Annotated in this window: 102 protein-coding genes and 1 pseudogene (1 of these 103 only partly in view); 46 read left to right on the top strand and 57 right to left on the bottom strand. The window is 59.0% G+C overall.

Translation table 11 applies throughout. The features are described 5' to 3' along the window. The 4 genes from kdpB to HBN79_RS10620 form a co-directional block, all read left to right on the top strand. Positions 1–1,934, top strand: the 3' portion of a protein-coding gene (gene kdpB, locus HBN79_RS10635) for a potassium-transporting ATPase subunit KdpB (protein ID WP_169916705.1). 139 nt of this gene lie to the left of the window's left edge; the window shows 1,934 of its 2,073 coding nt (coding positions 140–2,073); its start codon lies off the left edge, out of view; its stop codon occupies positions 1,932–1,934. Between the two features lie 18 nt (positions 1,935–1,952). Then, positions 1,953–2,513 (top strand): potassium-transporting ATPase subunit KdpC, encoded by a 561-nt coding sequence (gene kdpC / locus HBN79_RS10630; RefSeq protein WP_169916704.1) that lies wholly within the window; start codon positions 1,953–1,955, stop codon positions 2,511–2,513. A gap of 132 nt (positions 2,514–2,645) precedes the next feature. After that, a complete protein-coding gene (locus HBN79_RS10625) occupies positions 2,646–5,312 on the top strand; it encodes a sensor histidine kinase KdpD (RefSeq protein ID WP_095026101.1) in 2,667 nt (888 codons plus the stop codon). Between the two features lie 36 nt (positions 5,313–5,348). Continuing rightward, on the top strand, positions 5,349–6,050 hold the full coding sequence (locus HBN79_RS10620; RefSeq protein WP_095023979.1) for a response regulator: 702 nt from the start codon (positions 5,349–5,351) through the stop codon (positions 6,048–6,050). On the opposite strand, the gene HBN79_RS10615 is transcribed toward HBN79_RS10620, so the two are convergent. After that, a complete protein-coding gene (locus HBN79_RS10615; RefSeq protein ID WP_095002166.1) occupies positions 6,017–7,066 on the bottom strand; it encodes a patatin-like phospholipase family protein in 1,050 nt (349 codons plus the stop codon). The genes HBN79_RS10620 and HBN79_RS10615 overlap by 34 nt on opposite strands. 211 nt (positions 7,067–7,277) lie before the next feature. Here HBN79_RS10615 and HBN79_RS10610 point away from each other — a divergent pair, with 211 nt between their 5' ends. From HBN79_RS10610 to HBN79_RS10600, 3 genes are all read left to right on the top strand, one after another. Further along, positions 7,278–7,556 carry a hypothetical protein gene (locus tag HBN79_RS10610; RefSeq protein WP_095002165.1) on the top strand — a complete coding sequence of 93 codons (279 nt, stop codon included), beginning with the start codon at positions 7,278–7,280 and terminating at the stop codon, positions 7,554–7,556. 28 nt (positions 7,557–7,584) lie between these two features. Continuing rightward, positions 7,585–8,352 (top strand): CHAD domain-containing protein, encoded by a 768-nt coding sequence (locus HBN79_RS10605; RefSeq protein WP_095019094.1) that lies wholly within the window; start codon positions 7,585–7,587, stop codon positions 8,350–8,352. 77 nt (positions 8,353–8,429) lie between these two features. Continuing rightward, entirely contained in the window at positions 8,430–9,227 is a 798-nt protein-coding gene (locus HBN79_RS10600) for a thioesterase family protein (RefSeq protein ID WP_169916703.1), read from the top strand. Here HBN79_RS10600 and HBN79_RS10595 read toward each other — a convergent pair whose 3' ends face one another. The 3 genes from HBN79_RS10595 to HBN79_RS10585 all read right to left on the bottom strand — a co-directional run bounded on the left by HBN79_RS10595 (position 9,228) and on the right by HBN79_RS10585 (position 11,991). Continuing rightward, complete coding sequence (locus HBN79_RS10595) at positions 9,228–9,485, bottom strand: terminase (RefSeq protein ID WP_095002162.1); 258 nt, start codon at positions 9,483–9,485, stop codon at positions 9,228–9,230. A gap of 99 nt (positions 9,486–9,584) precedes the next feature. Continuing rightward, complete coding sequence (locus HBN79_RS10590; protein ID WP_169916702.1) at positions 9,585–11,066, bottom strand: methyl-accepting chemotaxis protein; 1,482 nt, start codon at positions 11,064–11,066, stop codon at positions 9,585–9,587. 115 nt (positions 11,067–11,181) lie between these two features. After that, positions 11,182–11,991, bottom strand: a complete 810-nt coding sequence (locus tag HBN79_RS10585; protein ID WP_016780110.1) for a TatD family hydrolase — start codon at positions 11,989–11,991, stop codon at positions 11,182–11,184. 236 nt (positions 11,992–12,227) lie between these two features. Here HBN79_RS10585 and HBN79_RS10580 point away from each other — a divergent pair, with 236 nt between their 5' ends. The 3 genes from HBN79_RS10580 to HBN79_RS10570 all read left to right on the top strand — a co-directional run bounded on the left by HBN79_RS10580 (position 12,228) and on the right by HBN79_RS10570 (position 14,736). Further along, positions 12,228–13,646 (top strand): transglycosylase SLT domain-containing protein, encoded by a 1,419-nt coding sequence (locus tag HBN79_RS10580; protein WP_169916701.1) that lies wholly within the window; start codon positions 12,228–12,230, stop codon positions 13,644–13,646. A 103-nt stretch (positions 13,647–13,749) separates the two neighbouring features. Then, the gene (locus tag HBN79_RS10575; protein ID WP_095002159.1) at positions 13,750–14,184 is read left to right on the top strand and encodes a DoxX family protein; all 435 of its coding nucleotides are present in this window, start codon (positions 13,750–13,752) and stop codon (positions 14,182–14,184) included. Between the two features lie 243 nt (positions 14,185–14,427). After that, positions 14,428–14,736: a hypothetical protein gene (locus HBN79_RS10570; RefSeq protein ID WP_095019095.1), complete on the top strand. Its 309-nt coding sequence runs from the start codon at positions 14,428–14,430 to the stop codon at positions 14,734–14,736. Between the two features lie 51 nt (positions 14,737–14,787). Here HBN79_RS10570 and HBN79_RS10565 read toward each other — a convergent pair whose 3' ends face one another. From HBN79_RS10565 to HBN79_RS10545, 5 genes are all read right to left on the bottom strand, one after another. After that, entirely contained in the window at positions 14,788–16,053 is a 1,266-nt protein-coding gene (locus tag HBN79_RS10565) for an FAD-dependent oxidoreductase (protein ID WP_169916700.1), read from the bottom strand. Continuing rightward, a complete protein-coding gene (locus HBN79_RS10560; protein WP_169916699.1) occupies positions 16,046–17,635 on the bottom strand; it encodes an aldehyde dehydrogenase (NADP(+)) in 1,590 nt (529 codons plus the stop codon). The genes HBN79_RS10565 and HBN79_RS10560 overlap by 8 nt, the downstream gene beginning before the upstream one ends. 86 nt (positions 17,636–17,721) lie before the next feature. Beyond that, positions 17,722–18,669, bottom strand: coding sequence for a dihydrodipicolinate synthase family protein (locus HBN79_RS10555; RefSeq protein WP_095002155.1), 948 nt, complete (start codon positions 18,667–18,669; stop codon positions 17,722–17,724). Positions 18,670–18,718: 49 nt separating this feature from the next. Next, the gene (locus HBN79_RS10550; protein ID WP_169916698.1) at positions 18,719–19,645 is read right to left on the bottom strand and encodes a 4-hydroxyproline epimerase; all 927 of its coding nucleotides are present in this window, start codon (positions 19,643–19,645) and stop codon (positions 18,719–18,721) included. A gap of 57 nt (positions 19,646–19,702) precedes the next feature. Then, entirely contained in the window at positions 19,703–21,346 is a 1,644-nt protein-coding gene (locus HBN79_RS10545; RefSeq protein WP_169916697.1) for an APC family permease, read from the bottom strand. 202 nt (positions 21,347–21,548) lie between these two features. On the opposite strand from HBN79_RS10545, the gene HBN79_RS10540 reads away from it, so the two are divergent. Then, positions 21,549–22,322: an AraC family transcriptional regulator gene (locus HBN79_RS10540; protein ID WP_095002272.1), complete on the top strand. Its 774-nt coding sequence runs from the start codon at positions 21,549–21,551 to the stop codon at positions 22,320–22,322. A 107-nt stretch (positions 22,323–22,429) separates the two neighbouring features. Then, positions 22,430–22,906, top strand: coding sequence for a transcription elongation factor GreB (gene greB / locus HBN79_RS10535; protein ID WP_029611319.1), 477 nt, complete (start codon positions 22,430–22,432; stop codon positions 22,904–22,906). Between the two features lie 703 nt (positions 22,907–23,609). Here greB and HBN79_RS10530 read toward each other — a convergent pair. Then, positions 23,610–26,114 carry an ABC transporter permease gene (locus HBN79_RS10530; protein WP_169916696.1) on the bottom strand — a complete coding sequence of 835 codons (2,505 nt, stop codon included), beginning with the start codon at positions 26,112–26,114 and terminating at the stop codon, positions 23,610–23,612. Further along, the gene (locus HBN79_RS10525) at positions 26,114–26,797 is read right to left on the bottom strand and encodes an ABC transporter ATP-binding protein (RefSeq protein ID WP_095002151.1); all 684 of its coding nucleotides are present in this window, start codon (positions 26,795–26,797) and stop codon (positions 26,114–26,116) included. The genes HBN79_RS10530 and HBN79_RS10525 overlap by 1 nt, the downstream gene beginning before the upstream one ends. A gap of 10 nt (positions 26,798–26,807) precedes the next feature. Between HBN79_RS10525 and HBN79_RS10520 the strand changes: the two genes are divergently transcribed. From HBN79_RS10520 to HBN79_RS10510, 3 genes are all read left to right on the top strand, one after another. Further along, complete coding sequence (locus HBN79_RS10520; RefSeq protein ID WP_169916695.1) at positions 26,808–27,413, top strand: arylesterase; 606 nt, start codon at positions 26,808–26,810, stop codon at positions 27,411–27,413. Positions 27,414–27,471: 58 nt separating this feature from the next. Then, positions 27,472–27,765, top strand: coding sequence for a hypothetical protein (locus HBN79_RS10515; protein WP_003446817.1), 294 nt, complete (start codon positions 27,472–27,474; stop codon positions 27,763–27,765). A gap of 98 nt (positions 27,766–27,863) precedes the next feature. Continuing rightward, positions 27,864–28,892 carry a L,D-transpeptidase family protein gene (locus HBN79_RS10510; protein ID WP_095002149.1) on the top strand — a complete coding sequence of 343 codons (1,029 nt, stop codon included), beginning with the start codon at positions 27,864–27,866 and terminating at the stop codon, positions 28,890–28,892. Between the two features lie 138 nt (positions 28,893–29,030). Here HBN79_RS10510 and oprI read toward each other — a convergent pair whose 3' ends face one another. Next, a complete protein-coding gene (gene oprI / locus HBN79_RS10505; RefSeq protein ID WP_003172710.1) occupies positions 29,031–29,282 on the bottom strand; it encodes an outer membrane lipoprotei OprI in 252 nt (83 codons plus the stop codon). Positions 29,283–29,778: 496 nt separating this feature from the next. On the opposite strand from oprI, the gene HBN79_RS10500 reads away from it, so the two are divergent. After that, entirely contained in the window at positions 29,779–30,060 is a 282-nt protein-coding gene (locus HBN79_RS10500) for a GNAT family N-acetyltransferase (RefSeq protein WP_169916694.1), read from the top strand. A gap of 115 nt (positions 30,061–30,175) precedes the next feature. Here the strand turns inward: HBN79_RS10500 and HBN79_RS10495 are convergent, their stop codons facing one another. Next, positions 30,176–31,252, bottom strand: a complete 1,077-nt coding sequence (locus HBN79_RS10495) for a 3-deoxy-7-phosphoheptulonate synthase (protein ID WP_169916693.1) — start codon at positions 31,250–31,252, stop codon at positions 30,176–30,178. A gap of 131 nt (positions 31,253–31,383) precedes the next feature. Further along, entirely contained in the window at positions 31,384–31,830 is a 447-nt protein-coding gene (locus HBN79_RS10490) for a PilZ domain-containing protein (RefSeq protein WP_095025125.1), read from the bottom strand. A 25-nt stretch (positions 31,831–31,855) separates the two neighbouring features. On the opposite strand from HBN79_RS10490, the pseudogene HBN79_RS10485 reads away from it, so the two are divergent. From HBN79_RS10485 to cysB, 4 genes and pseudogenes are all read left to right on the top strand, one after another. After that, positions 31,856–32,214, top strand: a pseudogene (locus HBN79_RS10485) (thioredoxin). Between the two features lie 38 nt (positions 32,215–32,252). Continuing rightward, a complete protein-coding gene (locus HBN79_RS10480) occupies positions 32,253–33,170 on the top strand; it encodes a 5'-nucleotidase (RefSeq protein ID WP_095002145.1) in 918 nt (305 codons plus the stop codon). Between the two features lie 94 nt (positions 33,171–33,264). Beyond that, positions 33,265–33,765 carry a universal stress protein gene (locus tag HBN79_RS10475; protein ID WP_095002144.1) on the top strand — a complete coding sequence of 167 codons (501 nt, stop codon included), beginning with the start codon at positions 33,265–33,267 and terminating at the stop codon, positions 33,763–33,765. Between the two features lie 113 nt (positions 33,766–33,878). Continuing rightward, positions 33,879–34,853 (top strand): HTH-type transcriptional regulator CysB, encoded by a 975-nt coding sequence (gene cysB / locus HBN79_RS10470; protein WP_016780131.1) that lies wholly within the window; start codon positions 33,879–33,881, stop codon positions 34,851–34,853. Positions 34,854–34,993: 140 nt separating this feature from the next. Here cysB and HBN79_RS10465 read toward each other — a convergent pair whose 3' ends face one another. After that, positions 34,994–36,133 carry a catalase family protein gene (locus HBN79_RS10465; RefSeq protein WP_169916692.1) on the bottom strand — a complete coding sequence of 380 codons (1,140 nt, stop codon included), beginning with the start codon at positions 36,131–36,133 and terminating at the stop codon, positions 34,994–34,996. A gap of 43 nt (positions 36,134–36,176) precedes the next feature. Beyond that, positions 36,177–37,991 carry a di-heme-cytochrome C peroxidase gene (locus tag HBN79_RS10460; protein ID WP_169916691.1) on the bottom strand — a complete coding sequence of 605 codons (1,815 nt, stop codon included), beginning with the start codon at positions 37,989–37,991 and terminating at the stop codon, positions 36,177–36,179. Positions 37,992–38,238: 247 nt separating this feature from the next. Here HBN79_RS10460 and HBN79_RS10455 point away from each other — a divergent pair, with 247 nt between their 5' ends. The 4 genes from HBN79_RS10455 to HBN79_RS10440 all read left to right on the top strand — a co-directional run bounded on the left by HBN79_RS10455 (position 38,239) and on the right by HBN79_RS10440 (position 40,524). Continuing rightward, the gene (locus tag HBN79_RS10455) at positions 38,239–38,958 is read left to right on the top strand and encodes an FKBP-type peptidyl-prolyl cis-trans isomerase (RefSeq protein WP_095002141.1); all 720 of its coding nucleotides are present in this window, start codon (positions 38,239–38,241) and stop codon (positions 38,956–38,958) included. 415 nt (positions 38,959–39,373) lie between these two features. Then, the gene (locus HBN79_RS10450) at positions 39,374–39,715 is read left to right on the top strand and encodes a helix-turn-helix transcriptional regulator (protein WP_095019103.1); all 342 of its coding nucleotides are present in this window, start codon (positions 39,374–39,376) and stop codon (positions 39,713–39,715) included. Then, complete coding sequence (locus HBN79_RS10445; protein WP_095002139.1) at positions 39,712–40,080, top strand: hypothetical protein; 369 nt, start codon at positions 39,712–39,714, stop codon at positions 40,078–40,080. The genes HBN79_RS10450 and HBN79_RS10445 overlap by 4 nt, the downstream gene beginning before the upstream one ends. Beyond that, positions 40,081–40,524 (top strand): SEL1-like repeat protein, encoded by a 444-nt coding sequence (locus HBN79_RS10440; RefSeq protein ID WP_095019105.1) that lies wholly within the window; start codon positions 40,081–40,083, stop codon positions 40,522–40,524. It begins immediately after the preceding gene. A gap of 55 nt (positions 40,525–40,579) precedes the next feature. On the opposite strand, the gene HBN79_RS10435 is transcribed toward HBN79_RS10440, so the two are convergent. Continuing rightward, positions 40,580–42,661 carry a carboxy terminal-processing peptidase gene (locus HBN79_RS10435; protein WP_169916690.1) on the bottom strand — a complete coding sequence of 694 codons (2,082 nt, stop codon included), beginning with the start codon at positions 42,659–42,661 and terminating at the stop codon, positions 40,580–40,582. Positions 42,662–42,800: 139 nt separating this feature from the next. Between HBN79_RS10435 and HBN79_RS10430 the strand changes: the two genes are divergently transcribed. Next, the gene (locus HBN79_RS10430) at positions 42,801–43,763 is read left to right on the top strand and encodes an NAD(P)H-quinone oxidoreductase (protein WP_095002136.1); all 963 of its coding nucleotides are present in this window, start codon (positions 42,801–42,803) and stop codon (positions 43,761–43,763) included. A gap of 695 nt (positions 43,764–44,458) precedes the next feature. On the opposite strand, the gene HBN79_RS10425 is transcribed toward HBN79_RS10430, so the two are convergent. From HBN79_RS10425 to HBN79_RS10400, 6 genes are all read right to left on the bottom strand, one after another. Beyond that, positions 44,459–45,112, bottom strand: a complete 654-nt coding sequence (locus HBN79_RS10425) for an HAD family hydrolase (RefSeq protein ID WP_095002135.1) — start codon at positions 45,110–45,112, stop codon at positions 44,459–44,461. A 34-nt stretch (positions 45,113–45,146) separates the two neighbouring features. Continuing rightward, complete coding sequence (locus HBN79_RS10420) at positions 45,147–46,136, bottom strand: ABC transporter ATP-binding protein (protein WP_095002134.1); 990 nt, start codon at positions 46,134–46,136, stop codon at positions 45,147–45,149. Continuing rightward, positions 46,133–46,933 (bottom strand): ABC transporter permease, encoded by an 801-nt coding sequence (locus tag HBN79_RS10415; RefSeq protein WP_095002133.1) that lies wholly within the window; start codon positions 46,931–46,933, stop codon positions 46,133–46,135. Before HBN79_RS10415 ends, HBN79_RS10420 begins: the two co-directional genes overlap by 4 nt. Then, the gene (locus HBN79_RS10410) at positions 46,920–47,756 is read right to left on the bottom strand and encodes an ABC transporter permease subunit (protein WP_095019107.1); all 837 of its coding nucleotides are present in this window, start codon (positions 47,754–47,756) and stop codon (positions 46,920–46,922) included. Before HBN79_RS10410 ends, HBN79_RS10415 begins: the two co-directional genes overlap by 14 nt. Continuing rightward, positions 47,753–48,568, bottom strand: a complete 816-nt coding sequence (locus tag HBN79_RS10405; RefSeq protein ID WP_095019108.1) for an alkaline phosphatase family protein — start codon at positions 48,566–48,568, stop codon at positions 47,753–47,755. The genes HBN79_RS10410 and HBN79_RS10405 overlap by 4 nt, the downstream gene beginning before the upstream one ends. A 136-nt stretch (positions 48,569–48,704) precedes the next feature. Next, positions 48,705–49,772, bottom strand: a complete 1,068-nt coding sequence (locus HBN79_RS10400) for an ABC transporter substrate-binding protein (protein ID WP_095002130.1) — start codon at positions 49,770–49,772, stop codon at positions 48,705–48,707. A gap of 346 nt (positions 49,773–50,118) precedes the next feature. Between HBN79_RS10400 and HBN79_RS10395 the strand changes: the two genes are divergently transcribed. Continuing rightward, positions 50,119–50,838, top strand: a complete 720-nt coding sequence (locus HBN79_RS10395) for a UTRA domain-containing protein (protein WP_095002129.1) — start codon at positions 50,119–50,121, stop codon at positions 50,836–50,838. A gap of 110 nt (positions 50,839–50,948) precedes the next feature. Here the strand turns inward: HBN79_RS10395 and HBN79_RS10390 are convergent, their stop codons facing one another. The 7 genes from HBN79_RS10390 to minC form a co-directional block, all read right to left on the bottom strand. Next, a complete protein-coding gene (locus HBN79_RS10390; protein ID WP_169916689.1) occupies positions 50,949–53,108 on the bottom strand; it encodes a mechanosensitive ion channel family protein in 2,160 nt (719 codons plus the stop codon). Between the two features lie 116 nt (positions 53,109–53,224). After that, the gene (locus HBN79_RS10385; RefSeq protein WP_095002128.1) at positions 53,225–53,407 is read right to left on the bottom strand and encodes a hypothetical protein; all 183 of its coding nucleotides are present in this window, start codon (positions 53,405–53,407) and stop codon (positions 53,225–53,227) included. 205 nt (positions 53,408–53,612) lie between these two features. Further along, complete coding sequence (locus HBN79_RS10380; protein ID WP_169916688.1) at positions 53,613–54,902, bottom strand: M18 family aminopeptidase; 1,290 nt, start codon at positions 54,900–54,902, stop codon at positions 53,613–53,615. Between the two features lie 173 nt (positions 54,903–55,075). Next, complete coding sequence (locus HBN79_RS10375; RefSeq protein WP_095002126.1) at positions 55,076–55,711, bottom strand: RluA family pseudouridine synthase; 636 nt, start codon at positions 55,709–55,711, stop codon at positions 55,076–55,078. A gap of 90 nt (positions 55,712–55,801) precedes the next feature. After that, positions 55,802–56,056: a cell division topological specificity factor MinE gene (gene minE, locus HBN79_RS10370; protein WP_016780154.1), complete on the bottom strand. Its 255-nt coding sequence runs from the start codon at positions 56,054–56,056 to the stop codon at positions 55,802–55,804. Positions 56,057–56,059: 3 nt separating this feature from the next. After that, the gene (gene minD / locus HBN79_RS10365) at positions 56,060–56,872 is read right to left on the bottom strand and encodes a septum site-determining protein MinD (RefSeq protein ID WP_029611321.1); all 813 of its coding nucleotides are present in this window, start codon (positions 56,870–56,872) and stop codon (positions 56,060–56,062) included. A 199-nt stretch (positions 56,873–57,071) separates the two neighbouring features. Beyond that, positions 57,072–57,812 (bottom strand): septum site-determining protein MinC, encoded by a 741-nt coding sequence (gene minC / locus HBN79_RS10360; protein WP_095002125.1) that lies wholly within the window; start codon positions 57,810–57,812, stop codon positions 57,072–57,074. Positions 57,813–57,931: 119 nt separating this feature from the next. Between minC and HBN79_RS10355 the strand changes: the two genes are divergently transcribed. Then, on the top strand, positions 57,932–58,864 hold the full coding sequence (locus HBN79_RS10355; protein ID WP_169916687.1) for a lipid A biosynthesis lauroyl acyltransferase: 933 nt from the start codon (positions 57,932–57,934) through the stop codon (positions 58,862–58,864). A 15-nt stretch (positions 58,865–58,879) separates the two neighbouring features. Further along, positions 58,880–60,025: a patatin-like phospholipase family protein gene (locus HBN79_RS10350; RefSeq protein ID WP_169916686.1), complete on the top strand. Its 1,146-nt coding sequence runs from the start codon at positions 58,880–58,882 to the stop codon at positions 60,023–60,025. Positions 60,026–60,129: 104 nt separating this feature from the next. On the opposite strand, the gene HBN79_RS10345 is transcribed toward HBN79_RS10350, so the two are convergent. Further along, positions 60,130–60,918, bottom strand: coding sequence for a VacJ family lipoprotein (locus HBN79_RS10345; protein WP_095002122.1), 789 nt, complete (start codon positions 60,916–60,918; stop codon positions 60,130–60,132). After that, positions 60,911–62,209 (bottom strand): serine/threonine protein kinase, encoded by a 1,299-nt coding sequence (locus HBN79_RS10340; protein WP_169916685.1) that lies wholly within the window; start codon positions 62,207–62,209, stop codon positions 60,911–60,913. Before HBN79_RS10340 ends, HBN79_RS10345 begins: the two co-directional genes overlap by 8 nt. 231 nt (positions 62,210–62,440) lie before the next feature. On the opposite strand from HBN79_RS10340, the gene HBN79_RS10335 reads away from it, so the two are divergent. Continuing rightward, entirely contained in the window at positions 62,441–62,803 is a 363-nt protein-coding gene (locus HBN79_RS10335) for a hypothetical protein (protein ID WP_095002120.1), read from the top strand. A gap of 98 nt (positions 62,804–62,901) precedes the next feature. On the opposite strand, the gene HBN79_RS10330 is transcribed toward HBN79_RS10335, so the two are convergent. Beyond that, the gene (locus HBN79_RS10330) at positions 62,902–64,452 is read right to left on the bottom strand and encodes a glycosyl hydrolase family 17 protein (RefSeq protein ID WP_169916684.1); all 1,551 of its coding nucleotides are present in this window, start codon (positions 64,450–64,452) and stop codon (positions 62,902–62,904) included. A gap of 291 nt (positions 64,453–64,743) precedes the next feature. Between HBN79_RS10330 and HBN79_RS10325 the strand changes: the two genes are divergently transcribed. The 3 genes from HBN79_RS10325 (at position 64,744) to HBN79_RS10315 (ending at position 67,790) form a co-directional block, all read left to right on the top strand. Beyond that, a complete protein-coding gene (locus HBN79_RS10325) occupies positions 64,744–65,601 on the top strand; it encodes a glycine betaine ABC transporter substrate-binding protein (RefSeq protein WP_095019110.1) in 858 nt (285 codons plus the stop codon). Positions 65,602–65,823: 222 nt separating this feature from the next. Beyond that, the gene (locus HBN79_RS10320; protein WP_095002117.1) at positions 65,824–66,135 is read left to right on the top strand and encodes a DUF485 domain-containing protein; all 312 of its coding nucleotides are present in this window, start codon (positions 65,824–65,826) and stop codon (positions 66,133–66,135) included. Continuing rightward, complete coding sequence (locus tag HBN79_RS10315; protein WP_095002116.1) at positions 66,132–67,790, top strand: cation acetate symporter; 1,659 nt, start codon at positions 66,132–66,134, stop codon at positions 67,788–67,790. The genes HBN79_RS10320 and HBN79_RS10315 overlap by 4 nt, the downstream gene beginning before the upstream one ends. A 187-nt stretch (positions 67,791–67,977) precedes the next feature. On the opposite strand, the gene gltA is transcribed toward HBN79_RS10315, so the two are convergent. Next, positions 67,978–69,267 (bottom strand): citrate synthase, encoded by a 1,290-nt coding sequence (gltA, locus tag HBN79_RS10310; protein ID WP_095002115.1) that lies wholly within the window; start codon positions 69,265–69,267, stop codon positions 67,978–67,980. 351 nt (positions 69,268–69,618) lie between these two features. On the opposite strand from gltA, the gene sdhC reads away from it, so the two are divergent. The 10 genes from sdhC (at position 69,619) to brnQ (ending at position 82,795) form a co-directional block, all read left to right on the top strand. Beyond that, positions 69,619–70,005: a succinate dehydrogenase, cytochrome b556 subunit gene (gene sdhC, locus HBN79_RS10305; protein ID WP_019828563.1), complete on the top strand. Its 387-nt coding sequence runs from the start codon at positions 69,619–69,621 to the stop codon at positions 70,003–70,005. After that, entirely contained in the window at positions 69,999–70,367 is a 369-nt protein-coding gene (gene sdhD, locus HBN79_RS10300) for a succinate dehydrogenase, hydrophobic membrane anchor protein (protein WP_003446906.1), read from the top strand. Before sdhC ends, sdhD begins: the two co-directional genes overlap by 7 nt. Before the next feature lie 3 nt (positions 70,368–70,370). Then, entirely contained in the window at positions 70,371–72,146 is a 1,776-nt protein-coding gene (gene sdhA, locus HBN79_RS10295) for a succinate dehydrogenase flavoprotein subunit (RefSeq protein WP_016780168.1), read from the top strand. Positions 72,147–72,157: 11 nt separating this feature from the next. After that, a complete protein-coding gene (locus HBN79_RS10290; protein WP_016780169.1) occupies positions 72,158–72,862 on the top strand; it encodes a succinate dehydrogenase iron-sulfur subunit in 705 nt (234 codons plus the stop codon). A gap of 260 nt (positions 72,863–73,122) precedes the next feature. Further along, positions 73,123–75,954 carry a 2-oxoglutarate dehydrogenase E1 component gene (locus HBN79_RS10285; protein WP_020467780.1) on the top strand — a complete coding sequence of 944 codons (2,832 nt, stop codon included), beginning with the start codon at positions 73,123–73,125 and terminating at the stop codon, positions 75,952–75,954. Positions 75,955–75,995: 41 nt separating this feature from the next. Continuing rightward, entirely contained in the window at positions 75,996–77,216 is a 1,221-nt protein-coding gene (gene odhB / locus HBN79_RS10280; protein WP_083369842.1) for a 2-oxoglutarate dehydrogenase complex dihydrolipoyllysine-residue succinyltransferase, read from the top strand. Positions 77,217–77,321: 105 nt separating this feature from the next. Next, on the top strand, positions 77,322–78,758 hold the full coding sequence (lpdA, locus tag HBN79_RS10275; protein WP_016780172.1) for a dihydrolipoyl dehydrogenase: 1,437 nt from the start codon (positions 77,322–77,324) through the stop codon (positions 78,756–78,758). 226 nt (positions 78,759–78,984) lie between these two features. Further along, positions 78,985–80,151 carry an ADP-forming succinate--CoA ligase subunit beta gene (gene sucC / locus HBN79_RS10270; RefSeq protein WP_016780173.1) on the top strand — a complete coding sequence of 389 codons (1,167 nt, stop codon included), beginning with the start codon at positions 78,985–78,987 and terminating at the stop codon, positions 80,149–80,151. Beyond that, complete coding sequence (gene sucD / locus HBN79_RS10265; RefSeq protein ID WP_095002114.1) at positions 80,151–81,032, top strand: succinate--CoA ligase subunit alpha; 882 nt, start codon at positions 80,151–80,153, stop codon at positions 81,030–81,032. The genes sucC and sucD overlap by 1 nt, the downstream gene beginning before the upstream one ends. Before the next feature lie 449 nt (positions 81,033–81,481). After that, positions 81,482–82,795, top strand: a complete 1,314-nt coding sequence (brnQ, locus tag HBN79_RS10260) for a branched-chain amino acid transport system II carrier protein (RefSeq protein WP_169916683.1) — start codon at positions 81,482–81,484, stop codon at positions 82,793–82,795. Between the two features lie 171 nt (positions 82,796–82,966). On the opposite strand, the gene HBN79_RS10255 is transcribed toward brnQ, so the two are convergent. Next, complete coding sequence (locus HBN79_RS10255; protein ID WP_016780176.1) at positions 82,967–83,236, bottom strand: hypothetical protein; 270 nt, start codon at positions 83,234–83,236, stop codon at positions 82,967–82,969. A 233-nt stretch (positions 83,237–83,469) separates the two neighbouring features. On the opposite strand from HBN79_RS10255, the gene htpG reads away from it, so the two are divergent. Then, positions 83,470–85,374: a molecular chaperone HtpG gene (gene htpG, locus HBN79_RS10250; protein WP_016780177.1), complete on the top strand. Its 1,905-nt coding sequence runs from the start codon at positions 83,470–83,472 to the stop codon at positions 85,372–85,374. Between the two features lie 58 nt (positions 85,375–85,432). After that, a complete protein-coding gene (locus HBN79_RS10245) occupies positions 85,433–86,161 on the top strand; it encodes a dienelactone hydrolase family protein (protein WP_095019113.1) in 729 nt (242 codons plus the stop codon). Positions 86,162–86,270: 109 nt separating this feature from the next. Here HBN79_RS10245 and yegQ read toward each other — a convergent pair whose 3' ends face one another. From yegQ to HBN79_RS10205, 8 genes are all read right to left on the bottom strand, one after another. After that, entirely contained in the window at positions 86,271–87,611 is a 1,341-nt protein-coding gene (yegQ, locus tag HBN79_RS10240) for a tRNA 5-hydroxyuridine modification protein YegQ (RefSeq protein WP_095031726.1), read from the bottom strand. Between the two features lie 66 nt (positions 87,612–87,677). Continuing rightward, positions 87,678–88,589 (bottom strand): DMT family transporter, encoded by a 912-nt coding sequence (locus tag HBN79_RS10235; protein WP_095002110.1) that lies wholly within the window; start codon positions 88,587–88,589, stop codon positions 87,678–87,680. Between the two features lie 80 nt (positions 88,590–88,669). Then, entirely contained in the window at positions 88,670–89,950 is a 1,281-nt protein-coding gene (locus tag HBN79_RS10230; RefSeq protein ID WP_095002109.1) for a TRAP transporter large permease, read from the bottom strand. Further along, positions 89,951–90,478: a TRAP transporter small permease gene (locus HBN79_RS10225; protein WP_095002108.1), complete on the bottom strand. Its 528-nt coding sequence runs from the start codon at positions 90,476–90,478 to the stop codon at positions 89,951–89,953. Between the two features lie 61 nt (positions 90,479–90,539). Further along, positions 90,540–91,523: a TRAP transporter substrate-binding protein gene (locus HBN79_RS10220; protein WP_095002107.1), complete on the bottom strand. Its 984-nt coding sequence runs from the start codon at positions 91,521–91,523 to the stop codon at positions 90,540–90,542. A 49-nt stretch (positions 91,524–91,572) separates the two neighbouring features. Then, positions 91,573–92,460 carry an SMP-30/gluconolactonase/LRE family protein gene (locus HBN79_RS10215; RefSeq protein WP_095002106.1) on the bottom strand — a complete coding sequence of 296 codons (888 nt, stop codon included), beginning with the start codon at positions 92,458–92,460 and terminating at the stop codon, positions 91,573–91,575. Between the two features lie 44 nt (positions 92,461–92,504). Further along, complete coding sequence (locus HBN79_RS10210; RefSeq protein WP_169916682.1) at positions 92,505–93,332, bottom strand: NAD(P)-dependent oxidoreductase; 828 nt, start codon at positions 93,330–93,332, stop codon at positions 92,505–92,507. 244 nt (positions 93,333–93,576) lie between these two features. After that, entirely contained in the window at positions 93,577–94,872 is a 1,296-nt protein-coding gene (locus HBN79_RS10205) for an OprD family porin (RefSeq protein WP_169916681.1), read from the bottom strand. A 146-nt stretch (positions 94,873–95,018) separates the two neighbouring features. Between HBN79_RS10205 and HBN79_RS10200 the strand changes: the two genes are divergently transcribed. Further along, positions 95,019–96,101: an AI-2E family transporter gene (locus HBN79_RS10200; RefSeq protein ID WP_169916680.1), complete on the top strand. Its 1,083-nt coding sequence runs from the start codon at positions 95,019–95,021 to the stop codon at positions 96,099–96,101. Here the strand turns inward: HBN79_RS10200 and HBN79_RS10195 are convergent. Beyond that, the gene (locus HBN79_RS10195) at positions 96,098–98,215 is read right to left on the bottom strand and encodes a TonB-dependent receptor (RefSeq protein WP_169916679.1); all 2,118 of its coding nucleotides are present in this window, start codon (positions 98,213–98,215) and stop codon (positions 96,098–96,100) included. The two genes, HBN79_RS10200 and HBN79_RS10195, sit on opposite strands and share 4 nt — an antisense overlap. A 429-nt stretch (positions 98,216–98,644) precedes the next feature. Between HBN79_RS10195 and HBN79_RS10190 the strand changes: the two genes are divergently transcribed. After that, positions 98,645–98,914: a short-chain dehydrogenase gene (locus HBN79_RS10190; RefSeq protein WP_095019118.1), complete on the top strand. Its 270-nt coding sequence runs from the start codon at positions 98,645–98,647 to the stop codon at positions 98,912–98,914. 564 nt (positions 98,915–99,478) lie between these two features. On the opposite strand, the gene nuoN is transcribed toward HBN79_RS10190, so the two are convergent. The 13 genes from nuoN to HBN79_RS10125 all read right to left on the bottom strand — a co-directional run bounded on the left by nuoN (position 99,479) and on the right by HBN79_RS10125 (position 114,421). Beyond that, positions 99,479–100,948 (bottom strand): NADH-quinone oxidoreductase subunit NuoN, encoded by a 1,470-nt coding sequence (nuoN, locus tag HBN79_RS10185; RefSeq protein ID WP_095003304.1) that lies wholly within the window; start codon positions 100,946–100,948, stop codon positions 99,479–99,481. Positions 100,949–100,955: 7 nt separating this feature from the next. Further along, positions 100,956–102,488: an NADH-quinone oxidoreductase subunit M gene (nuoM, locus tag HBN79_RS10180; RefSeq protein WP_095003303.1), complete on the bottom strand. Its 1,533-nt coding sequence runs from the start codon at positions 102,486–102,488 to the stop codon at positions 100,956–100,958. 38 nt (positions 102,489–102,526) lie between these two features. After that, positions 102,527–104,380 carry an NADH-quinone oxidoreductase subunit L gene (gene nuoL, locus HBN79_RS10175; RefSeq protein ID WP_095003302.1) on the bottom strand — a complete coding sequence of 618 codons (1,854 nt, stop codon included), beginning with the start codon at positions 104,378–104,380 and terminating at the stop codon, positions 102,527–102,529. Continuing rightward, positions 104,377–104,685 carry an NADH-quinone oxidoreductase subunit NuoK gene (nuoK, locus tag HBN79_RS10170; RefSeq protein WP_019412103.1) on the bottom strand — a complete coding sequence of 103 codons (309 nt, stop codon included), beginning with the start codon at positions 104,683–104,685 and terminating at the stop codon, positions 104,377–104,379. Before nuoK ends, nuoL begins: the two co-directional genes overlap by 4 nt. A gap of 1 nt (position 104,686) precedes the next feature. After that, a complete protein-coding gene (nuoJ, locus tag HBN79_RS10165; protein WP_019412102.1) occupies positions 104,687–105,190 on the bottom strand; it encodes an NADH-quinone oxidoreductase subunit J in 504 nt (167 codons plus the stop codon). A gap of 9 nt (positions 105,191–105,199) precedes the next feature. Then, complete coding sequence (nuoI, locus tag HBN79_RS10160; protein WP_016780194.1) at positions 105,200–105,748, bottom strand: NADH-quinone oxidoreductase subunit NuoI; 549 nt, start codon at positions 105,746–105,748, stop codon at positions 105,200–105,202. Positions 105,749–105,760: 12 nt separating this feature from the next. Then, positions 105,761–106,768 carry an NADH-quinone oxidoreductase subunit NuoH gene (gene nuoH / locus HBN79_RS10155; RefSeq protein WP_016780195.1) on the bottom strand — a complete coding sequence of 336 codons (1,008 nt, stop codon included), beginning with the start codon at positions 106,766–106,768 and terminating at the stop codon, positions 105,761–105,763. Beyond that, positions 106,765–109,479 (bottom strand): NADH-quinone oxidoreductase subunit NuoG, encoded by a 2,715-nt coding sequence (gene nuoG, locus HBN79_RS10150; protein WP_169916678.1) that lies wholly within the window; start codon positions 109,477–109,479, stop codon positions 106,765–106,767. Before nuoG ends, nuoH begins: the two co-directional genes overlap by 4 nt. Positions 109,480–109,611: 132 nt before the next feature. Beyond that, entirely contained in the window at positions 109,612–110,967 is a 1,356-nt protein-coding gene (gene nuoF, locus HBN79_RS10145; RefSeq protein WP_086796175.1) for an NADH-quinone oxidoreductase subunit NuoF, read from the bottom strand. After that, positions 110,964–111,461, bottom strand: a complete 498-nt coding sequence (gene nuoE, locus HBN79_RS10140) for an NADH-quinone oxidoreductase subunit NuoE (RefSeq protein WP_088379405.1) — start codon at positions 111,459–111,461, stop codon at positions 110,964–110,966. The genes nuoF and nuoE overlap by 4 nt, the downstream gene beginning before the upstream one ends. Positions 111,462–111,463: 2 nt before the next feature. Next, positions 111,464–113,248 carry an NADH-quinone oxidoreductase subunit C/D gene (gene nuoC / locus HBN79_RS10135; RefSeq protein ID WP_095003300.1) on the bottom strand — a complete coding sequence of 595 codons (1,785 nt, stop codon included), beginning with the start codon at positions 113,246–113,248 and terminating at the stop codon, positions 111,464–111,466. Between the two features lie 74 nt (positions 113,249–113,322). Next, on the bottom strand, positions 113,323–113,997 hold the full coding sequence (locus tag HBN79_RS10130; RefSeq protein WP_016780200.1) for an NADH-quinone oxidoreductase subunit B: 675 nt from the start codon (positions 113,995–113,997) through the stop codon (positions 113,323–113,325). 10 nt (positions 113,998–114,007) lie between these two features. Then, on the bottom strand, positions 114,008–114,421 hold the full coding sequence (locus tag HBN79_RS10125; protein ID WP_003446990.1) for an NADH-quinone oxidoreductase subunit A: 414 nt from the start codon (positions 114,419–114,421) through the stop codon (positions 114,008–114,010). Between the last annotated feature and the right edge of the window lie 633 nt (positions 114,422–115,054).

The following is a 115,054-nucleotide window of genomic DNA, read 5'->3' as shown; positions in this document are numbered from 1 at the left end:
AACGCTCGCCGGTGATGCTGGTGGTCGAGCTGACCGCGATTTTTACCACGGTGCTGTGTGTTATCCCCGAGCCTGCAGTGCCTACCGGGGTGGCGGTGCAAATCGCTCTGTGGCTGTGGTTTACCGTGCTGTTCGCCAACTTTGCCGAAGCCCTGGCCGAGGGGCGCGGCAAGGCTCGGGCCGATAGCCTCAAAGCTGGCAGTGTGGGCTTGAGTGCGCGTCGGCGCACTGCCACGGGCGGCTTTGAAATCGTCCCGGCCACCCGCCTGCGCAAAGGGGATGTGGTGCGCGTCGAAGCGGGGGGGATGATTCCCGGCGACGGCGAGGTGATTGAAGGGATTGCCGCGGTCAACGAAGCGGCGATTACTGGCGAATCGGCGCCGGTGATCCGTGAATCGGGCGGTGATCGCTCGGCGGTGACCGGCAATACGCGGCTGGTCAGTGACTGGTTGCTGGTGCAAATCAGCGCCAACCCCGGCGAGTCCACTCTGGACCGTATGATCGCACTGGTCGAAGGGGCAAAGCGGCAGAAAACCCCTAACGAGATTGCCCTGGATATTCTGCTGATCGGCCTGACCCTGATCTTTCTGATCGTGGTCGTGACCTTGCAGCCGTTCGCTTACTTTGCCGGTGGCAGCTTGCCCCTGGTGTTTCTGGTGGCCCTGCTGGTGACGCTGATTCCGACCACCATCGGCGGCTTGTTGTCGGCCATCGGTATTGCCGGCATGGACCGTCTGGTGCGCCTCAACGTGATTGCCAAGTCGGGGCGGGCGGTTGAAGCCGCGGGCGACGTGCATGTGCTGATGCTCGACAAAACCGGCACCATCACCTTCGGCAACCGCCGCTGCACGGCGCTGTATGCCTGCCCCGGCGTGACCGCCAAAGAGCTGGCAGAGGGCGCGTTGCGCGCTTCGCTGGCGGACGAGACGGCGGAGGGCAAGTCCATCGTCGAGTTTGTTCGGGGCCAGCACAGCTTGCCCGAGTTACCCGTGTCGGACTTCACGGCCGTACCCTTTACCGCTGAAACCCGCCTGTCGGGTATCGACCACAACGGTCGGGTGTACCGCAAAGGGGCCGTGGATTCAGTGCTGGCGTTTGTCGGCCTCAAACGCGGCGAGCTGTTGCCGGCCCTGTCCCGGGAAATCGACAAGATCGCCCAGAGCGGCGGTACCCCTTTGCTGGTCTGTGCCCAGGGCAAGCTGCTGGGCGCCATCCACCTCAAGGACGTGGTCAAGCCGGGTATTCGCGAGCGTTTTGCCGAGTTGCGCAAGTTGGGCATCCGCACCGTGATGGTGACGGGCGACAACCCGCTGACCGCCGCGGCCATTGCCGCTGAAGCCGGGGTGGATGACGTGCTGGCCGAGGCCACACCGGAGAAAAAACTGGCGCGCATTCGCCATGAGCAAAATGACGGCCGCCTTGTGGCGATGTGCGGTGATGGTGCCAATGACGCTCCGGCCCTGGCCCAGGCCGATGTGGGCATGGCCATGAACGACGGCACCCAGGCGGCCCGTGAAGCCGCGAACATGGTGGATCTGGACAGCGACCCCACCAAGCTGCTGGATGTAGTGCAGATCGGCAAGGAGTTACTGGTGACCCGTGGCGCATTGACCACGTTCTCGATCGCCAACGACGTGGCCAAGTACTTCGCGATTTTGCCGGCGCTGTTTGCTTCGATCTACCCGCAACTGGGCGTGCTCAACGTGATGGGCCTGCAGAGCCCGCAAAGCGCGATTGTGTCAGCCATCGTATTCAACGCGCTGATCATCGTGGTGCTGATCCCGCTGGCATTGCGCGGTGTGCGGGTGCAGGCGGCCAGTGCGGCGCACCTGTTACGCCGCAACCTGCTGATCTATGGCGTGGGCGGGCTGGTGGTGCCGTTTGTGGGCATCAAGCTGATCGACATGCTGCTCACCGCGTTGCATCTGGTTTAAGCATTGGAGGGTTACACCATGAGCACTTGTTTACGTCCGGCCCTGAGCCTGATGCTGTTGATGACCGCCATTACCGGCGTGATCTACCCGCTGACCGTCACCGGCATTGCCCAGCTGGCGTTCCCCGAACAGGCCAATGGCAGCCTGGTCCGTGACAGTGCCGGCAAGGTGCTGGGGTCGGCATTGATTGCGCAGGATTTCAGCGGTGACAGCTGGTTTCACCCACGGCCATCGGCGGGAGCGTTTGCCACCGTGGCCAGTTCGGCCAGCAACCTGGCACCGAGCAACCCGGCTCTGGCGACACGGGTCAAGGACAGTGCCGCCCAGCTTGCCGTGCCGGGCCAGGGGCCGGTACCCCTGGCGCTGCTGACCACCTCGGGCAGCGGCCTGGACCCGCACTTGCCACCAGAGGCAATACGCTATCAACTAGCCCGTGTCGCTGCTGCTCGCAGCTTGCCGGTACAGGTTGTTGAACAGCTGGTGGCGGAGCATATCGAGCGGCCGCTGGTGGGGCCGCCGGTGGTTAACGTGCTGCTGTTGAACAGGGCATTGGCGCAGTTGAAGAGCCCCTCACCCTGACCCTCTCCCGGAGGGAGAGGGGACTGACCGCACGCGGCTTCAAGAAAACCGCATATCAGCTCCCTCTCCCTCCGGGAGAGGGCTGGGGTGAGGGTAAAGCTTTCAGTCACACAATTTATCAGGAACCCCCCCATGACTCATTCCGCCCGCGCCGATGCGTTGCTAGCCGATCTACCGCGCGCAGGCCGTGGCCGGCTTAAAGTGTTTCTCGGCGCGGCACCCGGCGTGGGCAAAACCTACGCCATGCTGCAAGCGGCTCATACGCAACTGCGCCAGGGTGTCGAAGTACTGGCCGGGGTGGTCGAAACCCATGGCCGCGCCGAGACCGAGGCCTTGCTCAATGGCTTGCCCCAGCAGCCCATGCTGCGCTCGGATTATCGCGGCGTGCAGCTTGAGGAAATGGACCTCGACGGCCTGCTTGCCGCCAGACCCAAGCTGGTACTGGTCGATGAGCTGGCCCACAGCAATGCCCCCGGCAGCCGGCATGCCAAGCGCTGGCAGGATGTGCAGGAGCTGCTCGCCGCCGGGATCGATGTGTACACCACGGTCAACGTCCAGCATCTGGAAAGTCTCAACGATCAGGTGCGCGGCATCACCGGGGTCCAGGTGCGTGAGACCCTGCCGGACTGGGTTGTGCAGGAAGCCTACGAACTGCTGCTGATCGACCTGCCGCCCCGGGAACTGCTGGAGCGGCTGCGCGAGGGCAAGGTGTATGTACCTGAGCAGGCACGGGCAGCGATTGATGCGTTTTTCAGCCAGACCAATCTCAATGCTTTGCGCGAACTGGCAATGCAGACCGCTGCGGTGTATGTCGACGATGAACTGGACAAGGGCTATCGCCAGCAGGGGCAATCGGCTCCGGCGCTGCGCGGGCGTTTGCTGGTGGGGATCGACGGCGATACCCATGCCGAGCGCCTGGTGCGGCATGCCAGCCGGGTCGCGGAGCGTCGGCATCTGCCCTGGAGCCTGGTGCATGTGGACAACGGCCGGGCAGGCGACGAGCAATCACGCCTGCGCCTGCAAAGCGCCCAGCAACTGGCTGAGCGCCTGGGTGGCGAGGTGGTGTTGCTGCGTGCCGGTGAAGTGGCTAAAACCCTGATCCAGCATGCCGGCGAACGCCGTGCCAGCTTGCTGCTGGTGGGTCAGTCGCGGTTGACCTGGCGCCGTCGCCTGTTTGGCGGCGGACTGGCGGCGCGCTTGTTGCGTGACGCCCACGGCCTGGAAATCAACGTGCTCGACAATGAGCAGTCCCCTGTACCTGTCACCAACCGCCCGGAACACTCACTGGTGTGGTTCGACTACGGCCTGGCGCTGCTTGCCACGCTACTGGCCAGTGCCCTGGCCTGGGGAGTATCCAGCGTACTGGCGCTGCCCAATATCTCCCTGGTGTTTCTGGCTGCCGTGCTGCTGGTGGCCGTGCGCAGCAGCCTGGGGCCAGCATTGGCCTGTGCGGCGCTGTCATTTCTGGCCTATGACTTCCTCTTTATTCCGCCCAATTTCTCGTTCAGCATCCAGCGCGAAGAAGATGTGCTGACGTTGTTGTTTTTTCTGTTGATGGCGGCGCTCACTGGCAAACTGGCGGCTCGCCAGCGCCGGCAGTTGCAGGCCTTGCGCGACACTCAGCACGAAACCACCGAGCTTCTCGACCTGTCACGCAAGCTTACCGCCGCGACCGACCGCAAGGCTGTGGTCAATGCTGCCGGGCAGCATTTGAGCGGCTGGAAAGAGCTGGACATATGCCTGCTCAATCGCGATGGCAATGGCGGCTGGGACGTTGAAAGCGGCGGGCCGTTACAGTTCTGCGAAGCGGAGCGCGCCGCTGCTGACTGGGCCTGGGCCCACGACCAGCCTGCGGGGAAGGGTACGGGCACTTTGCCGATGGGCCGTTGGTGGTGGTGGCCGATCAGCGCCGAGGAGGGGCCATTGGCCTTGCTCGGAGTGTGCACGAGGCAGGGCCATTCACTAAGTGGCCAGCGTCGTCGGCTACTGATGGCTTTGAGCCAACCCCTGGCCCAGGCACTGGCGCGCGCGCGCTTGGCCCAGGACCTGGAAGCGGCCCGCCTGCACGGCGAAACCGAGCAGTTGCGCAGCGCACTGCTGGCATCGGTGTCCCATGATCTGCGCACACCGCTGACCAGCATGCGCGGCAGTATCGACACCTTGCTGGCCCTGGGCGAGGCGATCCCGTTGAGCGATCGCCGCGAGTTGCTCGAAGGCACCCGCGATGAGGCCGAGCGTCTGGACCGCTACATCCAGAACCTGCTGGACATGACCCGCCTGGGCCACGGTGCGCTCAAGCTGGCGCGCGACTGGGTGTCACCTGCCGACATTGCCGGCAGCGCCTTGAACCGCTTGCGTGCGGTGCTGGCGCCCTTGCAGGTGCAGGTGGATGTTGCGGCGCAATTGCCGCTGTTGCACGTGCATGGCGCCCTGATCGAGCAGGCGCTGGTCAATGTGCTGGAAAACGCTGCGCGCTTTTCACCTCCCCATGGCCAGTTGCAATTAACGGCGGGAGCCGATGAAAGCGAATTGTGGTTTGCCGTCAGTGACCAGGGCCCGGGGATCCCCGAGGAGGACAGGGTGAAGATTTTCGATATGTTTTATACCGCCGCACGGGGCGATCGCGGCGGGCAAGGCACGGGTCTGGGGCTCGCCATCTGCCAGGGCATGGTGGGGGCCCACGGCGGGCGGGTCAGCGTCGGCGAAGGCATCGGCGGGCAGGGTACGTGCATTACCCTGTATTTGCCGTTAAGCCTTCAACCGTGCCCCGAGAATGAAGGTCTGGAAAGTGAAGACTGATATTCTTTGGCTATCCCTCTATTGCGATAACAAGTCATGAGCCAGAGCGCGACCATTTTGGTCATCGACGATGAACCGCAGATTCGCAAATTCCTGCGTATCAGCCTGGTGTCCCAGGGATACACCGTGCTGGAGGCCGCGACCGGGGCCGATGGCTTGAGCCAGGCAGCGCTCGGACGGCCCGATGTGCTGGTGCTCGACCTGGGCTTGCCGGACATGGATGGCCAACAGGTACTGCGCGAGTTTCGCGAGTGGTCAAATGCGCCGGTACTGGTGCTCTCGGTGCGCGCCAGCGAAGCGCAAAAAGTCCAGGCACTGGACGGCGGGGCCAACGATTACGTGACCAAACCCTTCGGCATCCAGGAGTTTCTGGCACGAATCAGGGCCTTGTTGCGCCAGGCGCCTGTGGGCGAAACCCGGGAGTCGGCGCTTGAACTCGGCCCCTTGACCGTCGACCTGGCGTTCCGCCGTGTGCTGCTCGATGGCGTCGAAGTGGCGCTGACCCGCAAGGAATACGCGGTGCTGGCGCTCTTGGCGCGTCATCCGGGGCGGGTCATTACCCAGCAGCAATTGCTCAAGGATATCTGGGGCCCGAGCCATGTCGAAAACAGCCATTACCTGAGAATTGTCGTTGGCCATTTGCGCCAGAAACTGGCGGATGATCCGACCCGGCCACGGTATATCGTGACCGAAGCCGGGGTTGGCTACCGGTTGTTGGACGCCTCGTCCTTTTCGTAACGGTCCAGGGTGTCTTTTGCAATCAGGCGGCCCAGGGCGATCAGCTCCTGGGCTTTGTAGAACTCGAAAAACCGGCACACCCGCTTGGGCACGTTGATCAGGATATCGGGCGGGTAACCGGCGATCTTGTATTGCGCCAGTGAAGTCTGCATGACCTCGAAGCTCTGGTTGATCAAATCCAGCAGCGAGGCCGGGCCGACGTTGTCGATGATCACCGAGCCGGTGGCTGACTTGGGCGAGCCCTCTTCAGCGGCTGGGGAGGCGGTTTGCGGCGTGTCGAGCCAGGGATTGGGCTTTGCCTGGGCCAGCGGCTCGGCCTGGGGGTTGAGCAGTTCCTGTTCGAGGTTGAGCAAGTGCTCGGCCTGTTTGTTGCGAAACGGCATGCGCGAGCCCAGCGAACTCATCAGGTTGTCAAAACGCCCCTTGAAAGCCGCCGGGCGCTGGATCACCGGCAACTGGTAGTGGCTCTGGTGGGTGGAGTTGAGGTTGACGGCGACGATCAGGTCGCAGTGGCTGGACACCACCGGCACGATGGGCAGCGGGTTGAGCAGGCTGCCGTCCACCAGCATGCGGTTGCCCTGCATCACCGGGGTAAACAGGCTGGGGATCGCTGCCGAGGCGCGCATGGCCTGGTGCAGGCAGCCCTCCTGAAACCAGATTTCCTGCTGGTGGGTGAGGTCGGTGGCGACGGCGGTGTAGGGGATGCGCAGGTCCTCGATATTGATTTCACCGACCATATTGCGGATCTGGCCGAAGACCTTTTCACCGCGAATCGCTCCAAGCCGGAAGCTGACATCCACCAGGCGCAGCACATCGAGGTAGTCCAGGCTTTGAATCCAGTCCCGGTACATGTCCAGTTTGCCGGCGGCGTAAATCCCGCCCACCACTGCGCCCATCGAGCAACCGGCGATACAGGCGATTTCATAGCCGCGGCTTTCCAGCTCTTCAATCACGCCGATATGGGCATAGCCCCGGGCACCGCCGGAGCCCAATACCAATGCAATACGTTTTTTCATGAACCCCACCTTCGCCTGACAGTCACTCACAATGCCTTTTTGTGACCCTGAGTGACAGCTTTTGGCATGAACGCGTATCTACCAGCTAGGCTAGTGCCTTGTAGCAATGACGGGTAGGTGTTGCCGGTTTTTTTGATTTTTACGTTGTGGCACTTTTATGCAGGTTGTTCGTCTGAGATTGCACTGAACTTTAATTTCTGAGGAAAACAACATGAAAGCATGGATTTGTGTACCGCTGATCGCGCTGGCGTTGGCAGGTTGTGCGGGGACCAAGGCGTATCGCGACAGTTGTGCGACGAACCTGGATTCGGCCTGGCATGAACTGGACCTGGCCAAGGCGGAAGGCTTCGCCGGGACTGTCAGCTACTCCAAGGCCTTGTCCTTGTTGACGGCGGCCAAGACCCAGCAGCAATTTGAAGCCTTTGAGGGTTGCACCAAAAAAGCCGAGAAGGCGCGTTTCTATATTCGTGAATCCCGCGCCGGGCGTTGAAGCGCAGCGGTAAAGGGGGAGGGTGAGGATGTCTGAGCTGGTTGACCGGATAGTGGCAAACATCGTGCGTCTGGAGGTCAGGTTACTGGCCTGTCAGGCGCGTCTGGAAGCCGATACGGACCCGGAGGCCCTGCACGACCTGCGCACCACTGTGCGCCGCTTGCGCAGCCTGTTGCGGCCTTTGCGCGGGTTGCCGGGGGTTGTGCAACTTGAAATGTCTGCATCCCAGGTTGGCGTGTTGACCACCCCCCTGCGCGATCTTGAAGTGCTGGCGGCACATTTGCAGGCGCACGGCTACACGGCGCAGGCGCAACGCCGCACGCAACAGTTGGCCGGCAGTTATGCCCGGGTGGCCGACAGTGAGCAGTTGGCTCAACTGTTGATGATCCTCGAGGTGTTTCCGCGCTTTTTGCGTGCTGCCGAGCGAGAAGGCCTGCTGCGTGGTTTGCGCCAGCGGATCGCAAAGGTCCTGGAAAAACAGTGGCAAACCCTGGAAAACGCTCTCAATGACCCGGGCCATGACCGCCATCGCGTAAGGTTGCTGATCAAGCGCGTACGCTATGCCGCTGAAGCCTACCCGGAGTTGAACCAGCTGCCGCCCTTGGTGCTGGCGCGCCTCAAGGGGGCACAGCAGGCGCTGGGCGAATGGCACGATGCCTGGCAATGGTTGCTGCAGGCCGGGCAACACGCCGACTTGCAACCCTGTGTGGCGCAATGGCAGGCCACCCTTGAGCACGGCGAAAAACGCGCTGACAAGGCGTTGGTCAAATTGAGTGCGGCTTGCTTTCACTCCTGATCTTTGGCCGATACAGCACTGTGCAGAGTCAGATGGATGGGTAGTATCCCGTCATATTTATCTGTTTCGAGGTGCTTATGCAGTTTTGCGAATTGGTTGCGGCGGTGCGCAACACGCCTTTGGACGTGACCATTCCGGCCGATTGGGGCCAGGGCCGCGCCAGCTTTGGCGGCCTGTTGGTGGCTTTGCAGTACGAAGCCATGCGTGCCCATGTGCCTGTCGAGCGGGCATTGCGCTCATTGGCAGTGAGTTTTGTCGGGCCGGTGGCCGCCGATGTACCGGTGCGTTTCGAGGTTGAGGTGCTGCGCGAAGGCAAGGCGGTCAGCCAGGTGCTGGGGCGGGTGGTGCAGGACGGTCAGGTCATGACCCTGGTACAAGGCAGCTTTGGCGCTGCGCGGGAGTCAGTGGCGAACGTAGACGGCTTGCCTGCGCCTGAGATGAAGGCGCCCGAAGATTGCCCGCTGTTGCCCTATATCAAAGGCGTTACCCCGGAGTTTATGCGTCATTTGTCCATGGCCTGGGCCGTGGGCGCACTGCCGTTTAGCGGTCGTGGAACGCGGGAAATGGGCGGCTGGGTACGTTTTGATGGCGGTGTTGAGGACGAACCTCTGACAGAAACCCATTTGCTGGCGCTGGTCGATACCTGGCCGCCTGCACTGCTGCCGTTACTGAACAAGCCGACAGCAGGCAGCACGCTGACCTGGACCATCGAGTTCGTGCAGCCACTGCCTAGGGTCAGCACGTTGCAGTGGTGCAAGTACCTGGCCGTCATCGAACATGCGCGGGATGGCTACGGCCATGTGGCGGCCAACCTGTGGGGCCCAGGCGGCGAGCTGATTGCGCTCAGCCGCCAGACCGTAGCCGTGTTCGGTTGATCAGAAGGTCTGGCTGTTATCCGTTGCGCTGGTGGCCTTGTGGCCCTGGCGTTGCAGGATCAGGGCCGCAAACAGGGCAACCAGACCGATCACCGCGCTGGTGGCGTTTTCACTGAAGACGCCCGACACCAGCAACAGAAAAGCCACCACCATCATCGGCACTGCGATCAGGTTGATTGCCTGATACGCGGTGTTTTGCTGGCCGTGCGGGTTGGAGCGCCATTGCCAGGCCGGTAGATTTGGATGACGTTTGCCCATGATTGCTCTCCTTGTTCGAGGGTTCAGCCTGGGCTGAACCGGATAAACAAATCATAGATTTATGATCACCCTGCGGCGAATCAACAATGGCTATTGGCCTTATAGCTTTAGTTGACCAATCGCCCGATTCAACTCGCCTGCCAGGGTTGCCAGTTCATTGCTGGTAGTGGCCGAGTCGACGGTCTGTTGCACGGTGTTTTCGGTGACATCGCGGATGCTCACCACTGCCCGGTTCATCTCTTCCGCGACCTGGCTTTGCTGCTCGGCGGCCACGGCAATCTGGGTGTTGCTTTCGCGCATTTGCGCCACGGCGTGAGTGATCTCGGCCAATGCCGCGCCCGCTTCCTGGGCCTGCTGCACGCAGTCGTCGGCCTTGAACGAGCTTTCCTGCATAAAATCCACGGCGTCGCGGGTGCCCGCCTGCAAGGCCGAAACCATGGCGGTGATTTCGTCCGTGGATGTCTGCACGCGTTTGGCCAGGTGCCTCACTTCATCGGCGACCACGGCAAAGCCACGACCCATTTCACCTGCGCGAGCCGCTTCGATGGCCGCGTTCAACGCCAGCAGGTTGGTCTGTTCGGCGATGCTGTGAATCACACTGACCACGCCGTTGATCTTCTGGCTGTCCTGGGCCAGTTGCTGGATCATTTCTGCAGTGGTTTGCACCCCGGTGGACAGGCTGGCGATTGACTGTTGCACGCGGCTGACCACCTGCTGGCCACTCCCCGCCAGGTTGTCTGCGGTTTGCGACAGGTCGCGGGTAGCCCCAGCGTGTTGCGCAATATGGTAGACCGTGGCCGACATTTCATTGATTGCGGTGGCGGCCTGGTCGGTCTCGCTTTGCTGGCCGAGCATGCCGTGGCGCACCTCGTCCATGCTGCTGGCCAGGCGCGCGGCTCCGGCATCCAGTTGCGCGGCGGTTTGGGCCACGGTGTTCACCACCCGCTGGTAACCGGCCTGCATGGCATTGAAGGCGCTGGCCATCTGCCCGACCTCATCGGTACACGCCAGGGGCACCCGGGCGGACAGGTCACCGGTTTTCTCCACATGCAGCATCACGTCCTTGAGGGTGTTGAGCTGGCTCAGCAGGAAGCGGATCAGCAACTGCGAAGCGCAGAGCATGGCCAGCATCAGGATCAGCACGGCGGCGGCATAGTTGGGCAGCCGCTCGACAAACACCTGGGCCAGGCTAGGTGTATGGGCCAGCACGGCGATTTTTTGTCCGTCGTCGCGGGTCAGTACCTCAGCGCCCAGCAGCAGATTGTGGCCGAACAACGGCATGGGATTGATTGAGACCCAGCCGTTGGCGTTGCCCACTTGCGGCAGGGGTTGATCGTTGACGCTGGCGATCTGGTCGGGCGCCAGGGGCAGCAATTGGCTGGCCTCGGGCAAGGGCTGCCCGGCAGGCCAGGCACTGAGCAATTGCGCCTGGGCCCGGGCGTTGGCCTGGGCGGCGTTGCTGCGCGATTGCTGTTCCAGCTGCACGGCGTAGAGCACCAGCAGCAGTGTGGTGACAAAAGCCACCGCGTTGACAGCCCAGAATTTGTATTTGAGCGAGATGTTGCTAAGCCAGGTGCCCATGGGAGGTCTTCTCTGAATTGGCGCAAACAATATTGGCAAGGTGCCATCATTGTGCCGCTATTCAGTGACAATCGTGTTGATGTGGGTCAAAAGAGGCACTGCGTGGGAGCGGGGGTCAGTCTGTCAGTACCGGCAACCCGTAAAACGCCCGCGCACACGCGGTGGTGTGTTCGGCCAGGTCCTGCTCGCTTTCGCCACGGTGCACGGCCACTTCACGCAATACGTCGGTCAGGTAGGCCGGTTCGTTGCGACCATTTTTCGGTTTGGGCCGCAGGGTGCGGGGCAACAGGTACGGCGCATCACTTTCGAGCATCAGGCGACCGCGCGGGATATCACGTACCAGCGGGTGCAGGTGGGTACCGCGGCGTTCGTCGCAGATCCAGCCGGTAATGCCGATATGCAGGTCAAGGTCGAGGTAGCTGAACAGCGCCTTTTTCTCCCCGGTAAAGCAATGCACCACAGCAGCCGGCAAGCGGTCGCGGAAGTCGCGCAGGATTTCCAGCAAACGCTGGTTGGCATCACGCTCATGCAGAAAAACCGGCAGTTGCAGGTCAACAGCCAGCGCCAGATGTTCTTCCAGCACTTTCTCCTGCTGGGCGCGGGGCGAAAAGTCGCGGTTGAAGTCCAGCCCGCATTCACCCACCGCACACACGCCCGGTTCCTTGAGCAGGGCAAGCAACTGGCGGGCGCTGTCGCCGTTCCAGTCACTGGCCGAGTGCGGGTGAATGCCGGCCGTAGAGAACAGCCGCTGGCCGCTTTCGTCCAGCTCGCGGCACAGTTGCAAGGCCTGTTCGCTGCCTTCGACGCTGGTGCCGGTCAATACCAATTGGCACACCCCGGCCGCGTAGGCACGGTCGAGCACGGCCTGGTGTTTGCCGTCAAAGCTTGGGTTGGTCAGGTTGACGCCGATATCAATGAGTTGCATGGTTTTACCTCAGGCCACAGGCGTCGCAGCATATCAGAGCTGTAGATTTACAAGAAAAACCAAGAACTACAGACAGTTATGGTTGTCTTTGAATGCCGCAACAACGCAATGCCCGGTTGTTTAAAGGACGCATTGACTGTTTTGCGCGCTGATTCCAGCGCTTGAAAGCCTCACTTGAGGCAACCGGTTGTCGGGAAACCGACCGGGTGCTGGGCTGTATTCTTTCCGGAGAACGGATGACAAGACCGACGCTATTGATTGCGCTGTGCCTGCTGCTGTTGCCGCTACCGGCACTGGCACGCCTGACCGGACCTTTACAGGTCGGGCAGCCAAGTCAGGTCCGCGATCTGGCGCAAATCCGCAGCAGTCAGGTGTTGCGGGTGCTGGTCAATCAAAGCCGCAACAGCTCGGGCGAGGTGCAGGGGCAGGCGATTGGCGTTGAATACCATCGTCTGCGTGCGTTTGAACGCTACCTCAACAGCCATGCCCGCGATGGCCAGGAAATAACCCTCAAGATCATCCCTAAAGCCAAGGATCAACTGCTGGGCGCATTGTCCCGGGGTGAAGGCGATGTAGTTGCCCCGGGTGAGTTGATCGATTTCAAGCCCAGCCGCGCCATCAGCGCCAGTGATCCGATCGTCGACGATGTGCCCTTGCTATTGGTGGGGGTCAAGGGCGAGCGGCGCTTTACCCGCCTAGAGCAACTGTCGGGCCGCACCGTGGCGTTGACCACCGGAAGTGCGGCGGGAGCCTCGGTCAATTTGATCAATCAAAAACTGGCCCTGCGCAAACTGCCCCCGGTGAAGATTGAGTGGGTAGATCCGACCCTGGCGGTGGAGGATGTGCTGGAGATGGTGCAGGCCGGGATTTTTCATTTGACCATCGTGGAGCGCCCGATTGCCGAGCGCTGGGCCACGCTGATGCCCAAGCTGCGTTTTGACCGCAAGGTGCTGGTCAGCGAGCCCGAGGCCATGCACTGGTATGTACGCCGTGATGCGTCGATGTTGCGGGCCAGCATCGACCGGTTTCTCGATGGCTACAAGGCCCCGGCCGATCAGGATGTGGCCTTTGAGCGGGTATACCGACGTTTGTACCGGGTGCATTACCCGTTGGCCCGGGCCGATCGCCAGCAGCTTGAAAAACTGCGCCCGGTGTTGCAAAAACATGCCCGGCAACAGGGCATGGACTGGTTGAACCTGGCAGCGCTGGCATTCAAGGAGTCTACCCTCAACCCTGAAGCCAAAGGCAGCGGCGGGGCGACAGGGCTACTCCAGATTACCCCCTCGGCCGCCCGGCGGGTGGGGGTCAACAATATTCAAAATGTCGATAGCAATGTGCAGGCCGGTGCCCGGTATCTGTCGCTGATCCGCCGCAAGTTCTTTGCCAGCCCCAAGCTCAACGAGCGTGAGCGCATGGCGTTTGTGCTGGCGGCTTACAACATGGGGCCGGAGCGGGTGCAGGGCATGCGGGCTGAAGCCAGGCGACGCGGCCTGAACCCCAATCAATGGTTCTTTCAGGTGGAACGTATTGCCATGGAGCAGGTGGGAATGGGGGCTGTCAGCTATGTTAATAGCGTGAATAAATACTATTTGACCTTTGACCGGGAGCGGGATTCCCTGGAACCGGCAAAAGCTGAACTGGTCACACGCAAATAATCGAATAATTTGATTGTTTTGTCAGGTTTATTCGACTTTTAACATTATAAAAACTGATTAGTATGGCGAGCATTCCCCAACTGATGACCTAAAGGATTCCATCATGAGCAAATTGATCCATACCGTACTGGGCAGCCGCGCAGGTTATGGTTTGACGGTCTTGCGTATTTTCGTCGGTATTATCTTTGCCGCCCACGGTTCGCAAAAACTGTTCGGCTGGTTTGGCGGCGGGGGCCTGGCGGGCACGGCGCAATGGATGGAGAGCATTGGCCTGGCGCCGGGCATGTTGATGGCAGTGCTGGCGGGCGGTACCGAGTTTCTGGGCGGTCTGGCGCTGATTATCGGCTTGCTGGCGCGCCCTGCAGCCCTGGGCCTGTCGTTTACGTTGCTGGTGGCGATCTTCTCGGTGCATATCAGCAATGGCCTGTTTATGGCCAACAACGGCTATGAATTCGCCCTGGCCTTGCTGGGTGGTACCGTGGCAGTGCTGATCGAAGGTGCAGGCAAGTTGTCGATCGATCGTGCACTAGCTGACTGAAAACCCGATGCCAGTGAAAAGGCCCGCCCAGAGCGGGCCTTTTTCGTTCCAGATGATTGTTGACAGTAGTAAGCAGGTTTATCTAGGATGTTTTCTTGCGCCGATTTAAACAGCTACTTGCGGGGCGCCAGAGGGTCACAGACCGTCTAAGAGGCTTGAAACAGGCCTTGAAATACCGCTAAAGCGCTGGTTCGGTGTTGCCTCTCACCTGCCACGCAGAATCTTGAGGCGGAGAACCGATACATGAGTCACCCACGTCCCCTTGTACGTCTTGCGCCGATCTCGGCCAGCCCAACCTTGCGCAACCCAAAAATCCTCCTGGGCGGTAAGCATCAGCCTACTTTGCTGCGCTATCTCGATGGCTGGCCACGCCGCAAAGGGCGGCCTACGGCGTTTCTGATCCAGTTTGTGGAAGAGGGCGATCAACTGGCGCGATTTGCCGCTGACAGTTTTGACCTGGCGGTGATCCAGTCCCCCGATGCTGAAAATGCCGAGCGGGTGATTCACAACCTCACCCGTGTTTGTCGGCAGGGGTTGATAACCCTGCGCTGAGGCTCCAACCCCGTAGCAGCCTCGTTCCTTCGGCAGCTGCTACGGATGGGATCAGAAACGCTCCAGCCGGTAAGGGTGCAACTCAGGCAGCGCGTGGGCACTGGTTGCCCCCGCCAACTGCGCGATCAGTTCAGCCGTTACCGCTGCCTGGGTCAGGCCCAAATGCTGATGGCCGAAGGCAAGCAGTACCTTGCCGTCGCACACCCGGTCGATGATCGGCAGTGAGTCCGGCAACGACGGGCGAAAGCCCATCCATGGCGTCGCGTCTTCAGCGCTAAGGTCATGGCGCAACAACCCTTTGCTCAGGCGATGCAGCTGCCAGGCGCGCTCCATGCTCGGCGGCGCTTCCAGGCCGGCAAATTCAACTGTACCCGCCAGCCTCAAGCCATCGCTCATCGGGGTCATGATGAATTTGCGTTCCAGTGAGGTGACGGCAAACGGCAGCCGGTCATGCTCGTGGGGCAGCATCAGGTGGTAACCGCGTTCGGTATCCAGCGGAACGTGCTTGCCGGTCAGGGTTGCGGTGAGTTTGGCCGAGTGGGCGCCGCAGGCGATCACGACCCGGCGGGCGGACACCTGGCCCTGGGCTGTCATCAGAGAAACTCCGGCCTCACTCAGTTGTCCGCCTGTGACCTGTTGCTTGAGAAACTGCACACCGCACTTTCTGGCAGCCTCTACCAGTTCGCAAACCACGCGATAGGGGTCGATAAAGTGCCCCGTGGCCGGAAAAAACAACCCGCCCTGAATCTGCTCGCTCAGTTGCGGCGCTGTCTTGTGTATGGCCCCGGCCTCCCAGAACTCGACCGGTACCTGCTGCTGGCGCATGCGTGCCTGCAGTGCCAGAAGTGGCTGTCGGGACTCGGAACGTTCGTACACCAGCAACGAACCGTCTTCGCGCATCAGGCCCGGGCAGTCAATGCCCTCCAGCAGCCTGTGCCAGGCACCCAGGCTGCTTTCGTTAAGGGCCCGAATACCGGCTACAGTGCGCTGAAAGGGCGCCTTGCGCAGGTTCAGCAGCAGACGCGTGAACCACGGCAGGGCCCGGGGCATATATTTCCAATCCAGGCGCAGGGGGCCCATCGGGTCCATCAGCATGGCCGGCAAGCGCTTGAGAATCGACAGGTCGGCAATCGGGAACACCTGTTCGGTGGCCAGGTGCCCGGCATTGCCGAATGAGGCGCCATGGCCCGGTTCCTGCGGGTCGATGACCACCACCCGCTGGCCCTGGCGCGCCAGTTGCAGGGCACAGGCGACGCCGATGATTCCGGCGCCGATCACGGCAATGTCAGCTGTGTTTCCAGCGAAGTGATCAGGCATTTTCCAGTACTTCTCTGTGGCCATCGAGCAGGCGGCGCAAGTGCAGCGGGTTGGCGTGCTTGAGTGCCGTCGGCAACAGGCTGTCAGGGAAGTCCTGATAGCAGACAGGACGCAGGAAGCGCTGGATGGCCGCAGTGCCAACCGAGGTGGTGCGGGTGTCCGAAGTCGCCGGGAAAGGCCCGCCGTGGACCATCGCGTCGCACACCTCAACCCCCGTTGGCCAGCCATTGACCAGCAAGCGACCAGCCTTGCGTTCCAGGGTCGCAAGCATGGCCCTGGCACTATCGAGGTCGGCTTCATCCAGTTGCAGGGTGATGGTCAATTGGCCTTCAAGGTGCTCGAGCACCTGGCGGATCTCCTCGTCATCGGCGCATTGCACCACCAGCGCCGCAGCACCAAAGACTTCGGCCTGCAATGCAGGTTCGGCGAGGAAGTCCCCGGCCCGGGTCACAAACAGATGGGCCTGGCACTGGTTGGGTGTCTCCCCCCTCAAGCCGGCAGCGGCCTCTTGAGCACTGTTCAGTTCCTGCAAAGAGCCAATACCGGCTTCATAGGCCTGAAAAATCCCGGGAGTGAGCATCGTCTGGGCCGGGCTTTGCTGGACCAGCCGGGCAGCTGTGCTGATAAATCTATCCAGTGCCGGCCCTTGATGGCCGATAACCAGACCCGGGTTGGTGCAAAACTGGCCTGCCCCCTGGGTCAGAGATGCAACAAAGCCCTGCGCCAGTGATTCGCCGCGAGCCTGCAGCGCAGCGGGGAACAGCAGTACCGGGTTGATCGAGCTCATCTCCGCATACACCGGGATGGGTTCGGGGCGTGCTGCTGCCACTTTGCACAAAGCCATGCCGCCACTGCGCGAGCCGGTAAAGCCGACTGCCTTGATGCGTGGATCGCTGACCAGGGCAACACCGACTTCACGGCCGGAACCGAACAACAGGGAAAAGACCCCTTCAGGCAGGTCCGATTCTTTCACCGCACGGGCAATCGCATGGCCAACCAGTTCGCTGGTGCCAGGGTGGGCGCTGTGGGCCTTGACTACTACCGGACAGCCGGCCGCCAGTGCCGAGGCAGTGTCGCCACCGGCCACGGAGAAGGCCAGCGGGAAGTTGCTGGCGCCGAATACGGCCACCGGGCCCAGTGGCACCTGGCGTTGGCGCAAATCTGCACGGGGCAGTGGTTGGCGCTCGGGCAGCGCGTTGTCGACCCGCACATCCAGCCACTCTCCAGCGCGTACGGTACGGGCAAAGGTACGCAGTTGCTGGCAGGTACGTGCGCGTTCACCGACGATGCGCGGGCGTGGCAGGCCTGATTCGCTGACGGCGCGGTCAATCAATTCATCGCCAAGGGCTTCGATTTCAGCGGCGATGGCTTCCAGAAAAGTGGCGCGAGTTTCCAGTGAGGTCTCGCGAAAGCTGTCAAAAGCCTCCTGGGCCAGGGTGCACGCCTGCTCGACATGTTCGCTGCCGCCGCCAAGGTAGGCCGGTTCGAGCACAGTGCCGGTGGCGGGATTGATCGCCCGGATCGCTTCGCGGTTACCGGTGATGGCTTGCTGACCGATCAGCATGTTGCCTGTCAGAGTCATGGCGTGTTCCTAAAAATGGGTTGGCTGGAACAAGGCGGCGCACATGATGTGCGCCGCTGTTCAGGGATGCAGGGCTGCGCTGCGGGTCAGGCGACGTTCTGTTCGGCGGACCAGGTTTTGTACCACTGGCGGAACAGGCTGTACTGGTTCTCGGCGTAGTGGCGTTGGGCATCGCTCAGCGCATCGGTGTCGTTGAAGTGCAGGCTGTATTCTGTGTCGCCATTGAGCACCATCAGGTGCTTGTAGTAGAGCACCAGGTCAGTGCCTTCATCGAACGACGAGAGCACCGCCAGGGCGGCTTCCAGCTCGCGGGCCAGGCGACGGGCTTTAGGGTCGCCCTTGGCCGCTTGCTTGCTCAGGGCCACCAGGTGCAGCACTTCGCGAGGCAGGGCGTTGCCGATGCCGGTAATGGCGCCGGTGGCGTTGCAGTTGACGAAGCCATGCACAACCTGGGTGTCGACGCCGACCATCAGGGTCACATCATCGTCTTTGGAAGTGATGTGTTCGGCGGCGTAACGCATGTCGGCAGCACCGCCGAACTCTTTGAAGCCGATCAGGTTCGGGTATTGGCTACGCAGTTCGAAGAACAGGTCGGCGCGGGTGGCGAAGCCGTAGTACGGGCTGTTGTAGATAACCGCCGGTAGCTGTGGAGCGGCTTGCAGGATGGCGGCGAAGTGAGCTTTTTGCGCAGCAGGCGAGGCTGCACGGGACAGCAGGCGTGGAATCACCATCAGGCCCTGGGCGCCAACTTTGGCAGCGTGTGCCGCATGGGACACCGCTTCGCGGCTGTTTACGGCGCCTGTGCCGACGATGGTTGGGATGCCCGCAGCTACCAGGCGTGCCACACCTTCCTGGCGCTCGGCTTCGGTCAGCAAAGGCCAGTCACCCATGGAGCCGCAGTACACCACGGCACTCATGCCGATATCGATCAGTTCGCGGCCCTTGGCCACCAGCGCGTCGAAGTCCGGCTTGCGCTCGGCGGTGCAAGGGGTCATCAGGGCAGGCATGCAACCGGTGAAAATGTTATCGCTCATTGTTCTAACTCCTCGAGTCGTTTATTCGGATGTGTTTACGGCGAAGGGCTTAAATGCCCCACGCGAAAGGATCTTTTTCGTCGATCAGCAGCATGCTGTCGGCAGTCATAAAGGCTTGGCCGGTAATGAACGGGCGAATGCGCTCGCCGTCCCATTGATAACTGCCGACAAACTGGCTGGCGGTGATGCTGGCCTGCACCCAGGGCTGGCCTGGAGCCAGCTTGCCGTCGGCGGCCAGGCACGCCAGCTTGGCGCTGGTGCCGGTGCCACAGGGCGAGCGGTCATAGGCCTTGCCCGGGCACATGACAAAGTTGCGGCTGTCGGCCTGGTCGTCGTCGGCAAACAGTTCGATATGGTCGATCAGGGCACCGTCTTCGCCGTGGATACCCTGTGCCTCAAGGGCCTTGAGCATGGTCCAGGTGTACTCGGTCAGGGCTTCGACATTGTCCAGTTGCAGTGTCTTGCCGTGATCGGAGACCAGGAAGAACCAGTTGCCGCCCCAGGCAATATCGCCCTGCACACGGCCATGCCCCGGCACCTCAACGGCGACCTGCTGGCGGTAGCGGTAGGAGGGCACATTGCCTACGGTGACCTTGCCATCTGGATGCAGGGTGGCGGTGACCGGGCCGACCGGGGTGTCGATCTTGTGCTCGCCGATCTCGATCTGGCCCAGGTGATGCAGGGAAGCGATCAGGCCGATGGTGCCGTGGCCGCACATGCCCAGATAACCGGCATTGTTGAAGAAGATCACCCCGCACGTGGCATCCGCCGACACGGGCTCGCAGTACAGTGCACCGACCAGTACATCGTTGCCTCGGGGCTCCAGCAGGCAGGCCCGGCGCCATTGGTCATGCTGGTCGCGCAGGGTGTCGCGCTGCTCGGCAATGCTGCGCCCGGCCAGTTGCGGGAAGCCTTTGATCACCACGCGGGTGGGTTCGCCGCCGGTATGTGAATCAATGATATGGACTTGCTTCATGAACGTATCCCTTGGAAGAGAACAACGGCTCGGAGGACTACTGTGGTTAACGGTGTCTCAGGATGAAGTCTGGATAAACGCCCCCGTGGCGTGGCTGGCCGGGGTGTTACTGGCAAGTTCCGGGGCTTCTTCGCTGTCCTCGTCGTCTTCCAGCCGGACCAGATGAGCCGGCACGCCGGTGGCCGCGCCCCAGTAATAGATGCCCGTCGCACAAGCTGCGACGACCAGGGTGTCAAACGGGTGGGCAAGTACGCCCAGGCCACCGAAAGTGCCGAGTTTGGACAGCACCATGGTTACGGCGTAGAAGCCGATCAGCCACAAGGATGAGCGTACTTGCTGGCCCAGGCTCAGGTGGTTGGTCGGTACGAATCGCGAACACAGCAGGTACACCACGAACATCACGATTTGCAGGCCGAGCAGCCAGGACACGGTGTTCCAGCCTGACCAGTAAACAATCAGCGCAGCGACGATAAATGACAGCGGCCCCATCACCCCCATCCACTTGACCCGGAACGGGCGCGGCATGTCTGGGGCATTGCGGCGCAATGCGGCCACGGACACCGGTGCCACTGCGTAGCTCAGTACCAGGGCCGTAGATACCACGCTGATCAGGGCTTCCCAGGACGGGAAAGGCAGGGTCCAGAACACCGACAGGCCAAAGGTCAGCCACAGCGCCGGGCGCGGGATGCCGGACTTTTCATCGATGCGGGTGAAAATCTTGAAAAACGTGCCGGTTTGCGCCCAGCCATAAATCACCCGCGGTGTGGCATTCATGTAAATGTTGCCGCAGCCGCTTGGCGAGATCACCGCGTCGGCCACCACCAGATAAGCCAGCCAGCCCACACCCAGAGCCAGGGCGATGTCGCGATAGGGCAATGCCAGTTCCTTGGTCACGCCGGCCCAGCCGTTGGCCAGCATTTCAGTGGGTACGCCGCCGAGGAAGGCCACTTGCAGCAGCACATAAATCACGGTCGACAACAGGACCGACAGGATCAGGGCAATCGGGATGGTGCGTTGCGGGTTCTTCACTTCACTGGCCACCGAAATGATCGGTGTCAGGCCCAGATAGGCGAAGATAATGCCGCCTGCAGAAACGGCCATCTGCACACCCGACAGGCCGAACGGGGCGAAGCCCTGGGCGTAGAGATTTTCCGGTTTGAAGAAGGTGAACAGCACGCCGATGACCAGCAGCGGCACGATAAATTTGAATACGCTGACCAGGTTATTGGCCATGGCGAAGGTCTTCACGCTTCGGTAGTTGAGCATGAAAAACAGGCACAGCAGGCCGAACTGCAGGAGCCAGCCCAGGATCGAAGGGTCACTGGAGCCGGCCTTGGTCAGCTCGGGGAACCATGCCGCAGCGTATTGGCGGGCGGCGACCACTTCAATTGCCACCAGGCTGGAGAAGGCGATCAGGGTGATAAAGCCCATCAAGTAACCGAGCAACGGGCCATGGGAGTAAACCGGGTAACGAATGACGCCACCGGCGCGCGGCAGGGCAGCGCCCAGCTCGCAGTAAACGATGCCTAGCAACAGCACGGAAAAACCGCCCAGCAGCCAGGAAAAAATCCCAGCCGGGCCAGCGATCGCTGACACATGACTGGCTGCAAACAACCAGCCGGAACCGAAGATGGCACCCAGACCGATAAAGGTCAGGTCCATCAGTGAGAGCTGTTTCTTGAATTTGCCTTTACCTGACATAGCGTCGCCTTTTTGTGAGTTATTGGTTAGGCAGGTGTGATGTCATTTGCCATTGCGCCAATACGGTTGGCGGGTGTGCAATGGCGCTAGATTGAACGTCGGGGAAAGTTTGCGATTGATCTTTTCCATTGAAGCCGATGACGAAATCAGCACAATGCACCCAGGCGGCCGATACCTGGCCAGTGGTGGGAGAGTGAGTTTGATGACGCAGAATGCTTTTGCAATCCTGAGCCAGGGCAGCGAGTTGAGCCGCCCCGAGAGTCTTGAGCAGTTGCTCTCGGGGGTAGCCCTGTTGCTACCGATGCTCGATGCCATCCCCAATGCCGCGATCTTCATCAAGGACAATGCCGCGCGCTATGTACTGGCCAACCGCACCCTGGTCCAGCGCTGCGGCCTCAAGCAGTTGCAACCCCTGCTCGGCAAAACCAGCGCCGAGGTATTCCCCGCACAGTTGGGGCCAGGCTATACCGAGCAGGATCGCCAGGTGCTGGAGCAGGGGCTGGTGCTTGAGGACCAGCTGGAACTGCATCTGTACGGGACTCGGGAGCCTGGCTGGTGCCTGACCCACAAGCGCCCGCTGTACAATCTCCAGGGCGAGATCATCGGCCTGGCTGGGATCTCCGTGGACTTGCAATCAGCCAGTGATACCCACCCGGCGTACCAGCGGCTGGCGGCAGTCGATGAGCACATTCGCACGCATTTCAACCGCCGCGTTACCCTGGGTGAGTTGACCCGTATTGCCGGAATCTCCGTGGCGCAACTGGAGCGCTACTGCAAGCGTGTGTTTCACCTGACGCCACGGCAGATGATCCAGAAGGTGCGTCTGGAACACGCCCATCGGCTGTTGCTGACCGATATTCCGATTACCCAGGTGGCCCTGCAGTGCGGATACACCGACCACAGCGCATTCACCCGCCAATTCAAGGCATTGACCGGCTTTACCCCGCGCCAGTATCGCCAGGCCACGGCACAGTGAGAGTGTCGCCGCGCTTGTGATTTTTATCAGCGCCTCTATGTATTTCGTCGCGCCGGGGTGCTAAGAGTCTGCCCTGGCCAATGCAACCTGCTGGAGAACGACCGCGAGTGAGTACCAACATCATCACCAGGCAAGGCCATGAAGCCCTGAAGCAGGAGCTTGACTACCTGTGGCGGGAAAAGCGCCCGGATACCACACGCAAGGTGACCTGGGCAGCATCACTGGGTGATCGCAGCGAAAACGCTGACTACCAGTACAACAAGAAGCTGCTGCGCGAGATTGACCGACGGGTGCGCTACCTGCGCAAGCGCCTCGAGGATGTACGGGTGGTTGATTACTCGCCGGAGCAGGAAGGCCGGGTGTTTTTTGGTGCCTGGGTCGAAATTGAAAACGAGGCCGGGGACGTCAAGAAATTCCGCATTGTGGGTTACGACGAAATCTACGGACGCAACGACTACATCTCCATCGACTCACCGATGGCCCGTGCGCTGTTGAAGAAAGAGGTGGGCGACGAGGCAGTGGTGCAGACACCGAGCGGGGAAGTGCTGTGGTGGATCAACGAGATTTATTACGAGAAAAGCTAGGGTAAAACCTGGGCGGATATTTAGCCGCTGCAGGGTTTAACTGGTGTACCGCGTACATATCCGGCATCTGCGTTTAACTGGAATATTGGTTTCGCCCTTACGGCGAGTCACTTTTTCCAGACGCCGAAAAAGTAACCAAAAAGGCTTGCCCCTGGCGTACGGCCTTCGCTGCGCTCAGGTTCCCTCGTTCTGGTCCCGCTCCGTGGGCCCGCCGCCACGGGCCATCCATGGCCCATCGCGGCTCTCCCGGCATCCATGCCGGTCGACCCACTGCGCAGAACCTCCTCTCGGCCTCCCGATGGGGCGGGTAGATCAAGATCAAAAGCCGTCGAGGCGGCCGACCGGCCGGCCTGTTTGAATGCAGGATTTTCGACCGACATATCTCCCTGTGGGAGCCGGGCTTGCCCGCGATGCAGGCACCTCGTTCTATCTGGAGGAACAAAGTGCTGCCATCGCGGGCAAGCCCGCTCCCATAACAGAGCCGGAAGGAGCCGGCGAACCTTGGCGAATCGGCCGAATGGTAGGGCGAGGACCTTTTGGTTCCTTTTGGGTCCTTTCAAAATGGACTCGCCGTAAGGGCGAAACCAATATTTCAGTTATACGCAAATGCCGGATATGTACGCGGCGTAACAGTTGATTCCCAAAACGACGATCGCAGCCTCGCTGCGCTCGTCAACGCCAGGATTTATAGTGTCTGGCCATATCAACCCTCGCGCAACACCGTCAACGGGCTGGCATTCAGCGCCCTGCGTGTGCCAAACACGCCCGCACCGCCCACCATCACCGCGCCCAGCACCGGCAACAGCAACAACCACGGATGTGGGTGCCACGGCAGGTCAAAGGCAAAGCGGTAAAGCACCAGACTGACCAGTTCGGCCCCCAGCGCCGCCAGCAGGCCGCTGGTGGCGCCCAGCAAGCCGAACTCGATGCGCCGGGCCTTCACCAGCAGTTGCCGCTCGGCCCCCAGCGCGCGCAGCAGGGCGCCCTGGCGAATGCGTTCATCCAGGGTGGATTGCAAGCCGGAAAACAGCACCGCCATGCCCGCCGCCAATACAAACAGCAGCACGTATTCCACAGCAATGGTCACTTGCGCCAGGATGCTGCGCAGTTGCTCCAGCAATGCATCGATAGGCAAGATGGTCACGGCCGGGAAGGTGCGCGACAGTTCGATGATTTCCTTGTCGTGTCCCGGTGCCAGGTAAAAGCTGGTGAGGTAGGTGGCCGGCAAGTCCTGCAAGGTGCCAGGCTGGAAAATCATGAAAAAGTTGGGCTGGAAGTTGTCCCAGTTGATGCTGCGCAAACTGGTGACCCGTGCTTCGCGATTGACACCGGCAATGGTGAAGGTCATCAGGTCGCCCAGCTTCAGCTTGAGGCTTTCGGCGACTTTGGCTTCCACTGAAACGCCCGGCACATCGCCTTCGGGCTTCGGGCCCCACCAGCTACCTGCCGTCAGCTGGTTTTCGGCAGGCAGGTCAGCGGCCCAGGTCAGGCTCAGGTCGCGCTGGATGGCCTTGTCGCCACTGGAGTCCTTGCTGACGATGTCCTGCACCGGTTCGCCATTGATGCTGATCAGACGCCCCGGAATGACCGGGTACAGCGGCGCAGCGCGGGCCTGAAGGGTCATCAGGTGGGCGCCGAAAGCCTCCTTGTCGGCCGGCAGGATATTCAGCGCAAAGTAGTTGGGTGCATCTTTGGGCAACTGGTTTTGCCAGGTGTCGAGCAATTCGCCGCGCAGCAGGGCGATCAGGGCCATCGACAGCAGGATCAGGCCAAAGGCCAGGGCCTGGCCCGCCGCGGCCAGCGGATGGCGCAGCAACTGACCCAGCCCCAGGCGCCAGGGCAGTGAGGCACGGGCCAGCAGGCGGCGCAGACTTTGCAGGCCCAGCAGCAGGATTCCGCCAAGCACCACGGCGGCAATCACGCCACCCCCGAGCAGGGCGAAGGTCAGTACCAGGTCCAGGCTCATGCGCCACATGATCAGCCCCAGTGCCAGCAGCGCCGCGCCGTAGACGGTCCAGGTGCTGGCCGGAATCGGCAGCAAATCGCGGCGCAACACCCGCAGTGGAGGTACGCGGCCCAGTGCCGCGAGCGGCGGCAAGGCGAAACCAGCCAGCGCCACCAGCCCGGTACCCATCCCGGCAATCGCCGGCATCAGGCCGCCGGGCGGTACGTTAGCCGGTAGCAGGTCATGCAATAGGGCGAACAGTCCAAGTTGCGCGAGCCAGCCGAGAAAGGCGCCGGCGAGGCTGGCCATCAGCCCGAGCACACTCAGTTGCAGGGTAAACAACCAGAGTGTTTCGCGCCGTGACAGGCCGAGGCAACGCAGCAGGGCGCTGGCATCGAAACGCCGATTGGCAAAGCGGGTGGCAGACAACGCTACGGCCACGCCCGCCAGCAGCACCGCCACCAGGCTGGCCATGTTCAGGTAGCGTTCGGCCTTGCCCAGCGCACCGCCGATCTGCTGGTTGCCGTCACGGCCGTCCAGGAGGCGCTGGTTGGCGTCCAGGCCAGGCTTGATCACCTGGCGATACGATTCCAGCGCCGGTGCTTCACCGCGCCACAGTTCGCGGTAGGTGACACGGCTGCCCGGTTGTACGATGCCGGTGGCGGCAAGGTCGTCCAGATTGATCAGTACTCGTGGGGTCAGGCTGTAAAGGTTGCCGGCCCGGTCGGGTTCGTAAGTCAGCACGCGGGTGATACGCACGGTTTTTGAACCGACATCGATTTCATCGCCGACCTTCAGGTCCAGCGCGGTCAGCAGTCGGGCTTCGGCCCAGGCCTCACCGGATTTGGGACCGCCCCCAGGCTGTTCTTCGGCATAGGGCTGCGGGGCGCTTTTCAGTTCGCCGCGCAACGGGTAGGCATCGTCTGCCGCCTTGATGCTGGAGAGCTGAATGCCATTGTCGGTGGCAATCACGCTGGCGAATTCGACCACCCGGGCGTGTTCGAGGCCCAGGTCGTTGCCGACCTTGATTTGTTCTTCACGGGCCGGGGCCGTGCCATCAAGCACCAGGTCGGCGCCGAGGAACTCGGTGGCACGCAACAACATCGCGCCATTGAGGCGGGCACCGAAGTAGCCGATGGCCGTGCTGGCCGCCACGGCGACCAGCAGGGCGAAGAACAGCACCCGCAGCTCGCCGGCGCGGGCATCGCGCAGTAATTGGCGTACGGCCAGACTCAGCATGCGCAACAGCGGCAGACGTGCCATCAGGGCTCCAGAGGGCCGACCAGATGGCCAGCTTCAAGACGGATCAGGCGCCGGCAACGATGGGCCAGGCGTTCGTCATGGGTCACCAGCACCAGGGTGGTGCCGTTTTCCTTGTTCAGTTCAAAGAGCAGGTCGGTGATGCGCTCGCCAGTGTGGCTGTCCAGGTTGCCGGTGGGTTCATCGGCAAACAGCACGTCGGGGTTGGCGGCGAACGCCCGGGCAATGGCGACCCGTTGCTGCTCGCCGCCGGACAGCTGGCGTGGCGAGTGACTCAGGCGCTGGCCCAGGCCGACGCGTTCCAGCAGGTGGCGGGCATGCTCGCGGGCATCCTTGCGACCCTCCAGTTCCAGCGGCAGCATGACGTTTTCCAGGGCATTGAGGCTGTCGAGCAGCTGGAATGACTGGAACACAAAGCCCACGTGTTCGGCCCGCACCCGGGCGCGCTGGTCTTCGTCCAGGGTGCTCAGGGCCCGCCCGGCCAGGATTACTTCGCCCTGGCTGGGCAGGTCGAGGCCGGCGAGCAGGCCCAGCAGCGTCGATTTGCCTGAACCTGAGGCGCCGACAATCGCCAGGCTGTCGCCCTTGCTCAGTTCGAGGCTCAAGGAGTGCAGGATGGTTAACTCGCCTTCCGCGCTGGGAACCACTTTGCTAAGGTTCTGCGCGGTGAGAATACTTTCGCCCATGGAGAATCCAATGCGTGTGTGGTTTTTAAGTGTTGCTCTGGCCCTGATGTGCGTGGCACAGACGGCAACGGCGGGAACTATCTTGATCGTCGGCGATAGTATCAGCGCGGCTTTCGGCCTGGATACCCGTCAGGGATGGGTGTCTTTGCTCGAACAGCGGCTCAGGGAGCAAGGCTGCGACGACAAGGTGGTCAATGCTTCGATCAGTGGCGACACCAGCGCCGGAGGGCTGGCGCGGCTTCCTGCGCTGCTTGCAGAGCATAAACCGGATGTAGTGATTGTCGAGCTGGGTGGCAACGATGGCCTGCGCGGGCAGCTCCCTGCGCAATTGAAACAAAATCTTGCAGGAATGATCGATGCCTCGCAGCAGGCGGGTGCCAAGGTGTTGCTGTTGGGGATGCAATTGCCGCCCAATTATGGCGCGCGTTACACCCGGGCTTTTGCTGCGGTGTACAGCGAGCTGGGCAAGGAAAAAAACGTTGCCCTGGTGCCGTTTTTGCTTGAGGGCGTGGGCGGCAAGCCCGAACTGATGCAGGCCGATCGCATCCACCCGGCAGTCGGTGCGCAGGGGCTTTTGCTGGATAATGTGTGGCCGGCGTTAAAACCCCTGCTTTGATGCTTTTCTAGTGGCAGTGTTTCGGCTAAGGTGGCGCCCCCCCGATTTGGAGCCCTCGATGTCGCGTCCTGCCTGGTCTTTATATGCCTATCAACTGATCGAGCCCGATGAGCAGCTCGATCTGTTCGCCTGCCAGGAGGTACGGGTGCATCTGGTGACACGTCAACTGGAGCTGGGAGGCACCATTGACCGCACCTTATGTGGCTCATTGCTGCCGGCGCAACCGCGTTGGTCGGATGTCACCCGCAAGGTGTTTCAGGACCACCGGTTATGCCCGCTGTGCCGGGCAATCATCGAGTCGCAGCGCCGGGGCACGGAGCCCATCTGGCCAGAGTTGCGCTTTGAACTATGATCTTACCTGTTTGATGCCCTGACCGGCTCACGCTCCCCGTGGGCGCGGTGTACACTCCCTTTTTTTGTCCCCCGTTGATTATGCGAAGGATGTTCCGGATGTTGTCGCGCCTACCTGCAGTTACCCGCTACCTGTCCGTTGCCGCACTTTGTGTTGCGGGTCCCGCGGTCGCGCTTGAATTCCCGCTGCCACCGCCTGGCGAAGATGTCGTTGGCGAAGTGCAGGTGATCAAAGGCAAGTACGAAGACTCCTTTGCCGACCTGGGTAACCAGTACGAGCTGGGCTATTCGGAAATGATCGCTGCCAACCCCGGGGTAGACGCCTGGCTGCCGGTCAAAAAGAACCCGGACGGCACCCTCGTCGATACCGATATCGTGTTGCCGACCCAGTTCATCCTGCCGCCGGGCAAGCGTGAGGGGATCGTGATCAACCTCGCCGAATACCGCCTGTATTATTATCCCAAGGACCAGAACAAGGTTTACACCTTCCCGCTGGGGATTGGCCGCGAAGGTTGGGGATCGCCGCTGGGGCAAACCAAAATCACCGCAAAGACGCCCAATCCGACCTGGACACCGCCGGCTTCGATCAAGGCCGAGCACGCCAAAAATGGCGACCCGCTACCTAACGTGGTGCCCGCAGGCCCCGATAACCCGCTGGGTCCGTTCAAGTTCACCCTCGGCATGCCGGGCTACCTGATCCACGGCTCCAACGCCAAGTTCGGCATTGGCACGGGCACCAGCCACGGCTGCTTCCGCATGCTTAACCAGAACGTGCTGCAAATGGCGCAGATGGTGCCGGTGGGTACGCCGGTGCGGATCATCAACGAGCCGTACAAAATTGGCGTCAGTGGCGGCAAGGTGTTCCTTGAAGTTCACGAGCCGTTGAACGTGAAGGATGGTTCGTTGCTGGCCGTGAGCGACAAGTCGCACTTGACCCCTGAAGACTTGCAGAACAAGTACGCAGGCTTCATGAACTTCCTGCTCAAGCATCAGGACCTTGAAAACAGCATCCAGATAGACAAGGATCTGGCATTCCCGGTAGTGGGAGCAGAAACCGGCATACCTGCAGTAATCGGCACAACCAATACCGGTATGGCTACTGGCCAGTCGCTGGATTATGTGCAGTAAGCCGTACTGAACAAGCGCAATAAAAAGCCGCCCCGGTTAATACCCCTGGCGGCTTTTTTATTGCCTGTTTAGTGACCGGCAGGCAATAAAAAAGCCGACCTATAAATAGGTCGGCTTGATAACAGTCCCGAAGGACTATTACTTGCGGCTTGCTTTTTCAAGCATGCGCAGAGCGCGCTCGTTAGCTTCGTCAGCAGTCTGTTGTGCTTTTTGAGCAGCAGCCAGAGCTTCATCAGCTTTACGGTAGGCTTCGTCAGCACGAGCCTGGGAGCGAGCTGCTGCATCTTCAGTTGCAGTCAGACGGGCTTCAGTTTCTTTAGATACGCTGCTGCAACCGGTAGCCAGAACTGCGGCCAATGCCAGAGCAGAGAATTTCAGAACGTTGTTCATCGTGTTCCCCTTCAAGGACTTTCTAATTGAAGCTGTTCCTTCAAAGTGAGGAAACAGCCGGCGTACATAGTACCCATTACTTGTAGTAAGTAAAATGACCTAGCGCAAGAACCAAAAAAAATAATTGGCTGGCAATCTCGGTAGGCTAGCTTTAACAGATTGTGTTTGTAAAACAGTCAGTTTGGAGTGCACGAAGTGGCATCAGAGTGATGGCGCAGCGTGACTTTAAGTGCGGTTGAACGTCATAGCCTCCACCTTCCGGAAAATGTTCAGGGCCGGGTCAAGGATGTCGGGCCGGCGAAACGTTGGGGCGGGCCTGATCTGCTGACAACTGGCTGCCCCGGGAAGTGAACATTTGCACTAGAGTGGCTACTCTCTAATCAGGCCTGCCGGCACATCCCGGGCTGGCAGCGCGTGCGTGATGGCGTAGTAGTTCCCTCGGCGGAAAAACATCAGTAAGGTAGGGGTCACACTACAAGACCCGCGAGGAGCAATGATGAGCGAGGCGTTGTCTATCCACCATGACCATGCAGGTCACCAGTTTGAGACCACTGTCGACGGTCATCGTGCTTACCTGACCTACATGGATCTGGGTAAGCAGACTCTGGATATCTATCGCACGTTTGTGCCTAACGCCCTGCGTGGTCGGGGTATTGCGGCAGCCTTGACGGAGCAGGCGCTCGATTACGCAGACAAGATGGGCTATGAGGTGATTCCCTCGTGTTCATACGTTGAGCGCTATATGGAACGCCACAAGCGCCCTCAGGCCAATACCTGAAGAACACGCACACAAAAACGCCGGGCATGCCCGGCGTTTTTGTGTGCGTCTGCAACCGTGCGGAACTGGCGCCAAACTATTGTGGGAGCGAGCAAGCCCGCTCCCACATGGGCTGTTAGCCGCGGGTGCGCTTTGGCAACACATCCTTGAGCTTGGCATGCATGCTGCGCAAGGTGGTCTCGGTAGCCGACCAGTCGATGCAGGCATCAGTGATCGACACGCCGTAGTGCAAGTCTTCAAGGTTTTTAGGAATTGCCTGGCAGCCCCAGTTCAAGTGACTCTCAACCATCAGACCGATAATCGACTGGTTGCCCTCGACGATCTGGTTGGCCACGTTTTCCATGACCAGCGGCTGCAGGGCCGGGTCCTTGTTGGAATTGGCGTGGCTGCAATCGACCATGATGTTCGGGGTGATCCTGGCCTTGGTCAGTGCCTGCTCGCAGAGCGCAACGCTGACGGAGTCATAGTTCGGTTTGCCGTTGCCGCCGCGCAATACCACATGACCGTAGGCATTGCCCTTGGTGGTGACGATCGACACGCCGCCTTCCTGGTTGATACCCAGGAAACGATGCGGGCTTGAAACCGACTGCAAGGCATTGATCGCAACCGTCAGGCCGCCATCGGTACCGTTCTTGAAGCCTACGGCCGAAGACAGGCCGGACGCCATTTCACGGTGAGTCTGGGACTCAGTGGTGCGTGCGCCGATGGCCGACCAGCTGATGAGGTCCTGCAAGTACTGCGGGGAAATCGGGTCGAGGGCTTCAGTTGCGGTTGGCAGGCCCATTTCGGCCAGGTCCAGCAGCAGCTTGCGACCAATATGCAGACCGTCCTGGATCTTGAACGAGTCGTCCAGATACGGGTCGTTGATAAGGCCTTTCCAGCCCACGGTGGTACGGGGCTTTTCGAAATAAACCCGCATGACCAGATACAGCGTGTCGCTGACTTCAGCCGCAAGCACCTTCAGGCGCTCGGCGTATTCATGGGCAGCCTTGAGATCGTGAATCGAGCAAGGCCCGATGACAACGAACAGTCGATGGTCAGTGCCATCCAGGATGTTGCGAATCACCTCGCGCCCTTTGGTCACGGTCCGCAGCGCTGTTTCGCTGAGAGGAATCTCGCGTTTGAGCTGTTCAGGGGTGATCAGGGTTTCGTTGGAGGCAACGTTTAGGTCGTCGATCGGTAAATCAGCCATCGTGTTACTCGTCAGGTCACGGGTGCCGGCCGCCAGCGATCCCCGTGCGGCGGAGCACAGCTTGATTGAGCGCATCGGGGAGCCGAACCTTAACGCGTTATCCGGTAGGTCGACAATGGGCAGGTACAGCTTTAATCCAGCACGGCCTGCGCCATTGCGTGGTCCATGGTGGCTTGCGAGAACTCCACGGCGTGATGAGTGACCCATTCCAGAGCCAGGGCTTGCAGGTCCTGGGGGCAGGGGCTTTGTTGCTGCTGCAGGCGTGAGAAGTGTTCGATCTGACAGACCTGTTCGCCCATTCGCGCGCCAAACAGGGTTTGTTCATCAATCAAGGCAACGCCGATGCGGTAACCCTCCTTGCGCTTTTGGCACCAGGCTATATAGCCCGGATAACGTGCGTTTTCCCCCAGGGTAGGCATGGACATATCAACGGCGGTGCCGCATCGCCAGCTTCTGTCGCTGTTGCATGCCACGCCGCCGAGGCTGATAGAGTGCAGCTTCTGGCGCGGCAGTGAAGGTTGGTTGCGTAGCGTTATCTCAACGGGAATATCATCTGGGTGAGGTAAAAAACGACCCATGAATTCGGACTCCAGGTGCCATTAAATTAGTATTGTCTTATGAGTATAGTGACTGCGATGGAACTGACTGACTTTGATGCCGACCAGCTACTGCTGGCACTTCCCGGCACCTCGCTGGTCATCTTTACCGGTGCGGGCTGTTCGGCGTGCCGGGTGGCCCGGCGCATGCTGCCCGGCATGCAATTGCCCGTTGAACGGTTGTGCTGGATTGATGCCGGCAACAACGGCGGGTTGGTCGAGCGCTACGAAATTTTCCATCTGCCTAGCCTGTTTGTGGTGCACAACGGGGCCTTTTACGGTGAGTTGAAATCGCGCCTGAGCGAAGGTGAGCTGGCACATCATGTTCGGCTGGCCTTGATGCTTGAACCTGACGAGCTACCGTGAAGCAACGTTTGAACCCGCTTTAGTGCTGTGGAGGCGATATGAGCAAAGGCTTAAAGGGCAAGCTGGTGCTGGCCATTTCTTCTCGGGCCCTGTTCGACTTGAGCGATAGCCATCAGGTGTACCTGGCCCAGGGGATCGAGGCGTACCGGCAATACCAGATCGAACATGAAGATGAAGTACTGGCCCCGGGGGATGCCTTTGCGCTGGTCAAGAAGCTCCTGAGCTTTAATGCCAGCCTTGGCCGGGAGCGGGTCGAGGTGGTGCTGGTCTCGCGTAACAGCGCCGATACCGGGCTGCGGGTGTTCAATTCGATCCAGCATTACGGCCTGAATATTTCCCGGGCAGCGTTCTCGGGCGGGCGCAACCCCCATCCCTATCTCAATGCTTTTGGTTGTGATCTGTTTTTGTCGACCCATGCCGAGGATGTGCGCAGTGCCCTGGATGCGGGTTTTGCAGCCGCAACCATTCTCTCGGGTGGCTCACTGCGTGCCGAAAGCAATGAACTGCGGATTGCCTTTGACGGTGATGCGGTGCTGTTTTCCGACGAGTCGGAGCGGGTTTTCCAGTCCGGAGGCCTGGAGGCATTTCAGTCCCTTGAGCGCGAATCTGCGCGCAATCCGCTGCGGGGCGGGCCCTTCAAGGGCTTTCTGGAGGCTTTAAACCTGTTGCAACGCGAGTTCCCCGATGACAACTGCCCGATTCGCACTGCGCTGGTCACTGCCCGTTCGGCTCCTGCCCATGAACGGGTGATCCGCACGTTGCGTGACTGGGACATTCGTCTGGATGAATCGCTTTTTCTGGGCGGGCTGGATAAATCGGCCTTTCTCGAAGCCTTTGCTGCGGATGTATTTTTTGATGACCAGGCCGGTCATTGCGAGAGGGCGCGCCAGGTGGTGGCGACCGGCCATGTGCCTCACGGCATCAGCAATGAATCCAGGGATTTCGCCCCCGAATAAGCATTGCCGGCGAGTTGCCGAGCGGAGCATCGCACTTGTCCCGACGCTGCTAAGCTCAACTTACTTCGTATATTGACGCTGTCGGGAAGGTCGCATGATTCGCTCAATCCTGTACGCCACTGACCTCGGCATTTACGCGCCCGTTGTGATGCAGCATGCGCTTGGAATGGCCCGCAGTTTCAGCGCCGATCTGTTTGTGTTGCATGTGGTTGAGCCCATGGGCCTGTTTGCCGAGTCGGTACTGCAGAGCTATCTCGATGAGCAGGCGTTGAGCGAGCTGCACCAGCAGGGCATGAGCACAATGCTTTCCAATATCGAGTTGCGGGTATTGGAGAGTCTTCGCGAAGAGTTGGCGGGGTGGGAACAGGAACTGGCCTTGATCCGATCGGTCAAGGTTATTCAAGGGGAGCCTTCACACGTCATTCTGGAGCAGTCGCAAAAGCTTTCAGTAGACCTGCTCATACTGGGCAGTCATGCCCAGCCCTCGGGGGGCGAATCGCATTTGGGGCGTACGGCCGCCCGAGTTATCGAGCTGGCCAAGATACCGGTGTATCTGGTGCCCCTGATGCAGCGCCGGCGCAGTGCTGATGTGTAAGGCTGATGAATCAATAAAAATGATAAAAAAGTTCTAGATTTCTTATTCCAACCTTCCATATAGTTATATATCGCCGCCGATGCCTTGGCGCCTATCAGCTTTGAGGGATGCATATGAAGCTTCAACAATTGCGCTACATCTGGGAAGTGGCGCACCACGACCTCAACGTTTCGGCCACCGCGCAGAGTCTTTACACCTCACAGCCGGGTATCAGCAAACAGATCCGCCTGCTTGAAGACGAACTGGGCGTCGAGGTATTTGCCCGCAGCGGCAAACATCTGACTCGCGTCACTCCGGCTGGCGAGCGCATCATCACGACCGCTGGCGAGATCCTGCGCAAGGTCGAAAGCATCAAGCAGATCGCCCAGGAATTCTCCAACGAGAAAAAGGGTACGCTGTCGATTGCCACCACCCACACCCAGGCGCGTTATGCATTGCCGCCGGTGATCAGCAACTTTATCAAGCAGTATCCGGACGTAGCCCTGCATATGCACCAGGGTTCGCCCATGCAGATCGCCGAGATGGCCGCCGATGGCACTGTCGATTTTGCCATTGCCACTGAAGCCCTTGAGCTGTTCGGCGACCTGGTGATGATGCCGTGCTACCGCTGGAATCGCTGCGTCGTGGTGCCTCAGGGTCACCCGCTGACCAAACTGCCAAAGCTGACCCTCGAAGCGCTGGCCGAATACCCGATCGTGACCTATGTGTTCGGCTTTACCGGTCGCTCCAAGCTCGACGAGGCGTTCAGCCATCGTGGCCTGACCCCTAAAGTGGTATTTACCGCTGCCGACGCCGACGTGATCAAAACCTATGTGCGTTTGGGCCTGGGTGTTGGCATCGTGGCCAAAATGGCCGTCGACACCAATCTGGATAAAGATCTGGTGGTCCTTGATGCCAGCGAGCTGTTCGAGTCCAGCATCACCAAAATCGGTTTCCGTCGTGGCACTTTCCTGCGCGGATTCATGTGCGACTTTATCGAAAAATTTGCCCCGCACCTCACCCGTGAAGTGATGGCCAAAGCGATTGCCTGCCACAACAAGCAAGAGCTGGAAGAGCTGTTTGAAGGCGTGGAATTGCCGGTTCACTGATTCGCCGGCCCTGAACTACCCCTGTGGGAGCGGGCTTGCCCGCGATGGCATCGACGCGATCTGATTCAAGGATCGCGCCGTCTGCATCGCGAGCAAGCCCGCTCCCACATTTGGTTCGCACCCGTTGTCGAATGAGCGGGTTATTGCTGCTCGGCGTTGCGTGCGTGGCGATAGTCGCTGACCGCGTCATACACCGCCTTGCGCAGGCGGTTGATCCCGCCAATCGGCCGGTGTTCCTCAATGCCATGCCATGGGCTGAACGACAGGTTGTCACAAGCCAGATTCTGGCCTGGTGTGTCAAAGTCCTGGGCTGGCACCTTGACCCGTGCGACGGTTTCAAAGGGCGCGTCCGATTCTTTCCACTCGATGCTGGTGTCTTCGATCGGCATAAAACGATTGGCGTCCTGACGCTGGATCTGCAGCACAAAGCAGGCGGGCACCCGATCCGTTGACAGTTGCTGGTTCAAGGCGTTACGCAAAAAATTGGGCAGCGCCTCATTCTGCTTGGGCAGGCTGTAAGCCGGGCAACTGTCGGGGTCAGGGGCTACGCGGTACTTGGCATTGGTTGTGCCGAACTTGTAGGGCGACACAGAAAAATATGTCGTTTGTGTCGGGCTGGTCGGGGCAGGCGCCAGGGTAGCCAGGGCGATAAACAGATGGCGCACTTGCCAGCTGCGCGGGTCCCAGGACGGGAAGAATGCCAGAACCTTTTTGCCATCGGCTTGCGCGCCGATGTTCTGGCGGTATTCAGCGACATCGCTGACAAAGAAATTGGGATGGTTGAACATCACAAAGTCCTGCTCGGTGCGCCCTTGCTGGCCTGGCATCAGTTGAGTGCCGGGCACGTCCTGCAACTTGATGGCCATGCCGCGGGCATCGCGAATGCTGTCGAACTGCGGGTAGGCGTTGCCATTGGACAGGCGCATCACCGCTTGCCAGGTTTTGCCCGGCGTGGCAAACACACCCTGGCGCAGCGCCGGGTCGAGGTCGGCTAGTACCTCGACTTCGGCCTTGACGCAGCCGTGGGCCTTGGCATGGGCATCGCGCAAGTAGCGGGTGTTTTCGCGGTGCTGGTCGACGATGCGGATTGCGGTCTGGATGGTGTCCCGGGTCATGGCGGCTTCACCGTCCGGGATCTGCTCGCGCGCCGAAACCGGCCCGCGATGTTGCCAGGCGTACCAGCCGGAGGCCAGCGCCCAACCGAACAAGCCCAGGGCAACGAGCAGTAAAAGCAGCTTGCCCAGCCATTTGCCGAGTCGAAGCCAGAAAGTGGTCAGCATGCAAACATCCTTTTAGCGATTTTTTTCAGATGACGGAGATCTTTCATGGCTGTGGCAATTCCTGCTCAAGAGGACCGCCGAGCACTTTCAGGTACTCCAGCAATGCCCAGCGTTCTTCGGGTTGCAGCAGGCGCCCGATGACCCCGTTGCCGCGAGGGCCGGCGCGGAACTCGTGACCGCTGTTGTGGTTGCCGCTGATGCGGGTATCGAGTACAAAACCGCCGTCAAAGGCCTCGGTGCGATAGCCCAGGTGGCGCGGGTCATATTCAAAACTGCCGCGATAAAAGGTCTGATCACGCTCGGCCTGAGGCGAGAGCAATTGGTACACCGTAGGCACCGAACCATTGTGCAGGAAGGGTGCTGTGGCCCAGATCCCGTCCAGCGGCCGCGCCTTGTAGGCACGCACCTCCAATACGCCGATCGGCAAGCCAAAGCCGTTGAGGCGATCCTGTTCTTCGGGGCCGATATTGGCATCGTGATAGGCACGCTTTTCAACAAAGGCGGTGACATAGGCCAGGCCCTTGGCCACAGACAGCTTGCTCATGTCCAGAGGTGCGTCGGTCCTGGGGTACAGGTCGACGTTCATCCTGGCCAGCTCCTCTGCGTCCCATTGCAGCGCACTGAGGTCGTAGCGGTTGTCGGCGATATTATTGGCGGTATTGGGGTCGGTACCGATCATTTCCACAGGCAGCAACTTGAGTTGCTTGACCATCCGCCCGTTTTCTTCAACTTCAGGCGGCACATGGCAACCGGCGCAGTTTTCGCTGAACAGGGTTCGACCCTTGGCCGCCAGTGGGCGGTCAATTTTACCGAACAGCGCTTCAGGCCAGACCGGTGGTTTGAGCTTTTGCAGGGTTTCTTCGATCAGGTGCAGATCGTTGACGCGAACACTGGACGGATAACGGGCATCGCCCTGCAGGGGTTGGCCATGTTTGTCGAAAAAGCTCAGGGTCGCGCCCACGCCAAGCGCCTCACCGATGTTGCGTGCCATCGGCTGCTTGGCTGACCCGTTCCACTGCACCCAGTCGAAGGTCCACATGTCCCACAGGTGCGGATAGTCTACCGGGGCATTGGCCACGCGATAGTTGTCGGGGGAAATCGCGTCGCCGAAACTGGCGTTGGCGATCCGGCCGAAGGCATCGGTACGGCCCGGGCCTTCGAGTGTCGGATAAAGGCCGCGATGGGTATCGTTCCAGGCCACGCCTAGGAAGGTGTCCAGCGATGCCTTGAAGTCCTTGCGCAGTTGCTGGTGCTGCGCATCATATTGATCGCCCAGTACGGTGCGGGCGAATCGTTCGAATTTCCACGGGTTGTAGTAGGTCGCTGCGAGGCTGGCGACCAGCGCCTGGCCGAAGCTGCCGCCGCGCAGGGTTGGCACGCTCGATGGCAGCACATGCTGTGCCGGAGCCCCGTCAATGCGCACCGCCTGGCCTTTGAAACGCAATTCGCCGGTGTGGCAGGCCGCGCAGGTGATATCCAGATACTCCACGTTGCTGCCGGGGTTCTGGTGGCGGGTAAAGCCTACTGGCAGGTTACCCGGGTTGGCAGCACTGGCCTGCTGCTTGGGGTCCACCAGAAAGCCGAAGCGCGCCAGGTACTCGGGGGCCGCGAAGGGTTGTTTGGAAAACGGCAGCTCCAGGGCGCTGAACCAGTCGTAATGCAGGCCTTTAACCTGAGTGCCCTGGGGGGTGTAGTAGTAGGTCTGGCGCTCAGCAGGACTCCACTGATCCAGGTAGTGCAGTTGCTGCACAGGCTGGTAGGCCGGCAGTTTTGGATTGGCGACAAAATAGATCACCAGGCCAAGGCCCATGGCTACAGCCACCAGCAGCCCCAGCAAAACACGGTAAAACAGACGCACAGTAACGCTCCTTGTAAAAATAATTACAGCCTTATGCCTCAGCTGCGGTCAGGCATCAAGAGAGCAGGGAGGTGCATTGCCGGGTTTACCGATGTGTTAACAAAAGTTGCGGCTAAAATGAATTGTTATTAATGCATGAACTTATCCACCAATTGCCTCTCTTATGCCGGTAGCCATTGGTCGCGGCCGCCTGATAAGCTCGCGGCTTTATTCGATTGCCCATTTGGCGCATGAACAAGGAAATAGCATGAAACAGCATCGGTTGGCGGCAGCTGTGGCCCTGGTAAGCCTGGTACTGGCGGGTTGTGATTCGCAGACCAGCGTAGAGCTGAAAACTCCGGCGCAAAAAGCCTCGTACGGCATTGGCCTGAACATGGGCAAGAGCCTGGCTCAAGAAGGCATGGATGATCTGGATTCCAAGGCCGTAGCCCAGGGCATCGAAGATGCCGTCGGCAAAAAAGAGCAAAAGCTCAAGGATGACGAACTGATCGAAGCGTTCGCAGCCCTGCAAAAACGTGCCGAAGAACGTCTGACCAAAATGAGTGAAGAAGCCTCTGCGGCAGGCAAAAAATTCCTCGAAGAAAATGGCAAGAAGGCCGGTGTTGTCACTACCGCTTCCGGCTTGCAGTACGAAGTTATCAAGAAAGCCGATGGCCCTCAGCCAAAAGCTACCGACGTAGTCACTGTTCACTACGAAGGCAAACTGATCGACGGCAAGGTGTTCGACAGCTCGGTTGAGCGCGGCAGCCCGATTGATCTGCCGGTTAGCGGCGTGATCCCGGGTTGGGTTGAAGGCCTGCAACTGATGCACGTTGGCGAGAAGTACAAGCTGTATATCCCTAGCGAACTGGCTTACGGCGCGCAAAGCCCGAGCCCGGCTATCCCAGCCAATTCGGTGCTGGTATTCGACCTGGAGCTGCTGGGCATCAAAGACCCTGCAAAACCGGCACAAGACGCTGCCCAGTAAGCAGCTTCTGGTACAGGCAACGCCCCGTCTCGACGGGGCGTTGTCGTTTATGTAGTCCACCTTTTGTTTCTGTAGGCTTTGTCCTGCAGTATTTTCAATACCCATAAGTTCTCTTGGCTAGTAGTTGCTGACTGCCAAGTCAATGAATTTATGGGTTTTTTTATGTGTGTAAAAAATGCCCGATCTGAGTACAGCCCTTATGGGACGGGCCTTTCAGGGTTGAAAAACAGCTCTGTTCACAAGGTTATCCACAATTTGTGTGGATAACATTTTCAGCAAATGACGGCTTTTTCGGTTCTTTTCACAAATTATTCACTTTTGAGTGAAAACCCCAGAGACCTTCGCGGCTGATAGGATTAAGCTCAAAGGGAAAGTTCTGACTCGATTTACGAAAAAAGTCTGACGGGGTTTAGTAATGGATCTTCAAATCATCAAGCGTAATGGTGAGCCTGAATACGCCGTTCTTTCATGGGAGAGTTATCAGGCACTGCTCAAGGCTGCTGGAGTCCAGGAGCCAGTTGCCGAGCCTGACAAGGATCTGCAGCCACCGGCACCCGAGCAGGTGCACCCCGGACTCGATCAGTTGCGTCACTTGCGCGAGAACAAGGGCCTGGCCCTTGAGGTGCTGGCACGCACGGTAGGCATTAGTCCGTCATATCTGGGAATGATCGAAACCGGCGAGCGTCTGCCAGACCTCGCTATCCGTCGCAGCTTGGCCTGGGAGCTTGGTATCGCAGGCTGGAGGGAAGCATCATGAACGTGCGCATCAGTCGTCAACACTGGGATGGGTTGTTGGCTGAACTCGATCAGGCGCGTCGACAGCGCCACTTGCTGACTTACCGTGCATTACTGGAACGGTTGCAATTGCCGAGCCCCGCCATGTTGACCCTCACCGCCGCACTTGAACATCTGGCGGCGATGGATGCCAAGGCCGATCAGCCATTGCGCAGTTCGTTGGTGATCAGCCAGGGTGCAAGCCGTCTGCCACGTACCGGTTTTTTCGAATGCGTGGAGCGCCTCGGGCGTTTCCCCGGCCCGCCGGACGGGATTGCCGCTGCGTCCTGGCATGCCTCAGAGGTGGTGCGGGTGTTCGAGTATGTTTACGAGCACGAGGAGGCTTGAGTGCTCTGGCGGCTCAAGGCGCGCCTGAGTTACTGGCTGGCGCGCAAGTTGTTTCACTGGCCATGGTGTGTCCGTCAGCCGCGTATCTGGCGCTGGATGGAGGGCCAGTTCGCACGCATGGCCAACCTCGGCAGCACCAGTGCCCAAAGTTTCTACGGCCATATCCTGGCCTTTCGCGGTCAAGGGATGGGCGCCAGGGAGGAGGGGGTGCGTTTGTTGCGTCTGGCGGCACTCAGTGGTGACGCCAAGGCAGCCTACCAGGTAGGCGTTTTCAGCCTGGCAGGGACGCTGAGCAAGACGCCTGACGCTGCCGAGGCTGCACGCTGGTGGACGATGGCGGCAAAAGCCGGGCACCCGCTGGCAGGGCACAAGCTGGCGGTGCTGTATCAACAGGGTGGCCCGGGGTTGATGGCTGACCCGCAGATGGCCAGGCTTTACCGTTAGCCAATAAAAAGGGCGGCCCGCATCATGCGGGCCGCCCTTTTTTTACCTGCCTGACTTACTTCTTGGCCACCTGTGAGGTGAGCTTGAGGTAGTCCAGCAGAATCCGCCCGGTTTCACTCAGATAGGCGTCATCTTCCGGCTTGGTCTTTTCAGGCTCGACCGGCAGTGCATCTTCGTCTTCTTTCTTCATTTCCTTGAGCGGCGCTTCGCCCTTGGCCTGGCGGCGGGCGTTTTCCATCACCAACTGCTTGGCATCGATATCGGCGTGCTGGGCGCGACGCTCGGCTTCGTTGAGGCTGACGGTCTTTTCGGCCATCAGCTTCTCGGCCAGGGCCAGTTTGTCACGGATAAAGATGAACTCGGCATCCTTGGCCACCCGGGCTTCGTGCTCGGCCTTGAGCTTGTCGATATAAGGCTTGAACGGGTCGACGGCGGGCTTGATCGCAGGACGGATGGTGTCCCACGGCATGGCTTCAGGCAGTGCGCTTTCGCCGATTTCCTTGGTGTCGATAATCGACGGGAAGGCGACGTCGGGCAGAACGCCCTGATGCTGGGTGCTCTGGCCGGAAACCCGGTAGAACTTGGCCAGGGTCAGTTTCAGCTCACCGTGATTCAGCGGCTGGATGGTTTGCACCGTGCCCTTGCCGAACGTCTGGCCGCCGATAATCAGCGCGCGGTGGTAGTCCTGCATGGCACCGGCGAAGATCTCCGAAGCCGAAGCCGACAGGCGGTTGACCAGCAATGCCATAGGGCCTTTGTAGAACGCCCCGGGGTTTTCGTCTTCAAGCACGTCGACCTTGCCGTCTGCATTACGCACCAGCACGGTCGGGCCCTTGTCGATAAACAGGCTGGTCAGTTCGGTGGCTTCCTGCAACGAGCCGCCACCGTTGTTGCGCAGGTCGATAATCACGCCATCGACTTTTTCTTTCTGCAACTCGGTCAGCAGTTTTTTAACGTCACGGGTGGTGCTCTTGTAGTTCGGGTCGCCAGCACGGAACGCCTTGAAGTCCAGGTAGAACGCCGGAATTTCAATCACGCCCAGCTTGTAGTTCTTGCCATCCTGCTTGAGGTTGAGGATCGACTTTTTCGCCGCCTGCTCTTCAAGCTTCACCGCTTCACGGGTGATGGACACGATCTTGCTGGTCTGGTCATTGGGTGCGTTGCTCGCCGGAATCACTTCCAGGCGCACCACGGAGCCTTTAGGGCCACGAATCAGCTTGACCACTTCATCCAGACGCCAGCCGATCACGTCGACCATCTCTTTGTCGCCCTGGGCAACGCCGATGATCTTGTCTGCCGGTGCGACCTGCTTGGTTTTATCGGCCGGGCCTGCCGGCACCAGACGGACAATTTTTACCTGGTCGTTATCGCTCTGCAACACGGCGCCAATGCCTTCCAGCGACAGGCTCATATTGATATCGAAGTTTTCCGCGTTATCTGGCGACAGATAGTTGGTGTGCGGATCGTAAGACATGGCGAAGGTGTTGATATACGCCTGGAAGATGTCTTCGCTGCGGGTCTGGTCAAGGCGCGACAATTGATTCTTGTAGCGCTTGGTCAACAGTTCCTGGATTTTCGCAGGCTCTTTGCCGGCGATTTTCAGACGCAGGACTTCATCCTTGATGCGTTTGCGCCACAGGTTGTTGAGTTCGGCTTCGGTCTTGAGCCATGGAGCGTCCTTGCGGTCGATCTCCAGGGTTTCCTTGGCATTGAAGTCCAGCGAGTCAACGCCCTTGTTCAACTCGGCAAGCGCAAAGTCCAGGCGCGATTTGACGCGATCCAGATAGCGTTTGTAGATAATGAAACCGGGGTTCAGATCGCCGCTTTTGAGGAAGTCGTCAAACTGGAATTTCCATTTGTCGAATTCGGCAATATCGCTGGCCAGAAAGTAACTGCGCGAAGGGTCGAGCAGCTTCAGATAGCTGTCATAGATGATTGCCGAGCGGGCATCATCCAGTGGCGGCTTGCTGTAATGATGGCGCTTGAGCAGCTCAACAACGTTAAGACTGGCAATTACCTCATCACGATCGGGCTGAAGGTTATCCCAACTGTTAGCGGCGAACGTATTGGCCGAAAACGGCAAAACGCCTAGGCCAATGAATAGGGCAAGTGCGGTGCTAGGGAATAAATGCTTCATGCTGATTCGACGCGGGGGCAATTGATAACGCATATTAGGCCGTCTTTGAAGTCGCCGGTTCCATCAAGGACCGGTCGCATAATGCAAAAAGCCCGGTGCAACAGCTCCGGGCTCAGTCCAGACTCACTATGGAGGCACTGTGAAAGCATTGCAAGGCGTTGAAGGTCAAGTGAAGTGGGTTGAAGAGCCAAGCCCCACCTGTGATGTAGGGCAAATCCGTATTCGTGTGGCGGCAGCCGGACTCAATCGGGCCGATCTGTTGCAAAGCGCCGGCTTGTATCCGCCGCCGCCGGGGGCCAGTGAGGTATTGGGCCTGGAGTGTTCAGGTGTGGTCAGCGAAGTAGGGCCAGGGTCGTCCTGGCAAGTGGGTGATCGCGTCTGTGCCTTGCTGGCCGGGGGTGGCATGGCCGAGGAAGTGGTGGTTGATGCCCGTCATGCACTGCCGGTGCCTGAAGGTTTGTCGCTGCTGGAGGCTGCGGCATTGCCCGAGGTGTACAGCACGGCATGGCTGAACCTGTTTCAACTGGCCGCGCTCAAGCCGGGCGAAAAAGTATTGCTGCACGCGGGGGCAAGTGGTGTTGGTTCAGCGGCCATTCAGCTGTGCAAAGCCTTTGGCAGCCCGTGCTGGGTGAGCGTGGGCTCGGCCGAGCGCCTGGCTTACTGTCAGGCGCTGGGTGCCCAGGGTGGCGTGGTGCGTACCGAGGGGCTGGACAGTCTCAAGGCGCTGGGGCCTTTCGACGTGGTGCTGGACCCTGTGGGGGCCAACTATGCCGAATCCAACCTCAAACTGCTGGCCCAGGACGGGCGCTGGGTGTTGATTGGCCTGATGGGCGGGCGCAAGGCCGAGCTGGATCTGGCGCTGGTCCTGGGCAAGCGTATTCAGTTGCTGGGCTCGACCCTGCGCAGCCGCAGCGATCAGTTCAAGGCGGATTTGCTCAGTGATCTGGGGCAGCAGGTATGGCCATTGTTTACCGAAGGCCGCCTGAGTCCGCAACTGGCCAAGACCTTCCCGATTGAGGACGCGCAGGCAGCGTTTGCCGAACTGGCCAGCAACCAGGTGTCGGGCAAGCTGGTGCTGGTGATCGACAGCAGCTTAACCTGATCCTCTGTGGGAGCTGGCTTGCCTGCGATACAGGCGATAGGGTCTGGCAGGCAAATCGCGGTGATGCCATCGCGAGCAAGCCCGCTCCCACAGTTTCAGGGCGGCGTTTGCCGAGAGCTGGCCAGCATCAGGCCTTAAGGGCGCCACAAAACCTGTGGGAGCTGGCTTGCCTGCGATGCAGGCGATAGGGTCTGGCAGGTCAATCGCGGTGATGCCATCGCGAGCAAGCCCGCACCCACAGTTTCAGGGCGGCGTTTGCCGAGAGCTGGCCAGCATCAGGCCTTGAGGGCGCCACAAAACCTGTGGGAGCTGGCTTGCCTGCGATACAGGCGATAGGGTCTGGCAGGTCAATCGCGGTGATGCCATCGCGAGCAAGCCCGCTCCCACAGTTTCAGGGCGGCGTTTGCCGAGAGCTGGCCAGCATCAGGCCTTGAGGGCGCCACAAAACCTGTGGGAGCTGGCTTGCCTGCGATACAGGCGATAGGGTCTGGCAGGTCAATCGCGGTGATGCCATCGCGAGCAAGCCCGCTCCCACAGTTTCAGGGCGGCGTTTGCCGAGAGCTGGCCAGCATCAGGCCTTGAGGGCGCCACAAAACCTGTGGGAGCTGGCTTGCCTGCGATACAGGCGATAGGGTCTGGCAGGCAAATCGTGGTGATGCCATCGCGAGCAAGCCCGCTCCCACAGTTTCAGGGGGTCATTTCCAGTGATGAATCGGCCACCCGGCCTTTTCAGCCTGTTCGCGCAGCACCGGGTCCGGGTTTACCACATGGGGGTGATCGACCTTGAGCAGCAGCGGCAAGTCGTTGCGCGAATCGGAGTAAAAGCTCGCGCCTTCCAGGTTTTCTTCCTGCTCATCCAGCCACTCCAGCAGGCGCGTAATCTTGCCTTCGCGGTAAGTCAAAGTGCCCACCGTGTGCCCGGTATAAAAGCCGTGAGCCACTTCCAGCTCAATGCCCAGCACTTCATCGATACCCAGGCGCTCGGCAATGGGTTTAACCAGATGGGTGCCCGAGGCCGAAATGACCAGGATCCGGTCGCCCGCCTTGCGGTGCGCGGCAATGGTTCTGGTTGCGTCACTGAAGATGATCGGTTCGATATAGTCCTCAACCCAGGGCTCGACCAGGTGCGCGACTTCTTCGGGGCTGCGGCCGATCAGTGGCTCCAGGCTGAAAGCCATATAGTCTTCCATGGCCAGCTCGCCCCGGCTGTAGGCAGCCATCAGTTCGTTGTTGCGCTGCATGAACGACACCGGGTCGACCCAGCCCAGGCGGCCCATCTGCTCGCTCCAGAGGGTGGCGCAGTCGCCATGAATCAGGGTTTCGTCCAGATCAAAAATTGCCAGGGCCATCAGCGCAACTCTCTCTTCAGTGAATTCAGGAACATCAGGCTACCTCACAAAGGGTGCTCGAATCGATGGATAGCGCAACGGCTTGGCCGTCCGGGTACAAATCGCCGGGCGCACGATTGAGTACGTCGACGATCAATTGCACGCCACGCACCTCGACGCGATAGCGGATCACGTTACCCAACAAGCTGTGGCTGAGAATCACCCCGTCCGGCTCACCCTGCACACTCAACCCCAGGGTTTCCGGGCGAATGGCGATGCGGCTGCTGACCGGGCGCTGCAACAGGCGGCTGGCAGTTTGCGCGTCCAGCAGGTTGTAGTTGCCGATAAAACCTGCGGCGAAGGCATCTGCCGGGGCTGCATAGAGGGTCTGAGCATTGCCGCTCTGCACGATATGACCCTTGTTCATCAGGAAAATGCGGTCGCTCATCACCAGTGCTTCTTCCTGATCGTGGGTCACGAAGATAGTGGTCAGGCCCAGCTCGCGCTGGATGGTGCGGATCTGCTCGCGCAAGTGCTTGCGAATTCGCGCATCCAGCGCCGACAGCGGCTCATCCAGCAGCAGCAGGCGCGGACGCGTCACCAGTGAGCGGGCCAGGGCCACACGCTGGCACTGGCCACCGGACAACTGGTGCGGATAGCGCTTGGCGAAGTCATTCAGCTCCACCAGTTGCAAGGCTTCGGCCACGCGTTTGTGGCTGTCGTCGGCCTTGACCTTCTGCATGCGCAGGCCGAAGGCCACGTTCTGTTCGACAGTCATGTTGGGGAACAGCGCATAACTCTGAAACACCATACCGATGCCACGCTTTTGCGGGCTCACTGGCACGATGTCCTGGCCATCGAGCAGGATCTTGCCGCCATCTACCGGCGTCAACCCGGCGATACAACGCAGCAGCGTGGACTTGCCGCAACCGGACGGGCCGAGCAGGGTGACGAATTCACCCTTGGCGATGCTGCAGTTGATATCACTGAATACCGGGGTGCCGGAATAGGATTTTTGCAGGTGTTCAACGCTGACGAAGCTCATTGGCTTTTGTCCTTGTTCAGGAAGGTGGCAACCCAGGTCAGCACCAGTACAAAGAGGAAATAGGATATGACCAGCGCGCTGGTGAAGTGGCCGCTGCTGTTGCGCATATTGTTCAGGAATACCTGCAAGGTCTCGTAGCGGGTGCCGACCAGGATATTGGCGAACACAAACTCGCCAAACAGGAACGAGAATGACAGCAGCAGGGCTACCATCAGGCCTTTACGCAAATTGGGCAGCACCACCAAAAATGCCGCCTGCCAGGTGCTGGCACCCAGCAGTTGGGCCGCGTCCATCAAGTCGCGCAGGTTGATCGCCTGCAAGTTGTTGGTGATCGCGCGGTACATGAACGGCAGTGCGACGGTGAAATAACAGCCGATCAGGATCCACGGCGTACCGACCATTTGCAGCGGGCCGGAACCATAAAGTTGCAGCAAGCCTACCGATGACACCACCGGCGGCACGGCGAAGGGCAGCAGGATCAGGATGTTCATCAGCGCATCCAGCTTGGGGAAGTGGTAATGCACCACAAACAGCAGCGGCAGGATCAGCACTACGGACAGCACCAGCGCCGCGACGCAGACCAGCAGCGACTGGCCGAAGGCCTTGAGGAAGCGCGGGTCGCTCCACAGCTGGTCATACCACTTGAAGGTAAAGCCGCTGGGCAACACCGTGGCTGACCAACTGCTGGCGATGGAGTAGATAAACGTGCCCAGCAGCGGTAGCAACAAAATCAGAAACAGCAGCCAGACCACACTGCGGTGGTACAGGCTGGCGGAAGTGGTTTCAGCGCGCGACATGGTAGCTCCTCTTTAACAGCCACTGATGCACCAGGGTTACCAGGGTCATCAGCCCCACCAGGATCACCGCCAGGGCGCTGGCCATGTTCGGATCCAGGCTGATATCTCCTGACACCATCGCGGCAATGCGAATGGGCAGCACGTTGAAGTTGCCGGTGGTCAAGGCATACACCGTGGCATAGGCCCCCAGGGCGTTGGCCAGCAGGATAACGAAGGTGCCGAGCAGTGCCGGGGTCAGTACCGGCAGGCCGATAAACCGCCAGAACTGCCAGCTGTTGGCGCCCAGCAGGGAGGCCGATTCGCGCCAGTCCTCGCGCAGGGCATCGAAGGCGGGGTAAAGCAGCAGCACGCCGAGGGGGATCTGGAAGTAGGTGTACAGGATGATCAGGCCGGTTTTCGAGTAGAGGTTAAAATCCTCGATGATCCCTGCCTGTTTGAGCATGATCGTGATACTGCCGTTAAACCCCAGCAAAATGATGAAGGCGAAGGCCAGCGGTACGCCGGAGAAGTTGCTGGTCATGTTGGCGAATGCGTTGACGAAATTGCGCAGCCGCGAATCCACCTTGCGCAGCGAATAGCTGCCCAGTATGGCAATGATGATGCCGAACAGGCTGGACCAGAAACTGATCTCCAGGCTGTGTTGGATGGCCTGCAGATAGAATTTGGAGTTGAAGATCTTGATGAAGTTGGCCAGGCCCCAGCCACTTTCTTCCGATTGCACACTGTGGATCAGCACCCACACCAGCGGGGCGATCTGAAACACGATAAAAAATACCGCGAAGGGCACCAGGCACAGGACTGCAAGCCATTTGCCCCGGGTCATGGCGCGGGCCTCAGCAGCTCGCGACACAGCGGTTTGTCGTGAGCTACGCCAAGCAACTCGCAGATCGTGCCGCACAACTCGAGCTGTTTTGGCATGACATCCGGGTTCAGGCTGAACGCATCGCCCAGCACAAACAGTGGCACTTCACGCTCTTCGGGCAGCAAGCCGTTATGGGAGCGATCGTTGTTCATGCCGTGGTCAGCAGTGACCAGCACTTGGTAGCCGGCCTGCAGCCAGCCTTGCAGATAGTCGGCCAGGATAATGTCGGCCGAACGCGCACTGTTGCGGTATTGCGCGGTATCGAGGCCGTGTTTGTGTCCGGCATCGTCAATATTCATGGGGTGGACCAGTAAAAAATTCGGCTTGTGTGCCACCCGCAGGCTTTCTGCGTCGGCGAACAGGTGGGAGTCAGGGTAATGATCACTCCAGTAGAAATGCCCGTATTGGATTGGCAAGTCCCCAGCCAGGGTATGGCGATCCCGGGCAATCACGAATGGCGAGCGGTTATAGAGCTCACTGATCCAGTGATAGGCCGCTGCCGCTGTGCTCAACCCGGCATCGCGAGCGTAATGGAACACGCTGCGCTGGTTGGACAGGCGCGAGACATTATTGTGGACAATGCCGCTTTCAATCGGCGGCACGCCGGTGAGGATGCACTCGTAGAGCGGGCGCGACAGGGCTGGCAACTCGCAGGTGAGCTTGTACAGTGCGGCCCGTTCTGCACTGACATAGGCCTGCAGATGGCCCATGGCAAGGCGGGCGACCTCAAAGTTCAAGCCGTCGAGCACTACCAGAATGACGTTGTGTTTCATGTAAGACTCCGCTGGCGCAGCGCAAAAGCTGTTGTTGGAGCGGGCTTGCTCGCGATGGGTACAACCCGGCACATCAGATGGATCGAGTCGATGGCATCGCGAGCAAGCCCGCTCCCACGCAGATCAAGGCGCAGGGTTACTGCATATTGATGATGACTTCTTCCTGCCACAGCTGCGGCAAGGCCTTGGAGGTCTTTTCCCAGGCGTCGGCGTCTTTGATCGGGGTGACATTTTTGTACTGGTCGTTGGACAGCAGCTTGGCCTGCACGTCAGCCGGCAGCTTCAGGTGCTCGGCACGAATCGGCCGTGCATTGCCCCGCGCCAGGTTGGTTTGCCCGGCATCGCTGAAGATGAATTCGCGAGTCAGCTTGGCGGCGTTCGGGTGTTTGGCGTATTTGTTGATGATGGTGGTGTAGCCCGAGATCACCGAACCGTCGGACGGGATCAGCACCACATAGTCATCCGGGTTGGCCATTTTGGCTTTGTAGCTCAAGCCGTTGAAATCCCAGACCACGCCGACTTCCACTTCACCTTTCTCCATCGTGGCGATGGTCGGGTTGGCCAGTGACAGGCGACCTTGCTTGGCGATGTCGGCAAACATCAACAGGGCCGGTTGCACGTTCTTTTCATCGCCGCCATTGGCAATGGCTGCAGCCAGCACGCCATTGGTGGCCTGGGCCGCGGTGCTGACATCACCGATCGAGACCTTGTATTTACCCGACTTCAGGTCAGCCCACTTGGTCGGCACTTCAGAGCCGTGCAGCAGCTTCTTGTTGACGATAAACGCAATGGTGCCGGTGTAGGCCAGGGCCCAGTTGCCGTCTTTATCCTTGGCCCAGTCCGGGATCTGTTCCCAGGTGGTTGGCTTGTACGGCTGGGTTACGCCTTTGGCCACGGCAATCGGGCCAAAGGCGGCGCCCACGTCACCGATGTCGGCACTGGCGTTGTCTTTTTCCGCGGCAAACTTGGCCACTTCCTGGGCCGAACTCATATCAGTGTCGATGTGCTTGAGGCCGTAGAGCTTGTTCAGATCGGCCCAAGTGCCTTTCCAGTTGGCCCAGTCATCGGGCATGCCGACGCTGTTGACCGTGCCTTCAGCCTTTGCTGCGGCTTCCAGGGCTTTTAAATCGACATCGGCGGCCATGGCCGATGTGCACAGGGCAATGCTTGAACCTAACAGTGATGCGAGGAAAAACTGTTTCATCCGAAGCTCCTTGGGCGTTTTCAACGCTGGGTTTTATTGCTCTTTTGCGGTGGGTTGGTCTAGGTCAGCAATACCTGAGCCAATTTAAGCCCGGCAGATGACACTTTAATGTCGGCATTGGTTGTGCAAGGCATATCGCCAGCCAGCGTGTGTGTTCCGGCTAAGCGTAGACCATCGGGAAGGCCCCGGCTGGCAAGGGGTTTGGCGCATTTTGACGGGTATATGAGCGCCCTCTTGTCATCGAACAGTCATATGTTCTGCCTAGGCTGACAGGTTCAGGGAGTGACCGTTTGACGGCCATGTTTGCCCACTTTTGGTGCTGGACTAGTCCAGCCAGGTAACGTTGATGCGAGAAGGTGCACCCAAGGCGGTAACAGCGATAAGTCGCACGCTGCAAGAGCAGATTGAGCACGGTCTACTGGCGGGAGGCAGTCAGCTGCCGGCCGAGCGCAAACTCAGCGAGTTATTCGCCACCACCCGCGTCACCGTGCGCGAAGCGTTGTTACAGCTTGAATCCCTGGGGCTGGTGTATCGGGAGGAGCGGCGCGGCTGGTTTATTTCGCCGCCGCGTCTGGCGTACAACCTGATGCAGCGCAGCCACTTTCATGCCATGGTCACGGCCCAGGGGCGAGTGCCAACCACCGAGGTGATCTCGGCGCGCCTGCTGCCGGCCACGGCTGCGGTGTGTGAGCGCTTGCAGTTACCAGCGTTATCCAGCGTGATCCAGATCTGCCGGGGCCGGCGGATTGACGGGCGGCTGGTGCTGTATGTGGAGCACTACCTGAATCCGCAGTACTTCCCGCAGATCCTTGACCTTGATCTGACGCAGTCGATTACTGAGCTGTATGCCCGGCATTACGATTTGCATTACGGCCGGGTGCGTTTTGAGATTGTGCCTACGGCGCTGCCGGTAGAGGCTGCAGCGACGCTCAAGGTATCAACCGGCAGCCCGGGTTTGCGCATTGCGCGGGTCAATTACGACCAGCACGAACGGCTGATCGACTGTGATCTGGAGTATTGGCGACATGATGCGATTCATGTCGGGGTGGATGTGCAGGAGCGTTGAACAAACCTGCTTTTGTGGGAGCGAGCCTGCTCGCGATGCATACTGCGCGGTCTGTCAGGAGAACCTGGCCGATATCATCGCGAGCAGGCTCGCTCCCACAAGTTATTGGCTCAATCCTTTTGCAGGATACCGCTGCCCCCCGTCACCACCTGCACACTCAAGCGCGGGGTGGCCAGGTCCAGCCCGGCCTCATCCAGGTGACGCTTGAGCGACAGGTTGAACGCCCGCGACACTTCCCATTGCTTGATCGGTGCCGTCTTGAAACGGGCACGCAAAATGGCGCTGCCGGACTCGAAACTCTCGACCCCCTGAATCTCCAGCGGCGACCAGATATTGCGCCGCTGCAGCGGGTCGGTACGCATCTTTTGCCCGACTTCACGCATCAGCTTGATGGCGTCGTCGATTTCCATGTTGTAGGGGATGGCGACGCGGAAGATGGCGTAGCCAAATTCCCGGGAGTAGTTTTTGATGCTTTTGATTTCACTGAACGGGATGGTATGCACGATGCCGTCGATATCGCGCAGGCGCACGGTACGAATGGTCAGCCCTTCAACCGTGCCCAGATGCCCGCCGACATCGACGTAGTCGTCGATGGCCAGGGAATCTTCGATAATGATAAACAGGCCCGTGATCAGGTCGGCAACCAGTGACTGAGCACCAAAACCGATGGCCAGACCGATTACGCCGGCACCCGCAAGCAGGGGGGTGACGTTCATGCCCATATTGGCCAGGGCGACGATCAGCGCAATGATGAAGATCGCGGCAAACAGGATGTTGCGAATCAGCGGCATCATGGTTTGCGCGCGGGCATTGGCCAGCCCCTTGCGCGAGCGGGTCAGGGCATGGTGGATGGCGGTGTCGGCGAGAATCCAGATCAGCCAGGCAAACAGCAGCGTACCGCCAAGGCCGAACAGCTTGACGCTGATCTCGTGACCCTCACCCTCGGTAAAGCCGATCAGCGACATACCCCACACCCGCAGCCCCAGCTCGATAAACACCAGCCACACAATCAGGTGGGCCAGGGTGTAGACGAAACTTTTCAGGCGCTCGGAATACAGCGCATGGCGCTTGTGGCCACGTTGCGGCTTTTGCGCATGACGGCGCACCAGCCCGTTGATCACCATGCACAACACCACCAGCACGGTACAGATCAGCGACTGGCGCAGCGCGGTGCTGGTGTCGCCTGCCGAGATAAACGTGGCCGCCAGCGAGATGCCCACCAGAATCAGCGCCGCGACATACCAGTAAGTGCCGAGGATCTCGATGCTGTCGCTCAGGGCGCGACGGGTCAGGCGGCGCGACAGGGGTTGATTGCGGATCAAGTGGGCGATAGGGCGGCGGAAACGGATGATAAACAGGCCGGTGGACAGCGCCGCCATCACATTGGCAAAGGTCGCCGCGGTATGCGCCAAGTGCACGCCCAGGGTGGCCACCAGTCGCGGATCGCTCAGGGCTTCGCCAAAGGCTGCGAAGCTGCCGATCCACCACAGCGGGCGAAATGCCTGGTGCCGCAGGATATGCAAGGCGCGGTGCCGGTGGGGGCCATCGAGCAGCGAGAAAAGGATCACGCAGATGGCCGAGAAACAGGTGCCAATAACCAGCGCGTACGCCAGCACCATTGCCAGGTCCTTGCCCAGCGAAGACGGCAGGGAGTAACTCATGTACACCGTGATCATCAGCGCGACCATCCACGGCCCCAGCTTGCGCAAGGCAAAGCGCAGCATGTCGACGGCCTTGGGGTGTTGCGGCAATTCCTCGCTCAGGCCAAATCGCAATCGCACCCGGTGGCTGACCCAGATCAGCAGGGCGGCCAGCAGGCTCCAGATCATGATGACCAGGGCAAAGCCAAAAATGATCGGCAGCCATTCATTGGCTGGCAGCATCAATGCAGAAAGTTCTTCCTTGGCCTGGGAGATTTCCTTGGTCCAGCGATAGGTTGGACTGTCATCGCCGGAAAACTGCTTTTCGAGATCAGCCAGGGTGCTGCCGATCAACCCCAGAACGCCTATCTCGGCTTCGGGCTGGGCTTTTTTGGTGGCATCGCGAAGTTTTTTCAGGTCGGCCAACAGCTTGCTGCGCTGCTGATCGTTTTCGAGGTTCTTGATCACCTCGTCCAGCGATTGGCCCAGTGGCTCGGTAGGTTGTGCCTGGGTTTTGTCCGAACTGCCCAGCATGCCCGGCAAACCGACGGCCTGCGCAGAGGTCATGGGCAAGAGCGTCAGCAGGCAAACCAGCAGGAAACAGGGCAGGGCGACAAGACGGGAAAACACTGGGCGATCAACCTCGAGGGGGAGCGAATTGGCCGAGTGTACGCTAGGCCCCGTGATCATTCATTTCTTGTCACATAAATAAATGATCGCGGGCCCGGGGCGGGAAAATGTCGGGGCTACTCATTCAGTTTGGCGAGGATTTTGAAGATGATGGTGCCGAATATCAGCAGCATGCCAGCCCAGATCATCAGCACGCCGATGCCACTACTGCGTTCGCGGAAGTTGAAGCCAATGGTCAGCAGCAGCATGCCGCAGATAATTGGAATCATCATGGAGTGGAAGGCAGTGGTTTCAAACATGGTGAGAGGGACCTGTGCAAGTGAGTGCCCCAAGTCTAGGTCGGTTTGCGCAGATGTGTGGTGATGTGTATCAAAAATGAATCAGCCAGACGCAGAACCTTGAAGCCGCTGCCGCAGTCTGCGACGGGTTGCGCAGCGACCCTGCTTTATCGAAGGTCCTGCGGCCCTTATCGCAGCCTGCGGCAGCGGCTTCAAGGAATATGCCTTACGGCAACTGGTTGCTGGCGTAGAACGCGCTCAGCACTTTGACCAGGTGAGCCAGGTCATGGCTGCCGGCCAGTTCGCGGATCGAGTGCATGGCGAAGGTCGGCAGGCCGATATCCACGGTGCGCACGCCCAGGTGGCTGGCAGTGATCGGGCCAATGGTCGAACCGCAACCCATGTCGCTGCGCACCACAAAACTTTGCACCGGGACTTCCACGGCCATGCACAGGTGGCGGAAGAATCCGGCGGTTTCGCTGTTGGTGGCGTAGCGCTGGTTGCTGTTGACCTTGATCACCGGCCCGGCATTGAGCTTGGGCCCGTGATTGGCATCGTGCTTGTCAGCATAGTTGGGGTGAACGCCGTGGGCGTTGTCTGCCGAGACCAGCAGAGATTTCTGGATCGTGCGTACGTACTCGTCGCCCTCAGGCAACAGGCGCTGCAGGATTTGCTCCAGCATCGGGCCATCGGCGCCGCAGGCCGAGCACGAGCCGACTTCTTCGTGGTCGTTGGCCACGAACAGACAGGTTTCTTCGGTCTCGGTGGTGAGCAGGGCTTGCAGGCCTGCGTAGCAGGACAGCAGGTTATCCAGGCGCGCACCGGCGATAAAGTCGCCGTTGAGGCCGATCACCGCAGCGCTTTGGGTGTCGTAGAAACTCAGCTCGTAGTCCAGCACCACGTCGGCATTGAGGCCGTGCTCGCGGGCCAACTGGTCGGTGAGCAACGCGCGGAAGTCAACGCGCTCATCACCGGCCACCTGGGCCAGGATCGGCGGCAGTTCGGTCTGCGGGTTGATCGCCCAACCTTCGTTGGCAGTACGGTTGAGGTGGATCGCCAGGTTGGGGATAGTCGCAATCGGCGCCTTGAAATCGATCAGCTGGCTTTCGACCTGGCCATCGCGGCGGAAAGTGACGCGCCCGGCCAGGGACAGGTCACGGTCGAACCAGGGCGCGAGCAATGCACCGCCGTAGACCTCGACGCCCAATTGCCAGAAGCCCTGGCGTTGCAGTTCGGGTTGTGGCTTAACCCGCAGGCAGGGGCTGTCTGTGTGGGCGCCAACCATGCGGATACCGCCGTACAGGGGCGAATGGCGACCCAGCTTGAAGGCGACGATGGAAGAGTCATTACGGGTGACGTAATAGCGGCCATTGGCTTCGGTGAACCAGGTTTCGCGCTCGTCGAGGCGCTGGTAGCCGGCGGCCTCAAGGCGCTGAACAAGACTGGCAGTGGCATGAAAGGGGGTAGGGGAGGCCTTGAGGAAGTCGATCAGGCCTTGGTTCAACTCTTCGCGCATAAGTTACTCCAGACAGCAAGGCCGCGAGTTTAGCGCATTGATCGCAAGATTTGGCCCTCTAATGCAGCTCTTGTGGGAGCGGGCTTGCTCGCGATGGCATCAGTGCGATGTTCCTGCAAAACCGCGTCGCCTGTATCGCGAGCAAGCCCGCTCCCACAAGGGGTGGTAGGTATTTAGAACGGTGCCGGGCACTCAAAGCGCAGGCGTTCACCGGTTTGCGGGTGGGTAAAGCTCAGCATGCTCGCGTGCAGGCACAAACGCGGCCATGCGGCCAGGGCTTGCGGGTGCGCATAAAGGCCATCACCGAGCAGCGGGTGGCCGATTGACAGCATGTGCACGCGCAACTGGTGCGAACGGCCGGTAATCGGTGTCAGCTCAACGCGGCAGTAATCGCCACACCGCTCCAGGATCTTCCAGAAGGTCAGTGCGTTTTTACCAAATTCATGGTCAACCACGTGCCGGGGTTTGGTCGGCGGGTCGTAGCGCAGGGGCAGATCGATGCTGCCGCTGTCCAGCTCGGGCTGGCCCCAGGCTAGTGCGGTGTAGGCCTTTTCGGTTTCGCGGTCGTGAAACTGGCGGGAAAGCTCACGGTGAGTGTCAGCGTCCCGCGCCAGCAAAATAATACCGGACGTTTCCCAATCCAGACGGTGGACAATGCGCGCCTCGGGGTAGCCGTTTTCTTGCAGGCGGGTAATCAAACAGTCCTTGTTGTCATCGGCCCGGCCCGGCACCGAAAGCAGCAAGGTCGGCTTGTTGACCACCAGAACGCCAGCGTCCTCATGGATAATGTGAATATTGGACAACGGCATTAAAACAGCCTCTTGAAAAACGCCAACGGCGACAAAGGAGCCTCCCCTGCAGGGAAGGCACCGAAGTCGCCGTGGTGCCCGCCGGATCGATTAACGATCTGGCAGTGTGATGTTGAGTTCCAGAATCGAGCAGCTACCTTCGTTTTCAAGGGCGATCTGTACAGAATCGTCGCCGATGTTGACGTATTTGCGGATCACCTCGACCAGCTCTTTTTGCAGGGCAGGCAGGTAGTCCGGGGTGCTGCGTTGGCCACGCTCGTGCGCCACGATGATCTGTAGACGCTCTTTCGCCACCGACGCGGTTGTTGGCGTTTTGCGGGTACGAAAGAAGTCAAAAATGTTCATTGTTTAGTTGCCTCCAAACAGGCGCTCGAAGAATCCCTTCTTCTGTACATCAAGGAACCGGTGCTCCACGGTTTTGCCCAGCAGGCGATCAACGGCATCGCTGTAGGCCTGACCGGCGTCGCTTTGATCGTCAAGGATCACTGGCACGCCCTGGTTGGATGCCTTGAGAACAGCCTGGGACTCCGGGATCACGCCCAGCAGGGCCACGGCCAGAATCTCTTTGACGTCTTCAACGCCGAGCATTTCGCCTTTGGAAACGCGATCAGGGTTGTAGCGGGTCAGCAGCAGGTGCTCCTTGATCGGATCCTGGCCCAGTTCGGCGCGGCGCGACTTGCTGGCCAGCAGGCCCAGCATGCGGTCCGAGTCACGTACCGAGGACACTTCCGGGTTGGTCACGACTACCGCTTCGTCAGCGAAGTACATGGCCAGGTGGGCACCGGTTTCGATACCGGCCGGGGAGTCGCAGACCACGTATTCGAAGGTTTCCTTAAGCTCCATAAGAACTTTTTCGACGCCTTCCTTGGTCAGCGCGTCCTTGTCACGGGTCTGGCTGGCGGCCAGCACGTAGAGGTTTTCCAGGCGCTTGTCTTTGATCAGCGCCTGCTGCAGGTTGGCTTCACCGTTGACCACGTTGACGAAGTCATACACCACGCGGCGCTCGCAACCCATGATCAGGTCGAGGTTACGCAAACCGACGTCAAAGTCGACGATCACTGTTTTGTGGCCGCGCAGAGCGAGGCCGGTACCGATAGCGGCGCTGGTGGTGGTCTTACCCACACCACCCTTGCCGGATGTAACCACTAGAATCTTGGCCAAGGTGTTTCACCCCTAAGGAAAAAGGACTTTTTAGCCCCTGAATAACATCTCTATGAACGACTGCAGGTGAACAGCCTTGGCGGGTCATTGTTCAAGTCGCGTTTACGCTGTGTAAACGCTGCCTGATTGCTTGTCCCTACAAGGAAAAGTCTGTTTTCACTACGATTTTGAGATGCTTGGAAAATGGCGAGAGTATCCGTTAAAGCCGGGTGATGTTCAACATGTCACTTGACAGACTGATCTGAACACCTGTTCCCCACAGAGGATCCCGACGCAGGTCTTCGGATACCTTGTACTTGCCCGCAATTGACACTAGCTCGGCGCTCAGCTGCTGGCAAAAAATCCGTGCCTTGGTGTTGCCCTTGTGCCCGGCCAGTGCGCGGCCCCGCATAGGCCCGTACACATGGATGTTGCCATCGGCCATAAGTTCCGCACCGGGGCTGACTGAAGCGATCACCACCAGGTCACAGCCTTCGGCATACACCGTCTGGCCGCCGCGTACCGGGCTGGTGATGATCCTGGTCGGCTTGATCGCCGGCTCTGGCGGTTTTTCCGGTTTTTTTGCCTCGACCACCACTTCAACCGGATCAATCGGCCGCTCACGGGCGCCGGAGGGTGGCAGTACAGGCAGGTCGATGGCAATGGCAGCAGCGATGTCCTCGATGCGGTTGGCGCGAATGGCCAGGGTGCGCAGGCCATGTTGGCGGCAGACGCGCATCAGCCCCGGCAAATCGATGGCGCCTTCACTGGCGGGCAGCTTGTCCAGCGCCAGTACCAGCGGGGTATTGCTGAAAAAATTCGGGGCCTGGGCCACTTTGGCGGCCAGTTGGCGGTCCAGGGCTTCAAGGTTGTTGTGCGCAAGTTCCAGCACCGTGATGGCGAGCATACTGCCCTTAAGCTGGAACACGGGGGCTTGGTCTAGCGATTCGGTTTGGCTCATGGTTGCTTAACGCGACTTGTCACTTAAAGTGCTGAGACTTATAACGAGAACGCCGGCAGGCCGCAAGCCGGGTCTAACGATGTAGAATGGCCGACCCTTGTGTCTGTCCGGAATCATTAATGGATCGCCCGCGTTTTCGTGCCGCTTTTTTTCATCCGCGTTTCTGGCTGCTATGGCTGGGTCTCGGCGTGCTGTGGCTGGTCGTGCAACTGCCTTATAAAGTACAACTGTGTATCGGCCGTGGTCTCGGCGCCCTGATGTATCGGGTGGCCGGTGATCGCCGACGTATTGCCACGCGCAACCTTGAATTGTGTTTCCCTGAAAAGACCCGCGCCGAGCGCAAGCAGTTGCTCAAGGACAACTTCGCCTCGACCGGTATCGCCTTCTTTGAAATGGCCATGAGCTGGTGGTGGTCAAAACCGCGTCTGGCCAAGCTGGCCCACGTCGAAGGGCTGGAGCACCTGAAGCAGGCTCAGCTTGAAGGCAAGGGGGTAATCCTGATGGCATTTCACTTTACCACCCTGGAAATCGGCGCTGCCTTGCTGGGTCAGCAACACACCATCGACGGCATGTACCGCGAACATAAAAACCCGCTGTTCGACTTTATCCAGCGTCGTGGCCGTGAGCGGCACAATGTAGATTCGCTGGCTGTCGAACGTGATGACGTGCGCGGCATGCTCAAGCTGCTGCGCTCAGGGCGGGCGATCTGGTATGCGCCCGACCAGGACTACGGCGCCAAGCAGAGCATCTTTGTGCCTTTGTTCGGCATCCAGGCGGCCACCGTTACCGCCACCAGCAAGTTCGCCAAACTGGGCAAAGCGCAGGTTGTGCCCTTTACTCAACAAAGACTGGCCAACGGCAGTGGTTACAAGCTGGTCATTCATCCGCCACTGAGGGATTTCCCCGGAGAAAGCGATGAGGCTGATTGCCTGCGAATCAATCAATGGGTTGAGCGGGCGGTGCGTGAATGCCCCGAGCAGTATCTGTGGGCCCATCGCCGCTTCAAGACCCGCCCGCCCGGCGAGCCGAAACTGTACGACAAACGCGGCTGAGGCGGCCGCACTGGCGTGACTGCGGTTGCGCCGGTGACGGGCCTGATACTGTCTGGTGGTGGTGCGCGGGCGGCCTATCAAGTCGGCGTGCTGGCGGCGATTGCCGAGTTGCTGCCTGCCGGTGCCATCAACCCGTTCCCGGTGATTGTCGGGACGTCAGCGGGCGCGATCAATGCGGTCAGCCTGGCTAGCGGGGCGATGGATTTCACCCGCGCGGTCGAGCACCTGACCCTGTTCTGGCAGGGCTTTGAAAGCAGGCGCGTGCTACGCAGCGACTGGTCGGGGGTTTTGCACCAGGCCACGCGTTTTATTGCTCACAGTCTGCTCGGGCTAGGCTCGCATGTGCCGGTGGCGCTGCTCGACAGTTCGCCCTTGCGCGATCTGCTCCAGGACCGGATCAACTTCCCCGGTGTTGAACAGGCGATTGCCGGGCATCACCTACGGGCTGTCGCGGTTACTGCATTTGGCTATTCTTCCAGTCAGGCGGTGACCTTTTATCAAGGCAAGGGCACCATCAATGGCTGGTTGCGCCATCGGCGCATCGGCATGCCCACCGCTTTGACGGTTGAACATCTGCTGGCCAGTTCGGCCATCCCTCTTCTGTTTGCTCCGGTCAAAATCGGCGAAGAGTATTTTGGCGATGGCGCAGTGCGGCAGTCGGCGCCAATCAGTCCTGCGCTGCATCTGGGAGCCAACCGGGTGCTGGTGGTGGGGGTGAGCGGCAACCCGCGCGGGCCGGACCTTCAGGCCGGCCAGTCGCACTACTACAACGCTCAACAACCGACGCTGGCGCAAATTGGCGGGCATATGCTCAACAGTACGTTTATCGACAGCCTGGAAAGCGATATCGAGCTGCTTGAGCGGCTCAATCACTTCAGTCGCCTGCTGCCCAGGCAATCCGACAACCTCGGTTTGTCCCCCGTGGAGGTGCTGGTGATTGCGCCGAGCCAGCCTATAGACGAAATCGCGGCCCGCCATCGGCATGAGCTGCCGGCCGCGCTGCGCATGTTCCTGCGTGGCCCCGGTGCGACCAAAACCAGTGGTGCAGGGGTGCTCAGCTACCTGCTGTTCGAGGCGGGTTATTGTCGGGAGTTGATCGAGTTGGGGCGACGCGATGCGATGGCCAAGCGCGATGCGCTGTGCCAGTTTTTGCGGGTTTGAACTACTCGCTTTTGTAGCCGCTGCCGCAGGCTGCGATAAGGGCCGCCGGCCCTTCCTCGGGGTCGCTGCGCAACCCATCGCAATCTGTTGCAGCGGCTACAGGTTTACTCGGCAATCTGCAATTTGCGCGCTTCAGTGTAGATGTAACGCAGCTTGTCGTATTCGAATGGCGAGTCGAACTGACCATAACGGAAGCTGGTGGTATAGCGTTTGTCGACAGCGCCCAGCACCCAGATCTCGGGATGGCGAGTGCTCTCGTGCGGCACGTTCAGGAAGTTGATCTCCTGGTTGACGCCATAGTCGACCACCAGGCCCGTGGTGTCGCGCAGGTTCGACGGGCCAAGGATCGGCAGCATCAGGTATGCACCGCCGGGTACGCCATAAAAGCCCAGGGTCTGGCCGAAGTCTTCACTTTGACGGGGCAGGCCCATGGCTGTGGCCGGATCCCACAGCCCGCCGATGCCGATGGTCGTATTCAGCAACAAGCGCCCTGTGGTTTCCATCGAGCGATGGCCCTTGAGCTGCAGCAGGCTGTTGAACAGGTTGGGGACATCCCCCAGGTTGTTGAAGAAGTTGCTCACACCCGTGCGCAAAAAACTGGGCGTGACATAGCGATAGCCATTGACCACCGGGAGGAACACCCACTGGTCGAAGCGGTAGTTGAAATGGTAGATCCTGCGGTTGATCGGCTCCAGCGGGTCATAGATGCTCAGAGCGTTCATGGTGGCGCGCTCGAACTCACGCTGATCCAGGCCCGGATTGAACTTCAACAGTTTCAACGGCTGGGTAAACCCGTCGACATCGGGGGTCAGTTCCGTGTGAGCTTTGCTGTTGTCGGCTTGGGCGAAGCCGGCGCCGAGCAGGGCGGCGAGAAGCAATAATTGTTTAGCCACGGAAGAACTCCAGCATATCGTCAGCGTTGACTCGGTAATTGATGTTGCCGCAATGGCCGCCATAGGGGTAAACCGTCAGGCGATTACCGAAGGTTTTACGCAGGAATCCGAGGTCGCCAGGGCCCAGGATGATGTCGTCGGCGTTATGCATGACGGCAATCTTCGGGCTGTTTTTCAGGTAATCCTGCAGGGCGTACAGGCTGACCTGATCGATCAACTGCAGCAGGCTGCCGCCATCGGTCTTGGCGCGCCACATGGGGATTACTTGCTCGGTCAGGTAGCAGTCAAAGTCACACTGCAGCGAACGCTTGAGGAAAGGTGTCAGGCTGGTGCCTTCGGTGATCGGGTAGTTCGGCGGGGTGATCAGGCCACGGCGGTTGATCAGGTCCGAGGTGAACACGATATCGGCTGACGAGAAACGAAACACCGTGCCGATCAGCATGGCCATTTGCTCGTTGGTCAGGCGCTCCTTGGAGTTTTGCAGGTCATACACCAGTGCCGCATTGAGGTCGACCCGGCCTTTATCCTGGAAGTAGCGGGTCAGCTTGCCCAGCACCAGTTCGTAGAACGTGGTGGAGTTGTTGATGCCTTTGACCTCGGTCTGCACCAGCTTGTCGAGGTTGCTGATGGAGGTGAAGAGATTGACCGGCGGGTTGAGCATCAACACTTTTTTGAAGTTGAAGCTTTTGCGTGTTTCATCCAGGTGGCTGACAAAGGCAGCATCCAGCGCACCCAGGCTATAACCCGCGAGGTAGTAGTCGGTAACGGGCAATTTGGCCTGTTGGGCGCGTACAGCCTGCATCACATGATGCAAATCCTCGGCGTCGTACTGGCTGATGCCGGGCGTGGCCAGGCGCGAGGCCGAACTCATGAAGTCATAGCTGGTGGGCGATGACAGCTGAACGACGTGATAGCCTTCCTGATAGAAGAGCTTTTTAAGGTATTCGTTGAGGCTGCTGTCGTACGCAGCACCGGTGCCGGCAATCAGGAACATCAAGGGCGCCGGGTGATCCTGTTTGGCCATGCGGTAAGTGAGCTTTTTCACCGCCCAGAAATTGGCCGGCAGTATGTGCTCACGTTCAGGGCGCAGGTTGAGGGTGTAGTCCGACTGGTTGATATCATCTTCGTCGGGCAGCAGCGGGCGCATTTGCGGCGGAGTGGTGGCGATCGTAGCTTCAAACGGATTGGTTATCGGGTAGCCATACGTTGCGGGGTCGACATCGACCGCCTGCGCGGACGCACTCAAGATAAGGCCGCCCAGTAAGGCAGCGAAGGGCAGAGAACGGAGCATGGAGGCTATCCCTAAATAAGATGCGCAAAAGTTTCGCAGGCTATGACCACAGGGCTCGTACTGAAGTGCCATTCAATGGCACTAAATAATTCCCCAAACAGTCCCGAACAGGCAAAAAGTCACTCAAGATACACGCTGAATGACTTTAGTTAACAGATATCTGATTGCAAGGCTTGTATAGCTGTAGATGGGGATTAAGCTGGGCGCCGTTTTTGCCTATCGGAGTTTGTTATGCGACCTCGTTTGCCGTGGATCTTGCTGCTTATCGCTCTGCCTGTATGGTTGCTCGCCAGTTATGGGCTGCGATACGGCTTGATGGAGGACTCGCAGTGGGTGGGGACCTGTGTGGCAGAGGCTGCGCGCTGGGAATGCCAGTTGCGGGCAAACCTGGGCTTGTTGATTCATTTCCGGGTATTGGGCTGGGTCGCGCTGGTGCTGTCGATTATTGCTTTTTGCGTGCGTGGTCGTGTCGGCTGCGCACTGGCGGTGCTGGCCCTGCTGTTCGGCCTGCCCGCACTGGCGTTGTATAACGCCAGCCTCGCAGTGTTTGCCGTGGTGATCGCCGGGTTGCGCCTGGTGCGGGCCGCGAAGTAAGAGTTTGAAACATTTGTGGGAGCGAGCCTGCTCGCGAAAGGTCTTTGAGGCCTTCGCGAGCAGGCTCGCTCCCACAGGGGGATTGCACTAGAAAGGTGTCATGCGCGCTTGCGCACACTGCGCCACAGCGCCATCACCATCAGTACGCTGACCAGCGCCCACATCCAGGCCTGTTCATTGTGCAGGCCTTCGCGGTACAGCTGCACCGGTATGCCTGCCCCGATGATCAAGGCCAGCAGGCCGAACTCACGGCGCGGGCCGCCCACCGGGCGTAGCAGATAAACCAGTGCAGGCAGGAGCAGGGCGGCACTCGGGAAACTTCGATAGCGCGGTTCAAACACCAGCCCAAGCATCATCACCGCTGCGGCAAACCCGGCGGCTGCCAGCCACCAGCCCGCACGGCGCTCCAGTGCGTTGAACAGGCGTTCTCGCCAGCCGTCTTTCTGGCCCAGGGCCAATGCACCATGGGTCAGTACGATCAGGTTCAGGCCAACCAGCAAGCCAGCCCATAGCCACTCGCCAGCAAAGCGGCTGGTGACTGACGCCAGCTCGGCCCATGCCACGATGCTGCATCCCGCCACCGCACCCAGTGCTGGCAGTGTCAGAGCGGCGCGTTTTGTACGGATCCGGCCGCCAATCAGCAGTGTGCCCGCAAACAGGACGGCGCCAAAGCCCAGCCAGACCGGCCAGTGCGGCAGGTTGGATACCGGGCCGGCGAGGATACCCTTGTCCTGGCGATCGGCATCAAACAAACCCCAGTAACCGCCTACCGCCCCCTCGCTGCCACGCTTCCAGGGTTGGTCGAAGGCTTCGATCAGGTTGTACTTCCAGCCGTTTTGTTCGGCCATAGTGACAAATCCACGAATGAATTTTGCTTCGTTCACCCGGCTTGGCTGGGCAGTTTCCCGCTGGCGACCTTCGCTCGGCCAGCCGGTCTCGCCGATCAGGATATCTTTGGGGGCGAACTTGTTGCCGAATACCTGGCGAACCTGCGCTACATGTTGTACCGCCTGGTCAATGCCGGCAGGGTCATCTTCCCAGTAAGGCAGCAGGTGGATGGTCAGAAAGTCCACGGCCGGGGCAATTTCCGGGTGTTGCAGCCAGAACTCCCAAACGTCTGCATACGTCACCGGTTGCTTGACCTGGCTTTTCACCTTGTCGATCAGCCGGACCAGCTGCGGGGCAGTGACCTCCTTGCGCAGCAAGGCTTCGTTACCGACTATCACTGCGCTGACCACATCCGGGTTGGCATTGGCTGAAGCGATCAGGGCTTGCACTTCCTGCTCCGTGGCCACGGGGTCGCGGCTGACCCAGGCGCCTGCCATCAGCTTGAGCCCGTGTTTGCGTGCCAGCTCGGGCAGAGTTTCAAGGCCCGCCTGGGAATAGGTGCGGATGCATTGAAAGCGCGTGGCCAGCAACGCCAGATCGGCATCCAGACGCTCTGCCCGTGGCACAAAAGGCTGGTCGAACGGCGACTGGTCCTTATCGAACGGCGTATAGGATGCACATTGCAGTTTATGGGTCGGTGTTGCTGCATCGGGCAATATCACCGGTTGGCCCAGGCCGTACCAGAAGCCGGCAATGGCAAATGCGCCCAGCAGGCAGGCAAGGAGATAAGGCAGCACGGGGAAGCGGACAGTCGCAGACATGGTCGGGCCGTATGGGAGCAAAGCCGCGCATCTTACCTGCAATTGAGCAGGCGCAGCGCCTGTGTATGATTTTGACATCTAATGTTTGTCAGTCAGGCCGTCCAGCGTCCGCACGCATCAATTTGGCTGTGATCGCCATGTCGCTGCTGGTTGTATGGGGGTCGTCGTCAGAGCAGGACGCTAAACAGGCGCGGTTGATTATCCGGAGCAAGTGATACGAGGCTGTAAAGCCTTGCAGGAATCTTGAAGTGGCCCGGCACTCGTCGGGCCCGGCACTGTGGGGAATCAAAGATGAAGATGCGACGAATTTTGAGCGCAGGAGCAGTCTTGGTGCTGGCGATGAGTGCGGGTTTGGCGAGCGCGCAGAACAAACCGACCCTGAATATAGGTTATGTGGATGGCTGGTCCGACAGCGTGGCCACCACCCATGTCGCAGCAGAGGTGATTAAACAGAAGCTGGGTTATGACGTGAAATTGATGCCGGTAGCCACCGGCATCATGTGGCAGGGGGTGGCCACGGGCAAACTCGATGCCATGTTGTCCGCCTGGTTGCCGGTGACCCACGGCGAATATTGGACCAAGAACAAGGACAAGGTGGTCGATTACGGGCCCAACTTCAAAGATGCAAAAATTGGCCTGATCGTGCCTGAATATGTAAAGGCACAGTCGATTGCTGACTTGAAGGGCAGCGATGAGTTTAAAAACAAAATTGTCGGTATCGATGCCGGGTCGGGTGTCATGCTTAAAACCGATGAGGCCATCAAGGATTACGACCTCAAGGGTTACAAGTTGCAGGCAAGTTCCGGGGCGGCCATGACCTCGGAGCTTGGGCGTGCCTATGCCAAGAACGAACCGATTGCCGTCACCGGCTGGGTGCCGCACTGGATGTTTGCCAAGTGGAAACTGCGTTTTCTTGAAGATCCCAAAGGCGTTTATGGTGCCGCAGAAACCGTTAACAGCATCGGCAGCAAGGAGCTGAATAAAAAAGCGCCGGAAGTTGCGGCATTTCTGGAGAAGTTTTCCTGGAATTCAAAAGACGAAATTGGTGAGGTGATGCTGGCCATTCAAGAAGGTGCCAAGCCTGAAGTGGCGGCCAAAGAGTGGGTTGCCAAACACCCGGAGCGTGTTGCCCAGTGGACCGATAAATAATCGCGAAGCGTCTAGCTCGCAGTACACAAGACCGCCTGGTGTTTTCGCCAGGCGGTTTTTGCATTTTCGGGCGGGGCAATGGTTGTCATCGTCCTTGCAGACTAGGTAAACCGGGGGCTGCAGCAAATCAGAGGCTCTACTACTAAAGTCGTCTGGAATAGAATTTGCGCCGCCCTAATAGTGAAAACGTTCCATCTCATCTGTGCTGCGAGGACAAAAATAATGAACGACAGCATTTATATCTCGATTCAAAACAGCCCGCGCTTCAAGGAGCTGGTAAAAAAGAGAGAGCGTTTTGCCTGGCTTCTTTCGGCAATCATGCTCGGGTTATATGCCGCTTTTATCCTGTTAATTGCTTATGGGTCGCACATCATGGGGACCAAACTGAGTCCCGATTCGTCCATTACCTGGGGTATTCCGATTGGTGTGGGGCTGATTGTTTCGGCCTTTATCCTGACCGGTATCTATGTACGCAGGGCCAATGGCGAGTTTGATGAGCTGAACAATGCAATTCTCAAGGAGGCTGGGCAATGATCGGGCGCTTATTGGCAACGCTGGGCGCTACAGCCCTTGCACCGGCAGTTTGGGCGGGGGAGGCCCTGACTGGAGAAGTGCAAAAACAACCGCTCAATATTTCGGCGATCATCATGTTCGTCGTCTTTGTGGGTGCGACCCTGTGCATTACTTACTGGGCATCGAAACGCAACAAGTCGGCAGCCGACTACTATGCAGCTGGCGGCAAGATTACCGGTTTCCAGAACGGTCTGGCGATTGCCGGCGACTATATGTCGGCAGCCTCCTTTCTGGGGATTTCCGCGCTGGTGTACACGTCCGGCTATGACGGCCTGATCTATTCGATCGGCTTTCTGGTGGGCTGGCCCATCATTCTGTTCCTGATTGCAGAGCGTCTGCGCAACCTGGGCAAATACACCTTTGCCGACGTGGCCTCGTACCGTTTGGGGCAAACCCAGATTCGCTCGTTGTCAGCCTGTGGTTCGCTGGTGGTGGTAGCGTTCTACCTGATTGCGCAAATGGTCGGTGCCGGCAAGCTGATCCAGTTGTTGTTTGGACTGGATTACCACGTTGCGGTGATCCTGGTAGGTATCCTGATGTGCATGTATGTGTTGTTCGGCGGCATGCTGGCAACTACCTGGGTGCAGATCATCAAGGCGGTCATGTTGCTGTCGGGTGCCACGTTCATGGCCGTGATGGTCATGAAGCATGTGAACTTTGACTTCAACGCACTGTTCGCCGAAGCAGTGAAGATTCACCCTAAAGGTGAAGCAATCATGAGCCCGGGCGGGTTGGTCAAAGATCCTATCTCTGCATTCTCCCTCGGTTTGGCCCTGATGTTCGGTACTGCTGGCCTGCCACATATCCTGATGCGCTTCTTTACCGTGAGCGATGCCAAGGAAGCGCGCAAGAGCGTGTTCTACGCAACGGGCTTTATTGGCTACTTCTATATCCTGACCTTTATCATCGGTTTTGGCGCAATCATCCTGGTCAGTACCAACCCGGACTTCAAGGACGCGGCTGGCGCCTTGCTGGGCGGTAACAACATGGCGGCTGTGCACCTTGCGGACGCGGTTGGCGGCAGCATGTTCCTGGGCTTTATTTCGGCAGTGGCTTTCGCCACCATTCTGGCGGTTGTTGCGGGGCTGACCCTGGCGGGCGCTTCTGCGGTGTCCCATGACCTGTATGCCAGCGTGATCAAAAAGGGCAAGGCCAACGACAAGGAAGAGATTCGGGTCTCGAAGATCACCACTATTGCATTGGCGGTACTGGCAATTGGCTTGGGTATCTTGTTTGAAAGCCAGAACATCGCGTTTATGGTGGGCCTGGCGTTCTCCATTGCTGCGAGCTGCAACTTCCCGGTCTTGCTGCTATCCATGTACTGGAAAAACCTGACCACCCGTGGCGCCATGATAGGCGGCTGGATGGGGCTGGTAAGCGCGGTTGGCCTGATGATCCTGGGCCCGACCATCTGGGTGCAGATCCTGCATCATGAAAAGGCCATCTTCCCTTACGAGTACCCGGCGCTGTTCTCCATGATCATCGCGTTTGCGGGTATCTGGTTCTTCTCCATTACGGACAAGTCCAAATCGGCAGAGAAGGAGCGTGCGTTGTTCTTCCCGCAGTTTGTGCGTTCGCAGACGGGGTTGGGGGCGAGCGGTGCGGTGGATCATTAATCCGTAATAGACAGTATGTTTAACCGAATCCCCCTGTCGCAAGGCAGGGGGATTTTTTTGTGCCTATTCTCGCTGTGCAAGTGCGAAGTTCCGTAGCAGCTGCTACAAGACGCACACACAAAAAAATACGGCCTCTATAAATAGAGGCCGTATTGTCTGCAATCAGGGCACTATCGTGGGATATGCCTTACTTGCGGTCTTCCAGCTTGGTGATGTCACGCTGCTCGTAGCCGGTGTACAGCTGGCGCGGACGGCCAATCTTGTACGGGCTGGAGAGCATTTCTTTCCAGTGCGAGATCCAGCCCACTGTACGGGACAGGGCGAAGATCACGGTGAACATGCTGGTCGGAATGCCGATCGCCTTGAGGATGATCCCCGAGTAGAAGTCGACGTTCGGGTACAGCGAACGTTCGATGAAGTACGGGTCGGTCAGGGCGATCTCTTCCAGGCGCATGGCCAGTTCGAGTTGCGGATCGTTGGTGATGCCCAGTTCCTTGAGAACTTCGTCGCAGGTCTTTTTCATGACAGTGGCGCGTGGGTCACGGTTTTTGTAAACCCGGTGACCGAAGCCCATCAGCTTGAACGGATCGTTTTTGTCCTTGGCCTTGGCGATGAACTTGTCGATGTTGGACACATCGCCAATTTCGTCGAGCATGGTCAGCACGGCTTCGTTGGCGCCGCCGTGGGCAGGGCCCCACAGTGCAGCGATACCGGCAGCAATACAGGCGAACGGGTTGGCACCCGAAGAACCCGCCAGGCGCACGGTAGAGGTCGACGCATTCTGTTCGTGGTCGGCATGCAGGATAAAGATCTTGTCCATTGCCTTGGCCAGTACCGGGCTGATCGGTTTGATCTCGCACGGCGTGTTGAACATCATGTGCAGGAAGTTTTCGGCGTAGGTCAGGTCGTTACGCGGGTACATCATGGGTTGACCCATGGAGTACTTGTAAACCATCGCTGCAAGCGTCGGCATCTTGGCAACCAGGCGGATCGCGGAAATTTCGCGATGCTGCGGGTTATTGATGTCCAGGGAGTCGTGGTAGAAGGCCGAGAGGGCGCCGACTACACCGCACATGACCGCCATCGGGTGGGCGTCACGACGGAAGCCGTTGAAGAAAGTCTTCAACTGCTCGTGAACCATGGTGTGGTTCTTCACGGTGCTGACAAATTGAGCCTTCTGCTCTGCGGTCGGCAGTTCGCCGTTCAGCAGCAGGTAAGCGGTCTCAAGGTAGTCAGAGTGTTCAGCCAGCTGTTCGATCGGGTAGCCGCGGTGCAGCAGGATACCGTTGTCACCATCAATATAGGTGATCTTCGACTCGCAAGATGCGGTCGACATGAAGCCAGGGTCAAATGTGAATCGGCCCGTGGCCGTCAGGCCTCGCACATCGATTACATCGGGACCCACGGTGCCAGTTAAAATGGGCAGCTCGACGGGGGCTGCGCCCTCGATGATCAACTGCGCTTTTTTGTCAGCCATGTGGCCTCCTATTTATGCTTGAAATCATCAGACAGACCCCCCACGCAGGGCCCGCACCACTATAGTGAGATAAATTCGAATGTCAATTTGCCTAAAGTCTTGCTGTACAAGGCTTTGAGAAGCGTTTTTTCGCGAATATCCCAGCCGTTTACGCCTTTTATGCCAATAGCGCAATGCGCTATTAGGGGGTGGGTGTTTGCGTTGTCATTAGTAACCTAACTGTCTATACTCGGCAGCCGACCGCCAGAGGCTTTTGGGCCTGTTTAGATGGGGGTCGTCACTCCCGGGTGGTGGGTACCTGACCAGTGCGCATCCCAACAAACTTGCCCTGATTGTTAGGGGCTCTTCAGTGTGAAAAAAGCCGTGAATAGCCAACGACCTGTAAACCTAGACCTAAGGACCATCAAACTCCCCATCACCGGCGTTACGTCATTTCTGCACCGTGTATCGGGCATCATTCTTTTTCTCGGCCTGGGCATCATGCTTTATGCATTGAGCAAATCCCTGGGTTCCGAAGAAGGTTATGCCGAGGTGAAGGCATGCTTGACCAGTCCGCTGGCCAAATTCGTTGCGTGGGGCCTGCTCTCTGCCTTGCTGTATCACCTGGTTGCCGGTGTGCGCCACTTGATCATGGACATGGGCATCGGTGAGACGCTTGAAGGCGGCCGACTGGGCTCGAAAATCGTAATCGTCATTTCCGTGGTGATGATTGTTCTGGCGGGAGTTTGGATATGGTAACCAGCGTTACGAACCTGTCGCGTTCGGGCCTCTATGACTGGATGGCACAACGTGTGTCTGCGGTTGTTCTAGCGGCTTATTTCATCTTCCTGATCGGGTACCTCGTTGCGAACCCTGGCATTGGCTACGCCCAATGGCATGAGCTGTTCGCAAGCAACTGGATGCGTATTTTCAGCCTGCTGGCCCTTGTTGCTCTGGGCGCACACGCCTGGGTCGGCATGTGGACCATCGCGACCGACTACCTGACGCCAATGGCGCTGGGCAAGTCCGCCACAGCAGTACGTTTCCTCTTCCAGGCAGTCTGCGGCGTTGCAATGTTCGCTTACTTCGTCTGGGGTGTGCAGATTCTTTGGGGTATCTGATTCATGGCTAACACAGTTAATACACTTTCGTTCGACGCCATCATCATTGGCGGCGGCGGTGCCGGCATGCGCGCTGCTCTGCAGCTGGCTCAAGGCGGTCACAAGACTGCTGTAATCACCAAGGTTTTCCCGACTCGTTCGCACACCGTATCGGCCCAGGGTGGCATCACCTGCGCGATCGCGTCTGCAGATCCAAACGATGACTGGCGCTGGCACATGTACGATACCGTCAAGGGTTCCGACTATATCGGTGACCAGGACGCTATCGAATACATGTGTTCCGTAGGTCCGGAAGCCGTGTTCGAGCTCGAGCACATGGGTCTGCCGTTCTCCCGTACCGAACAGGGTCGTATCTACCAGCGTCCTTTCGGCGGTCAGTCCAAGGACTTCGGCAAAGGCGGCCAGGCTGCCCGTACTTGCGCTGCAGCCGACCGTACCGGTCACGCGCTGTTGCACACCCTGTACCAGGCCAACCTCAAGGCCGGCACTGTATTCCTGAACGAATACTACGGTGTCGATCTGGTTAAGAACGAGGCTGGCGATTTCGTCGGCATGATCGTTATCTGCATCGAAACCGGTGAAACCTCTTACGTTCGCGCTAACGCGACCGTACTGGCGACTGGCGGTGCAGGCCGTATCTACTCGTCCACCACCAACGCCCTGATCAACACCGGCGACGGTATTGGCATGGCGCTGCGTGCTGGCGTGCCGGTACAGGACATCGAAATGTGGCAGTTCCACCCGACCGGTATTGCCGGCGCCGGTGTACTGGTTACCGAAGGTTGCCGTGGTGAAGGTGGCTACCTGATCAACAAGCATGGCGAGCGTTTCATGGAGCGTTATGCTCCGAACGCCAAAGACCTTGCTGGTCGTGACGTTGTTGCTCGCTCGATGGTTAAGGAAATCATCGCGGGCAACGGTTGCGGTCCTGATGGCGACCACGTAATGCTGAAGCTCGATCACCTCGGTGAGGAAGTGCTGCACAGCCGTCTGCCAGGTATCTGCGAACTGTCGAAAACGTTCGCACACGTTGACCCGGTATTGGCTCCGGTTCCAGTGGTTCCGACTTGCCACTATATGATGGGCGGCGTTGCCACCAACATTCATGGTCAGGCGATCACTCAGGACGCCGACGGCAACGACCAGATCATCCCTGGCCTGTTTGCAGTAGGTGAAGTGGCTTGCGTATCCGTACACGGTGCCAACCGTCTGGGCGGCAACTCGCTGCTCGACCTGGTGGTATTCGGTCGTGCTGCCGGCCTGTTCCTTGAGCAGACCCTTAAAGAAGGCGTTGATTACGCTCGTCCACGCCAGTCCGACATCGACGCTGCCCTGGCACGTCTGGACGGCCTGAACTCGCGTACCGACGGCGAAGACGTGGCAACCCTGCGTAAAGAGCTGCAAAGCTGCATGCAGAACTACTTCGGTGTATTCCGTACCGGCGAATACATGCAGAAGGGTATTGCCCAGCTGGCTGATCTGCGCAAGCGCATCGCCAACGTGAAAATCAACGATAAGAGCCAGGCGTTCAACACGGCCCGTATCGAAGCCCTTGAGCTGCAAAACCTGCTCGAAGTGGCTGAAGCGACTGCAATCGCTGCTGAAGTTCGTAAGGAATCGCGCGGTGCTCACGCCCGTGAAGACTTCGAAGATCGTGACGACGTTAACTGGCTGTGCCACACCCTGTACTTCCCGGGTGACAAGCGCGTAGCCAAGCGTGCGGTGAACTTCTCGCCGAAAACCGTTCCGACCTTCGAGCCAATGGTTCGTACTTACTAAGGGTGGCCGATATGTTGAAAGTCAGTGTTTATCGTTACAACCCTGATCAGGACGCCGCTCCGTTCATGCAGGAATTCGAGGTCAATACCAACGGTAAAGACCTGATGGTGCTGGACGTACTGGCCCTGATCAAAGAGCAGGACGAGGGTTTCTCCTATCGTCGCTCTTGCCGTGAGGGCGTTTGCGGCTCCGACGGCATGAACATCAACGGCAAGAACGGCCTGGCGTGTGTAACGCCGCTGTCCGCTGTCGTTAAAGGCAACAAGCTGATCGTTCGTCCACTGCCAGGTTTGCCGGTTATCCGTGACCTGGTCGTCGATATGAGCATCTTCTACAAGCAATACGAGAAAGTTAAGCCGTTCCTGCAGAACGACACGCCGGCTCCGGCCATCGAACGTCTGCAATCACCAGAAGAGCGTGAAAAGCTCGACGGTCTGTACGAGTGCATCCTGTGCGCTTGCTGCTCGACCTCGTGCCCGTCCTTCTGGTGGAACCCGGACAAGTTCCTGGGCCCTGCTGCACTGCTGCAAGCCTATCGTTTCCTGGCTGACAGCCGTGACACCAAGACCAGTGAGCGCCTGGCTTCGCTGGATGACCCGTTCAGCGTATTCCGCTGCCGCGGGATCATGAACTGCGTAAACGTGTGTCCGAAGGGCCTGAACCCGACTAAGGCCATCGGTCACGTGCGTAGCATGCTGCTGCAAAGCGGCGTGTGATCCAAAGCAGTACCGCAGCACCGCTGTAACCGTAGATGCTACGGCGCAGGCTTCAACCGGCGCCGTAGTTTTAACCTGAGCAACAGCTCATAAAGCTGCGGCTCTTATTTTGAAGAAATGAGACCAGCAGGGGCATCCGGGCTGGTACCCGGACTATCAGCGTGATCCTAAGTGGCTTGTTTTAGTCGCTGTATTCGGACTTTCTCAAGCATGCTCTGGTGTTCTCGTCGATGGTGTCCCCTAACCGAGGGTGACCAAGCATGCAAGAAAGCGTGATGCAGCGCATGTGGAACAGCGGCTATCTTTCAGGTGGTAACGCTGCCTATGTGGAAGAGCTCTATGAGCTCTACCTGCACGACCCTAACGCTGTGCCAGAAGAATGGCGCACCAAATTTCAGACGTTGCCTGTTGAAGGCAACTCTGCCAACGATGTTTCGCACTCCACAATCCGCGACCATTTCGTGCTGCTGGCAAAGAACCAGCGCCGCGCTCAACCGGTTTCTGCCGGGAGCGTGAGCAGTGAGCACGAGAAGAAGCAGGTTGAAGTGCTGCGATTGATCCAGGCCTATCGGATGCGCGGCCACCAGGCAGCCCAGCTTGATCCGCTGGGGCTGTGGCAGCGTCCTGCACCTGCAGACCTGTCGATCAATCATTACGGCTTGACCAATGCCGATCTTGATACGACCTTCCGTGCCGGCGACCTGTATATCGGCAAAGAGGAAGCGAGCCTACGCGAAATTCTCGAAGCGTTGCAGCAGACATATTGCCGCACCATTGGCGCAGAGTTCACGCACATCGTCGATTCCGAGCAGCGCCACTGGTTTGAACAGCGCCTCGAAAGCGTACGCGGCCGCCCGACTTACTCGGCTGAAGTCAAAAGCCATCTGCTTGAGCGCGTGACTGCTGCTGAAGGTCTGGAAAAGTACCTGGGGACCAAATACCCGGGCACCAAGCGTTTCGGCCTGGAAGGCGGCGAAAGCCTGATTCCTTTGCTGGACGAGCTGATCCAGCGTTCGGGCAACTACGGCACCAAGGAAATCGTTATCGGCATGGCCCACCGTGGTCGCCTGAACGTATTGGTGAACACCTTCGGCAAAAACCCGCGCGAGCTGTTCGACGAGTTCGAAGGCAAGAAAAAGATCGAGTTGGGTTCCGGTGACGTTAAATACCACCAGGGCTTCTCCTCCAACGTCATGACTGCCGGTGGTGAAGTTCACCTGGCAATGGCGTTTAACCCCTCCCACCTGGAAATCGTTTCTCCAGTGGTTGAAGGGTCTGTACGCGCTCGCCAGGACCGTCGTAACGACAGCACCGGCGAAAAGGTACTGCCAATTTCCATCCACGGTGATGCTGCCTTCGCAGGTCAGGGCGTGGTCATGGAAACCTTCCAGATGTCGCAGACTCGCGGCTTCAAGACTGGCGGTACGGTTCACTTGGTGATCAACAACCAGGTCGGCTTCACCATCAGCAATCCGGAAGACTCCCGTTCTACCGAGTACTGCACTGACGTCGCGAAAATGATTCAGGCGCCGATCCTCCATGTCAATGGTGATGATCCGGAAGCCGTATTGTTCGTGACTCAGCTGGCTATCGACTACCGCATGCAGTTCAAGCGTGACGTCGTGATCGACCTGTTCTGCTACCGCCGTCGCGGTCACAACGAGGCCGATGAACCAAACGGTACCCAGCCGCTGATGTATCAGCAGATCGCCAAGCAGCGCACCACCCGTGAGCTGTATGCCGAGCGCCTGACACAAGAGAAAGTGGTGGACGCAGAACGCGTTCAGGCCAAGATCGACGAATACCGCAACGCGCTGGACAACGGCCTGCATGTTGTGAAAAGTCTGGTCAAGGAACCGAACAAAGAGTTGTTCGTGGACTGGCGTCCGTATCTGGGCCACGCCTGGACTGCGCGTCACGACACCCGTTTCGATCTGAAAACCCTGCAAGAACTGTCTGCCAAGCTGCTGGAAATTCCAGAAGGCTTTGTGGTTCAGCGCCAGGTTGCGAAGATCTACGAAGATCGTCAAAAAATGCAAGCCGGCGGCCTGCCGATCAACTGGGGTTATGCCGAAACCATGGCATATGCAACCCTGCAGTTCGAAGGTCACCCGATTCGCATGACCGGTCAGGACATTGGTCGCGGTACGTTCTCGCACCGTCACGCCGTGTTGCACAACCAGAAAGATGCTGGCACCTATATTCCCCTGAAGCACCTGTTCGAAGGTCAGCCTCGCTTTGACCTGTACGACTCGCTGCTGTCCGAGGAAGCGGTCCTGGCGTTCGAATACGGCTATTCCACCACCACGCCTAACGCGCTGGTGATCTGGGAAGCCCAGTTCGGCGACTTCGCCAACGGCGCCCAGGTTGTAATCGACCAGTTCATCACCAGCGGTGAGCACAAGTGGGGCCGTCTGTGCGGTCTGACCATGCTGCTGCCACACGGTTATGAAGGTCAGGGCCCGGAGCACTCCTCTGCACGTCTTGAGCGTTACCTGCAATTGTGTGCCGAGCACAACATTCAGGTGTGCGTACCGACCACTCCGGCACAGATCTACCATCTGTTGCGCCGTCAGGTTATCCGTCCGCTGCGCAAGCCGCTGATCGTCCTGACACCGAAGTCGTTGCTGCGTCACAAACTGGCAATCTCGACCCTGGAAGATCTGGCCGAAGGTTCGTTCCAGACCGTTATTCCGGAAATCGATGCGCAGGATCCGGCGAACGTCGGTCGCATCGTGCTGTGTAGCGGCAAGGTCTACTACGACCTGTTGGAAAAACGCCGTGCCGAAGGTCGTGATGACATCGCTATCGTGCGTCTTGAGCAGCTGTACCCGTTCCCTGAGGACGACTTGATTGAAGTCCTGGCTCCGTACAAAAACGCCAAGCATATTGTCTGGTGTCAGGAAGAGCCGATGAACCAGGGTGCCTGGTACTGCAGCCAGCATCACATGCGCCGCATCATCAGCGGTCACGACAAGTCGCTCGTACTCGAGTACGCGGGCCGTGACGCTTCTGCTGCACCTGCTTGTGGTTACGCATCGATGCACGCTGAGCAACAGGCAAAACTGTTGCAAGACGCGTTCACTGTTTAACGCCTTCGCGCACTGAAACCGAATTTAAGGAACCAAAGAACATGGCTATCGAGATCAAAGCCCCAACATTTCCGGAATCGGTTGCCGATGGCACCGTTGCCACCTGGCACAAGCAACCGGGCGACGCTGTAAAGCGCGACGACCTGATTGTCGACATCGAAACCGACAAGGTAGTGCTGGAAGTACTGGCCACTGCTGACGGCGTGCTGGGCGCTATCGTCAAGAACGAAGGCGACACCGTTCTGTCCGACGAAGTGCTGGGCTCCATCGTTGAAGGCGGCGCTGCTGCTGCCGCTCCTGCTGCTGCCGCTGCACCGGCCGCCCAGGCTGCTGCTCCTGCTGCCGATGGCGAAGACGATCCTGTTGCTGCTCCGGCTGCACGCAAGATCGCTGAAGAAAACGGTATCAACATCGCTTCCGTTGCCGGTACTGGCAAAGGCGGTCGTGTGACCAAGGAAGACGTAGTTGCTGCGGTAGCTGCCAAAAAAGCCGCTCCTGCTGCTGCGCCGGCCAAGGCCGCTGCACCTGCCGCTGCCGCTCCGGTATTCGCTGCTGGCGACCGCGTAGAAAAACGCGTTCCGATGACCCGCGTTCGTGCCACCGTGGCCAAGCGTCTTGTTGAAGCTCAGTCGAACATGGCGATGCTGACCACTTTCAACGAAGTGGACATGACTGAAATCATGGCACTGCGTTCGAAGTACAAGGATCTGTTCGAGAAGTCCCACAACGGCGTACGCCTGGGCTTCATGTCGTTCTTCGTGAAAGCAGCTACCGAAGCACTGAAACGCTTCCCGGCCGTTAACGCCTCGATCGACGGTTCCGACATCGTTTACCACGGCTTCGCCGACATCGGTGTAGCTGTTTCCAGCGACCGTGGTCTGGTGGTTCCGGTTCTGCGTAACGCCGAACTGATGAGCCTGGCTGAAATCGAAGGCGGCATCGCTGCCTACGGTAAAAAAGCCCGTGACGGCAAACTGTCGATCGACGAAATGACCGGTGGTACTTTCACTATCACCAACGGTGGTACTTTCGGTTCGATGATGTCGACCCCGATCGTTAACCCGCCGCAAGCCGCGATCCTGGGCATGCACAACATCCTTCAGCGTCCAATGGCAGTCAACGGTCAGGTAGTTATCCGTCCGATGATGTATTTGGCTCTGTCTTACGATCACCGCTTGATCGATGGCAAAGAAGCTGTAAGTTTCCTGGTAGCAATCAAAAACCTGCTGGAAGACCCGGCTCGTCTGCTGCTGGATATCTAATAGAAGCTGCTGCAAGTTTCAGGTGCCAGGCTGCGGGAAAAAGCAGTCTGGCTTTGGCTTGCAGCTTGCTGCTGACAGCTTGTAGCTAATAGAGGATCTATTTTCATGTCTCAGAAATTTGACGTTGTAGTGATTGGTGCGGGCCCTGGCGGCTATGTTGCAGCCATCAAGGCCGCGCAACTGGGCCTTTCGACTGCTTGCATCGAAAAATACACCGACAAGGAAGGCAAACTGGCGCTGGGCGGTACTTGCCTGAACGTTGGCTGCATTCCATCCAAGGCGCTGCTGGACAGCTCCTGGAAGTACCACGAGGCCAAGGATGCATTCGCCATCCACGGCATCACCACCGGTGAAGTGAAGATGGACGTTGCTGCGATGGTTGGCCGTAAAGCCAACATCGTTAAAGGTCTGACTTCCGGCGTTGCGACCCTGTTCAAGGCCAACGGCGTTACTTCCCTGCAAGGCCACGGCAAACTGCTGGCCGGCAAGCGTGTTGAGCTGACCAAGCCAGACGGTAGCGTTGAAATAATCGAAGCCGAGAACGTGATTCTGGCTTCGGGCTCGCGTCCGATCGACATTCCACCTGCTCCAGTCGACAACAACGTGATCGTTGATTCGACCGGCGCCCTGGAATTCCAGTCCGTGCCAAAACGTCTGGGCGTTATCGGCGCTGGCGTGATCGGTCTGGAACTGGGTTCGGTATGGTCCCGTCTGGGCGCTGAAGTGACTGTTCTGGAAGCCCTGGACACCTTCTTGATGGCTGCTGACGCTGCCGTTTCGAAAGAAGCCTACAAAACCCTGACCAAACAAGGTCTGGACATCAAGCTGGGCGCTCGCGTCACCGGTTCCAAGGTCAACGGCGAAGAAGTCGTTGTGACCTACACCGACGCCAACGGCGAACAGACCATCACCTTCGACAAGCTGATCGTAGCCGTGGGTCGCCGTCCGGTGACTACCGAGTTGCTGGCAGCTGACAGCGGCGTGACCATCGACGAGCGCGGTTTCGTGTTTGTTGACGATCATTGCGCAACCAGCGTACCGGGCGTATTCGCCATTGGTGACGTGGTTCGCGGCATGATGCTGGCACACAAGGCTTCCGAAGAAGGCATCATGGTTGTCGAGCGCATCAAAGGTCACAAGACCGAGATGAACTACGACCTGATTCCATCGGTTATTTACACTCACCCGGAGATCGCGTGGGTTGGTAAAACCGAGCAGGCCTTGAAAGCTGAAGGCGTTGAGGTTAACGTCGGCACCTTCCCGTTCGCCGCCAGTGGCCGTGCCATGGCAGCAAACGACACCGGTGGCTTTGTCAAAGTCATTGCTGATGCCAAAACTGACCGCGTACTGGGCGTCCACGTGATTGGCCCGAGCGCTGCAGAGCTGGTACAGCAGGGCGCGATCGGTATGGAATTCGGCACCAGCGCTGAAGATCTGGGCATGATGGTTTTCTCCCATCCGACCCTGTCCGAAGCCTTGCACGAAGCAGCACTGGCTGTGAATGGCGGCGCCATCCACATTGCCAACCGTAAGAAACGTTAAGACCAGACAATAAGAAACCACGGCGGTTTGCCCGTCGTGAGCCTTGCTAGCAAGCCTCACCGCGGAACTTCCGCCGGACGCAGTCTTGTCTTGTTTTAACCGGGCCCGGCTCCGCTCAAGCGGATGTCGGGTTTGTTGAAACAGCACAAGCAGCAGTCACAGGTGGTGCGGCACTAATAGTAGTGCAGCGCCGAATGCGCAGTACCTAACGAAGACGGTAAAAAGCATGAATCTTCACGAGTATCAGGGTAAGCAGCTGTTCGCTGAATACGGCCTGCCAGTATCCAAGGGTTATGCAGTAGACACCCCGGAAGCAGCCGCAGAAGCTTGCGACAAAATCGGTGGGACCGAATGGGTTGTAAAAGCCCAGGTTCACGCAGGTGGTCGCGGTAAAGCGGGCGGCGTTAAGCTGGTTCGCAGCAAAGAAGACGCTAAAGCATTCGCACAACAGTGGTTGGGCAAGCGTCTGGTGACTTACCAGACTGACGCCAATGGTCAGCCGGTCACCAAGATCCTGGTTGAGTCGTGCACTGATATCGCTAAAGAGCTGTACCTGGGCGCTGTCGTTGACCGTTCGAGCCGTCGTATCGTGTTCATGGCTTCCACCGAAGGTGGCGTGGACATCGAGAAAATCGCTCACGACACTCCAGAAAAAATTCTGAAAGCAACGATCGATCCACTGGTTGGCGCACAGCCATTCCAGGGTCGCGAGTTGGCTTTCCAGCTGGGTCTGGAAGGCAAGCAAGTTGCTCAGTTCGCCAAGATCTTCGTAGGTCTGGCCAAACTGTTCAAGGATCACGATCTGGCCCTGCTGGAAGTGAACCCGCTGGTTATCAAGACTGACGGCGATCTGCACTGCCTCGATGCCAAAATCAACATCGACGCAAACGCCATGTACCGTCAGCCTAAGCTGAAAACTTTCCACGATCCGTCGCAAGACGATCCGCGCGAAGCGCACGCTGCCAAGTTCGAACTGAACTACGTAGCGCTGGAAGGCAACATCGGCTGCATGGTTAACGGCGCTGGTCTGGCCATGGGCACCATGGACATCGTTAACCTGCATGGCGGCAAGCCAGCCAACTTCCTCGACGTTGGCGGTGGTGCTACCAAAGAACGCGTTACCGAAGCGTTCAAAATCATCCTGTCCGACAGCAATGTCGCAGCAGTGCTGGTTAACATCTTCGGCGGCATCGTTCGTTGCGACATGATTGCCGAAGGCATCATCGGTGCAGTGAAAGAAGTCGGCGTGAAAATCCCGGTAGTTGTGCGCCTTGAAGGCAACAACGCTGATCTGGGCGCTAAAGTACTGGCAGAAAGCGGTTTGAACATCATCGCTGCTACCAGCTTGACCGACGCTGCTCAACAAGTTGTTAAAGCTGCGGAGGGCAAGTAATGAGCGTCCTGATCAATAAAGACACCAAAGTTATCTGCCAGGGCATCACCGGTTCGCAGGGCAGCTTCCACACCCAGCAAGCCATCGAATACGGCACCAAGATGGTTGGTGGCGTTACTCCGGGCAAAGGCGGCACCACTCACCTGGACCTGCCTGTTTTCAACACCGTGAAAGAAGCCGTAGAAGCAACTGGCGCAACCGCCAGCGTTATCTACGTACCGGCTCCTTTCTGCAAGGACTCGATCCTTGAAGCAGCGTTCGGCGGCATCAAGCTGATCGTGTGCATCACTGAAGGCATTCCTACCCTGGACATGCTGGACTGCAAAGTTAAGTGCGACGAACTGGGTGTTACCCTGATCGGCCCTAACTGCCCGGGCGTTATCACGCCAGGCGAATGCAAGATCGGCATCATGCCAGGTCACATTCACTTGCCAGGCAAAGTAGGCATCGTGTCGCGTTCCGGCACCCTGACTTACGAAGCTGTAAAGCAAACCACTGACGCCGGTTTCGGCCAGTCGACTTGCGTAGGCATCGGTGGTGACCCGATCCCTGGTTCCAACTTCATCGACATCCTGAAGCTGTTCCAGGAAGACCCGAAGACCGAAGCGATCGTTATGATCGGTGAGATCGGCGGTTCGGCTGAAGAAGAAGCGGCTGCCTACATCAAGGCAAACGTGACCAAGCCGGTTGTTTCCTACATCGCTGGTGTGACTGCCCCTCCAGGCAAGCGCATGGGCCACGCAGGCGCAATCATCTCTGGCGGCAAGGGTACTGCAGACGAGAAGTTTGCTGCCCTGGAAGACGCAGGCGTAAAAACCGTGCGTTCGCTGGCAGACATCGGCAAGGCTCTGTCCGAGCTGACTGGCTGGGCAATGAAGTAAGCCTCGCGCTTAACTGACTGCTCTACCAGGCAAAGGCCACCTTCGGGTGGCCTTTGTGCGTTTGGGGTCAAGCAAAACCCTTGTGGGAGCGGGCTTGCTCGCGATGCAGGCGCCGCGGTCATTCAGATAAATCGCGTCGTTACCATCGCGGGCAAGCCCGCTCCCACAACGTGCGGTTTTGAGCTATCCAGGGCAGGCAAAACCACACCAAAGCATTTTTCGATGTCGTCCAGGCGACAACTGCGTTCGTTCATCGGACAGTCCGCCCTCTAACAGTGCGCTGTAGGAAAAAACTCGGTAATCTTGCCAGCATTCCGCAGTTCTGCGTGTGCATCCCAAAAGGAAGCCACGCGCTAGAAGGGTTGGTCTTATACGGATCGACAGCATTTCCCACATCCGCACGGGAAATTCCCCTCTAAATCCCGATTCAGTAGTGTGGTATTTCCGTAATGAAAGTATTGAAAGGCCAGGACATCCTGGCACTTGGGTTTATGACTTTTGCCCTGTTCGTTGGGGCAGGCAACATCATTTTCCCGCCAATCGTTGGCCTGCAGGCCGGACCTAACGTCTGGATGGCTGCATTGGGCTTCCTGATCACCGCAGTCGGTCTGCCGGTAGTCACCGTTATTGCCCTGGCCAAGGTCGGTGGCGGCATGGACGCGCTGAGCAGCCCGATCGGCAAGATCGCCGGGGGCTTGTTGGCAGCCGTGGCCTATCTGGCTGTTGGCCCGTTGTTCGCGACCCCGCGTACCGCCACCGTATCCTTTGAAGTCGGCCTGGCACCTTTGACCGGTGAAAGCCCACTGGCGCTGTTTCTGTACAGCTCGGTGTACTTCCTGATCGTGTTTTTCGTGTCGTTGTACCCGGGTCGCCTGCTGGACACGGTAGGGCGCTTCCTTGCTCCGTTGAAGATCATCGCCCTGGCCATTCTCGGCATTGCTGCCGTTGCCTTGCCTGCAGGTGATGTTGGCGTCGCGACCCCCGAGTACGTGGCCGCACCGTTCTCCCAGGGTTTTATCAATGGCTACTTGACCATGGATACCCTGGGTGCGCTGGTGTTCGGTATCGTGATCGTGAATGCCATCCGTTCCCGTGGTGTTGAATCACCCAAGCTGATTACCCGCTACGCCATCATTGCTGGCCTGATCGCCGGTGTCGGCCTGGCGCTGGTCTACATCAGCCTGTTCCGCCTGGGTGCGGGCAGCCATGAAGTGGCGGCGGGTGCAACCAATGGTGCGGCGGTACTGCATGCCTATGTACAACACACCTTCGGTTCGCTGGGCAGCGGTTTCCTTGCCGTACTGATTGCACTGGCTTGCCTGGTAACGGCCGTTGGCCTGACCTGTGCCTGCGCTGAATACTTCAGTACTGTGCTGCCACTGTCTTACAAGACGCTGGTGATCATCCTTGCGCTGTTTTCGCTGGCCGTGTCGAACCTTGGCTTGACCCAGTTGATTGCGTTTTCCATCCCGTTGCTGACGGCGATCTACCCGCCTTGCATCGTGTTGGTGGCGCTGAGTTTCTGCAAAGGCCTGTGGAATGCCCAGAGCCGGATCGTTGGTCCGGTCATGCTGGTGTCGTTCTTCTTTGGCTCGATCGACGCGCTTAAAGGTGCTGGCCTCGGTGAGTGGATTCCGGCCCAATTGGCCAATATGCCATTTAGCGAGCAGGGCCTGGCGTGGCTGGTGCCTAGTCTTGTGACCCTGCTGGGCGCAGTAATCTGCGACCGTCTGCTGGGCAAACGAGTTGAAGCAATGACGTAATTACCCGGTTCGCCAAAAGCGTTGCCGAGTCAATAAAAAAGCCCTGCATCTTAATGGATGCAGGGCTTTTTTAATGGGCGTGTGTTCAAGCATGCAAACACTAGCCATTAACGTTCAGATACAACAAAGCCCGCACTTGGCGGGCTTGGTTTTATATCGCAGAAAGTCGTGTTACTTGCTTTCTGGAGTTGCCGCAGGTGCAACCGGAGCAGTCTGGCCGGCTTCTTCAGCAGCGGCTTTATTGGACTCGGCTTGTGCTTTTGCAGCTTCGGCGTTCTCTTTGGCCGCGTCGTTTACTTTGTCTTGTGCTTCAGACATTTTTTCTTGCGCTTGCTCAGAGTGCTGGGCAGCGTCCTGGGCTTTGTCTTCGGATTTTTTGTCGCAGGCAGCCAGGCCAAGCGAAGCAGCCAGCATCAAGGCAACAGCAAAAGTATTACGCATGGGGTGTTTCTCCTTATGAGTAGATCTACGGGGCGTTTGAGCATGGGCTGATGGCTTAAGTTCCATGCTCGAACACATATATAAGTAAAGCAGCGCGGGCGGAAACTATTGGTAAAAAACTTGAGCCACTGGTTCGGCCCTTGAAATTTGCATCATTGGCCCCAACTTTCATCACATCCCGCCGCTAACCCTTACGGGCGTGGCCACTGCCATCCAATCGGAGTTTGATAACAATGAGCGTGGAAACTCAAAAAGAAACCCTGGGCTTCCAGACCGAGGTCAAGCAACTGCTGCACCTCATGATCCATTCGCTGTACTCCAACAAGGAAATCTTCCTTCGCGAACTGATCTCGAACGCCTCTGATGCTGTCGACAAATTACGTTTTGAAGCACTGTCCAAGCCAGATCTGCTGGAGGGCGGTGCCGAGCTTAAAATCCGTGTGAGCTTCGACAAAGACGCCAACACCGTCACCCTCGAAGACAACGGTATCGGCATGAACCGCGATGACGTGATCACCCACCTGGGTACGATCGCCAAGTCCGGCACTGCCGACTTCATGAAAAACCTCACCGGCGACCAGAAAAAAGATTCGCACCTGATCGGTCAGTTCGGCGTGGGTTTCTACTCGGCCTTTATCGTTGCCGACAAGGTTGACGTGTACAGCCGCCGTGCCGGTACCCCGGCAAGCGAGGGCGTGCACTGGTCTTCGAAGGGCGAAGGCGAGTTTGAAGTGGCCACCGTCGAGAAGGCCGACCGCGGCACCAAAATCGTGCTGCACCTCAAGCCTGGCGAATCCGAATTCGCTGACGGCTGGCGCCTGCGCAACATCATCAAGAAGTACTCCGACCATATCGCCCTGCCTATCGAACTGCCTAAAGAGCAGACCGTTGCCGAAGGCGAAGAAGCGCCTGCACTGGAATGGGAAACCGTCAACCGGGCAAGTGCTCTGTGGACCCGTCCTCGTACTGAAGTAAAGGACGAGGAATATCAGGAGTTCTACAAGCACATTGCCCATGACTACGAGAACCCGCTGGCCTGGAGCCACAACAAGGTTGAGGGCAAGCTTGAATACAGCTCGCTGCTCTACGTTCCGGCCCGTGCACCGTTTGATCTGTACCAGCGTGAAGCGCCTAAAGGCCTGAAGCTGTATGTGCAGCGTGTCTTCGTGATGGATCAGGCCGAGTCGTTCCTGCCGCTGTACCTGCGCTTTATCAAGGGCGTGATCGACTCCAACGACCTGTCGCTGAACGTGTCGCGGGAAATCCTGCAAAAAGACCCGATCATCGACTCGATGAAGACGGCGCTGACCAAGCGTGTACTCGACATGCTGGAAAAACTGGCGAAGAACGAGCCTGAGAAATATCAGGGCTTCTGGAAAAACTTCGGCCAGGTGATGAAAGAAGGTCCGGCCGAAGATTTCGCCAACAAGGAAAAAATCGCCGGTCTGCTGCGTTTTGCTTCGACCCACGGCGACGACGGCGAACAGAATGTTTCCTTGACCGACTACCTGGCCCGCGCCAAGGAAGGTCAGGACAAGATTTACTACCTGACCGGCGAAACCTACGCGCAGGTTAAAAACAGCCCGCACCTCGAAGTCTTCCGCAAAAAAGGCATCGAAGTCCTGCTGCTGACCGACCGCATCGACGAGTGGCTGATGAGCTACCTCAGCGACTTCGACGGCAAGAGCTTTGTCGACGTGGCCCGTGGTGACCTCGACCTGGGCAATCTGGACTCGGAAGAGGACAAGAAAGCGGCAGAAGAAGTGGCCAAGGCCAAAGAAGGTCTGGTGGAGCGCATCAAGGCTGCCTTGGGTGAGAGCGTCAGCGAAGTGCGCGTGTCGCATCGTCTGACTGATTCCCCGGCGATTCTTGCCATTGGTGAGCAGGATCTGGGCATGCAAATGCGTCAGATCCTCGAAGCCAGCGGTCAAAAAGTGCCTGAGTCCAAGCCTATCTTCGAGTTCAACCCGGCTCACCCGCTGATCGAGAAACTCGATGCAGAGCAGAGTGAAGAGCGTTTTGGCGACCTGTCGCACATCCTCTTCGATCAGGCAGCCCTGGCAGCCGGTGACAGTTTGAAAGACCCTGCGGCTTATGTCCGTCGGCTAAACAAATTGTTAGTAGAGTTGTCGGTCTAACCGCGCTATAAAAACCCGCTTCGGCGGGTTTTTTTTGTTTCAAATTCAGGAGTTTTTGATGAAATCCATTTCGGTCAGCTCTGTGGCTTATCAAATCGACGGCCAACCTTACGAAGGCCGTTTGGCCTTTGATCCGAGCCGTGAAGACCCGTTGCCGGGTTTGCTGATGGCGCCCAACTGGATGGGCATCAGCGCAGGCGCCGAAGAGATTGCCAAGTCGGTGGCAGAACAGGGTTATGTGGTACTGATCGCCGATTTGTATGGCCAGGGCACCCGGCCCGGCAACGCCGACGAGGCCGGTGCGGCGATGATGCCGCTCAAGAATGACCGTGCCTTGCTGCGCAAGCGTATGTGGGCAGCGTATGACATGCTGAAAAATCAGGGCCTGGCCCAGGTCGACAGCAACAAGCTGGCAACCTTTGGTTTCTGTTTTGGCGGGTGCTGTTCACTGGAACTGGCACGCAGTGGTGCACCGTTGCAAGCTGCGGTGTCATTCCACGGCACGCTGGACACACCTAACCCGATCGATGCCCAGAGCATCAAGGGCTCGGTGCTGGTGTTGCACGGCGCGTCTGACCCGTTGGTGCCAAGCGAGCAGCTACCAGCGTTTGAGGCGGAGATGAACGCGGCGGGTGTGGACTGGCAACTGACCAGCTATGGCGGCGCAGTGCATTCGTTCACTGACCCCCACGCCAATGTGCCGGGCAAGATGATGTACGACGCCAAAACTGCGGGTCGGGCGTTCACCGCCATGCATAACTTGCTGGATGAAGTGTTTCGCGATTAATCGCAATCACAGACAGTCTGTGGGAGCGGGCTTGCTCGCGATGCTGACGGCTCGGTCTGTCAGACAACACCGGGCGATGCTATCGCGAGCAAGCCCGCTCCCACAGTGGTCACGCCGAACGTTCCATCACCTCGCTCACCGTCAAATCCCGCATCAACAACCCGTAGTTCAAGTCCACCTGCTCGGGGATCGGCAGGTACACGGTGTGGCCATCACCCGGCGCCACCTGGGTCGGCAAGCCTGCACTGTTAAGCAGCCGCTCCAGATCAAAGTGATAGTTGCCATGGGGTGTCATCAGCTCCAGATGATCGCCCAAAGCAAATCGGTTTTTCACTTTGACTTCGGCCAGGCCATTGCGTCGTTCGCCGGTCAATTCCCCGACAAACTGCTGACGATGGGACAGTGAGCTGCCATGCAGGTAGTTCTGGTATTCATCGTGTACATGGCGGCGCAAGAACCCTTCGGTATAACCACGCTGGGCCAGTGACTCCAGATCGGTCATCAGGCTGCGATCAAATTCACGACCCGCCACTGCATCATCAATCGCCTTGCGATATACCTGAGTGGCGCGCGCGCAGTAAAAGTGCGACTTGGTGCGGCCCTCGATCTTCAGCGAATGCACGCCCATTTCCGCCAGCCGCGCCACATGCTGTACAGCACGCAGATCCTTGGAGTTCATGATGTAAGTACCGTGTTCGTCCTCGAACGCGGTCATCGGTTCATCGGCACGGTTGGCTTCGTTCAGCACAAACACTTCGTCAGTCGGCGCACCCACGCCCAGGGTTGGCTCGACCACATTGACGATATTGCCCAGTTCGTTTTCCGTGGCCGGTTTGGCGTCGTATTTCCAGCGGCAGGCATTGGTGCAGCTGCCCTGGTTGGCATCACGCTTGTTCATGTAGCCAGATAACAGGCAGCGCCCGGAGTAGGCCATGCATAGCGCGCCATGTACGAAAATCTCCAGCTCCATATCGGGTACTTGCTGACGGATTTCTTCGATCTCTTCCAGCGACAACTCCCGGGACAGGATGATGCGGCTCAGGCCTTGCTGGCGCCAGAATTCAACACTGGCCCAGTTCACGGTATTGGCCTGCACCGACAAATGAATCGGCACATGGGGGAAGTTTTTGCGCACCAGCATGATCAGCCCCGGGTCGGACATGATCAGCGCATCCGGTGCCATGGCAATCACCGGCTCCAGATCCTTGAGAAAGGTACGCAGCTTGGCGTTGTGCGGGGCGATATTGACCACCACGTAAAAACGCTTGCCCTGAGCCTGGGCTTCGGCGATGCCAATGGCCAGGTTGGTGTGGTCGAATTCGTTGTTGCGCACGCGCAAGCTGTAGCGTGGTTGGCCCGCATACACCGCGTCGGCGCCATACGCGAAGGCATAGCGCATATTTTTCAGGGTGCCGGCAGGGGCGAGGAGTTCGGGCGGAGCAAGGCGCATAGTCAGTTCGTTCGCAAAAAAGGCGCGATGGTAGTCGAGCCCTTGCTCCCGGCTATTGATCTGGATCTATGCTTTGCGCGGCCAGGTCAGCATCACAATGCCCGCGACCACAATCAGGCCGCCGATGATCTGGCCGCTGCTGAGCAACTGGTCAAGAATCAGCCAGCCAAACAGCAGGCTCGCCACCGGTTCGACGTTCATTACCGGTGCGTTGCGGGCCATGTTCAGCCGCGTCATGCAGATAAACAACAGGCAGAAGCCCAGCCCGTAAAGCGCAACCAGAAAGGCCAGGGCTGTCCAGCCGGTAGACGAGGAGGGCAGCGACACCCCGCCCGGCAGCACCCCGCTGACCCCGGCCAGGGCTGCCGCACAAAATACGATAAGCATGGTCAGCATGCTACGCACCGTACCGCGCAGGCTCGAGAGTTTGTGATCGGTGATCCATAGCGCACAGGCAAACACGCAAGCGGCAGCAAAGCCGAAAAGGATGCCTTCGAGCCACTGTGCCTCGGTGGAGGCCTGGCTGGACAGTCGTTCGGGCACGTCGAGGGCAAACACCAGGCCGCACATGATCAACCCCATCAGCAGTGCCGCCCGCAGGGTGGGTGCCGCACCGCCCAGGGCCCAGGTCAGCAGTACCAGCAGGATCGGTGCCATATTGCCGATCAACAATGCCAGGGCCACGGGGATACGGGCCACGGCTGAATAAATGCAGAAGCTTTGTGCTGCGATCAGCAATCCCAACAGCAATTGCCAACGCCAGTTGGCGGGGGTTAGCCGAGGGCGCTCGCGTTGCCATAGCACCAGGCCGGTCAATACCAGCAAGGTCACGCCAGCACGACATAGAATCGCCAGCAGCAAACCGGTGTCGTGGTCGAAGGCAATCCGGGCGGCGATATGATTGCCCGCAAAAGCGCAGGCCAGCAGTACCAGAATCAATACTGCGATATGGCGGGGGAACAACGCAGGAGCAGACATAAGCAACCAGCCTCCTTGGCTGGAAATAGAGCCGCTTCAATATCCCTGTGGGAGCGAGCTCCCACAGGGGTAAGGCGGGGTTACAGCACCAGGTTTGGCAACCACAGCGAGATGGCCGGAACGTAGGTCACCAGCATCAGCACCATAAACAGTGCTAGGTAGAATGGCAGCAGCGCTTTAACGGTGTTTTCGATGGTGACCTTGCCCACGGCTGCACCCACGAACAGCACCGCGCCCACCGGCGGTGTGATCAGGCCGATGCCCAGGTTGACCAGCATGATCATGCCAAAATGTACCGGGTCGACACCGATACCGATGATCACCGGCAGCAGGATCGGGGTGAGGATCAGGATCAGCGGCGCCATGTCCATCACCGTGCCCAGCAACAACAACATGACGTTGATGCACATCAGGATCACGTAGCGGTTATCCGACAGGGTCAGGAACGCGGTGGTGATCTTCATCGGGATTTCCATCAGCGTCAGAATGTAACCGAAGCTGGCAGCAAAGCCGATCAGGATCATTACGATGGAAATGGTACGCACCGCCCGATGCATCAGCTTGGGCAGATCACGCCACTTGTAGTCGCGGTAAATGAACATGGTGACGAAGAACGACCACACCACCGCGACCGCCGCCGATTCGGTGGCAGTGAAGACGCCAGTGAGGATGCCGCCAAGGATGATGACCATGGCCATCAGGCCCCACATCGCTTCACCGGCGATTTTCAGCGCGGTGCGCAGCGGGATCACTTCACCCTTGGGGTAGTTGCGTCTGCGCGCAAAGATCATGCACAGGCCCATCATCACTGCGCTGAGCAACAACCCCGGCATGATCCCGGCCATAAACAGCGAAGCGATCGATACCGTGCCGCCCGCTGCCAGCGAGTACAGCACCGAGTTGTGGCTGGGCGGGGTGAGCAAAGCCTGTACCGAGCCGCTGACCGTTACCGCCGTGGAGAACTCACGGGGGTAACCGGCGCGCTCCATTTCCGGAATCAGTACCGAGCCCACGGAAGCGGTGTCGGCGACGGAAGAGCCGGAAATCGCGCCAAAGAAGGTCGAGGCGACGATATTGACCAGCGACAGACCGCCGCGCACAAACCCTACCAGTACCCCGGCAAAGGCCACCAGCCGACGTGACATGCCGCCTTCGGCCATGATCGCCCCGGCCAGGACAAAAAACGGGATGGCCAGCAGCGAGAACTTGTTAACCCCGCCAGCGACTTGAATCATCAGGGCATCGAACGGGATATCGATCCACCAGGCGCCGACCAGTGCCGACAGACCCAGCGCGTAGGCGACCGGCATGCCGATAAGGATCAGGGCGATAAAACTGCCCAACAGTACGAAAGCGTCCATTTATACGGCCTCTTCGCTGGCTTCTACAATGTCGAACCGCACGGCACGGCGGTGGCTTTGGTCACCCAGGAAGAGTTTTTCCAGGACGAAGATCAGGGTCACGATGCCGCCCAGCGGGATAGGCAGATAGGAGATGCCTACGCGCAAACCCGGCATTTCGCCAAGAAACTGGTTCCAGGTGGTCGCGCACAGTTTGAAGCCCTTGACCGTCATGAACAGGCAGACGATGACCATCAGGATTTGCACCAGCACCGCGGCCAGTTTGCGGACATGGGCCGGCATGCGCTCGACCGCCATCGCCACTGCCATATGGGCACCGGCACGGTAGCTGGCGGCAGCGCCAAAGAAGGTAAACACCACCATCAGCAGAATGGCGGTGGGCTCGGGCCAGCTGGAGCCGCTTCCCAGCACGTAGCGGGCAAAAATGCCCCAGGGGATGATCAAGGTCATGGTCAGCACCGACAAACCGGCGATCCCGATGCAGGCCCTGTACAGCAAGTCATTAAAGCGCAGTACGGTATTTTTCATGGGGCTCACCACTACGCGGCAAACGGGCTTGCGCCCGTTGCGGCGGCGTTATCGGACTGGCTTATTGGACGGCTTCGATGCGCGAGATCAGATCTTTGTAGTTGGCACCGTACTTGTCGCGAACCGGCTGGGTGGCGTCGTAGAAGGCTTTTTTCTGCTCCGGGGTGAGGGTGATGAATTCCACGCCTGCGGTCTTGAGCTTGGTTTCGCTCTCCGCGGATTTTTTGTCCCAGATCACTCGCTCTTCCATTTGCGCTTCACGGGCCAGTTTTTGCACCAGGGCTTGTTGCTCGGGGCTGAGTTTGGCCCAGGTGGTCTTGGCGATCACGATCGGCTCGGGGAGGATCAGGTGGTCGGTCCAGGTGAAGTACTTGGCGTTCTGGTAGTGGTTGTGCTCAAGGAAGGTCGGCGGGTTGTTCTCTGCGCCATCGATCACGCCGGTCTGCAGGGCGCTGAAAATCTCGCCGGTGGCCATGGCGATGCCATTACCGCCCATGTCGTTGATGGTGTCGATAAACACCGGGTTGCCTTGTACGCGGATTTTCATGCCTTTGAGGTCGGCAATCTCACGTACCGGTTTTTTTGTGTACAGGTTGCGTGTGCCGCCATCCATCCAGGCCAGCGCGACCATATTGAAGTCGGAGTTGGTGATTTTATCCAGCATCTCCTGGCCGATTTCGCCGTCGATGATCTTGCGCATATGGGCCTGGTCGCGGAACACGAACGGCAGGTTGAAGGCATTGGTTTCCGGTACTACCGGACCAAGGATGCCGAGGCTGACCCGGGTCATCTGCACCGCGCCGGACTGCAATTGTTCGACCACTTCTTTCTCTGAACCCAGTACGCCACCAGCAAACATCTTGAAAGAAATATCGCCGTTGCTCTGTTCCTGAAGCTTTTTGCCCATTTCCTGTTCGGCCAGCACCGGCGGATAGCCAGTGGGATGAACCTCGGCGAACTTGATCTTGATTTCGGCCTGGGCCACGCCTGAGAGGCAGAAGGCCAGGGGGAGAGCAGCAATCAGCAGGGTGCGTTTGAAATCCATGGGTCACTCCAAATATTGTTTTTGTTATTTCAAGGTGTTGGATCGGTTGTCAGTTATTCAGTAGTGGCTCCGGCAAGCCCTTGACCCCGGGGCGGAGGGCAAACACGCCTCCTGCCAACGGCTGGTCGGCGAGATCGCCTGCAGGGCGGATCGAGGTCACAAACAGGGTGTCCAGATCAGCGCCGCCAAAAGCGCACATCGCCGGTTTTTTCACGGGTACGGTCAGGGAGCGGTCGAGCTTGCCTTGCGGGGTAAAGCGATGGATCAGCCCGGCATCGTTGCCGCAAATCCAGTAGCAGCCCTCGGCATCCACGGCGGCGCCATCGGGGCGACCCGGGTGCTCGCCCATGTCCACAAACAGGCGACGGTTGTGAGGGGTACCCGTGTCGGTGTCGTAGTCAAAAGCCCAGATTTTTTGCACGTCCGGGTGTGAGTCCGACAGGTACAGGGTTTTGCCATCGGGGCTGAACGCCAGGCCGTTGGGCACGATCAAGCCCTGCAGTTGCGCCTTGAGCGGCTCGGTCTGGCCTGCGTTGTAGCGGTACATGGCGCCCACCGGGGCGCCGGCGGCCATGTCCATCACCATGGTGCCCGCCCAGAAGCGGCCCTGGCGGTCGCAGCGGCCATCATTGAAGCGCATGCCTGGCAGGGCATGGGTCACGCTGGCCAGCAAACGACTGTCGAGGCTGCCATCGGCGTGAGGGGTGATAGCGAACAGACCGTTTTCCATCGCGGCGATCCAACTGCCATGACCTGTCTGAGCAATGCAGGCGAGCATTTGCGAGGCTTGCCAACTGTGCTCTTTACCATCGGCGGGGCTCCAGCGATGCAAGCGTTTTGCCGGGATATCCACCCAGTAAAGTGCCTGCTCCGCGATGCTCCAGACCGGGCTTTCGCCGGTGGCATTACGTGCATCGAGAATCAGTTCAGCTGTCATGATGCCTCGACCTCTGTGATCTTGTTTTGGTGGCAGGGGCGTATTTATTCGTCGCCAAACGGGCCGGCAGCCACGAAGGCACCGCCCTGGTAAACCATGCTCGGGTCATTGGCCGCAGGTATCGGCTGAGCTTCGATCTTGTCGCGAAACACTTCAGAGGTGTCCCTGGGCTCAAAACCCAGGTGGGCGGCATAGCGGTTGTCCCACCACACATTGAGGTTGTTGGAGGCGCCATAGACCACGGTGTGGCCGACATCCGGCGTGTACAGCGAGCGCTCGAGCAGCTGTGTAAGGTCAGCAAAGCTCAGCCAGGTGCTCATCATCCGGCGGTTTTGCGGCTCGGGGAACGAGGAACCGATGCGGATGCTGACGGTTTCGATGCCATAGCGATCGAAGTAGAAGGTGGCCATGTCTTCGCCATAAGACTTGGACAGCCCGTAGTAACTGTCAGGCCGGCGCGGGGAGTGGGTATCCAGGGTCTGGTCCTGTTTGTAGAACCCGATGACATGGTTGGAACTGGCGAAAATCACCCGTTTGACGCCATGCCGGCGTGCCGCTTCGTAGATATGGAAAATGCCGCTGATATTGGGGCCGAGGATCTCTTCGAACGGGCGCTCCACCGAGACACCGCCAAAGTGCAGGATGGCGTCTACCCCTTCAACCAGCTGGTGGACGGCCTGTTTGTCGGCAAGGTCGCACATGAGCACTTCCTCGCGGCTGTCGGCAGCGGGAGCCATTGCGGCGATATCTGAAAGTCGCAGCACCCTGGCGTAGGGCTTGAGGGTTTCGCGTAGCACCTTCCCCAGACCGCCAGCAGCACCGGTGAGGAGAAGGCGATTGAAGGGGGTTTGGACAGTGTGTGTGGTTGTCATCAAAGGGCCCTGTCGTACTTGTTATTGTCAGTTGTCGTATGACTTGGGTTGGATTATTCACAGTCATTGCGGTGGTTGTCAATGCACAAGTGATCTGGATTATTCACCAAAAGCACCCTCTCCCAAAGGGAGAGGGGACTAAAGGCAAAAGCAGTTCTGCGTAACACCACGCATCAGCCCCCTCTCCCTTTGGGAGAGGGCAGGGGTGAGGGTCGCAAGCGCCCCCCGATGGCACAGACATGACTTACAGCAACGACAACGGATAGCTGATAAAGATGCGGTTTTCGTCGAATTCGTGGGTGCTGTAGTCGCGTCGGATACTCGCATTGCGCCAGCGCAGGTTAAGGTCCTTGAACGTACCGGCCTGTACGGTGTAAGCCAGTTCCGATTCGCGGCCCCATTCCTTGCCATCGGTGATGCTGCCGGTGTGGATGTTATCGCCACTGATATAGCGGTTCATCATGGTCAGGCCGGGGACGCCGAGCACCGCGAAATCCAGGTCATGACGCACTTGCCAGGAGCGCTCCTTGGCCAGGTCATAGCTGGAGTTGTAGCTGTCGTTGGCCAGGGTTCCGCCGCTGGTGCCATTGACCCTGAACCAGCCATCGTCGCCACTGATTTTCTGCAGGCCCACATACAGAGTGTTGCCCTTGTATTTGGCCGACAGCAGGGCGTAGGCGGTTCTATTGTCCAGGTCCCCCGCCAGTTTGTTACCGTCTTCCTTGCCCCAGAAATAACCGAGGTTTGCGCCCAGCGTCACATCGCCAACAGGTTGGCTGTGCAACACGTTTAAAAATTGCTGCTGGTAGATGTCTTCCAGCTGGGCATACCACAGGCCGACCTGGGTACGCTTTTCATTGAAGCTGTAATCACCGCCGGCAAAGTTGAAGCGATCGGAGGTAAAGGCACCTTTGCCGTTGAGCGACATGTCTTCCATGCTTGCGTCGTTACGCGGGCTGTTGGCGCGGAACTGGCCACCGTAGAGGTTCAGCCCGGCGATTTCTTTTGAAGTGATCTGGCCGCCACGGAAGGTTTGCGGCAAGGAGCGGCCATCGTCCGAGCGCAGGATCGGCAGTACCGGCATCCACTCGCCGATTTTCAGTTCCGTATTGGAGATTTTGGCCTTGGCCGCAACACCCAAACGACCAAAGTTATCGGCGGGCTCACCATCGCTGTGGGTCGGTAACAGTTGAGTACCGACCGTGCCCTTGCCGCCGTCGAGTTTTTGCGAGTAAAGCCCCAGTACATCCACTCCGAAACCGACAGTGCCCTGGGTAAAGCCGGACTTGACGTCGAGAATGAAGTTTTGCGTCCACTCTTCGGCCTTGCTTTGCGGGTAGTCAGGGTTGGTATAGTTGCGGTTGATGTAGGCGTTGCGCAGGTTCAATGTAGCCTTGGTGTCATCGATAAAGCCTTCGGCCATACCGCTGACGGGCAGCGTCAGACCCATGCTGCCAAGGCCCAGCAACACCAGCGAGCGGGTACCACGGGAGGTTCTTGAGCAAGTGAACAGGGAGGGGGCACAGGTAGGTGTGATCATCCGTAGAGCTCCTGAGTATTATTATTTTTGTTATCTGTCGTCGTACAACCAGGCAGATTATTTACAGACTGTCTAGGGAGTTGTCAATGTCAGCGGCTACACTGCGTGCACCAGATTCCTACTCGCATCACTGACATGGATGGCTCATGAACGAAACAAGTCTGCAACGTAAAACCCTGCTCCTGTTGCTGGCCTTGGTCACAATTGCATTCATCTGGATTTTATTGCCGTTTTATGGCGCGATTTTTTGGGCTGTTGCCCTGGGGATTCTGTTTGCACCCCTGCAACGCAAGCTGCTACTCAAGCTAAAAGGCCGACGCAACCTGGCAACTTTTACCACGCTGGGGGCCTGTACGGTGATCGCGATCATTCCGGTCATCATCACCACGACCTTGCTGGTGCAGGAAGTGGCAACGCTCTACAAGGATGTTGAAAGCGGCAGAATCAACGTCGCCAGCTATGTCATGCAGTTCAAGGATATCCTGCCGGCCACCGCCCAGGACTGGCTTGACCGTTTCGGCATGGGCAATATCGACGGGCTGAGCGAGAAAGTATCCAAGGGTGCACTCGAAGGCAGCCAGTTTTTTGCCACCCAGGTGTTCAGCTTTGGTCAGAGCACCTTTGATCTGGTGGTGAGCTTTTTCATCATGCTGTACCTGCTGTACTTCTTTATTCGTGATGGCCAGCAAATGGTGCGCACCATCCGCAACGCGGTACCGCTTGCAGAACAGCAAAAACGCCTGTTGCAGCTCAAATTGCGCCGTGTGGTCCGGGCCTCGGTCAAGGGCAACCTGGCGGTGGCCATTACCCAGGGGGCATTGGGCGGGGTGATTTTCTGGGTGTTGGGCATCCACAGCGCGCTGTTCTGGGCGGTGCTGATGATGTTCCTGTCGCTGTTGCCCGCCGTGGGTGCCGGCATCGTCTGGGCACCGGTCGCGGTTTACTTCGTAGTGACCGGCTCGGTCTGGCAGGGTGTGGTGCTGGCGCTGTATGGGGTCTTTGTGATCGGCATGGTGGACAACGTGCTGCGCCCCATCCTGGTGGGCAAGGACACGAAAATGCTGGACTTCCTGATTTTGATCTCGACCCTGGGCGGCATGGCGATCTTCGGCCTCAATGGCTTTGTGATCGGGCCATTGATTGCCGCCCTGTTCCTGTCCAGCTGGGGCCTGTTCAGTGGCACCCGGCGCAAGGTGCGGTTGCCAGCCGATATCCCGTCCGGCGATTAACGGAAGCTGTAGGAAACCCCCACGTAGGCGCCCCTGCCTTCACCGGGGGTGGAGCGCGCGGCGTCCAGTCCCTTGTCGTCATACCCTGGCGTAACCGTAGCGGCATAGCGCTCGCCACTCAGGTTGCGCAGGTCGAGCCAGGCTTGCCAGTCCTGCTTGGGGGCGTTGTAGCCCAGGGTTGCGCCCCAAAGCATATAGGACGAGGTGTAATACGAGTTGGCGTAATCCACCGCCATGCGTGAGGCAACCTGGGTGTTCACCCCGGCATAGAAGCCCTGCGGATGGTCATAGCGTACTTCGGCCTGGTAGTAGTGTTGCGGGATCCCCGGCAACTTGTTGTCGCCAAAGCGCTCGTCGTCACGGTAATGGAAGTCGCTGAAGGTGTAGGCCTGGCGCAGGGATACCTTGCCCACTGCTTGTCTTTCCCACAGCAGGCTGTTGAGTCCTGCTTCGATGCCTTGGTGCACGGTGGGGCTGGCGTTGGACTCGCCGACAATCGGGCTTTGGGTGAGAGTGGCGGCCTGGGTTTCGACGCTCAGCAGTTCATGGCGCACGGCCGAGTAATACCAGGCCAGATCCCACTGCCCGAGCCACGAATCGCCACGGGTGCCCAGTTCCAGAGTAGTAGCAGTTTGATTGTCCAGCGACACGGGGGTGCTCTGGCGACCGGTAGCCGGGCCACTGTTGACCGGGAAGGTAAACGGCGAGCCCCAGATCATCGACCACGGGTGCGGCGGCTCAACCGAACGGCTCAGGTTGGCGTATACCTGCAAGTGCGGATTGAACTCGTAACGCAGGCCAACACGGGGCGCGTAGTCCCAGTCATGCTGGCTGACCTTGCCACCGCTGTCGGGGTAGCTCACGTCGCTCTCGCGGCGGGTGTAGATCAGCGCCATGCCGGTGGTCAGCCACAGGTCGGGGATCAGTTCCAGATCATTGCTGGCGTGCAGCACGGTGTCGGAACCCTGGTAACTGAAGTCGCGAATCTTGGTGCCCGGGGCATAGCCTGCAGTGTTGCCCACAGGGATACGCACATATTCCGATGCACCGCTGTTAGGCAAATGCTTGGTGTTGCGCAGGCCCACGGTGGTGTTGCTTTCAAGGCCGAACAGAGTGTCGCGGCGCTTGTAGTTGAGCGTGCCGCTGACATCGGTGTAGGCAACTTTCAAACGGTTAGGGCCTTCTCGCAGATCCATCGGGTAGTCGTGATAGACCAGGCCCACTTCCAGCTGCGAATCGTCATCCAGGTACATCGTGGTCTTGTTGCCCAGCCAGGTACTGCCGGGTTGCGGGCGGCTGTAGTCCCCTGCCACATAGGCCGGGTTGGCTGCGCGGGGGTGATGCTTGATATTGTCTTTGGTCACGCGCCCGGCCAGTTCGTTATCGGTTTCGCGATAGCGCAGGTAGAAGCGGGTTTCCAGTTGTGGACTGAAGCGATAACCGACATTGGCTGCGATGCCTTTGCTGCTGCCAGCGGTATGGTGTTGATAGCCGTCGGTGTCTGAGTCGGTCAGGGCGACATAGTAGTCCAGATCTCCCAGCACCTGCCCGGAGCTGATCTGGCGTTTCTGATAGCCATAGCTGCCCGTTTCGTAACGCACCTGCAATGGCGCGGCGTCGTAGCCGGTGTGGGTGACGTAGTTGATCGAGCCGCCCAGGGCCAGCGAGCCGGTGTCGAAGCCATTGGCGCCGCGCAGCACTTCGGCGCGGCTCAACCATAGCGGCTCGAACAGTTCGTAGGGCGTACCGCCGGGGCCGGTCAGGGGCAGGCCGTCGAACATGACATACAGCCCCGAGCCGTGGGCGCTGGGGGCGCGGTTGATACCCGAGCCACGCACCGAGACCTTGGTCCCGTCATTGCCCGCCGATTGCGCGTAGACCCCTGGCTGGTAGGCCAGCACATCGGCATTGCTGGCGGTGCGACCGTTTTCGACGCGGGCCATATCGATCAGGTTGCTGGCGCCGGGCACTTCATTGAGTGCGTTCTGGGCGGCTTCCAGTTCGCTGCTTTCTTCGCTGCGTACCTGCACCTCACCCAGTTCCAGGGCACTGCCGTAGGCGGGGGTGGCACTGAGGAGTGCCAAAGGTAAAAGCGAGGAGAACACGGATCGCATTAATGGAGCTTCCAGATCGATGGGCGGGCGGCGCGCCAGCCTATACAAGCCCGGAATCACTCGCAACTGTCACGGTTGCAATCCAGTTGTGGGAGCGAGCCTGCTCGCGAAGCTGCAAGCTCACGCTTTTTCGGGATTTATCGCACAGGTTTGGCAATTGCTGGAGGTCTGATGCGGGGCCTATAGTGGGTGCTCGCCGATAAGGCGACCGGGTTTGGCGATCCGCAGTAACTTTAAATAAGTACATAATTGCTATTTACGGTTGAGCGTGTAATTTGCTCGAAATGTTTTATGGCAGTTGTACGTGGGAGATCTTCGGGTCTGCCGGGTTTTCTTAAAGTTACCGGTTCGCCAACCCACGTACAGCGGCCACCTTTTTTGTTTGGCGACAAAAATGGATGGCTAAATCCAACTTTAAGAGACTTTCTTATGACGAATTCACCGTATATCCCGTTAACAGCCATTGACTGCACCATCCCCGCCTTGCTGATCGATCGCAACGTCCCCCTCGATGTGCTCCATGCCAACGCAGTCGCCCGCGTTCTGGCTGTAACTCAACTGATGGAATCGTTCTCCAGCCGCGAAGTGCAGCAGGCCGATTCGGTTGATCTCAAACATCTGGCCACGGTTTCGGCGCAATTGCTGCGCGATGGTTGTGACCTGCTCGATGTGCTGGGCTGGCGCTTGCGGCCCGCTTGATCGTGTTTGTTTAACTGATACGTTGAGTACATATCCGGCATTTGTGTCTAACTGAAATAGTGGTTTCGCCCTTACGGCGAGTCCCTTTTTGAAGGACCAAAAAGGAACCAAAAAGTCCTCGCCCCATCGTACGGCCTTCGCTTCGCTCAGGTTCCCTCGCTCTGGCTCTGCTCCGTGGGCACGCCGCCACGGGCCATCCATGGCCCATCGCGGCTCTCCCGGCATCCATGCCGGGAGACCCACTCCACAGAACCTCCTCTCGGCCTCCCGGGAGGGCTGGCAGATCAAAAGCACTGCACCGCGAGGCGGCCGACCGGCCGGCCTGTTTGGCGGCGAGGTCTGCGAGCCCCGCACATCCCCTCTGTGGGAGCGGGCTTGCTCGCGATGGCATCGGCGCGCTTAGCCTGCCAGACCATGCCGTCTGCATCGCAGGCAAGCCAGCTCCCACAGGTTTAGCGTCGCATAGAAATCCTGAGTATTTACAACTTCCACATGATTTGTGGTGCAACAAAAAACCCCGTGAAGGCCAGGCCTCCACGGGGTTTTGGGTACAGCCGCTAACGCTTAGCCAACCAGGCCCAGGGTTGCCTGTTGCACCAGCTGCAGCATCGGCTGCGGGTAGACACCCAGGAAGAACACCAGTACCGAGACCGCCAGCAGCATCACGCCGCCCGCTTTCTGTTCCCAGTTCAGCGGTGCATCGTGGCGATGCAGTTTCGGCTCGACCAGGTACAGGGTCACCATCACACGCAGGTAGTAGAACACGCCAATGGCGCTACCCAGGATCAGGGAACCCACCAGCCACCATTGGTGAGCTTCAACACCGGTGGCAATGATGTAGAACTTGCCGATAAAGCCGGCGGTCAGCGGGATACCCGCCAGCGACAGCATCATCACGGTCATCACCGCAGTCAGGTACGGACGACGCCAGAACAGGCCGCGGTACTCGTACAGTGCGTCGGCGTCACGACCTTTGTACGGCGAGGACATCAACGTGATCACACCGAATGCACCCAGGCTGGTCAGCACATAGGTGATCAGGTACACGCCGATGGCTTCCATGGCCATGCCTTTGCTCGCCACCAGGGCGATCAGCAGGTAGCCAAAGTGAGCGATGGACGAGTAACCCAGCAGACGCTTGAGGTTGTTCTGGGTCAGTGCCAGCAGGTTACCGAACAGGATCGAGGCAATCGCGATCACGGTCAGGACATCGCTCATCACACCGGTGGTTGCCGATGGGGTGATCTGGAACAGACGCACCATCACGGCAAACACGGCAACTTTAGACGCGGTAGCCAGGAACGCGGCCACCGGCGCCGGAGCACCTTCGTATACGTCCGGCGTCCACAGGTGGAAAGGCACCAGCGACAGTTTGAAGGCCAGGCCCACCAGCATCATGCCCAGGCCCAGTTGGGCAATGGCGCTAGGAGCGCCAGTGGCCGCCAGGGCGTGACCGATACCGCTGAAGCTCAAGCTGCCGGCTTCGGCGTACAGCAAGGCCATGCCGAACAACAGGAACGCGGAACCGGCTGCCGACAGCACCATGTACTTGATGCCGGCTTCCAGGGAGCGCTTGTTGAAGAAGGCATAGGCCACCAGGCCGTAAACCGGTACCGAGAGCAGTTCCAGACCGATAAACAAACCGGCCAGGTGTTGCGCGCTGACCAGCACAATACCGCCGGTCGCTGCCAGCAGCATCAGCAGGTACAGCTCTTCGCGGTTGCCCGGGTAGCCCGTGCCGCCTTCACCCAGGTAAGCGTGCGCCAGGGTGACGCAGGCCAGGGTCGCGACCAGGATCAGGCCGATATACAGATAGGCGAAGTTGTCCATCATCAACAGCGGGGTGACAGCCAGTGGAACAACTTTCAACGCCGGGAAGATCGACAACAGGGCCAGGTTAAGACCCGCCACCGAAAGCAGGAAGGTCTGTGAATGGTTGCGGCGCCACGCGATTGCCAGCATCACCACAACAACGGTGAGGCTGGTAATCAGCAGTGGAGCAAGCGCGATAAAGTGTTGGATCGTGAATTCCATAGCGCTCTTACCGGGCCGAAGCGAGTTGAGTGAAGGCGGTGCCGAGCCATTGCTGCACGCCATGCATGGTCGCAGCGGAGGTATCGAGGAACGGTTGTGGGTACACGCCGATAAACACCAGCAATACCGCCAGACCGAGCACCATGATCAGTTCACGTGCATCCATACCGGCCAGTACATCGTCGGATTTGGATGGGCCGAAGTAGGCACGGTGAATCATGATCAGCGAGTAGACCGAACCAAACACCAGGCCGGTTGTGGCGATCGCGGTGACCCAAGGGAAGCTGGCAAACGAGCCAATCAGGATCAGGAACTCGCCGACAAAGTTGCCGGTGCCCGGCAAGCCCAGGGACGCCGCCGCGAAGAACAGGCTAATGGCTGGCAGGTAAGCGATCTTCGACCACAAACCACCCATTTCACGCATGTCACGGGTATGCAGACGCTCATACAACTGGCCGCTGAGGATAAACAGCGCAGCTGCCGAAACACCGTGGGCCAGCATCTGGATCACGGCGCCTTGCAGGGCCAGCTGGCTGCCGGAGTAGATACCGATCAGCACGAAACCCATATGGGAAACGCTGGAGAACGCGATCAGACGCTTGATATCGGTTTGTGCGAACGCCAGGAAAGCACCGTAGAAAATCCCGATCAGACCCAGGGTCATGGCGATCGGCGCAAACTCGGCCGAGGCATTCGGGAACAGCGGCAAGGCGAAACGCAGCAAGCCATACGCAGCGGTCTTCAACAGGATACCGGCCAGGTCCACAGAACCTGCGGTAGGTGCCTGTGCGTGAGCATCCGGCAGCCAGGAGTGGAACGGTACGACCGGCAGCTTCACGGCGAAAGCAATGAAGAAGCCCAGCATCAGGATGTACTCGGTGGTGAGCGACATCTTGGTTTTCAGCAACTCGGCGTAGCTGAAGGTAATCACGCCGGTGTTGTTGAAGTTGACCAGCACCAGACCCAGGATCGCCACCAGCATGATCAGGCCGGAAGCTTGAGTGAAGATGAAGAACTTGGTGGCGGCGTAGATACGGGTTTTCTTGCCGTCCGACGAGCTATGACCCCAGAGCGCGATGAGGAAATACATCGGCACCAGCATCATTTCCCAGAAGAAGAAGAACATGAACAGGTCGATGGCGAGGAACACGCCAACCACACCGCCCAGGATCCACATCAGGTTCAGGTGGAAGAAGCCCACGTGACGCTGAATTTCTTTCCACGAACACAGCACCGACAGCACACCGAGCAAGCCGGTGAGCAGGATCATCAGCAGCGACAGGCCGTCCAGCGCCAGGTGCACGCTGATACCGAAGCGGGCAATCCAGGTGTGCTGGAACTCAAGGGCCCAGGTCGGATCGGCGCCAGGCGCCGGTGCAAATGAGTAGTTCCCCTGGGACCACAGCCAAAGGCCGAGGGCAAGCTCAAGGGACATGGTCAGCAACGCAATCCAGCGTGGCAGGGTAGAGCCGAAGCGCTCACCCAGCCAGCACAGCAGGCCGCCGATAAAGGGGATCAGGATTAGCCAAGGCAGAATCATGACGGGCTCAATTCCTTTCGCAAAGTCGAAGGTTCATATCAGACCGCTACCAGCACGATGGCGCCCATGACCAGTACAGCACCGGCGGCCATGGATGCAGCGTACCAACGCAGTTGACCGGTTTCGCTGCGGCTCAGGGCGTTATGCCCGGCCTTGGCCATCTTCGGGATCAAACCAATGGTCTGGTCCAGAGGATCTTTGGCCAGCAAGCGGCAGATCAACAGGTACGGTTTGACGAACAGTTTGTCGTACAGCCAGTCGAAGCCCCAGGCAGCGAACCACCAGGCTGACAGGAAGCGACCGATGCCGCTGTTGGCGACGGCGCTTACAAAGCGACGCTTGCCCAGGTACAGCAGGGCAGCCAGCAGGATACCGGCCAGGGCGATGGCACCCGAGGCGATTTCCAGGCTGTGCTTGGCTTCACCGCCAGCATGGCCAACGCTTTGTGGCAGTACACCGGCCAGTGGCGGGGTGATCATGGCGCCGATAAAAGTCGACAGTACGATCAGCACGCTCAGTGGCAGCCAGTAGGTCACGCCGTGGCCTGCATGGGCTTCAGTCTTGGCTTCACCGTGGAACGTGACGAAGATCAGGCGGAAGGTGTACAGCGAGGTCATGAACGCACCGACCAGACCGGCATACAACAGTTCGTTGTTACCGCTGGCGAAGGCTTCCCAGAGGATTTCGTCCTTGGAGTAGAAACCGGCCGTCAGCAATGGCAAGGCAGACAGCGCCGCGCCACCGACGATAAAGCTGGCGTAGGCCAATGGTAGTTTTTTCCACAGGCCGCCCATCTTGAAGATGTTCTGCTCGTGATGGCAGGCAACGATGACCGCACCGGAGGCAAGGAACAGCAGCGCCTTGAAGAAGGCGTGGGTCATCAGGTGGAAGATCGCGCCGTCCCAGGCACCCACGCCCAATGCCAGGAACATGTAGCCGATCTGGCTCATGGTCGAGTAGGCAAGGATACGTTTGATGTCGGTTTGTACCAGTGCGGCGAAACCGGCCAGTACCAGGGTCACACCGCCGACGATGCCCACCAGGTGCAGCACTTCAGGTGCCAGGGTGAACAGGCCGTGGGTACGGGCAATCAGGTACACACCGGCGGTTACCATGGTTGCGGCGTGGATCAGTGCCGAAACCGGGGTAGGGCCGGCCATCGCGTCTGCCAGCCAGGTTTGCAGCGGCAGTTGCGCGGATTTACCGACAGCACCACCCAGCAGCATCAGGGTTGCCAGCACGATCCAGAAATCACCGGCCTGGAACTTCTGCGGTGCCAGCACCAGCAGTTCCTTGATGTTCAGCGTGCCCAGTTGCTGGAACAGGATAAACAGGCCGATGGCCAGGAACACGTCGCCGACACGGGTCACGATAAAGGCTTTGAGTGCCGCGTTGCCGTTGTTGCGGTTGCTGTAGTAGAAACCGATCAACAGGTACGAGCACAGGCCCACGCCTTCCCAGCCGAAGTACACGAACAGCAGGTTATCGGCCAGGATCAGGAACAGCATGCTGGCGATAAACAGGTTGGTGTAGGCAAAGAAACGCGAGTAGCCGTCTTCACCGCGCATGTACCACGAGGCGAAGACATGGATCAGAAAGCCCACGCCGACCACGACACCGAGCATGGTGACCGACAGGCCGTCCAGGTGCAGGGCGAAGTTGGGCTTGAAGCCTTCTACCGAGATCCACTGCCACAGTACTTGTGTGTACTCGCCGCCGGGTGGCGGCGCGACATTGAATTGCCAGATCACAAACGCGGCCACGATGGCCGAAAGGCCAATGGAGCCGACGCCGATCAGCGCCGAGAGGTTTTCGCTGAAGCGTCCACGGGAGAACGACAGCAGCAAAAAGCCGATCAGGGGGAATACGAAAGTCAGAAAGAGAAGGTTCATCCGCGCATCTCACTGGCAGCATCGATATCAAGCGTATGGAAGCGGCGATACAGCTGCAGCAGGATCGCCAGGCCGATACTGGCCTCGGCGGCTGCCAGGGTGATCACCAGGATGAACATGACCTGTCCATCCGGCTGCGCCCAGCGTGCACCGGCAACGATGAAGGCCAGAGCAGCGGCGTTCATCATGATTTCCAGACTCATCAATACGAAGAGAATGTTGCGACGTACCATCAGGCCAACCAGACCGAGGCAGAACAGGATGCCGGCAACGGCCAAACCATGTTCGAGAGGTATTCCTGGCATGTTATTGCTCCTTCGCCTCAGTACGGCCCAAGTGGAACGCCGTCACAGCTGCAGCAAGCAGCAGCATCGAGGCGAGTTCGACCACCAGCAGATACGGGCCGAACAGGCTGATGCCCACGGCTTTTGCATCAATGGTGGTTTGACCGATTGCCGCACCGCTCGGGTGAGCGAACAGCACGTAGAGCAATTCGGCCAGCAGGATGGCGGACAGAATGCTCGGCCCGATCCAGATGCCCGGCTTGAGCCAGTGGCGTTCTTGCGTCACCGAGGCGGGGCCCTGGTTGAGCATCATCACCACGAACACAAACAGCACCATGATGGCACCGGCGTAGGCGATCACTTCGAGCACACCGGCAAAGGGTGCGCCCAGGCTAAAGAACGTCATCGCCACGGCAATCAGCGAAATAATCAGGTAGAGCAGGGCGTGCACAGGGTTGGTGTTGGTGATCACGCGTAGCGTGGACACGACAGCGACACCCGATGCGAAATAGAAAGCGAATTCCATCGTTCTTCCTTAAGGCAGCAAGCTCTTCACGTTGATCGGCTCGGCTTCGTTCTGGGCAGCGCCTTTCGGCTTGCCTTCCACGGCCATACCCGCAACACGATAGAAGTTGTAATCAGGGTTCTTACCGGGACCGGAGATCAGCAGATCTTCTTTCTCGTACACCAGATCCTGACGTTTGAACTCGGCCATCTCGAAATCCGGTGTCAGCTGGATCGCGGTGGTCGGGCAGGCTTCCTCACACAGGCCGCAAAAAATGCAGCGTGAGAAGTTGATGCGGAAGAATTCCGGGTACCAACGGCCATCTTCGGTTTCGGCTTTTTGCAGCGAGATGCAGCCGACCGGGCACGCCACGGCGCACAGGTTGCAGGCTACACAGCGCTCTTCGCCGTCCGGGTCGCGGGTCAGGACAATCCGGCCACGGTAGCGCGGCGGCAAGTACACCGGTTCTTCCGGATACTGCAGCGTGTCACGCTTGCGGAAGGCATGGCCAAACACCATCACCAAGCTGCGAAGCTGGGTGTAGGTGCCATGCACGATGTCAAACAGATACTTGAACATGGGTCTCTATCCTCACTGAACCGCGCCGGCAGGCGTGTTCAACAACACGACTGCGGCGGTCACCAGCAGATTGATCAGGGTCAGCGGCAGGCAGAACTTCCAGCTGAAGTCCATCACTTGGTCATACCGTGGGCGCGGAATGGAAGCGCGCAGCAGGATGAAGATCATGATGAAAAACGCGGTCTTCAGAGCGAACCAGATAAACGGAATCTGGGGCAGCAGACCGAAAGGTCCGTGCCAGCCACCGAAGAACAAAGTCACCAGCAACGCCGAGATCAACACGATCCCGATGTACTCACCCACGAAGAACATGCCCCATTTCATGCCGGCGTATTCAATGTGGTAACCATCGGCCAGTTCCTGTTCCGCTTCCGGCTGGTCGAAGGGGTGACGGTGAGTCACGGCCACGCCAGCGATAAAGAAGGTCAGGAAACCGAAGATCTGCGGGATGATGAACCACAGGTTCTGCGCTTGATATTCAACGATGTCGCGCATGTTGAACGAGCCAACCTGCACCACGATGCCCATCAGCGCCAGGCCCATGAACACTTCGTAGGACACGGTTTGCGCCGAGGCACGCAAGGCACCCAGCAGGGCGAACTTGTTGTTGCTCGACCAGCCGGCGAACAGCACCGCATAGACCGACAGACCGGCCATGGCGAAGAAGAACAGGATACCGACGTTCAGATCCGCCACGCCCCAGGTCGGGGTGATCGGGATAATCGCAAAGGCGATCAGCAAGGCACTCATGGCCACAACCGGCGCCAGGGTGAAAATCGCCTTGTCGGCAAACGGTGGGGTCCAGTCTTCCTTGAAGAACATCTTGATCATGTCGGCTGCGATCTGGAACGCACCGAACGGGCCCACGCGGTTCGGACCGTAACGGTCCTGCCACAGGGCCAGCAGGCGACGTTCAACCCAGCTCAGCAGCGCGCCGCACACCACTACGGCGAGCAGGATTACCACGGCTTTGACCACCGAGATAATCACGTCGATCACTTCAGGCGTAAACCAGGTCATTGGGCTGCCTCCTGCAAACCGTCAACGGTAAGGCCAAAGATCGCTGGCGGGATACCGGCCAGGCCTGCTGGCAGTGCTACCAGGCCTGCACCCAGCTCTTCATTGATACGCAGTGGCAGACGCAGGGTCACACCGGCAACGTTGAGGCTGAGCAGGGCGCCATCGTTGACACCCAGGCGGTCGGCTTCGGATTTGGCCAGTGCGATATAAGCGGCTGGAATGCGTTCTTGCACCGGTGCGGCTTTCGAAGAGTTCTCTTCGCTGCCCAGCAGATGGTAGAACGGCACGACTTGCCAGGTGCCGCGAGCCGGGTTGAACGCGCCCGGAATGCTGGCGAACCAATTCAGCGAGTCGCCCTTGCTTTCGATCAGGCGGATGCCCGGGTCGCCCGCACGGATATGACCACCCACTTCGTCCTGGAACTTGTTCCAGGCTTGTGGCGAGTTCCAGCCCGGCGACCAGGCGAACGGCACTTGTTGGCGCGGTTCGACGGAGCCCGAGTAACCTTCCATGGAGAAGGCGAATGCGGTGTCCGGGTCTTGCGGGGTGCGCGGTTCGTGCACGCTGATATTGGCGCGCATGGCAGTACGGCCGCTGTAGCGCAAAGGTTCGCGCGCCAGCTTCATGCCTTTGATACGGAATGCTGCCGACGGTGCCGCATCAACGATGCCGGCCAGTTCTGGCGTGCTTGCCGCTGTTTGCTGTGTCACGTGATCGAGCAGGGTCCAGTCAACCGCCTTGTTCAGCAGGGTGCTGCGCAGGGCGTGCAACCAGCGCCAGCCTTCGTGGATCAAGTTGCTCGAATCGAGGTAGCGCGGCTCGAACACCTGGAAGAAGCGTTGGGCACGACCTTCCTGACTCACCAGCGTACCGTCGCCTTCAGCAAAGCTTGCCGCTGGCAGAACCAGATCGGCACGGTCGGTGGTTGCGGTCTTCTGATGATCGGCAACGATCACCACTTTGGCCGCGTCCAGTGCTGCGTTGACCTTGACCGCATCGACACGGGTAAACAGATCGTTTTCCAGTACCACGATGGCGTCTGCTTTACCGTCGATCACTGCTTGCAATGCAGCGTCTACCGATTCGCCGCCGAGCATGGCCAGACCGAGGCTGTTGGCTTCCGGCACGACCAGGCTGATGGAGCCGGCTTTCTCACGCAGGTGCAGCGCCTTGGCGATGTTACCTGCGGCTTCGATCAGGGCCTTGGAGCCCAGCGAGGTACCGGCAATGATCAATGGGCGTTTGGCTGCAAGCAGGGCGTCGGCGATGCGTTTGGCCAGCTCCAGGGCTTCAGCGTCCAGGCCGGCAACGGCAGGGGCGCTGGCGTCGATGGCGTGAGCCACGGCGAAACCGATACGGGCCAGGTCATCCGGCGCAGCGTGTACGCATTCTTCAGCCACGTCGTCGAGCTTGGTTTCAGCCAGGCTGGCAATAAACAGCGGGTTCAGCGCGTGCTGACCGATGTTTTTCACCGCAGCGTCGAGCCACGGCTGAACGCGCATGGCGTCGGCCATTTCTTCAGCTTTGCCCTTGACCGACTGACGCAGCGACAGCGCCATACGGGCGGCGGTCTGGGTCAGGTCTTCACCCAGTACGAAGATGGCGTCGTGATCTTCGATCTCGCGCATGTTCGGGACGGGCAGCGGGCTGTCTTTCAAGACTTGCAGCACCAGGCGGATGCGCTCCAGCTCACCGGCTTCGATACCCGAGTAGAAGTGCTCGGCACTGACCAGCTCGCGCAACGCGTAGTTGCTTTCGAGGCTGGCGCGCGGCGATCCGATACCGACGATGTTACGACCGCGCAACAGATCGGCGGCTTTATCCAGTGCAGCGTCAACGCTCAGTTTGCTGCCGTCGGCCAACAATGGCTGACGTGGGCGGTCGGTGCGGTTGACGTAGCCATAGCCAAAACGGCCACGGTCACACAGGAAGTACTGGTTAACCGAACCGTTGAAACGGTTTTCGATGCGACGCAGTTCACCGTAACGCTCGCCCGGGCTGATGTTGCAGCCGCTGGAACAACCGTGGCAGATGCTTGGTGCAAACTGCATGTCCCATTTGCGGTTGTAACGCTCGGAGTGAGTTTTGTCGGTGAACACACCGGTCGGGCAGACTTCTGTGAGGTTGCCCGAGAACTCGCTTTCGAGCACGCCGTCTTCAACGCGACCGAAGTACACGTTGTCGTGGGCGCCGAATACACCGAGGTCAGTGCCGCCCGCGTAGTCTTTATAGAAACGCACACAGCGATAGCAGGCGATGCAGCGGTTCATTTCGTGGGAAATGAACGGGCCGAGTTCCTGGTTCTGGTGAGTACGCTTGGTGAAGCGATAACGGCGCTCGTTGTGGCCGGTCATCACGGTCATGTCTTGCAGATGGCAGTGGCCGCCCTCTTCGCACACAGGACAGTCGTGCGGGTGGTTGGTCATCAGCCATTCAACAACGCTGGCGCGAAACACTTTCGCTTCTTCGTCGTCGATGGAAATCCAGCTACCGTCGGTGGCCGGAGTCATGCATGACATGACGATACGACCACGCTTGTCGTTCTCGTCGGTGTACTGCTTGACGGCGCATTGGCGGCAGGCGCCAACACTGCCCAGGGCAGGGTGCCAGCAGAAATACGGGATATCGAGGCCCAGCGACAGACATGCCTGTAACAGGTTGTCTGCCCCATCGACTTCGAGATCTTTGCCGTCTACGTGGATAGTGGCCATGGTTCAAAGGTCTTCGTTGGCCCGGTGTCAGCGGGCGTGGCTAATGGAATCTTGTTATGCGTTCGAAGCAACCCAGCCTTACGGCGTTATCGAACGATCAGAAGGGGGCACGGACCCCCTTCATTCAGAGCGTTACGCGCCGATAACAATCGGGCGTGCCAGAGGTGGAACACCGGGTTTTGCTTGCGCAATACCGGCTTCGAACTCTGGACGGAAGTACTTGATCGCGCTGCCCAACGGTTCCACGGCGCCCGGTGCGTGAGCACAGAACGTCTTGCCAGGGCCGAGGAAACCGACCAGACCCAGCAGGGTCTCGATATCGCCAGGCTGACCTTCGCCGTGTTCGATCGCCATCAGCAGCTTGACGCTCCACGGCAGACCATCACGGCAAGGGGTGCAGAAACCGCACGACTCACGGGCAAAGAACTGTTCCATGTTGCGCAGCAAGGAGACCATGTTGACGCTGTCGTCCACGGCCATGGCCAGGCCAGTACCCATACGGGTGCCAACCTTGGCGATGCCGCCGGCATACATTTGTGCGTCCAGGTGCTCGGGCAACAGGAAGCCGGTACCGGCGCCGCCTGGCTGCCAGCACTTGAGCTTGAAGCCGTCGCGCATGCCGCCGGCGTAGTCTTCGAACAGCTCGCGAGCGGTCACGCCGAATGGCAGTTCCCACAGGCCAGGGTTCTTCACTTTGCCGGAGAAGCCCATCAGCTTGGTGCCGTGGTCTTCGCTGCCTTCGCGGGCGAGGGATTTGTACCAGTCAACGCCGTTGCCGATGATGGCCGGTACGTTGCACAGGGTTTCCACGTTGTTCACGCAGGTCGGCTTGCCCCATACGCCCACAGCGGCCGGGAACGGCGGCTTGGAGCGCGGGTTGGCGCGACGGCCTTCGAGTGAGTTGATCAGTGCGGTTTCTTCACCGCAGATGTAACGCCCGGCGCCGGTGTGCACGAACAGTTCGAAGTCGAAACCCGAACCGAGGATATTCTTGCCCAGCAGGCCTGCTGCCTTGGCTTCTTCGACGGCACGGCGCAGATGCACCGCTGCAGTGGTGTATTCGCCACGCAGGAAGATATAGCCACGATAGGTTTTCAGTGCGCGGGCACTGATCAGCATGCCTTCGATCAGCAGATGGGGCAGTTGCTCCATCAGCATGCGGTCTTTCCAGGTGTTGGGTTCCATTTCATCGGCGTTACACAACAGGTAACGGATGTTCATGGATTCGTCTTTGGGCATCAGCCCCCACTTCACGCCCGTCGGGAAGCCGGCACCGCCGCGACCCTTGAGGCCTGCGTCTTTCACGGTCTGGACGATATCGTCCTGGGCCATGTCGGCGAAGGCCTTGCGCGCAGCGGCGTAGCCGTCCTTGGCCTGGTACTCGTCGAGCCACACGGGCTCGCCGTCGTCACGCAGGCGCCAGGTCAGCGGGTGGGTTTCTGCCGAACGCTTGATCAGGTTGGCAGGACCGAAAGAAGTCAGGCTCATGGGTAGGCCTCCAACAACGTGGCGACGCCAGCAGGCTGCACGTCACCGAATGTGTCGTCGTCGATCATCAACGCCGGCGCCTTGTCGCAGTTGCCCAGGCAGCACACCGGCAGCAGCGTAAAGCGGCCGTCCGGGGTAGTCTGACCGAGGCCGATGCCCAGCTTGTTCTGGATTTCGCCGACCACGGATTCGTGGCCACCGATGTAGCAGACCATGCTGTCGCACACGCGGATGATGTGGCGGCCGACCGGCTGACGGAAGATCTGGCTGTAGAACGTAGCCACGCCTTCAACGTCGCTGGCAGGGATGCCCAGCAGTTCGCCGATGGCGTAAATCGCGCCGTCCGGCACCCAGCCGCGTTCCTTCTGAACGATCTTCAGGGCTTCGATCGACGCCGCACGCGGGTCTTCGTAGTGATGCATCTCATGCTCGATGGCCGAGCGCTCGGTTTCGCTCAGGGCGAAACGGTCTGTCTGGATAAGCGTGCTGTTCATGCTTAGCGGTCCACGTCGGCCATAACGAAATCGATACTACCCAGGTACGCAATCAAGTCCGCGACCATTTCACCTTTGATCACCGAAGGGATCTGTTGCAGGTGCGGGAAGCTTGGGGTGCGAATCCGGGTGCGGTAGCTCATGGTGCCGCCATCGCTCGTCAGGTAATAACTGTTGATGCCCTTGGTCGCTTCGATCATCTGGAAGGATTCGTTGGCCGGCATCACCGGGCCCCACGAAACTTGCAGGAAGTGCGTGATCAAGGTCTCGATATGCTGCAGCGTGCGTTCTTTAGGCGGCGGCGTGGTCAGCGGGTGATCCGCCTTGTACGGGCCGGCCGGCATGTTGCGCATGCACTGCTCGATGATTTTCAGGCTCTGGCGCATTTCTTCGACGCGCACGATGCAACGATCGTAGGCATCGCCGTTGGCTGCCAGCGGGACTTCGAATTCGAAGTTCTCGTAGCCGGAATACGGGCGCGCCTTGCGGATATCGAAGTCACAACCGGTGGAGCGCAGGCCGGCACCGGTGACGCCCCATTCCAGGGCCTCTTTGGTGTTGTAGGCGGCAACGCCGATGGTACGACCACGCAGGATGCTGTTGTCCAGAGCGGCTTTCTGGTACTCGTCCAGACGCTTGGGCATCCAGTCGATGAACTCCTTGACCAGGCGATCCCAGCCGTTCGGCAGGTCGTGGGCAACGCCGCCGATGCGGTACCAGGCCGGGTGCAGACGGAAACCGGTGATGGCCTCGATCACCTTGTAAGCGCGCTGACGGTCGGTGAACGTGAAGAACACCGGGGTCATGGCGCCCACGTCCTGGATATAGGTACCCAGGAACAGCAGGTGGCTGGTGATACGGAAGAATTCGGCCATCATGATGCGGATGGTGTCGACCCGGTCCGGCACTTTGATACCGGCCAGCTTCTCGACCGAGAGCACGTACGGCAGGTTGTTCATCACGCCGCCGAGGTAGTCGATACGGTCGGTGTACGGGATGAAGCTGTGCCAGGACTGGCGTTCGGCCATTTTCTCGGCGCCACGGTGGTGGTAACCGACGTCAGGCACGCAGTCGACGATCTCTTCACCGTCCAGCTGCAGGATGATGCGGAAGGCACCGTGAGCCGAAGGGTGGTTCGGCCCCAGGTTAAGGAACATGTAGTCCTCGTTTTCACCGGAGCGTTTCATGCCCCAGTCTTCCGGGCGGAAGCGCGCGGCTTCCTCTTCCAGCTGCACCTTGGCCAGGGTCAGGCTGTACGGATCGAACTCGGTAGCACGGGCCGGGAAGTCCTTGCGCAGCGGGTGACCTTCCCAGGTCGGCGGCATCATGATGCGCGACAGGTGCGGGTGGCCTTTGAAATCGATGCCGAACATGTCCCAGACTTCACGCTCGTACCAGTTGGCGTTCGGCCAGATACCGGTCACGGTAGGGACACTCAGGTCTTTTTCAGACAGGGCCACCTTGATCATGACGTCGCTGTTACGTTCCAGCGACATCAGGTGGTAGAAGACGGTGAAGTCTGCACCCGATGGCAGGCCCTGACGCTTGGTACGCAGACGTTCGTCCACACCGTGCAGGTCATAGAGCATGACGTAGGGTTTTGGCAGGTTGCGCAGGAAGGTCAGTACTTCGACCAGTTTTGCGCGGCTAACCCAAAGCACCGGCATGCCGGTGCGCGTGGCCTGGGCGGTGAACGCCTCAGGGCCAAAACGGGTGTTGAGTTCGACAACCACATCTTGGTCGTCAGCCTTGTAAGGCGGGATGTACAGAGCGGAGCCTGCAGTCATGGTTTTTTATCGCTTTCGGTCAACGTAAAGAATGAAGCCAGTGATTCGTTCTATTGAGTAGAAACGGCGCTGGATCAGACTTCGTCGGGGCTGCGCAGGTTGGTTACCTGAATACGCTGTTCGCGGCGCTGTTCCTTTTGCGATGGCATCTCGGCGCGGTACACGCCTTGTTCGCCAACGACCCAGGAAAGTGGGCGACGCTCCTGGCCAATCGACTCTTGCAAGAGCATCAAGCCTTGCAGAAAAGCCTCAGGGCGGGGCGGGCAGCCGGGTACGTAAACGTCCACAGGCAAGAACTTGTCGACCCCTTGAACCACGGAGTAGATGTCGTACATGCCACCGGAGTTGGCGCACGAACCCATGGAAATGACCCATTTAGGTTCAAGCATTTGCTCGTAGAGACGCTGGATGATCGGCGCCATCTTGATAAAGCAGGTCCCGGCAATAACCATGAAATCCGCCTGACGCGGCGAAGCCCGGATAACCTCGGCGCCAAAGCGCGCGATGTCGTGGGGCGCCGTGAAGGCGGTGGTCATTTCCACATAGCAGCACGACAGGCCGAAGTTGTACGGCCACAGGGAATTTTTACGTCCCCAGTTGACCGTGCCGTTCAGCACGTCTTCGAGCTTGCCCATGAAAATGTTTTTGTGGACTTGATCTTCTAACGGATCGGCAACGGTTTCCCGTGTGCCGATCGGATATTGCTCGTTAGGAGCATCCGGGTCGATCCTGGTGAGTTCGTATTGCATCGCCAAAGCCTCATTGTTTCAGCTTGGCCTGCCGCTTACGACGAGCTTCCGGTGCCCAATCAAGAGCACCCACCCGAAATAGGTAGACAAGGCCTGCCAACAGAATTGCTATGAAAACGAGAGCTTCGACGAATCCGGTCCAGCCGCTTTCGCGAACAGACACAGACCAGGCAAAGAGAAAGAGGGCTTCGATATCGAAGATCACGAACAGCATCGCGACCAGATAGAATTTGGCTGAGAGCCGCAAGCGGGCGCCACCGGTAGGTAGCATGCCGGACTCGAACGGTTCATTTTTGCTGCGACCCCAGGCTTTTGACCCAAGGAGGCTGGAGACGCCAAGCATGAAGGCACAGAGGCCGACAACGCCGAGAAGGAAAATGGCAAAGCCCCAGTTGTGGGCTATGAGTCCTGTCGCTTCGGGCATGCTGGAAATCCTTAACAGAGAGCAAAGGTCTCTGAGCTAGAAAAGGTGATAAAGCAGTGACGTTATGTCGCAGTGCTATTGATTGCCGGGATTTTATGGCTAAACACCCAGCAAGTAAATTTTCTAAGATGAATTAATTCAGTCCTTTAGTTGTAGAACCTCCATCAATGTCTATGCAGGCCTTGAACTGTGGGCGTTACAGCGTTTTTCAGTGTTTGTTTTTCAGTGTTCATGTATTCAACAAAAGCAACTCGTAATGATAATTAATATCGCTTGAGTGGTTATTTGTTGTGTCGCTATGTCGCAGGCCTGTAGAACTTGGCTTATATAAGCGCTGTTAGCAAGTTTGGAACTTGGCTTTTTAACCCGGTCTGGCGATCGAAGCATGGATCTGGGTCAGTGTTTTGTCGGATGGGCAGGGCAGCGGGATGTCTTTCTGTGGGAGCGGGCTTGCTCGCGATGCTGATAACTCGGTCCTCCAGGCAGGCGCGGTGATGCCATCGCGAGCAAGCCCGCTCCCACAGGGGAGGGGTGAACAAGTCGCCGGGCAAAAAAACGCCCCGAACCAGTCGGGGCGTCATGGGCATGGCATTGCGTTTGTTCTTTACAGGCTGGGCAATGGCCGTGGTTCCA

It is taken from the genome of Pseudomonas sp. WS 5051 (assembly GCF_012985715.1).
In the GTDB taxonomy this organism is placed as follows: domain Bacteria; phylum Pseudomonadota; class Gammaproteobacteria; order Pseudomonadales; family Pseudomonadaceae; genus Aquipseudomonas; species Aquipseudomonas bubulae.
The sequence above is the reverse complement of the archived record's forward strand: the minus strand, read 5'-3'. Positions and strand labels throughout refer to the sequence as shown.

Bases quoted from the DNA above. Each gene is read 5' to 3' on its own strand.
- HBN79_RS10380 (WP_169916688.1), bottom strand. From the start codon at position 54,902: ATGCGCGAAGAGTTGAACCAAGGCCTGATCGACTTCCTCAAGGCCTCC.
- HBN79_RS10565 (WP_169916700.1), bottom strand. From the start codon at position 16,053: ATGCCTGATCACTTCGCTGGAAACACAGCTGACATTGCCGTGATCGGC.
- HBN79_RS10620 (WP_095023979.1), top strand. From the start codon at position 5,349: ATGAGCCAGAGCGCGACCATTTTGGTCATCGACGATGAACCGCAGATT.
- HBN79_RS10540 (WP_095002272.1), top strand. From the start codon at position 21,549: ATGACGCAGAATGCTTTTGCAATCCTGAGCCAGGGCAGCGAGTTGAGC.
- nuoE (WP_088379405.1), bottom strand. From the start codon at position 111,461: ATGAACAGCACGCTTATCCAGACAGACCGTTTCGCCCTGAGCGAAACC.
- HBN79_RS10205 (WP_169916681.1), bottom strand. From the start codon at position 94,872: ATGATCACACCTACCTGTGCCCCCTCCCTGTTCACTTGCTCAAGAACC.
- HBN79_RS10315 (WP_095002116.1), top strand. From the start codon at position 66,132: ATGATCGGGCGCTTATTGGCAACGCTGGGCGCTACAGCCCTTGCACCG.
- HBN79_RS10400 (WP_095002130.1), bottom strand. From the start codon at position 49,772: ATGAAACAGTTTTTCCTCGCATCACTGTTAGGTTCAAGCATTGCCCTG.
- HBN79_RS10255 (WP_016780176.1), bottom strand. From the start codon at position 83,236: ATGCGTAATACTTTTGCTGTTGCCTTGATGCTGGCTGCTTCGCTTGGC.
- HBN79_RS10560 (WP_169916699.1), bottom strand. From the start codon at position 17,635: ATGACTCTGACAGGCAACATGCTGATCGGTCAGCAAGCCATCACCGGT.
- HBN79_RS10415 (WP_095002133.1), bottom strand. From the start codon at position 46,933: ATGTCGCGCGCTGAAACCACTTCCGCCAGCCTGTACCACCGCAGTGTG.
- HBN79_RS10450 (WP_095019103.1), top strand. From the start codon at position 39,374: ATGGATCTTCAAATCATCAAGCGTAATGGTGAGCCTGAATACGCCGTT.
- HBN79_RS10590 (WP_169916702.1), bottom strand. From the start codon at position 11,066: ATGGGCACCTGGCTTAGCAACATCTCGCTCAAATACAAATTCTGGGCT.
- HBN79_RS10515 (WP_003446817.1), top strand. From the start codon at position 27,472: ATGTCGCGTCCTGCCTGGTCTTTATATGCCTATCAACTGATCGAGCCC.
- HBN79_RS10455 (WP_095002141.1), top strand. From the start codon at position 38,239: ATGAAACAGCATCGGTTGGCGGCAGCTGTGGCCCTGGTAAGCCTGGTA.
- HBN79_RS10220 (WP_095002107.1), bottom strand. From the start codon at position 91,523: ATGGATTTCAAACGCACCCTGCTGATTGCTGCTCTCCCCCTGGCCTTC.
- HBN79_RS10395 (WP_095002129.1), top strand. From the start codon at position 50,119: ATGCGAGAAGGTGCACCCAAGGCGGTAACAGCGATAAGTCGCACGCTG.
- HBN79_RS10425 (WP_095002135.1), bottom strand. From the start codon at position 45,112: ATGGCCCTGGCAATTTTTGATCTGGACGAAACCCTGATTCATGGCGAC.
- HBN79_RS10245 (WP_095019113.1), top strand. From the start codon at position 85,433: ATGAAATCCATTTCGGTCAGCTCTGTGGCTTATCAAATCGACGGCCAA.
- cysB (WP_016780131.1), top strand. From the start codon at position 33,879: ATGAAGCTTCAACAATTGCGCTACATCTGGGAAGTGGCGCACCACGAC.
- HBN79_RS10190 (WP_095019118.1), top strand. From the start codon at position 98,645: ATGACGAATTCACCGTATATCCCGTTAACAGCCATTGACTGCACCATC.
- HBN79_RS10580 (WP_169916701.1), top strand. From the start codon at position 12,228: ATGACAAGACCGACGCTATTGATTGCGCTGTGCCTGCTGCTGTTGCCG.
- HBN79_RS10320 (WP_095002117.1), top strand. From the start codon at position 65,824: ATGAACGACAGCATTTATATCTCGATTCAAAACAGCCCGCGCTTCAAG.
- brnQ (WP_169916683.1), top strand. From the start codon at position 81,482: ATGAAAGTATTGAAAGGCCAGGACATCCTGGCACTTGGGTTTATGACT.
- HBN79_RS10495 (WP_169916693.1), bottom strand. From the start codon at position 31,252: ATGGCTGATTTACCGATCGACGACCTAAACGTTGCCTCCAACGAAACC.
- HBN79_RS10585 (WP_016780110.1), bottom strand. From the start codon at position 11,991: ATGCAACTCATTGATATCGGCGTCAACCTGACCAACCCAAGCTTTGAC.
- HBN79_RS10215 (WP_095002106.1), bottom strand. From the start codon at position 92,460: ATGACAGCTGAACTGATTCTCGATGCACGTAATGCCACCGGCGAAAGC.
- HBN79_RS10420 (WP_095002134.1), bottom strand. From the start codon at position 46,136: ATGAGCTTCGTCAGCGTTGAACACCTGCAAAAATCCTATTCCGGCACC.
- minE (WP_016780154.1), bottom strand. From the start codon at position 56,056: ATGAACATTTTTGACTTCTTTCGTACCCGCAAAACGCCAACAACCGCG.
- yegQ (WP_095031726.1), bottom strand. From the start codon at position 87,611: ATGCGCCTTGCTCCGCCCGAACTCCTCGCCCCTGCCGGCACCCTGAAA.
- HBN79_RS10335 (WP_095002120.1), top strand. From the start codon at position 62,441: ATGCGACCTCGTTTGCCGTGGATCTTGCTGCTTATCGCTCTGCCTGTA.
- nuoG (WP_169916678.1), bottom strand. From the start codon at position 109,479: ATGGCCACTATCCACGTAGACGGCAAAGATCTCGAAGTCGATGGGGCA.
- HBN79_RS10480 (WP_095002145.1), top strand. From the start codon at position 32,253: ATGAGCAAAGGCTTAAAGGGCAAGCTGGTGCTGGCCATTTCTTCTCGG.
- HBN79_RS10615 (WP_095002166.1), bottom strand. From the start codon at position 7,066: ATGAAAAAACGTATTGCATTGGTATTGGGCTCCGGCGGTGCCCGGGGC.
- minC (WP_095002125.1), bottom strand. From the start codon at position 57,812: ATGAGCCAAACCGAATCGCTAGACCAAGCCCCCGTGTTCCAGCTTAAG.
- nuoM (WP_095003303.1), bottom strand. From the start codon at position 102,488: ATGATTCTGCCTTGGCTAATCCTGATCCCCTTTATCGGCGGCCTGCTG.
- HBN79_RS10235 (WP_095002110.1), bottom strand. From the start codon at position 88,589: ATGTCTGCTCCTGCGTTGTTCCCCCGCCATATCGCAGTATTGATTCTG.
- HBN79_RS10475 (WP_095002144.1), top strand. From the start codon at position 33,265: ATGATTCGCTCAATCCTGTACGCCACTGACCTCGGCATTTACGCGCCC.
- nuoC (WP_095003300.1), bottom strand. From the start codon at position 113,248: ATGACTGCAGGCTCCGCTCTGTACATCCCGCCTTACAAGGCTGACGAC.
- htpG (WP_016780177.1), top strand. From the start codon at position 83,470: ATGAGCGTGGAAACTCAAAAAGAAACCCTGGGCTTCCAGACCGAGGTC.
- gltA (WP_095002115.1), bottom strand. From the start codon at position 69,267: ATGGCTGACAAAAAAGCGCAGTTGATCATCGAGGGCGCAGCCCCCGTC.
- HBN79_RS10435 (WP_169916690.1), bottom strand. From the start codon at position 42,661: ATGAAGCATTTATTCCCTAGCACCGCACTTGCCCTATTCATTGGCCTA.
- HBN79_RS10385 (WP_095002128.1), bottom strand. From the start codon at position 53,407: ATGTTTGAAACCACTGCCTTCCACTCCATGATGATTCCAATTATCTGC.
- HBN79_RS10125 (WP_003446990.1), bottom strand. From the start codon at position 114,421: ATGCCCGAAGCGACAGGACTCATAGCCCACAACTGGGGCTTTGCCATT.
- HBN79_RS10285 (WP_020467780.1), top strand. From the start codon at position 73,123: ATGCAAGAAAGCGTGATGCAGCGCATGTGGAACAGCGGCTATCTTTCA.
- HBN79_RS10375 (WP_095002126.1), bottom strand. From the start codon at position 55,711: ATGCCGTTGTCCAATATTCACATTATCCATGAGGACGCTGGCGTTCTG.
- HBN79_RS10325 (WP_095019110.1), top strand. From the start codon at position 64,744: ATGAAGATGCGACGAATTTTGAGCGCAGGAGCAGTCTTGGTGCTGGCG.
- HBN79_RS10550 (WP_169916698.1), bottom strand. From the start codon at position 19,645: ATGAAGCAAGTCCATATCATTGATTCACATACCGGCGGCGAACCCACC.
- oprI (WP_003172710.1), bottom strand. From the start codon at position 29,282: ATGAACAACGTTCTGAAATTCTCTGCTCTGGCATTGGCCGCAGTTCTG.
- HBN79_RS10490 (WP_095025125.1), bottom strand. From the start codon at position 31,830: ATGGGTCGTTTTTTACCTCACCCAGATGATATTCCCGTTGAGATAACG.
- HBN79_RS10545 (WP_169916697.1), bottom strand. From the start codon at position 21,346: ATGTCAGGTAAAGGCAAATTCAAGAAACAGCTCTCACTGATGGACCTG.
- nuoJ (WP_019412102.1), bottom strand. From the start codon at position 105,190: ATGGAATTCGCTTTCTATTTCGCATCGGGTGTCGCTGTCGTGTCCACG.
- HBN79_RS10575 (WP_095002159.1), top strand. From the start codon at position 13,750: ATGAGCAAATTGATCCATACCGTACTGGGCAGCCGCGCAGGTTATGGT.
- HBN79_RS10290 (WP_016780169.1), top strand. From the start codon at position 72,158: ATGTTGAAAGTCAGTGTTTATCGTTACAACCCTGATCAGGACGCCGCT.
- HBN79_RS10445 (WP_095002139.1), top strand. From the start codon at position 39,712: ATGAACGTGCGCATCAGTCGTCAACACTGGGATGGGTTGTTGGCTGAA.
- HBN79_RS10195 (WP_169916679.1), bottom strand. From the start codon at position 98,215: ATGCGATCCGTGTTCTCCTCGCTTTTACCTTTGGCACTCCTCAGTGCC.
- HBN79_RS10500 (WP_169916694.1), top strand. From the start codon at position 29,779: ATGAGCGAGGCGTTGTCTATCCACCATGACCATGCAGGTCACCAGTTT.
- nuoH (WP_016780195.1), bottom strand. From the start codon at position 106,768: ATGACCTGGTTTACGCCTGAAGTGATCGACGTGATTATCTCGGTGGTC.
- HBN79_RS10605 (WP_095019094.1), top strand. From the start codon at position 7,585: ATGTCTGAGCTGGTTGACCGGATAGTGGCAAACATCGTGCGTCTGGAG.
- HBN79_RS10330 (WP_169916684.1), bottom strand. From the start codon at position 64,452: ATGTCTGCGACTGTCCGCTTCCCCGTGCTGCCTTATCTCCTTGCCTGC.
- HBN79_RS10405 (WP_095019108.1), bottom strand. From the start codon at position 48,568: ATGAAACACAACGTCATTCTGGTAGTGCTCGACGGCTTGAACTTTGAG.
- HBN79_RS10210 (WP_169916682.1), bottom strand. From the start codon at position 93,332: ATGACAACCACACACACTGTCCAAACCCCCTTCAATCGCCTTCTCCTC.
- lpdA (WP_016780172.1), top strand. From the start codon at position 77,322: ATGTCTCAGAAATTTGACGTTGTAGTGATTGGTGCGGGCCCTGGCGGC.
- HBN79_RS10625 (WP_095026101.1), top strand. From the start codon at position 2,646: ATGACTCATTCCGCCCGCGCCGATGCGTTGCTAGCCGATCTACCGCGC.
- HBN79_RS10225 (WP_095002108.1), bottom strand. From the start codon at position 90,478: ATGAAAAATACCGTACTGCGCTTTAATGACTTGCTGTACAGGGCCTGC.
- sdhA (WP_016780168.1), top strand. From the start codon at position 70,371: ATGGCTAACACAGTTAATACACTTTCGTTCGACGCCATCATCATTGGC.
- HBN79_RS10340 (WP_169916685.1), bottom strand. From the start codon at position 62,209: ATGCTCCGTTCTCTGCCCTTCGCTGCCTTACTGGGCGGCCTTATCTTG.
- HBN79_RS10525 (WP_095002151.1), bottom strand. From the start codon at position 26,797: ATGGGCGAAAGTATTCTCACCGCGCAGAACCTTAGCAAAGTGGTTCCC.
- odhB (WP_083369842.1), top strand. From the start codon at position 75,996: ATGGCTATCGAGATCAAAGCCCCAACATTTCCGGAATCGGTTGCCGAT.
- HBN79_RS10520 (WP_169916695.1), top strand. From the start codon at position 26,808: ATGCGTGTGTGGTTTTTAAGTGTTGCTCTGGCCCTGATGTGCGTGGCA.
- HBN79_RS10200 (WP_169916680.1), top strand. From the start codon at position 95,019: ATGAACGAAACAAGTCTGCAACGTAAAACCCTGCTCCTGTTGCTGGCC.
- nuoK (WP_019412103.1), bottom strand. From the start codon at position 104,685: ATGCCAGGAATACCTCTCGAACATGGTTTGGCCGTTGCCGGCATCCTG.
- sdhD (WP_003446906.1), top strand. From the start codon at position 69,999: ATGGTAACCAGCGTTACGAACCTGTCGCGTTCGGGCCTCTATGACTGG.
- nuoN (WP_095003304.1), bottom strand. From the start codon at position 100,948: ATGGAATTCACGATCCAACACTTTATCGCGCTTGCTCCACTGCTGATT.
- HBN79_RS10600 (WP_169916703.1), top strand. From the start codon at position 8,430: ATGCAGTTTTGCGAATTGGTTGCGGCGGTGCGCAACACGCCTTTGGAC.
- HBN79_RS10555 (WP_095002155.1), bottom strand. From the start codon at position 18,669: ATGAGCGATAACATTTTCACCGGTTGCATGCCTGCCCTGATGACCCCT.
- HBN79_RS10410 (WP_095019107.1), bottom strand. From the start codon at position 47,756: ATGACCCGGGGCAAATGGCTTGCAGTCCTGTGCCTGGTGCCCTTCGCG.
- HBN79_RS10530 (WP_169916696.1), bottom strand. From the start codon at position 26,114: ATGGCACGTCTGCCGCTGTTGCGCATGCTGAGTCTGGCCGTACGCCAA.
- nuoF (WP_086796175.1), bottom strand. From the start codon at position 110,967: ATGAGCCTGACTTCTTTCGGTCCTGCCAACCTGATCAAGCGTTCGGCA.
- HBN79_RS10130 (WP_016780200.1), bottom strand. From the start codon at position 113,997: ATGCAATACGAACTCACCAGGATCGACCCGGATGCTCCTAACGAGCAA.
- sucD (WP_095002114.1), top strand. From the start codon at position 80,151: ATGAGCGTCCTGATCAATAAAGACACCAAAGTTATCTGCCAGGGCATC.
- sucC (WP_016780173.1), top strand. From the start codon at position 78,985: ATGAATCTTCACGAGTATCAGGGTAAGCAGCTGTTCGCTGAATACGGC.
- HBN79_RS10570 (WP_095019095.1), top strand. From the start codon at position 14,428: ATGAGTCACCCACGTCCCCTTGTACGTCTTGCGCCGATCTCGGCCAGC.
- HBN79_RS10510 (WP_095002149.1), top strand. From the start codon at position 27,864: ATGTTGTCGCGCCTACCTGCAGTTACCCGCTACCTGTCCGTTGCCGCA.
- HBN79_RS10355 (WP_169916687.1), top strand. From the start codon at position 57,932: ATGGATCGCCCGCGTTTTCGTGCCGCTTTTTTTCATCCGCGTTTCTGG.
- nuoI (WP_016780194.1), bottom strand. From the start codon at position 105,748: ATGTTCAAGTATCTGTTTGACATCGTGCATGGCACCTACACCCAGCTT.
- HBN79_RS10230 (WP_095002109.1), bottom strand. From the start codon at position 89,950: ATGGACGCTTTCGTACTGTTGGGCAGTTTTATCGCCCTGATCCTTATC.
- HBN79_RS10610 (WP_095002165.1), top strand. From the start codon at position 7,278: ATGAAAGCATGGATTTGTGTACCGCTGATCGCGCTGGCGTTGGCAGGT.
- nuoL (WP_095003302.1), bottom strand. From the start codon at position 104,380: ATGAACCTTCTCTTTCTGACTTTCGTATTCCCCCTGATCGGCTTTTTG.
- kdpC (WP_169916704.1), top strand. From the start codon at position 1,953: ATGAGCACTTGTTTACGTCCGGCCCTGAGCCTGATGCTGTTGATGACC.
- HBN79_RS10465 (WP_169916692.1), bottom strand. From the start codon at position 36,133: ATGCTGACCACTTTCTGGCTTCGACTCGGCAAATGGCTGGGCAAGCTG.
- HBN79_RS10595 (WP_095002162.1), bottom strand. From the start codon at position 9,485: ATGGGCAAACGTCATCCAAATCTACCGGCCTGGCAATGGCGCTCCAAC.